The sequence below is a fragment of the Duncaniella sp. B8 genome (genome assembly GCF_005304985.1).
GTDB classification, from domain to species: Bacteria; Bacteroidota; Bacteroidia; order Bacteroidales; family Muribaculaceae; genus Duncaniella; species Duncaniella muris.
On record NZ_CP040121.1, the window covers coordinates 1672474 to 1787816 of the forward strand.

The window sequence follows — 115343 nt, forward strand, 5'->3', positions numbered from 1 at the left end:
CAACTCCTTCGGTCTGTGACCGCGATATGACTCTTGCCTGCCGTGACTATCTTGACCGGATCGGTATTAGAAATGATCCGGATGCCGATGCATTGGGATGCACAGCGAGTGGTAAAACGTAAGTGATATTCCCTCGTCACAAAGCCGATCCGCAAGGCGTGACGGTAAATCGATGTCCTCAGCCGGACATCAACAAAACTTGAAAACATCGTACCCCCGACACCTGCGCGCTGTGCGCTGCGGTGTCGGGGGCTACTATTAAATCGGTGTCCTGCCGGACACCCGCTATCCTCTACGCCCTGCGAGATCACGCCCTGCGGACACCCGCTATCCGCGTGCCGTGGGGGATCTGCCCTGCCGGACACCCGCTATCCGCGCGACATGTGTGGGGTGGGTTCTGATCTGTCATTTAGATTGTCCGCGAGGCTTTTCTTCATGTATTTGCGGGTGAATAGGGGGAGATTAATGGCGAATTGTAAGTTTTTTAAATGTTTTTAACATGGTTGGTGGATAGAGTTAATATTATAAAACTTATCTTTGCGAATGTTCAGAAACCTAGTGCATACGTATTGACCTACGGTCAGTTATCACCGCTATTTCACGAAATTAGCCCAAAGAAACTCACTCTTATCACACTAACAATTCGAAAAAAGTATGAGAAAAACTTTACTAACCCTGGTTGCTGTATTGCTCAGTTTTTCGGCCTATGGAGCTGACATATTCGAAAACTGGGAAGAAAAATCAAGCTTCGGTCCTGCGACAAACGGCGGAACAAGTGCCGTAAAAGGCAAAAGCCCTTTGACTGACATTGAATATTCATTCGTGAGAGCCTGCAAATCGGTTCCCGGTCAGGCTGCCATACCAGCATTTCTCAGTATTGCAAACAGAGCCGGTGCTTATGTAGAATTCGCACTCCCGATCAACTGCAAGGAAATCAAGATCAAGACTACTTCTAATATCGCTTCTACCTGCAAAATCAATGTTCTTGCAGGGGGGACTACAATTGAATCGGCATATGCCGTTGGCGAGGCTGACAAGGAATATTCAATTGCCATTCCTGAAGAATACCGCAAGGCTGGTACTCTCTATCGCATTGCCCGTAATGCCGGGAACAATCTTTTTGCCGGCTTCACCTATATTGAAGATGCCGCTGAGGAACCGCAGGGTATTACTCTGCCTTACAGCCTGACATTCGACGAACCTGAAAAGGTGGAAGGCTATACTTCTGTATGCCCCTATGATCGTCCGAAGTTCGCCTACATCGCCAAGGGTGCATCTCCCGTATATTCAGGTTTCAACTGCGTGGCTTCAAAGAACCTCTTCTCAAGCAACGATATTGAATATAAAGACTCATGGTTTATCTCACCGGCCATCAAGCTTGAAGCCGGCAAGAAGTACATCGTGAAATATACCGTAGGTGTGACTAATCAGGAAAGAGCAGCCTTAGGTATTTTCTATGGTACAGAAGCGACTGCCGAGGCCATGACCGGCACAGCTCTTGAAGTTACCCATTACAGAGGCAATGGCCTGCTTGAAGGTCAGCTCTTCACAGTTTCAGGCACTATCGCACCTGAAGCCACCGGCGCATACAACATCGGATTCTATGACAATACCGATAAATATTGCAGCGCCAGGACTATCCTGACCGATATCTCTGTGACCGAGGCCGCTTCAGGCAAAATGCCAGGCGAACCTGCCGACTTCACCGCTGTTGCTGACAAAGACGGCGCTCTCTCTGTGGCTCTCTCGGCCAAGGCTCCGACTGTCGATGCAGAAGGCAACACCCTGAACGAGCTTACCGCTCTCGAATTCCTCCGCGAAACCACCGTGATCAAGACTATTGAAAACCCGACTCCCGGCAAAACATATACTTATACAGACAATGAGGCAGTTCACGGCAACAGCACCTACGGTGTGCGCGCTGTCAACTCTGCAGGTAACTCAAACGTTGTTTCGCAGGAGGTGAAGGCAGGTCTTGAAATTCCTAATCCTCCCACCGATGTCGCCGCCCATCAGTCAGTTGCCGGCAGCATCAAAGTTACATGGCACCGCCCCGAATCAGGCATCTTCGGCACCGGTTTCGGCAATCTTTCTCTGATCAAGACCAAAGTTGAGGTCTATGACGGTGATACCCTGATCAACACTTTTGAGGATCTGAGTGGCGAAGATGCTGATCTTGAGATCAATGACGGCACAGCCGATCAGAAGTTCTACAGTCTTAAGGTCTATGCCGTGACCTCAGGCGGCCCGTCACTTCCGGTTGAAGTCAATGCGGTTCCCGTTGGCAAGCCCGTCGCTCTTCCCTACAGCGAAGATTTTGCCGGCGCTGTCCCTGCTCAGCTACTCTATGCCAACAATAATGAGAACTATACCGCTTCATGGAGCTTCATGGATGGATATGCTTTCTTCACAGGTCGGTCATATGGTTCTCTTGCAAGCCTTTACAGCGGCCTGATCTCTATCCCTGCCGAATCAAAGAAGGTTGCTCTGACTCTTGAATATTCAAACGATGCCCGCAGCTATACCGGTTCTGTCCTGTCCGTTTTGGTCAATGCCGACGGCGAATGGGTTGAGCTCAAGAGCGAAGAAGCTCCGAAGGAATACACTCTGATGAGTGTTGATCTTTCTGAGTATGCAGGCAAGGATATCCAGTATGCTCTGCGCGGCAAGGGTGGTCAGTATTCTTACTACATCGACGTGAAGAATATCAAGATCGCCGATGAAGAAGAAAGCGGTATTGATTCTATCATCGCTGACGAGGCCGAAGGTGAGGCTGTCTACTATGATCTCATGGGCCGTCGCGTGGCTAATCCTTCAGCCGGCAAGATATATATCAAGGTTCTCAACGGCAAGGCATTCCGTGTTCTTGTGAAGTAATTGACAGATCGTCAAAACATATAAGCCTCTCCGAGGCATCATCATCCCGCATCCCCTCCGGGTCGGTAAATCCGTGTCCTTGCGGACACGACAATTTGGATGTATGACTTTACCCCCCCTACACCGTAGCGCACAGCGCGTAGGTGTAGGGGGCTACTATTAAATCGGTGTCCTGCGGACACCCGATATCCCCTGTGCCGTGCGGGATAACGCCCTGCGGACACCTGCTATCCGCGTGCCGTGAGGGATCATGCCATGCGGGATTCCGGATGGTGATGTCCGACAGGACATCGGTTTACTCGTAGCCCGTGACACCGCAGCGCACAGCGCGCAGGTGTCACGGGTTCGTGATTACCCCGTCATGTGATGTCCGACAGGACATCGGTTTACCATCACGCAGTGGTTAGATTCTCTCCGGGTCGGTGCTAATAGCGCCGGTTGTAATCGTTGTAGTTATTGTTGCCAAACTGACGGCGCGAGGCAGAGTTCATGAACGGATCGTCGAAGAATTCATCTTCTTCCTCTTCCTCTTCTTCGCGATCATCGTTCTCGCCACGCTTGCGTTTGGGCTTGTTCTTCTTGATTTCCTGCGGCTTCTGCATGTCAATGGGCAGCTCATAGATGTTCCACGACTGCTCTATGCCCCAGTTCTTCTTCAGGGTGATCTTTTTGGGGTAGTAGTAGACCTCCTCCGGCTGGATCGAGTCGAGAAGGCCGTTGGTATATATACCGTTAGAGTCGGAGTCGATGAAGAGTCGGGCGTAGTAGGTGCCGGGAGTCAGATATTCGATGCGGCCGAAGGAGCCTTTGACCAGGGCTGACGCCACGACCTTGTCAGAGGCATCGAGCACCTCGACCACTGCGGGTCGTCCTTCAAGCCCTTCGATGTTGAAATTGAGCGTGGAATATTCCTCAAGTTTCTTGGCATTGAATTCATGGACCAGCGGAGGATTCGTCAGACCGTAGATGTCATAGATCGCCGCCGAGTCGATGGTCAGCTTGTAGTGTCCGCCAGGTTCCCACTCGTAGGGCGCAATGAATTTGAGACTGTTGTGCTCCCCGATAGCGCGCATCACGGGAGCTGTGCGGGTGTACCACACGGAGTCGATCATCTCTTCAAGGTGAAAGGCAGTGGTGTCTACCGAGGCCACCGGAGTTGCAGACTGGAAGACCAGGGGCAGGTTGAGATCCTGCGATGTTGGACTGCTGACTTTGAAACTGATAGGCGGCGGTGGCGGCGGGATGGTGTCGGCCGCATCGAGCGAGTCAAGATCCACACCCTGACGTGCCAGTTCACGCCGGTGGTCTTCACGCAGCTTGGCAAGCTCTTTGGCCTCTTCCTGAGCCCGTTTGCGGCGCATGCGGGCATTTTTTGTGACCATGCGCAGAGTGTCGGTGGTCCATGAAAGCTGATCGAGAGTATCGGTGCGGATATAGCGTGCCTCAATCATAAGAGTGTCAAGAGCCACGAGTGATGTATCGGTGATCCAGTAGCGCAGAGTGTCAAGCGTGGGCGATGCCTGGAGCACTGACCATTTTTCGCTTTCCTCGCCGGCACGACTGGTGTTGAGCAGTTTCAGGATAGGGAGGGTGTCGGCTTTGGTAGAGAACTCAAAGTCGAGATTGTTTGGTTCGGGGCGCTCGTTCTTGCGGAGATATTGCGAGACGTAGCCCTCGTTGAACCATGTCAGGAGTATGTCGTCAGGCAGAAAGCGGGTGCCCGGATAGGTCACTATGGAGTCCTCGCCGGCCATGTTGACAAGAGTGTCGGTAAACTGCGCGGCCTCGGTCTCAGGCGAGATTGTCACGTCGAAAAAGGCTACGTCTTCCGAGCGGTCCCAGTGATAGTCGCGGTTCACGTCGTTGACGGCATAGATGCGGTAGGTTCCGGCCTTCATGTTGCGCAGAGTGAACTGGCCGAGTTGATTGGTCTTGGTGATGCGCTCGAAAGGGAGGGTGGAGACAGCCGTGTCTGAAAGATTCGAGTAGACACCCACCAGCATACCCTGTGCGGGCTCCAGTGTGCGGGCCTCGAAGACCATTCCCGAAACGCGCAGAGTGTCAATCGTGTCGCCCGTAGCGAAATCAAGAGCGAAACCGTCGAGCACATTGCTCTCGTTCAGATCCTTGATGGCATCGGCAAAGTCGATGGTATATGTGGTGTTTGGCACGAGGCTGTCGCGGAGCTCCACGGTTACACGCCGGCCGTTTGCCGTCACCACTGGAGTGGTGCGCTGGGCGGGAGAGACCACCACCTTGTTCATAGGGTCGTCAATCGACACATTTTCATCAAAGTCGACGGTGATCTTGCTTCCGTCAAACCTCAGCTGTCCGGGCTTCGGGTTTGACCTGACATAGACAGGGGGAGTCTCATCGCGCGGACCGCCTTCGGGGTGTCCGATGCTCGCGCAGGCGGCAAAAAAGGCCGTGGCGACTATTATGAAAAGCAGCCTCAGGGCTGATGTAGAGCGCATAGTCAGTTTATTCAGGTGTTTTAAAATGCAAAATTATGAAATTTCCACAACATAAAGTTTTCCCGCGCGTTAAATTATTATTAATCCACCTAAAGCAAGCATCACTCATGGCATCACCACTGATCATAAACATAGTCGGCTATGCAGCCGCCATCTGCATGATCTGCGGCTATCTCCCGCAGGCCATCTACACCATCCGCACCCGCGACACCGACGGTATCGCCCTCCCAACCTTCCTCCTGCTTGGGTTCGGAAGCATCTTTTTCGTGATCCAGGGCATCTTGCTCTTCAACTGGCCGCTGATGATCACGAACACCATCACCACCGTTTCGTCGGCCATCGTGTTTGCCATCAAGATCCACAACGACCGCATGAAAAAGAGAAAATAGCACGCCGCTGAAAAGAGCGTCCGGGCCACCTTTTCGTTACAAATTTATCCCTGATTTACCCCTGAGAGCATTTCGAAACATCCTCGGAAGAAAATCTGCTTAGATTTTCAAGAAAAATTCGTAACTTTGCGTCAAATTTTTCCGCCAGGAACCATGAAACAGAAATGCTACCAGGGGATGACTTTCCGTCCCTACATCAACAACTCCCAGATTCAATCACGAGTTCAGGAACTGGCAGCCGCCATCAAGACCGACTGCGCAGGAGTCACACCTCTGTTCATCTGTGTGCTCAACGGAGCCGCGCCGTTTGCGATCGACCTCTTCCGCGCATGCGAAGACATCGACGCAGAACTTACTTTCATGCGCTTCAAGAGCTATGAAGGAACCGGTTCGACCGGCGACGTCAAGCAGATCATGGGGCTGAGCGAGAATCTCGAAGGGCGCCACATAGTGCTGATCGAAGACATCATCGACACCGGCAACACAATGGTAAGCCTACTTGCCGAGCTGCGCAGACACAAGCCTGCCTCGATCCGCATCGCGACCCTGCTTTTCAAGCCTGAAGCTCTTGAGCATCCCGAACTCCACGCCGACTACGTAGGATTCGAGATTCCCAAAAAATTCATCATCGGCTACGGCCTCGATATCGACGGCCTGGCCCGCAATCTTCAGGATATCTATATACTTGACGAATAGCCGGCCGGACATCTCCGGCAGTCTGCCCTCTCTTCCCGGCCGGGACGGCAAGGGCGGACTTCAACCAATATATTTTTAAGGATAAAGAATGTTTAATCTTGTGATTTTCGGTGCACCCGGCAGCGGCAAGGGCACCCAAAGCGAAAAGCTCATCGACCGTTACGGTCTGACTCACATTTCAACCGGCGACGTCCTGCGCAAGGAAATCGCCGCAGGTTCAGAACTCGGCAAGATCGCCGACAGTTACATTTCAAAAGGCCAGCTCATCCCTGATGACCTCATGGTCGATATACTCGCGTCAGAGTTCGACCGCCTGCGTCCGGAGTCAAAAGGCTTCATCTTCGACGGTTTCCCCCGCACAATCCCCCAGGCCGAGGCCCTCAAGAAGATGCTCGAAGATCGCGGCGAGGAAGTGCATTCGGTAATCGGTCTCGAAGTGGCCGACGAGGAGCTCATGGAGCGCCTGATCAAGCGCGGAGCCGAAAGCGGCCGTTCGGATGACAACCCCGAAACCATCGGAAACCGTCTGAAAGTCTATCACTCGACCACCTCGCCCCTGCGCGACTACTATACCGCCGAAGGCACCTACCGCGCCATCCAGGGTTCAGGCCGTGTCGACGAGATCTTCTCACGCATCACCGAGGCCATCGAAAGTCAGGCTGTGCTCAACTGAGCGCTCTCTGCCCCCGGTCTCCACAAACCATAAACTCTCCCCCCAAACCGGACCAGAATCATATCACCGATGCCAGAATCAAAGCCTGTAGGTTCAATGACCTATGCCGAGAGCCTCAGCGAGCTCGAAGCCATACTCCGCACCATGCAGAGCGACAGCTGCGACATTGACCGCCTTGCGGCCTACACCCGTCGCGCCACCGAGTTGCTGAAAGCCTGCCGTTCACGCCTCACCGCAACCGAGGAGGAACTGCAGGCCATACTCTCCACTCTCGAAAACCAGTCAAACCAATAACACAGATATTTCTAATGAAATTATTACCCCTGACAGCAGTTGCCATGACCATGACATTTGCTACAGTCTCGTGCAACCATCGTGCCTCCGAGCATCTGGCCAGCCTCAACGTGGCCTATCTTGACACCACAGTGGCTCCCGGCGCAGACTTCTACACTTATGTAAACAAGGGCTGGATGGAAGCTCATCCGCTCACTGCCGAACACGCCCGCTACGGCCAGTTCGACATTCTCAACGACTCTTCAGAGAACCGCGTAAAGGAACTCATAGCCAATCTCGGCACAACAAACCCCGAACCCGGTACCGTGGCCCACAAGGTCTGGACCATCTACTCGCAGGCTATGGACACCGCCCGCCGCAACCGCGAGGGCGCAACTCCCATCCTCGCCGACCTCAAGAAAATCGAGGAAACTCCGCATGAAGGGATGGAAGACCTCTTCCTCTGGATGCACGGAAACTACGCAAGCCCCTTCTTCGGAGCCGGTCCGATGGAAGATCTCGCCAACTCGCAGGTCTACGCCATGTATCTCTCCAACGGAGGCATGGGTCTGGGCGACCGCGATTATTATCTGCTTGACGACGAGCGCAACACCGCTGTCCGCAACGCCTACAGGAAACTAATCGCAACCCAGATGCAGAATGCAGGCTATGCGGCAGCCGACGCCGCCCGCATCACCGACAACGTGATGAAGATCGAGACCGCCCTCGCACAGAAGACCCTCACCCGCGAGGAAAGCCGCGATATCCCCCGCATGTACAATCCCCGCACCTTCGCCCAGGTCAAGGAAGTGTATCCCAACGTAAACTGGGACCGTTTCTTCATCGAGACAATGGGCATCAAGTCGCCCGACACCCTGATTGTCACAGAGCCTGAATATCTGGCTCAGGCCGACAAGCTCATGGGCTCGCTCTCCGACCGCGAGATCAAGGACTACTATCTCTGGAAATACGTAAGCCAGGCCGCTTCGAAACTCAGCGACAACTTCACCCAGGCCAGCTTCGAGTTCTCGAAGGTGATGAGCGGTGTGCAGGAGCTCCGTCCGCTCTGGAAACGCGCCATCGATGCCACTGAAGGCGCTCTCGGCGAAGCTGTAGGCGAACTCTATGTTGCGAAATACTTCCCCCAGTCGTCCAAAGACTATATGCTCGGCCTTGTAGAGAATCTCCGCGTGGCCCTCGGCAAGCACATCGACAACCTCGACTGGATGAGCGACACCACCAAGGCCCGTGCCCATGAGAAACTTGACGCTTTCACCGTCAAGATCGGATATCCCGACAAGTGGAAAGACTATTCAACAATGAAGATCGATCCCGAACTGAGCTACTATGAGAACATGCACAACGTGGGCATGTGGCATCAGGCCGAAACTTATGCCAAATGGGGCAAGCCGGTTGACCGCACCGAGTGGGGCATGACTCCTCAGACTGTCAACGCCTACTACAATCCGCTGGCCAACGAGATCGTCTTCCCCGCAGCTATCCTCCAGGCTCCTTTCTTCGATCCGAACGCTTCAGACGCTGAAAACTACGGTGGTATCGGTGTGGTAATCGGCCACGAGATGACTCACGGTTTCGATGACCAGGGGCGCAACTTCGACGCCAACGGCAACATGACCGACTGGTGGACTCCCGAAGACGCTGCCAGGTTCACTGACAAGACCAAGGCTCTGATCGCTCAGTTTGACGAAGTTGAGGTGCTCCCCGGCGTTCACGCCAACGGCCGCTACACTCTGGGCGAAAACATCGCTGACCAGGGTGGCCTGCGCATAGCCATGACCGCTTTCCTTGACGCTCAGGAGAAGAAGGGAGTCGACATCAAGTCGCCCGAAGCAAAGATCGACGGCTTTGATCCCCTCCAGGTGTTCTACATGAACTACGCCAACCTCTGGGCCAACAACATCCGTGACGAGGAGATCCGTTCGCTCACAACCGGCGACGTCCACTCACTCGGCTGCAACCGCGTCAACGTCACTCTCCGCAACATCGCACCCTTCTTCGAAGCATTCTCAATCACCGAAGGCCAGCCCATGTTCCGCCCCGAAGCCGAACGAGTGATCATCTGGTAAACCCCGAAGATTCATTCCATACCTTACAATATAATTAAGGTGTAAGATATATCCTTCTATTGACGGCGAGAGCCTGCTGCCCTGATTCCGGCAGCAGGCTCTCGCTTATTCATTCATACTGGTCAAGGGCTTCGCGCAGGGCCGTCGTCACCATTACACGCAGTTCGGGCGGTTCCACAACCTTTATGTCAGGCCCGTGTGACAGAAGTTCCTGCACAAGGTCGGGCGTGAGGCGCAGGCGGTAGTGGAAAAGCGAGTAGTCGTCATGGATCTCCTCCTGCTGGGAAGTGTGGAGAGGAAGCGCGCGCAGATATTTGGCCTGGCGGGTCGAGGTGCGGATCACAACTTCGTGCGGCTCGGCCTGCGTGAAGACTATGCCGAATGAGTCTTTGACAAAGCTCTCGGCATCGAAGGCCGGATCGACCGTATAGGTTTCGGCATCGACCTTGACATCTTCCATACGGTCGAGGGCGTAGGTCTTGACCACTCCGTCGCGCACGTTGAGCCCGGTGACATACCACCGCTGGCGGAATATCTTCAGAAAGTATGGTTCGACAACCACATCGCGCGTAGGGTTGACTCGTGTGTAGGGCCTGTAGGTGAACCGTACCGGATGCCTCTCACGCAAGGCCGAGATGACCTGCGAGAGGTAGAGCCGGGCCGAGGGCACGTCTTCAAGGAAAATGCTGTCTGAGATGTCGCTCACGTTGGAGAGAACATTGCTCATGGCCGCCGAGTTGAGCAGCCAGTCGGTGACGCTTTCCTGATGAGAGTCGCCGGAGTCGATATAATACTCATAGGTGGCTGAATTACATTCGATATTGATGTTGAAAAGCTCTTCGATGGCATTGCGGTAGTTGTAGAAAGTGCGGCGCGGAAGCGCGGCGCCATCGGAGTAGGGCGACTGCATCCAGAGTTCGTTGAGCTTTTCACGGGTTATGGCACCATAGCGTCGTATGGTGTCAATGATCCATATGTAGCGGGCAAGAAGGTTGCGTGACATAATCAGTTGAGGCGTCTGGGGAAGAGGAATATTATCGAGAGTACAATCATGGCAGCGAGAGCCCAGGGATAGTAGAGGTAGGGAAATGGAGATGCGGGCGAGATGCCGGCCAGAGAGGTGGCGAGAAGGGTCTGCGCACCGTAGGGGATCAGACATTGCACCACACAGGAAGCCGAGTCGAGCAGCGAGGCACTTTTGCGAGGGTCGATGCCGTAGCGCTCGGCTATGTCGCGGGCAATTCCGCCCACGGTGATGATGGCTACCGTATTGTTGGCCGTGCAGAGATTCACCAGCCCGACAAGCAGAGCGAGTATGGCCTGCGCGCCGCGTTTGCCGTGGATGCGTGAGCTGAGGCCCTGAAGCAGGAACTGAATGCCTCCGGCTGCCTTTATGATGCCTAACATTCCGGCCGCGAGAAGAGTGACAATGATCAGATCGCCCATTCCGTCGATTCCGGCACCGGCATATCCGGCCATATCCATGACCGAGAAACCGTTGACGGCTCCCATGACGAAAGCCGAAAGAATTCCAAGCGAGAGGACCACCGTGACGTTTATGCCGGCTATGGCTGTGGCGAGGACTATCAGGTAGGGCAGAACGAGCCAGGGGTTGCTGTCGTTGACCAGATCTATAGCCGGAGAGTCTTTGCTCATGACCATGTAGATGGCCAGAGTCACGAGGGCGGCCGGAAGCGCTGTCCACAGGTTGGCTTTGAACTTGTCAGCCATGCCGCATCCCTGCGAGCGGGTAGCTGCGATGGTTGTATCGGAGATGAATGACAGATTGTCGCCGAAAAATGCGCCGCCGAGCACTACCGCCACATAGAAAGCCACCGAGCCGTCTACAGTCTGAGCTATTTCCACAGCCAGAGGAGCCAGTGCCACCACGGTGCCGACCGAGGTTCCTACCGAGAGCGAGATGAAGCATGCCGCAAAGAAAAGCGTTGGCACAACGAACTGCGGCGGGCATACCCGGAGGGTCAGGCTGACCGTAGCGTCGACAGCCCCGATCTCCTTGGCCACCGTGGCGAAAGCTCCGGCAAGGATGAAGACCCAGATCATGTAAAGGATATTGAAATGTCCGGCGGCCCGCGAGAAGGTCTCGATTCGGGCGGCAAGCGGATGTCCGCGGTAGATGATAACAGCCCATACGGAAGCTGCCACCAGCGCTACGGCTATAGGCATTTTATAAAAATCGTTCAGTATAACCGACACTGCCACATAGAGCAGCAGAAAGACAATGACCGGCGACAGAGCCAGCCATCCCCGTCCGGGCGCCACACGGCGGTCGGTATTGCGGTCAGAAATCTCATTCATGATTCTCTAAGAGTTACTTATCTATTCTCAACTTTGATATTGCAAAAATAGCGAAAACTTTCCGCATTTCAAGCCAAGAGCAGCCCGGAATCATTCGGCCTCTGATTCGAGGGTTCGAGAACTGAAGTTCTCGGCGGGGATGAAATTTTGGCGGGGATGAGGTTTTTGGGGTGTTTTCAGAAGGGGAGTTTGCTGACGGTCTGGCCCCAGTTGCCACGGTCGAGATTCCGGTATGAGAGGGCCTCGGACAGGTGGTGGGTTCTGATGGGGGCGGTGATGGCTTCTCTTAGCGTTTCGGCTGTCGGGGCGCAACCGCCTGCGGAGAGGATGGCCGTGGCCTGTTCGAGGTCAGCTATGGTGCGGGCCACTTTCAGAATGCGGTCATAGGCACGGGCGCTCATGTCGAGCCTTGTCATGGCTTCGCGCAAGGTTTCAAGACTGTCGCTGTCAATTGAGGCATAGGTGCGGAGCAGGCGTGAGTTCATCTGGGCGTTGCTGTGAATGCCCCGCTCTGCGGCAAATCTGAGGGCCTGGATCTCGCGCGCGCAGATCACCCTCCGCTTGATGGCTTCGCTCTTTTCTCCCTCGCGGGCCGAGGCGAGCTCCTCAAACGGCACCGGAAAGATCTCAACCTGCAGGTCTATGCGGTCGAGCAGCGGTCCGCTGATGCGGTTGAGATATTTCTGCACTGCGGCTCCGGAGCACAAACATTCCTTGGTGGGGTGGTTATAGAATCCGCACGGACAGGGATTCATGGAGGCTACAAGCATAAAGCCTGCGGGATAGTCAATGGTGTATTTGGCGCGGGCTATGGTGATGTGGCGGTCTTCAAGAGGCTGGCGCATCACTTCGAGCACCTGGCGCGAGAATTCCGGAAATTCGTCGAGAAACAAGACTCCGTTATGGGCAAGCGAGATCTCGCCGGGTGCCGGATTGGAGCCGCCGCCCACGAGGGCTACGGGCGAGATGGTGTGGTGTGGCGAACGGTAGGGACGCTGTGTCATCAACCGCGAACCGCTCTTGAGTTTCCCGGCCACGGAGTGGATCTTGGTGGTTTCAAGAGCCTCTGCAAGGGTCAGCGGCGGCAATATGGTGGGTATGCGCTTGGCCATCATCGACTTCCCGGCTCCGGGAGGGCCGACCATCAGAATGTTATGGCCGCCGGCACATGCCACCTCGAAAGCTCTCTTCACACCCTCCTGCCCTTTGACTTCAGAGAAATCGCAGTCGAAAACCGATGAGGCGCGGGCAAATTCCTCGCGGGTATTGACGCTCACGGGCTCGGCTTCGCTGCTGCCTGTGATGAAATCGACCACCTCGCGCAGAGATGACATGCCGTAGACTTCCAGATTGTTGACCACGGCTCCTTCCGTGACATTGGCCACGGGCACAATCATGCCTTTGAATCCCAGCTCACGGGCTTTTATGGCCATCGGGAGCACTCCCTTGATAGGCAGCAGCGAGCCGTCAAGCGACAGTTCGCCCATGATCATGAACGACTCCAGCGGAACCGACGGCGTGATCTGTTCGCATGAGGCCAGAACCCCGATGGCAATCGGGAGGTCATAGGCTGCACCCTCCTTGCGCACATCGGCCGGCGAGAGGTTGACCACCATACGGCGCCGCGGCCACTTGTAGCCCGACTGGGTCAGGGCTGAAATCACACGCTGATAGCTTTCCTTGACTGCTGTGTCGGCCATGCCGACAAGGTTGAATGACACACCGGGCTCGGCAACGGCCTCTATGGTGACAACTATGGCGTCAATGCCCTGTACGGCGGCTCCGTATGTCTTTATAAGCATAATGGAGAGAGTTGATTGGGTTTGTAGCGGTTGAGGGTTCGGGGAAAGTGCCTAATAGGCAAGCAGATTTCTGACCTGGTCCGTGTCAAGGGAGCGGCGGCGGGCATAGTCGGCAATCTGGTCGTCGGCAATGCGCCCCGGCATGAAGTAGCTTGATTCCGGATGAGCTATATAGAGGCCGCAGACTGTGGCTGAAGGCTCCATTGCTCCGTTTTCGGTCAGGCTCACGCCTATGTCTCCAAGTCCGAGCAGACTGTCAAGCACAAATGTCAGTTTCTGATCGGGCAGGGAGGGATAGCCTACAGCGGGCCGGATGCCCGTGTAGCGAGCCTGCGAAAGCTCCTTCAGCGAAAGATTTTCGGCAGGAGCATAGCCCCACAGTTCGCGGCGCACTTTTGCGTGAAGCCACTCCGAGGCAGCTTCGGCCAAACGGTGGGCCAGGCTCTGCACCAGGAGTGAGCGGTAGCTGTCAGCCGCCTCATCAGCGGCCCGGACTTCATCTGCAAAATCAATGCTCACGGCAAAGGCGCCCGCATAGTCGCTGCTTTCGGCCAGATAGTCGGAAAGTCCGCGCGATGGTTCGCCCGCACCGAGAGCCTGTGAGCGCAGAGTGGGGATGCGGATGCCGTCCATCACAATGTCATCGCCCTCGGCATGAGCCTCGCAGAGTTTCACTATTGCACTCGCGCAGCGATCTTCTCCGCTCCAGCGGTCGAGCAGCGAGGACGCATCGCGGTAGAGCCTGATGACCTCCTCGCCTTTTGAAGGATCAGCCGGAGTATATTTTTCGATCCAGGCACGGCGGCAGGCCGGACAGTCATGCAGGGCTGTGACCGAGGCGAAATCTCCGGGCAGTTTCCAGGCATTGAAGAAGAAGTGCCAGTTGATATAGGGGATGATTTCTTTGACGGGTATGTCAATACGGTGACGCCCCGGAGCGGCAGGAGCTACGGGCACATGCGGTTTAAGACAGCCTCTGACCGAACGCCTGCGGGCCTCGGCGAGAGACACCGTGGCCACGGTGCGGAGGCGCTCGCGCTCACGCAGGGTGTCATACTGTTCTTTAAGTTCGGCAATGAAAGCCTCACAGGTGTCAGGGTTGAGCAGACGGGCGGCTATCAGCGGGTTTTGCGAGGCGTCAGGCACATGGATCACCGGCGCTGAGTAGTTAGGGGCTATCTTCACTGCCGTGTGGATGCGCGAAGTGGTGGCGCCGCCCACCATCACCGGTATTTTCAGCCCGGTTTCCTCCATCAGCCTGACCACGCGGGCCATCTCCTCAAGCGAGGGGGTGATGAGGCCGGAGAGACACACCAGATCAGGCTTCTCACGCAAGGCGGTGGCCACGATATCCTCCGCAGGCACCATCACTCCGAGGTCAATCACCTCGTAGTTGTTGCAGGCAAGGACGATCGACACGATGTTCTTGCCGATGTCATGCACATCGCCTTTCACGGTGGCAAACACCACCTTTCCGGCCTTTTCTGACTGCCGGCTGTCGCGGCGGCTCTCGATCACTGGCTGGAGAATGGTCACGGCGCGCTTCATGGTGCGGGCGGTTTTCACCACCTGTGGCAGAAACATCTTGCCTTCGCCGAAGAGCGTGCCCACGCGGTTCATTCCTTCCATCAGCGGGCCGTCGATTATGTCGACCGGATCAGTGCCTGCGGCAAGAGCCTCGGCGAGATCCTCTTCGAGATGGTCATGGATGCCTTTGACAAGCGCGTGGGTCAGACGTTCGCCCACTGGCAGCGCGCGCCAGGCCTCGGCGGTCTCAGTGCGCGCCGGATCAGCACCCTGCTCCTTGGCGGCAAGCATCTCCTGCGCGCGGGCCATCAGCTGCTCGGCCGCATCCTCGCGCCGATAGAGAACCACGTCTTCTATCAGTTCGCGCAGACCTGGCTCGATCTCCTCATAAGTCACAGACGAGGAGGGGTTGACAATGGCCATGTCCATGCCTTTGGCTATGGCATGGTAGAGGAACACGGCGTGCATGGCTTCACGCAGATAGTTGTTGCCGCGGAATGAGAACGACAGGTTGCTGACGCCGCCGCTCACTTTGGCTCCGGGCAGATTCTGCTTGATCCACTCCACGGCGCGGATGAAGTCGAGACCGTAGCGGTCATGCTCCTTCATGCCGGTGGCTATGGCAAGTATGTTGGGGTCGAAAATTATGTCTTCGGGGTTGAAGCCCACTCGCTCGGTGAGCAGACGGTAGGCACGGGCGCAGACTTCTGTCTTGCGTTCGAAAACGTCGGCCTGGCCCTTTTCATCAAAAGCCATTACAACTGCGGCGGCGCCGAGACGGCGGATGCGGCGCGCATGGTCGAGAAAGACTTCCTCGCCCTCCTTGAGGGAGATGGAATTGACTATCGACTTGCCCTGCACACATTTGAGCGCCGCTTCGATCACCTGCCAGTCAGAGGAGTCGATCATCACGGGCACACGGGCTATGTCAGGCTCGGATGCGATCAGATTGAGGAAGCCACACATTTCCTTGCGGGCATCCATCATGCCGTCGTCCATGTTGATGTCTATGATCTGCGCTCCGTCGTCAACCTGCTTGCGGGCAATGCTCAGGGCCTCGTCAAGCTTGCCTTCCTTGATCAGACGCAGGAATTTGCGCGATCCGGCCACGTTGCAGCGTTCGCCCACGTTGACGAAGAGACTGTCAGGCAGGATGTCGAGACGTTCGAGGCCCGACAGGTGCATTCCGGCGGGTGTGTCGGTGCTGAATGTGCGGCCCGGTTTTCCCGCCACGGCCCGGCTGATGGCCGTGATGTGGGCCGGAGTGGTGCCGCAGCAGCCGCCTACGATGTTGACCAGTCCCTCATCGGCAAAGCCGGCAATCTGCGCGGCCATTGTCTCAGGGCTTTCCTCATATTCGCCCATAGCGTTTGGAAGCCCGGCGTTGGGGTGGCAGCTTACCGGACAGCGGGCTATCTTGGCAAGCTCTCTGAGATGGGGCTTCATGTCAGCCGCGCCGAAGGAGCAGTTGATGCCTATCGAGGCTATCGGGAAGTGCTCCACCGAGGCCATGAAGGCCGGAATGGTCTGTCCGGAGAACGTGCGGCCGTCATGACCTGAAAGTGTGATGGAAAGCATCACCGGGAGCTCGCGGCCGGCGGCGTCCATAGCGTCGCGCGCGGCATCGAGTCCGGCCTTGAGGTTGAGCGAGTCAAAGATAGTCTCGAAGAGCAGCAGGTCTGCGCCCCCCTCTATCAGGGCTGCGATCTGTTCGCGGTAGGCATTGAAAAGATCGTCGTAAGAGACAGCCCGCAGAGCAGGATCGTTGACATCGGGGCTCATGGAGGCCGTCTTGTTGGTCGGGCCGATTGATCCGGCCACCCATATGCGGCGCCCGTCTGCAGCGCGGCGGCTGTCGGCCAGACTGCGGAGCAGCGAGGCCGCGGTGCGGTTTATCTCGCTGACCAGCGCCTCCATGCCGTAGTCAGCCATAGAGATTGAATTGGCGTTGAAGGTGTCGGTGCTTATGATGTCGGCTCCGGCGTCGATATACTGCGATGCGATCGCGCTTATCACATCCGGACGGGTGAGCACAAGCAGGTCATTGTTTCCGCGCAGGTCAGTGGGCCACTGGGCAAAGCGCTCGCCGCGGAAATCGGCCTCGCCGAGCCCGTAGCTCTGGATCATGGTGCCCATCGCACCGTCGAGTATCATTATCCGCTCGCGCAGGAGCGAAGAGAAGTCTTCCAAAACGTCAGTTCGTTAGAGGTTGTGTGGGTAAGTAAAATAAGCGGGGGCTCAGAGGAGATTGTCGCGCAGGTAGGCGGTCAGCTCTTCGGCCATTCTCGCCGCCTGGGCTCTGGAGGGATGATAGTCGGCGCCATAGCCCAGCTCGCCTGTCTGTTCCGACATGTCGAAGCGGTAGATCTGCTTTTCGGGATCGGCAAGGCGGTCAAGCGCGCCTTTGACATCGGCCAGGGCCTGCCCTCGGAGCATCGAGCCGGTCAGCAGCACTATTTTTGCCTGCGGATGGAGCATACGCAGGTGAGTCAGGAACTTGCGGTAGGCCAGTTCGAAGCGGTCGATGTCATAATTGTCAAGCGAAGTGTCGTTGGTGCCGAGATTGATGCAGATGATGTCAGGGTGAAACGACGAGTGGTTCCAGTAGTGTTCCGGATTGTAGATGAGAGTGCGGTCATATTCCACGGGCATTCTCTGCTCCGGAGTACCCTCGCGGGGTCCGCCGAAGGAGCGGTACATTCCGATGCCTGATCGCGCCACCACATTGAAGTCGGCGTTGAGCGCGCGGGCCGTCAGATAGGCATAGCCGAGAGTATGGTTCTCGGTGTCATAGCTGAAACCCACGGAGGGGTCAGTCTCTTCGGTGCCGTAGCCGCAGGTGATCGAGTTGCCGATGAATTCCATCTTGAGCGCCGGGCGTTCGGGGGGCGGGAGCAGGCGGGCTCCTTCGCCGCTGATGGTGAATCCGCGGAATTCGGGATTCTTCTCATAGCCTTCTATGGCGTAGGCCACTCTCAGCGAGTGGGGGCCTGCGGGGAGTGAGTCAGCGAGGGTGATGAGCGAGTCGGAGGGAGTGAAGTTGATCTTGAACGGTTCTCCGCCGTCAATCTCGACCATGAACTGACCGCTGCCGGGGCTTGCGGCCATAGCCACTGCCGAGCCTTCGAAGTTGAACATTGCTGTGGTGCCGGGCCAGGTGAACTTAGGCGCGAGCGAGTCGGCCCAGAGGATGCGGCCCATATAGAGGATGGAAGGGTCTGAAGGCTTCACATCCAAACGGCGCGCACCCCCGCATGCTTCGGTCAGGAGCACAAGCAGGAGTGCGGCGCAAACGTCAGTCAATCTGCGTGAGAGAGGCATGATGTTGTGTGATGCGTATGTGTGTGGGTATGTGGTTGAGGATCAGTCCTCTTCCTTCATGTTGTGGAACACGTTCTGGACATCCTCGTCCTCTTCGATCTTTTCGAGGAGTTTCTCGATGGCGGCGCGCTGTTCGGCGGTAACTTCCTTGAGATCGTTGGGGATGCGCTCGAACTCTGAAGAGATGATCTCGAAGCCGTTGTCTTCAAGATATTTCTGGATGTTGGAGTATTCTTCAAACGCACCGTAGAGTATCACCTGCTCTTCGCCGCTTTCGTCATCGGTGATATCTTCGAGTTCGTCTACACCGTAGTCGATGAGTTCAAGTTCGAGATCTTCGAGCGAGACTCCGTCTTTGGGTTTGATCTTGAATACGCTCTTGTGGTCGAAGAGGAAGGTCAGCGAACCCTGGGTGCCGAGGCTGCCGCCGTGTTTGGTGAAGTATGAGCGGACGTTGGCCACGGTACGGGTGTTGTTGTCAGTAGCGGCTTCGACAAAGATGGCGATGCCGTGGGGGCCGTATCCTTCGTAGGTGATTTCCTTGTAATCGCCTGCGTCTTTGTCAGTTGCTTTCTTGATGGCGCGTTCTACGGTGTCCTTTGGCATGTTTGCTGCCTTGGCGTTCTGCATGAGTGCGCGCAGACGGGGGTTGGTGGAGGGATCTGGACCGCCTGCTTTGGCGGCGATGGTGATTTCCTTGCCTATGCGGGTAAATGTGCGCGACATGTTACCCCAACGTTTGAGCTTACGTGCTTTGCGGTATTCAAATGCTCTTCCCATTGCTGTTATGAGATTTTTATGAGAGTTATGAGATTTCTGTGTGGTTGTTTTGAGTGGAATTTCGGATTTTTATCGGAGTTCGGCGCCGAGTTTCTTGGTGAGGTTGGTGATCACCTTGTTCATCACGGCTTCGATCTGCTTGTCCTGGAGGGTCTTTTCATCGTCCTGGAGGGTGATGGCGATGGCATATGATTTCTTGCCTTCGGGGAGGTTTTTGCCTTCATAGACATCGAAGAGACTCACGTCTTTGAGCAGACGGCGTTCGCTCTCGCGCACTGTGGCCTCTACCTGCTCCATGCTGACGCTCTTGTCGAGAAGCAGTGCGAGGTCGCGCTTGACGGGCATGGTGCGCGCCAGGGGGGAGTAGCTGACTTTCTTGCGGATCGAGAGGTTGACCAGCGCATGCCAGTCGAGCTCGCAGTAGACCACCTGCTGCTTGATGTCCATCGAGGCGGCTATCTTCTTCGAGAGGATGCCGAGGGTGCCGAGGACCTTGCCTGAGCGGGTGGCTATGTCGAGACCGGCGGCATAGAGGCCTGAGGTGCCTGCCGAAAGTCTGATCTCGGCGGGATTGATGCCGAGGCGGGCGAAGATGTTGGCAACCACGGCTTTCAGGTCGTAGACCGTGGCTTCCTCTTCCTTGCGGGCCCAGTTGCCCGGACGGAGGGCGCCGGTCATCCACAGTGCCAGACGCGAGCTTTCGCTGTAGGGGGCGAGCACTCGGTCGGCGGTCGATTCGGCGGCGGGGTTGAAGAAGTAGACGTTGCCGAACTCAAACATGCGCAGGTCAGCCATCTTGCGGTTGATGTTGTGGCTGAGCGATTCGAGGCCTCCGAAGAGGAGTGTCTGGCGCATTACGCTGAGGTCGTTGCTCAGAGGGTTGAGGAGCTTGACGCAGTGGTCGGCGGGATAGCCGGGCAGTTCATTATAGTAGGACTCGGCTGTGAGCGAGTTGTTGAGAATCTCGTTGAAGCCTTCGGCGCAGAGCTGTTCGCTGATGAGGTTGCGCAGGGCGTTGTCGCGGTCCTCAAAGGTCTGCGATGAGAGTGCCGAGCGGACGCTGTCGCTGATCTCCACGTTGTTGTAGCCGTAGATGCGGAGCACATCCTCGACCACGTCACACGGACGGGTCACGTCCACACGATAGGTGGGCACTTCCATCTTCACTTCCTTGTCTGTGACCTCCAAGAGGTTCATTTCGAGGCTCTTGAGGATGGAGACCACGGTCTCGGCGGGGATTTCCTTGCCAACGAGCGAGTTGAGATAGTCGAATCTGAGGTCGACGCGGGCGGGTTCGATCACCGAGGGATAGACGTCGGTCAGCGGGCCGCAGATCTCGCCTCCGGCAAGCTCCTTGACCATCAGGGCGGCCAGGCGGAGCACGTAGAGAGTGTTGTTGGGATCCACGCCACGTTCGAAGCGGAACGAGGAGTCGGTGTTGAGTCCGTGGCGGCGTGCGGTCTTGCGCACGGAGGTCGGGTTGAAGTAGGCGCTTTCAAGGAAAACGTCGGTGGTGGCTTCGGTCACGCCTGAGTCGAGTCCGCCGAACACTCCGGCTATGCACATCGGCACCTCGGAGTTGCAGATCATCAGATCGCGTGAATCAAGAGTGTGTTCCACTCCGTCGAGGGTCACGAATTTCTCTCCCTCGCGGGCGTTTTTGACCACGATCTCTCCGCCGGCAATTTTGGCCACGTCGAAGCAGTGGAGCGGCTGGCCGATGCCGTGGAGCAGGTAGTTTGTGATGTCGACAATGTTGTTGATCGGACGCAGGCCTATGGTAGAGAGGGCGTCTTTGAGCCATTTGGGCGACTCCTTGACGGTGACACCGCGGACTGTCACGCCGGTGTAGCGCGGGCAGGCCTGGGTGTCTTCCACATTCACGCTCACTCCGCCTTCGGCGTTGTCAAGCTCGAAAGCATCCACTGCGGGGCGGCGGAGTTCCGAGGCCTGTGTGTGGGCCGCCATCCAGGCCGAGAGGTCGCGGGCCACGCCGTAGTGCGAGGCGGCATCGATGCGGTTGGGGGTGAGGTCCACTTCAAGGAGCCAGTCGGAACTGAGTCCGTAATATTCTGCGGCTGGTGTTCCGGGCTTCACATCGTCGGTGATTACGATGATGCCGTCGTGCGACGATCCGACACCGATCTCGTCTTCGGCACAGATCATGCCGAACGATTCCACGCCGCGGATTTTCGATTTCTTGATGGCGAATTCCTTGTCGCCGTCATAGAGGGTTGTGCCTACAGTGGCCACCACAACGGTCTGTCCGGCAGCCACATTGGGCGCGCCGCAGACAATCTGGGTCTCGGCTCCGTCGCCGAGATCAACGGTGGTGATGTGGAGATGGTCGCTGTTGGGATGCTCGACGCAGGTCAGCACTTTGCCGATGACAATGCCGCGGAGACCTCCGCGTATCGACTCTACTTCCTCTACCGATCCGGTCTCAAGGCCTATGGAGGTGAGGGCGGCGGCGAGTTCGTCGGGGGTCAGACTGAAATCGAGATATTTTTTTAGCCAGTTATATGATATGTTCATGATCAGTATTCCGGTTATTATGATCAGTGTTAATGATTGGGACATGCAAAGTTACAACAAAATCCCGAAATCCCAAGAAAAATCACGCAAGCATACAGCAAACCGCCCCTCCCCCGCACACGTCAATCCGTTCCCCGGATGGGGGATGACACGGGCGTGATGGTAAATCGGTGTCCGTCAGGGCGGTGATTCCGGATGGTGCAGGGGTTGGCGGGTGTCCGGCAGGACACCGATTTAATAGTAGCCCCCGACACCGCAGCGCACAGCGCGCAGGTGTCGGGGGTACGATGTTTTTAAGTTTTGTTGATGTCCGGCTGAGGACATCGATTTACCGTCACGCCTTGCGGATCGGCTTTGTGACGAGGGAATATCACTTACGCTTTACCACTCGCTGTGCATCCCAATGCATCGGATCGGCATACCATTCCTTGGTGTCGCCCTTGAGCCATGACTCGAAGTTGAAATAAACTTCATGGATTCCGCATTCCTCCATAGGCCAGCACCAGGAAGATTCAAGACAAAGCATTTCGGGCGATACCACCACCTGATCCTGCTTGTCGAACGACGAGGGCGGGGTCACCTTGTGGAAATGCGACTCATCATTCAGAAGCTCCACATCGAAGCGGCTGATAGCGGTCTGGATATAGTTCAGCGAATTGCTCGGATTGACGAGGATATAGAATCCGCCCATGCCTTTGACATCGTTCTGCGTCCAGGAGGGACGGTCCTGATACTCATCGGTCAGCGACCATTCGCCGTCTACCATAAATGACAGCGGAGTGCCGGAGGCCGAGGCTACGGGTTCTTTGACGTTGATCGGACTGCGGTAATATCCGCCGAGCCATCTGTGGAGTTCCGGACCGATGTTGTAGTGTCCGAGACCGAGTTCCTGACCGTTGCCATCGCCCTGATCATCGGTGATTGTGCCGTTAAACATCACGTAGATCGGCAATGTACCGCCTGCGGCGAGGGGTTCAACGGTGATGCGGGTCTTTTTGGCTCCGTTTTCCTCACCATCGACAATGGTTGTGGCGCTGACGGCAAACACGGCATCGTTGAAGTCCCAGTCATAGGTACCCGCCAAGTCCTCCGCGGCAATCAGCCACTGGTAAGGGTCAGGATTGTCTTTGTCATTAACATCAGGAATATCCTGATGTATTTCTGATGAGATGAAGAACATCATATCATTCAAGTCATGCACATCTACACCATAATCCTCAAAGCCAAGAACGCGATATGTTCCGGTTGGAGCTTTATACATGTATGTTGCGCCAAACACATTGGAGCCGCCAATTTCAGGATTGTATTTTGCTTCTGAATAGAAGCGGCGATATTGGTCTTTTTTAGGTAGACCGGTTTCAGGATCCAAGGGCAACCGCACAATATCAACATTGTCAATCGACGGTTTCGGGATTCCTTGGTCTCCCATATACCATGCACGAATATACATGCCGAATTTGGTGCCTGGAGCTATACTGACATGGATTCCACGAGATTTCCAGCCTTTGACTTCTTTGTTTGAAGGATGGCTGTCTTGTTCATCTCCAGGATATTTCCAGTCATTCAACGGACCCATTGACAGCTTGACTATGTTGACATGTGTCTCATCCTTTGCTTCGACCTCTATGCCGGAGACGAATATTTTTCTTTCTTTTGCAGGGTCAAAATGAGAGTCTTTTATAAGATAATCAATATCAAAATACTCTGAAAACGGATGTCCGCTGAAATAATATCGATGCTGTTCCTGAAGTTTGAGGATATACCGTCTTTTGAAAATATACCAGTCTTCATCCTGGAAGTCAAGAAAACTTGTCAGTCCGTTATTGTTAAAGTCAGCCGGTTTTAATTCCTGATTGTTTAATGGCACAGAGGCATCAAGCGGTCTGGATTCATCAATCAAAGGTATATTGTCTTTAGCAGGGACATAATCCTCGGCATAAGGATCTTCCAGCGTATATATCAGATTGCCTTTGGTGCCATCTATCGGAAAAATTTTATTGGTATAAAACGGAATGTGGACCATTTCATTTTTCTCTTCATCAATATAATAGATGCCAAGGGTATTGTAGCTGGCTGTACACCAGTAAACAGGATAAATCGTAAAGTCTCCGTTTGCGACAAAACTGAAATTTTGAGTCACCTTTCCGATATTGTCCACTCCTTCCGGCAAATAGTCTTTGAAGGCCATTACACCTTCATCGGTAAGGCGACGGTAGTCCACTCTGGAGATCTCAACGACATTGTCTTTTTTCTCCCATATGGCACGGCCTGTTGTATTTGCGCGGACAGTTCCGCCCAACGGCGCCTTTATGAGACGTCCGTCTATTTCGACAATGACTTCTTTGACTGATTTCGGTACGTCGAAAGTCAGTGGCGTTGTGCCGGAAAGCTTATGGCCTTCGGCAAACAGATAGCGCTTGCCGTTGATGTCGGCATAAACTTTAACATCTGTCGGCCGTGTGGTTACAACATTAATTCCTGAATGTGTTGCGGAGTTGAGATCGCGGTCGGGATCAATGACTCCGAATTTCTTAATGAATTCACGGGCATAGAGCTCACTTTTGGGGATAGTGATCTCGTCGGTTGTACATGCTGTGAGCAGTGCGCCCGCAATGGAAGCGCCTACTAATAAGTTGCTTAAACGCATAGTGTGGTCTGTAAAGGTCTCAGTTTGAAGTAAAAAATGAGAAGAAGATAGTTAAGGCTAAAGTTAAGCTATACAATCTATGCGCAAAGATAATAATTTTATACTAAATCAAAGCAAACGCCAATGATTATTAACAATTGTTAATGCGATAGACACCCGTCTGTCAATCCGCAAGATAGGCCGGAATCCCACAATAAGGGGGATGAAATGGCGGGTAGGATAAAATGGAGTGACGGCCAAGGCGTGATGGTAAATCGGTGTCCGACCGGACACCGATTTAATAGTAGCCCCCGACACCGCAGCGCAATGCGCGCAGATGTCGGGGGAAAAGATGATTACAAAAATGTCGTGTCCGACAGGACACGGATTTACCGTTCCGGAGGGATGCCACTGGATGGCGTACCCGATCGGGGCTGAGATCAGATCATGCTGATGCCGAGATAGACCATGTGGGCTACGATGGCGGCAACGATTCCGCCGATGGTATGGGCGAGGATAGCCTTGGGGGTCAGTTCGCGGTAGCCGAGCGAGTCAAGCATAGCGGTATGAGTGCTGAGATAGCCGCTCCAGCACATGCCAATGGCCGTGAAAACCGCTATCGCATTGCCGTCGATCCACCCCTGGGCTGCGAAATTGGGCACGAGGCTCAGCGCCGCCCCTACGGCACCGAGAGCCGTGATGGGGAAGGCCACAAGATGCGGGTCGCTGAAGCCGAAGAGCCATTCGAACACGAAATTGATCTTCGAGGCAAGCCAGGGCAGGAGCTCTATGCCCTCATAGGCCGCGCCGGTATATCCGCTCTCCGAAGCCCCGAAGGTCAGGATCATCACCAGTGTAGAGATGATCAGCACGCCTGGAATGATGGCGATGCCGACATCAACACCTGTGCGCCCGCCGTCGAGCAGCGAATTGAGTGTGCGGATGAAGACCGACTTGGTCTCCACCTTCTCCTCTTCCTCAAGCTTGCCGGCCTCCTTGACAACCGCATCTTCCACGGCAAACGAGGGGTAGGCCTTGATGACGAAATACTGCATGAGGCGAGTCGACACGATGCAGCCGCAGAAGGCACCGAAAAGGCCGATGACCGGCTCGATGTAGTAGCCCTGCCCGACCATGAACACCATGACCAGCAGCCCCATCCCGAAAGCGGTTCCGAAGTTGGTCAGCGAGATGTATTGGAATTTCTTGAAATAGCGGCAGAAACGGCGGTCCTGCGAGAGGGAGATGATGGCGGGGTTGTCGCTCAGGAATGTCATGGTGGCTCCGAGGGCAGCCACGCCTGGCAGATTGAAGAGCGGGCGCATCAGAGGGCGCAGGATGTTTTCAAGCAGTTTGACCACTCCGAACTCCACAAACAGACGGCCTATGGCTCCGGTGACCACACAGATGCCCATGAGGTAGAACACAGTGTTGAGCAGCAGGTCATGGGCCGTGTGCATGATAGTGTTGAGCATGTTGGGGAGGCCCATGATCGACCCTACATACCAGAACAGGGCGAAGACCACTGCAAGGCAGGGCACTCCGGTTGGAATCAGGCGCCACAGCGAGAATGAGCGTGCCGGGGCCGGGTTTTCGGTTTTTTCCATGATGATGATTTGAATAGGTGTCAGGCAGTGAGGGCGCAATCTACAACGCTCTTACCGCATAGGATTCAAGGTTTGCTATATCTATATATATAATAAGGTGGTAAAAACGTGAACGGGGAGGAGTTTCAGCGGCGCAGCGAGAGGATGTGCATGTTCCATTTTACGCCGAAGTCCACAAGCATGGTCTTGTTCTGCATCACATCGGCACTGTTGCCGTTGCTGCCCCATGAGTAGAAGAGGTTTGCATGGAGCCTGAGAGTGTGGCGGCCGTCGGCCAGGGGAAAGAACTCAACGCCGGCGCCGGCCATCTTCATCTCCGTTCCGGGGCTCACGCAGAGGTCGGCATCGCTGTGGGTGCGGTTGACATCGTAGGTCATCTTACCGAACACTTTCCACTTGGCCGTCGGGGCATAGGCAAGCTCGCCCATCACCGACATGTCGCGCAGGAAGAAAGTCTGGCCGGCAGCCGCACGGTTCATCAGGTCGAGCTCAAGCGCGACTTTACCGAAACTGAACCTGTTGCCGAGCGCCAGATAGCTGATGTAGCGGTCAGGGGCATACTCCAGAAGGTTGGCCGACCAGATGGCCTCGAAAAAGCCGTGACGGCCGTTCCACATGAGGTTGTAGGCATACATGTCGCGGTTTTCAGGCGTGTAAAAGGGGCTTTCGCAGAGCTGAAACGTCAGTTTGTCAGCCGCCGAAGGCCTGAAGCTGACCGATCCGCCTATCTGATAGCAGGGCACATTGTTCCAGAACACCGAGCAGCCGTAGAGGTCGATCGGCGCGCGGTCATACTCCCAGCCGCCTATGGCCACCACCTGCTTTCCGCCGGCCACAGACCAGCGTCCGAAATCGTAATTGAGGTAGACCCAGTCAGTGGCATCGAAAAACGACGCATCTTTGTGGGGCTTGTTGAGACGCTGACGCCAGGAGTAGCTCAGTCCGTCGGTGATATTTCCGTCAAGGCGGAAATTGATGTATTTGCCCTCGAAACCGGTGTTGTCTTTGACGGTGTGGCCGTCAAGCCAGTCATGCTGATAGTCAAGCCTCACTTCGGCCTGAAGTTTCACGAGGGGGTCGCCTGCCGGCTCGTCGGCACGCGCGAAAGCGGCTGCGGCAAGGCACAAAATCAGAAATGTCTTTCTCATGGTTGTGTTTAGGTGGTATTTAATCTAAGTTTGGCAAAGATAAGTTAAAATTTGCTATGGCAATGAAATTTTCGTTTATTTTTTCATCCGGCGGTGGAATTTTGCTATAGGGGATGGTAAATATGTGTCATTTTTGATCACATTTGAAGCATGTGACATGATTGCACCTTCTGAATACATGACATATCCCTGCCAATGGCGCGGGCATACTAAATTTGCATCGTATCACACAACAAAACCCAATTCAACAACCCAAAATCTTATTGATCCATGATTAAAAATCTACTTGCTCTTTTTCTGCTTATATCAAGCGTGGCATCTGTTTGCGCCACAACCGTTGTACTCTGGCAGTCCGACTCTCCTGAAGGAGTGTCAGTCAGGTGGGACGCCGCAGGCCCAACCATCAGCGCCGAACAGTGTGCCGACTTTACCGGCGGCGGCAAAATCGAAGTCAGCGTTGCCAGCTGCAACAGCGGCGCTATCCTGTTGCTGACCAAAGGAGACTGGAACGGCGATCTCTGCCCCGCAGTCTACCCCGACAATCTTACAATGCCTGCTACCGTCACATTTTCTCTGACATCCGCCCAGGCAAAAAGCGCCAGGGAACTCGGATTTATCCCCTTCGGCGACGGCTACAATATCTCGCGCATAAGCTATGTGCCATCTGAAACGGAAGTTGATCCGGATGCTATCTGGTTCGGCTCGGAAGATTGCCGCAGCGAATGGAAAAACATCGATCTGTCTGCTCCGCTTTTTGCCGATGCCAAAGCCGGTGACAAACTGGTGTTCGTAACTTCCGACCGCGGACCGGAAGTCATCATGCAGCCCATCATCGGAAACTGGGGCGGCATTGTACTCAATTCCGTCGACAACCCTGAACTATTCACCACCGAAGGAGATCTTATCTCGATCACCCTCACCGACCAGTGGGCCGACAAGCTCAAGGAAAAAGGATTTGTGCTTCAGGCCTACGGAGTGGTGATCAATGAAATCAGGCTTGTGACACCCGGCGGCGGCGACACCACTTCGATCGTCGGCATCGGCGCTGACAGCAATGACGCGCCTGTTGAATATTTCAATCTCAACGGTCTGCGTGTCGAGAATCCCTCAAACGGCATCTTCATCCGCCGCCAGGGAGATAAAGTAACCAAAGTGGCGCTCTGAGCGCTGTGCTGAATACTGATTTCAACTCACAATAGTAACAACTCTGTCAGAACAATAATAGTTAAACACTTGAATAAATACAATTTTTAAGGTAAGCAAACTTAAACTAATCAAATAAGGTAAATTAATTGTATCAGCGGGAATTTCATTTTTCGATGGCTCTGGATTTGAATCCGGGGCCATTTTTCAATGCTGTGATCAATTAGAGGGTGTTTCATAACAATAGTTAAAATCTGAGCGAAAGATTTGAGATGGATATGGCTCTGAATTGAAGGAGCATAGCGAGCTATGTGACTGAAATGAAGAGCCATAGCCGCTCAAAGCTTTCGGAGGCGATTGTATTGTTTTTTTGTAAATAGTATATTCCATTTGTGAAAATTTTTAAGTTACCTGAGCCTTGGTGTCTCTTTTGCTAAATTGTTGAAGCTCGTCAGTCGCATAGCTCGCTATGCTTCTTCCTCCCTTGCAACAATTTATCTAAAAGATACACCACTCAGATTTTAGCTCTTGTTATGAAACACCCTCTTAGGGTTGATCCGCCCGTTAACATGTTTAAACGAGATTGATATTTCGATTGTTATATTTATTGATTAACTTTGGGACTCCGTTTCGGAGCTCCCGCAGACACGGCTGCATCCCGCCCTTCCGGCAAGCCCTCACGGATTCATCAATTCACTATCAATCAGGAGTATGAAAAAACTTACCCTCATCGCCGCATCGTTAGTCCTGCTCTGCGTGCTCGCTTCCGCAGCAACCCGCAGCAAGAAAAACGAGATTTCGCGCAATCTTGACATATTCAACGCACTCTACAAGGAACTCCAGACTTTCTACGTCGACTCCATCGACGCCGAGAAGTCCATCAACACAGCCATAGTGGCAATGCTCGACGACATCGACCCCTACACCGAATATTTCTCAGCCAAAGACCAGGACGCATTCCGCACCATGACCACCGGCGAGTATGGCGGTATCGGGTCAGTCATCCAGCAGAACGAGGAGGGCGTGATCATTGCCGAGCCTTACGAGGGAAGTCCCGCCCAGAAAGCAGGTCTGCGCCCCGGTGACCTATTCCTGACAATCGACGGCGACTCGGTGCTCGGATGGACATCGGCCCGCGTCAGCGACAAGCTAAAAGGCCAGAGCGGATCGACTCTGAAACTGGTGATGAAGCGCCCCTGGACCGCCGACTCCATCAAGACCTTCGAATTCAAGCGCGCCAAGATCCAGATTCCGCCCGTGCCCTACGTCGGCATGGTGCGCCCCGGAGTGGGCTACATCGGGCTCAACACTTTCTCTGAAAAAAGCTTCCCCGAAGTCCGCGCCGGAGTGGAGAAACTGATCAAGGAAGGCGCCAAAGGTCTGATTCTCGACCTCCGAGGCAACGGCGGCGGCCTCGTCGAGAGCGCCGTGGAGATTCTCGGCCTCTTCCTGCCCAAAGGCACCGCCGTGCTGACCACCCGCGGCAAAGGTGTGCTCAACGAGAAGGTCTACAAGACAAGCATCAACCCCATCGACACCAAAATACCCCTCGCCGTGCTTGTTGACGGCAATTCGGCCTCGGCATCGGAGATTGTCTCCGGCGCGCTCCAGGATCTTGACCGCGCGGTGATCATCGGCAACCGCTCCTACGGCAAAGGCCTCGTGCAGAGCACCCGCGAGCTTCCCTATGACGGCTTGCTGAAAGTGACCGTGGCTAAATACTACATCCCCTCCGGACGCCTCATCCAGGCCATCGACTATTCCCGCCGCAACCCTGACGGATCTGTGGCAAGAATCCCTGACAGCCTGACCAGCGTGTTCAAGACAGCCGGCGGACGCGAGGTGCGCGACGGCGGTGGCATAACCCCCGACATCAAGATCGAATATCCCGAAGTGAACCGCCTGACCTTCAACGTGGTCCGCGACAACTGGGCCTTCAACTTCGCCAACAAGTATGCCGCCACCCATGACACTATTGCCCCGCCGGAGACCTTCGAGGTCACAGACGAGATCTACAGCGAGTTCAAGAACTTCATCGACCCCGCAAAATTCAACTATGACAAAGTCTGCGAGAATGCCGTCAAGCAGCTGCGTGAGATAGCAACCGCCGAAGGATATATGAACGACTCGATCGCCGCGCAGTTTGACGTGCTCGCCACCATGCTCCGCCACGACCTGGGCCGCGATCTCGACATCAACCGCAAGAATCTCACCCCCTACATAGCCGGCGAGCTCCTCAGCCGTTACTATTTCAACCGCGGCGAGGTCATCTACTCGCTGCGCGACGACCAGGCCGTCGACTCGGCCGCAGCCGTGCTGACCACCCCGCGCTTCAGCGAGATCTTAGGTAAAAAGAAATAGCATCAAAGCAACACCTCATCAGCCCATACGCATGACCTCCATACAGCAACTCTGCGATGAATTCATGTCGTCCCGCCGCCGCGAAGCCCTCCAGAAGGCTCTCGGCGGCGAGACTGCGATAATATCCGTCTATAACCTCGCCGGATCGGCGCCGGCCATGATGCTCGCGGCGCTCCATCCGCGCAAGGTACCCACGGTGGTTGTCGGCGATTCGCTCGACGATGCCGGCTATATCTACCACGATCTCAGCCGCATCCTCGGCGAGGACCGGGTGCTGCTCTTCCCGTCGGGCTACAAGCGCGACATCAGATACGGCCAGGTCGATCCCCCTTCGCAGATACTGCGCACCGAAGCCCTCAACCAGTGGCATTCCGACCGCGCGCCGGCCTATGTGGTGACCTATCCTGAGGCCCTGGCCGAAAAAGTGGCCCGGCGCGAGGTGATTGACCGCCACACCCTCCACCTGCGCAAAGACCGCGAGACGGACCTCCCCGCCACCATAGACTGGCTGCGCCAAAACGGCTTCCAGGAGGTCGACTATGTCTATGAGCCGGGCCAGTTTGCCGCACGCGGCTCCATTCTCGACATCTTCGGCTACAGCCACGAACTTCCGTTCCGCATCGACTTCTTCGGCGACGAGATCGACTCCATCCGCACCTTCAACATTGAGACCCAGCTCTCCGAACGCCGCCTCGAAGAAGTGGCCATAACCTCCGGAGTCGCCTCGCAGTCGTCAGGCGAGTCGCTGCTGGAGTTCGTCGATCCCTCGACCCTCTTCGTGGTCCGCGATGCTCTCTACACCCTGGAGCGCGTAAGGGCCATCGGTGCCGAGGAACTTTCGCAGAGCGCCCTGGCCGCTGTCGATGACAGCACCGACACCAACGCCATGAAACAGGTGGTCGACGGCGAGGCCTTCACCCGTGCCTTCAGCTCCTTCCGTCAGCTGCGCTTCTCGGCCGCCGCACAGCCCGATCCCGCCGCCGGAGCCTCGATTGACTTCCACTGCTCGCCCCAGGCCATCTACCACAAGAATTTCGAGCTGATCAGCGAAAGTTTCACCCGTTTCCTCTCCGAGGGCTACCGCATCTGCATCCTCAGCGACAGCGAGAAGCAGATCGAGCGCCTGAAAGTCATCTTCGCCGACCGCGGCGACGACATAGCCTTCTCGCCCGTCATGCCTACGGTCCATGAAGGTTTCACCGACCACTCGCTCAAACTCTGCGTCTTCACCGACCACCAGATCTTTGACCGCTTCCACAAATACACCCTCAAGAGCGACCGCGCCCGCTCAGGCAAACTCGCCCTCTCGCTCAAGGAACTGAGCGCCATCGAGCCGGGCGACTTCATAGTCCACGTGGACCACGGCGTAGGCAAGTTCGCCGGACTGCTCCGAACCAATGTCAACGGCAAGACCCAGGAGATGATCAAGCTCATCTATGCCAATGACGACATCATCTTCGTCTCCATCCACGCCCTCCACAAACTTGCCAAATACCGAGGCAAGGAGGGCGTGCCCCCGAAGATCAACAAACTCGGCTCCGGCGCATGGAACAAGATGAAGGAGCGCACCAAGTCAAAACTCAAGGACATAGCCCGCGATCTGATCAGACTCTACGCCGCCCGCAAAGACGAAAAGGGCCATGCCTTTGCCCCTGACAGCTATCTGCAGCAGGAACTGGAGGCTTCATTCATCTACGAGGACACCCCTGACCAGCTGACCGCCACCAAAGCCGTCAAGGCCGACATGGAGAGCGACCGCCCGATGGACCGACTGATCTGCGGCGACGTGGGCTTCGGCAAGACCGAAATAGCCATCCGCGCGGCTTTCAAGGCGGCTGTCGACGGAAAGCAGACAGCCGTGCTCGTGCCGACTACGGTGCTGGCCTACCAGCACTTCAACACCTTCCGCGACCGCCTCAAAGAGCTCCCCGTGAGAGTCGACTACATATCCCGCGCCCGCACTCCCAAGCAGGTCAGGGAAATAATCAGCGATCTGGCCGAAGGGAAAATCGACATACTCATCGGAACCCACAAACTCATTGGCAAGGATGTCCGCTTTAAGGATCTCGGCCTGCTGATTGTAGACGAAGAACAGAAATTCGGCGTGGCCGTCAAAGAAAAGCTCAAGCAGATGAAGATCAATGTCGACACCCTGACCATGAGCGCCACCCCCATCCCCCGCACCCTCCAGTTCTCTCTCATGGGCGCACGCGATCTCACCTCGCTCAACACTCCCCCCGCCAACCGCTACCCGATCATCACCTCCGTCTGCGCCGGCGGCGACGACATTGTGGCCGAGGCCGTCAACTTCGAACTCTCGCGCAACGGACAGGTCTTCATGATCAACAACCGCATCGAAGGACTATATGAGCTTGAAGCCCAGGTGAAACGCCTTGTCCCTGACGCCCGCGTGATCGTGGCCCACGGACAGATGCCACCCGAAAAACTCGAAAAGGCCATCATCGACTTCGCCAACCATGACTACGACGTGCTGATAGCCACAACCATCATCGAAAGCGGCATCGACATGCCAAACGTCAACACCATCATTGTCAACAACGCCCAGAACTTCGGCCTCAGCGAGCTTCATCAGCTCCGCGGACGTGTGGGCCGAAGCAACCGCAAGGCTTTCTGCTATCTTCTGGTGCCCCCCACATACCCCTGACCCCCGTGGCGCGCCGGCGCCTCCAGGCAATCGAGAGTTTCAGCGATCTCGGAAGCGGAATTCACATTGCCATGCAGGATCTCGACATCCGCGGAGCCGGCAACCTCCTGGGTGCGGAGCAGTCAGGCTTCATAGCCGATCTCGGCTACGAGACATATCAGAAAATCCTCAAGGAGGCAGTCACCGAACTGCGCACCGAGGAATTCTCGGATCTCGAACAGGCCGACCGTCTCGACGAGTCACAGACCGATTTTGTGGCTGACTGCGTAATCGAGAGCGACATGGAACTGCTTCTGCCGGCCGACTATGTCCCAACCGAGAGCGAACGCATAGCCCTCTATCAGGAACTCGACGGCATAGAACGCGAACTCGACCTGCAGGCCTTCAAAAACCGTCTCACCGACCGTTTCGGCGCCATCCCGCCAGTCACCGCCGAATTGCTGCGCATTCCGCGTCTGCGGAGCCTCGCTCGCCGTCTTGGCATAGAAAAAGTAGCCCTGAAACAAGGCCGGATGTACACCTATTTCGTCGACGAGAGCAACAAGGCCTACTATCAGTCCGAAATGTTCGGCAAGATGCTGGCCTATCTGACCGCCAATCCGCGCCGGGTGCAGATCCGTGAGCGCAACGGCAAGCGCTCATTCGCCATCGCCGACGTCACCAACGTCGAAACCGCCGTTGCCATCCTTTCCGAAATCATAGCCTGATCCCCCGCAGCATGATGGTAAATCGGTGTCCTGCCGGACATCTCCATCTGTAATCCCCGCATGGCGCACGGATAGCGGGTGTCCGCAGGACACCGTTTTACTCGTAGCCCCCTACACCGCAGCGCAAAGCGCGTAGGTGTAGGGGGGTAAAGTCATTCATCCAAATTATCGTGTCCGCCAGGACACGGATTTACGACCCCGGATGGCCCCCCGCCCGCAGCATGACGGTAAATCGGTGTCCGCCGGACACCACATGACGGGGAAATCACGAACCCGTGACACCTTGGCGCTGTGCGCTACGGTGTCACGGGCTATGAGTAAATCGATGTCCTGCGGACATCTCCATCCGGCCGTCATAGCATAACAAAGGGGCTGCACCCATCGGTGCAGCCCCTCGACTTCTGAAACTTGTTCAGATTATGGTTTGTAGACGGAAAAGGTATAAGCAGCCTTATCGGATGATAACTTTTGAAACCTTGTTGCCCTGACGGCGGATGTAGAGGCCGTTTTCTGGGTTTTCAACGCGGATACCCTGGAGGTTGAAGTATTCAACGGGAGCGTTTTCGTCGGCCACGATATCGGCTATGCCGCTGTCATCGCCAGAAGGCAGGTTTACGGAAATGAGCTTGCCGTTGGAATTGATGATAAGCTCTTTCTTGGCATTGATGGCCGAGATCATATCTGCTGTGAGGCCGAATGTGTAGGTCACGGTGCCGTCAGCGTTGGTCTTGCTGGAGCTGGTGGCCGCAAGGTCGGTCCAGCTGCTGTTCATCAGCTGTGCATAGTCAACGGCTGCGGTGAAAGTCACGGCGAGCTGGGTAGCACTTTCGGGTAGCACTGTGAATACGTTCGTTCCGCAGAAGCGTTCGCCATAGGCCACTACACCGGCGGGATCGAAAGAACCTGCGCGTTCAACTTTGGTCAGCACACAGCCGCCTTCGCCCTGTACATTGATGTTGGCGCCGCAGTTGTCAAGCATTTCCTGGGTAACGCCCACGATTGCCGAACCGGTGGCGATATCTTTCTGGGCGATCTTGGCGGAGCCGAGGAGGTCGTTCCAGTCAGCGCCCTTGACAATGACCTGAGAACCGCTTCCGGCGGTAGAGAAAGTGTATTTCAGAAGGTCGCCTGCTTTCAGTTTGGAGGCTGGGATGATGGCTCCCTGAGAGCTCCACGAGAGAGTGCATTCGCCTTCCCACAGAAGGTTTTCGTCAACGGTCTTGTCTGTCTCGCAGGTGACTTTGGTCACAGTCATGCCGTAGCCCTGCACGCGCAGACCGTCAGCCTTGATGGCCGCTATATCTTTGGCACCAAGGGGGCAGTCGGTTTTGCTTGAACCTGCTTCTACCGAAATGCACTGGTAGTCGTTGCCGAGTTCAGTGGCCACATCAAGTGGTGTCCAGCCGGATACGTCTGAGCAAGGTTTGTATTGCCAATAGGTACATTTGGAATCAAGAGTGTAGTGGAAAGTCAGAACGGCTGACTCATTGCCAAGCACGGTGAGCTCAGACTGTGGGATAGAGAATGACTCTGACCAGCTTGTGCCGAGATTGCAGCTGCCTTCCCATAGGGTTACTTCGGCGGCTGATGCGGAGAGCGCTGCTACGAGAGCGGCTGATGCGAGTAGATGTTTGATCATAAGCGTAAAATGTGATTTAGGTAAGAAGATGTTTTTGATATGGTGTTTTTTAGGTTATTTCAGCGTGTGTGATGTCAGGTCTAAGAGTTTCTGATCGAATGTTATTGGTAATGCTGTTTGATAGGTGAAGTTGATAGGTCAGTCAATTTTTGCAAATTTATGCAAAATTAAACGCTTGATATGATACTATTTTGCCCGATTGATGCACTGTTTTGCATATATGGAAAGAAACAGGCGGTCCGACATATCTGTCGAACCGCCTGCCTCTTTCGATGCGCGCTTCAGGATGGGCTTGAACCAACGACCCCCTGATTAACAGTCAGGTGCTCTAACCAACTGAGCTACTGAAGCTTTGGATATTGTTTTAAGTATGGCGTTTTGCGCTTCAGGATGGGCTTGAACCAACGACCCCCTGATTAACAGTCAGGTGCTCTAACCAACTGAGCTACTGAAGCAGATGCAATTTTTCTTTGGGCTCTCCCTAAATTTGCGTTGCAAAATTACACTGTTTTTTTTAATTATGCAACCTTTTGGCGGAAAATTTGAAAAATTGTTTTATTTTTTTTATGCCTTGGAATGTGTGGAGCGGTCACTGCACACACTGGATTTCGTTGTGGAGCAGGTTGAGCACGGTCTGGCCTGCAGCCTGCATGGCGGAGGGATCGATGTTGTCGAGGTTGTCATTGGCGGTGTGCCAGGTCGGGGCAAACGATCCTGTCTCGTCGTTTTTGGTCTCGATGATATCAATTGCCGGGATGCCGGCTTTGTTGAGGAAGATATGGTCATCGACCACGGATCCGCCGTTTTTGTTGATGAAGCGGTCGCCGAAGCCGGAGCGCTCGGCAACGGACCAGACTTTGTCAACGAGCTGGCTGGCTTCTGAGTCGGAGAAAAATTCGCGGTGGAACTTGGCGCCTACGCCGCCTACCATGTCGAAGAGTATGGCATAGCGGGGCAGAGAGTCAGAGGCGTAGGGCATGTTTTCGATCCAGTATTGTGTGCCCAGACACCAGGTGGAGTCATGAGTGGAGAACCCTGAGGCCTGGCCGTAGTCTTCGGCGTCGACAAACAGCAGGTCAACTCCAACCGGAGTTTTGTGCTGGTTGAGCAGGCGGCCTATTTCGAGCAACACGGCCACTCCGCTGGCACCATCGTTGGCTCCGAGTACTGGCCGCAGGCGGTTTTCCTCCTGAGCGTCAGAGTCGGCCCAGGGGCGGGTGTCATAGTGGGCGAGGAGCAGAATGCGGTCTTTGATTTCCGGTTGATAGGAGCCCATGATATTGCCTATGGGCAGGACATCGCCGTTGAAGGCCTTGACTTCGCCGGTCTGTACGCTGACGTTCTGGGCTCCGTGGCGGGTCAGTTCGGAGACTATATAGTCGCGGCATTTGAGATTGGCGGGAGTGCCTGAAACGCGTGGACCAAAGGCTACCTGACGGCGCACATAGGCATATGCGCTGTCGCGGTTGAATTTGACAGGTTCTTTCAGGCTTTTCTCAGTGCCGCTTTTTTTGTCGTTTCCTGTCTTCGGAGATGTCTTGCAGCCTATGGCTGTGACGACAACGGCAATGCAGAGCATTGCGGTGTAAAAAATTCGTTTCATGTTTCTCCTTTGTTGACTCTGAATTAGATTGGCTTGGTGCCGGTTGTGTCATTCCATTTGCGACACAATAGAGGTATTGTCCGACAAAGTTACAACATAGTTACAAATTGCCAACAAAACTGTTACAAAATAATTTGCATGTTAATTTTAATTAACATGACATGGAGCCCGGTCACTGTCTGACAATGAAAAAGGCGCACACTCACATGGAGATGTGCGCCTCTGAAAAATAGGCTTATAGCTATTATGCTGCCATTTTGGGCTTAGGAGTTGTTTTCAGACAAGCTCTTATTTCTTGAAATAGCGGTTGTAGAGACCCTGGAAGCCCTGGCCGTGGCGGGCTTCGTCTTTGGCCATTTCGTGAACGGTGTCATGGATTGCATCGAGGTTGAGCTCTTTGGCACGACGTGCGATGCGCATCTTGTCGGCATTGGCTCCGGCTTCGGCAGCCATGCGCTTTTCGAGGTTTTCTTTGGTCGACCATACGCATTCGCCGAGGAGCTCTGCGAATTTAGAAGCATGTTCGGCTTCTTCAATGGCGTAGCGCTTGAAGGCTTCTGCGATTTCAGGATAGCCTTCGCGGTCGGCCTGGCGCGACATGGCCAGATACATGCCTACTTCGGCGCATTCGCCTTCGAAGTGTGCGCGGAGGTCAGCCTTCATTTCGTCATCGGTATCTTTTGCAATGCCGATCACGTGTTCGGTCACGAATTCGAGAGCTGCGCTTTCGTTAAGTTCCTTGAATTTTGAACGGGGTGCTTTGCAGAGGGGGCAGATTTCAGGTGCTTCGTCACCTTCGTGAACGTAACCACATACGGTGCAGATGAATTTCTTTTTCATAAGTTTGTGTTGTTTAGATAATTATACGATATTTTATTTTGTTTCTTTGTGTTTGCTGCCGGCGTTTTACGCCGCCGGGGGCGGAGTGGGGTAGGTGAGGCCTTTATCCGGCACAGAGGGGGCAGGTGCCTCGGAAGATCACATCCGCTGACTTTACCTGATAGCCGCTCTCCGGGAGAGGCAGTGACGAGGGCATCGTAAAGGCTACGTCAGTTACTCGGCCGCATTCCGTACAGAGGAAGTGGGCGTGGTCATGCTGAGAGTAGTCCCAGCGGGCGCCGTTGACTCCGGTTTCGATGCAGCGGATTATCTCGGCTTCGGTCAGCAGTCGCAGTGTGTTGTAGACTGTGGTGCGCGAAAGCGTGGGGTTTTCCGGCTGCAGGGCCTTGAATATCTCGTCGACTGTGGGATGTACCCGGTTTTCCATCAGAAATCTGAGGATGGCCATCCGCTGCGCGGATGGTTTTACGCCTCCTTCCGAGAGGGTGTCCAGGATTTCTTGAGTGGTGAAACTATAGGATTGCATCGTATCAACGGAACTTTGGGTTTGGATTTATTATTAAGTTGTAATAATTACAATTTTAATTTCGATACAAAGTTATACCATTTACTTCTCTTATGCAAGTGAAATCTCCATATCAAGTGTTAATTTTTTCAAAAAGAGCTTTCGCTGCTTTCTCTGATCCGGCTTCCGGTGCTTGCGCTTTTGCCGGTTTGTTTCGCTTTTGATAAAATTAAACGGGAGCAGCTTCGCGCGGCTCCCGTTTATGAGTTTCCAATAGGTACAATTTCTAAGGTAAAAAAGATTGTTTTAGGTTCGTGGTGCAAAGGTAGGACAAGATTCTGCTCCTGACAAATAAATCTATATGTTTTCCAACATAATTTTATATCGAAGAATTTGCAATTATTGCAGAATTGACATATAGATCAATGTCAGTCAGGTGATTATGTAAATGTGAAAATATTGCATATAATATTTAATATACGTTAAAGAGGTAGGGCGACATGATTCTTTCACTCTTCATAAATGCGTGTCGACAGTGAGTTTCCGTCCCATACGGCATAGCTGAAACGGCTGATCCAGTCACCTAAGATCACCATTTCAGCCCCGTTTCCTACTGGCTTTCGAAGCAAAATGTGACAGTGGCCGAAAATGAAATAGTCGACTTTCGGATTGGAAGGATTGCGGCTGTATTCTTCGGCAAACTCGATTAGCGAGTCGCCCGCACGGTCAGAGGCCACATAGCCTCCTTGCTTGCGGGAATGTGATGACCAGGAGTGTGCGAAGCCTACCGTCCAGCGCGGGTGGATGGCAGCAAAGAGCCTCTGGGCTGTGCGTGAGCGGAAGAGTGAGCGCAGCCGGCGGAACGACCAGGGGAGACGCCCTACGCCGTCGCCGTGTTCCAGCAGGAAGCGGTGCCCGTCAAGTTCGGTGACAAGGATTCCGTCATGGACCTTCAGCCCGATTTCTGACGGGAGATAGTCAAAAATCCAGATGTCGTGGTTGCCTTTGAGCCATGTGATTTCGACTCCGCTGTCGGCCAGAGCTGCAAGGGCGCCGAAAAAGCGGGTAAATCCGCGTGGAACCACGTTGCGGTATTCCCACCAGTAGTCCAGCACGTCACCAAGCAGATAGAGCCGCCGGCAGTCAGGAGCAATGGAATGCAGGAAGCTGACCACCCGCATCTCATGTTGCCGGGGGTCACTGATGTAGGAGGCTCCGAGATGGAGGTCACTGATGAAATATGTCTTGTTGCGTGTGCTCACCTTTCAGTAGCTGTCTGTTGAGTCCGATGCTTTATGCTCAGAGAAATCCGAGATCGAGTTTGGCTTCTTCGCTCATCATGTCTTTGGTCCATTCTGGCTCGAAGACTATGCGGATATCTACACTTTTCACTCCCTCGATGCTTTCGAGCTTGATGCGGGCATCTTCCACGAGGAAATCGGCGGCCGGACAGTTGGGCGCGGTCAGGGTCATGTCGATTTTCAGATTACCGTCATCATCGAGGTCTATGCTGTAGATCAGGCCTAAGTTATAGATGTCTACCGGAATTTCGGGGTCGTAGACAGTTTTGAGCATCGTGACGATGCGTTCTTCTATCTGAAGTTTCTCTTCGGGAGTCATATATGGGCTTGTTTTCGTTTGTAAGTGTGAACTTGCTATAATAATACTTGCTATATATAATATAGGTGGTGATTTTTGTCAGTGTGCTCCGAGCCAGTTGTCGGCTATGCCGGCTGAGACTGTCAGTGGCACTGCGCCGTGATAGGCGTTTTCCATGCAGCTGACTACGAGTTTCCGCATCTCTTCGGTCTCTCCGGGCACAATGTTGAATATGAGTTCGTCATGCACCTGCATCAGCATTCTCGATCTCATGCCGCGGGCTTCCATCTCGTTGAAGATGCTGATCATGGCCACCTTGATGATGTCGGCGGCCGAGCCCTGGATGGGGGCGTTGACGGCATTGCGTTCGGCATAGCCGCGCACCACCGCATTGCGCGAGTTGATGTCGGGCAGATAGCGGCGGCGACCCATGCGGGTGCTGACATAGCCCTGCTCGCGGGCAGTCTCCACTGATTTGCTGAGATATTCGCGTATGTGGGGATAGGTGGCGAAATATCCGTCGATCAGTTTCTTGGCTTCGGCGCGGGCTATTCCCAGACGCTCCGACAGACCGAAGGCCGAGATGCCGTAGATGATACCGAAGTTGGCCGTCTTGGCGTGGCGGCGCTGGTCGTCAGTGACCTCTTCGAGCGGAACACCGTAGATTTTAGATGCCGTGATGCGGTGTATGTCATCGCCTGAGAGGAAGCCTTCTATCATGTCGCGGTCTGCCGACAGATCGGCTATGAGGCGCAACTCGATCTGTGAATAGTCGGCGCTCATGATCATGTCGCCCGGATCGGCTATGAACGCGCGGCGTATCTCGCGGCCTTCGTCAGTCCTGACGGGGATATTCTGCAGGTTGGGGTTGGTCGACGATATGCGCCCGGTGGCAGTGACTGTCTGGTTATAGGAGGTGTGGATTTTTCCGGTCTGCGGATTGACCAGCGCCGGGAGTGCGTCAAGATAGGTGGTCACCAGCTTCTTGAGGCGCCTGATCTTCAGAATCAGGCTGACCAGGGGCACCTTCGGGGCATATTTCTCAAGCACCTGCTCGGTTGTCGAGTAGGATCCGCGGGCGGTCTTCTTGGCCTTGGGGTCGATGTTGAGCCTTTCGAACAGCACCATGCCGACCTGGGCGGGAGAGCCGATGTTGAACGGACCGCCGGCCATTTCATAGGCCTCTTCCTCCAGAGCGCGGATACGCTCTTTCAGCCGGGCGGAGAGGTCGGTAAGCACGTTTGAGTCGATTCTCACTCCTGTGAATTCCATCTCGGCGAGCACTCTGATCAGCGGAAACTCCACATCGGCCAGCAGCCGGCCCATCTCGCGGCTATCCACATCGCTCTGGAGCGGAGCGCGCAGCCGCAGGGCCAGATCGGCCTCCTCGCAGTAGCGGGCCACGGCGGCCTCCGGCTCAAGCGCCGTCTTCGGGTGGCCTGCTTTTGAATCCGGGGCCACTCCTGCGAGTTCGAGGCGGAGATATTTGGCCACCACATAGCGCAACTCGTGTTTCATTTCCGGATCGATCAGATAGTGGGCCACGGAGGTGTCAAACCAGGGGGCTGTCAGATTGACGCCTTCTTTTTTGAGCAGCAGATAGCCGCGTTTCACATCGTGGCTCACCAGAGTGGCGCTGCCGGTAAACAGCGGCTCAATCACTGCAAGCAGTTCGGCGCGGCGTTCCGGCGAGTCGGCGGGGAGATCAATGAACCAGCCCTCGCAGTCGCTCACTGAAAGAGCGAGTCCTGACCAGCGCGCGGTCATGCTGTCCTCGCCGATGGCGTAGAACGATGTCCCGATGAATTCCGAACCGGAAATGCGGCTGACCACCAAGGCTGCTTCAGCCGGACTTTCGATGCGGCGGTAGTCGCGGCTCTCGCAGGCCTGAGCCGGAGTGTCGGAAGCCGTGGCGCCGTCATCGGGCATGTCGAAGAGCGATCCCATGCCGCTGCTGTCAGCCTCAGGCTGTGGCGGGGCGGGGGCGGCAGCCGGCTGTGTGTCGGCCTGCCCCTGGCGGGCTCCGGCTTTGAGGCGCGCGGCCAGAGTGCGGAACTCCAGTTCGCCGTAAACCTCAAGCAGCTTGTCCACGTCCATCGGCTTGCGTTCGAGCGAGCTGACGGAAATATCCACGGGCACATCGGTCTTGATCGTGGCAAGATATTTTGAAAGGCGGATCTGGTCGGCGTTCTCGCGGACCTTTTTCTGCAGCGCGCCTTTGAGGCTGTCAGTGTTTTCGAGCAGGTTTTCCACAGATCCCCAGGTCTCGATCAGGGTGCGGGCGGTCTTCTCGCCGACACCCGGACAGCCGGGAATGTTGTCGGAGGCATCCCCTTCGAGCGCCAGGAGGTCTATCACCTGCGAGGGGCGGGCTATTCCGTAGCGCTCACAGACCTTGGCTGCGTCGCGTATCTCGAAGCCCTCGCCACGGAGCGCCGGACGATACATGAAGATATGGTCATCGACCAGCTGGCCGTAGTCCTTGTCAGGGGTCATCATGTAGGTGTCATAACCCTCGGCGGCCGCGCGCTTGGCCAGAGTGCCTATCACGTCATCGGCCTCATAGCCCTTCACCTCGATCACCGGGATGCGGTAGGCTTCGAGGATACGCTTGATATAAGGCACCGACGCGGTGATATCTTCCGGCTGCTTGTCGCGGTTGGCTTTGTAGTCGGCGAATTCCTCGTGGCGGAATGTCGGACCTGAAGGATCGAAGCACACGGCTATGTGCGAAGGGTTTTCCTTGCGCAGAAGTTCGTCGAGCGTGTTGCAGAAGCCGAACACAGCCGAGGTGTTGAACCCGTTGCCGGCAAAGCGTGGCGAACGTATCAGGGCATAGTAGGCCCGGTAGATCAGAGCGTATGCATCGAGCAGGAATAGGCGTTTTTCCATATTGGTAAAGTCAAATTTGGGGTAAAGTTAGTGATTAAATTTCACATACTCCCTCAAATCCTCTGACAAATAAACTTAAACGCTCTCTGAGATCCACCTCTATTTCTTATAGTACATCAAATCAAAATACATAGCTCTTGTCGGCTCATTGATATCTTTATCAGAAAGACAATGGAACCCACATTTCTCATAAAACGGAACAGCATTTGAATACGCATCCACAGTAATAAACCTGCATCCGCTTAATGTCATACGGGAAAAGATCATTTTGATCTGCATAAGAACCATTTGCCCGATATGCTTATTGGCATACTCCTGAGATACTCCCAAGCGTCCGATTTTCACGGATGGATAAGCATGGTATCGTTTATTGTTTGGGATCTTACGGTTAATCTTGTTCCACTTTGATCTTTCATCGGGGTCAAGTTCAATCTTATCATTCAACAGGCAATAGTATGCCACAGTTTTATTTGCTTCGTTGTCTTCAAGCAGATATGTTACGGCAAGCATGACATCAAGATAATTCTTAGCGTCATCAAAAAGAAAGCCGTTCAAATCGGGGTCACCACAATCAAACGGCTTTATTTCTGTGTCGGCTTCAATCTGCCGAAACGTGAACTTTTCAAAATTCATAATCACATCGGAAAGGTGCTGATGGCTTTGAACGCCTCGTATGCTTTGCGGGCCTCCTCAATTTCTTTGGCGGATGCACGTCCGACAGTCTCCATCTTTTCTGCGAATCGCTCTGCGTCTTTCCCCTTCAGCACCGGGGTTTCTTTAATTGGTCTTGCCATATCTGAGGATTTTAGTTGTCTGATTACAAAGATACAACAAAAAATTGACATATAAGGATTGAATGCTGAAATTTCGAGAATTTCAATGTGCAAAGGGTGTGCCGGAGCGACCACACTAATGCTCCGGCACACCCTGCGACAGAGACTCTCTGTCTGTGTGCATTCAATAATTTGTTGCTCAGTCGATACGTGTATAGATGTTTCCGGGATAAGGCTTGTTGTCAACCCAGTCATAATTCTCTATATTGCCGATCCACTTTATGAAGTCCGGATAAGCGTCGAGAATTCCGCAGCGTTCCACCGGCCAGCTCCATTCAGTGGGGAGCAGGAGTATCTGCGGGGCTTTGAGGTGTTCGCCGTTTATTCCGTCCTGGATCTTTTTGATCCATTCGCCTCTGATTTCCTCGCCGTTCATCCAGGTAGTGCTGACGGTGAAGTCGGTTTCGTATCTTTCTGACAGCAGCCAGTCATCATCAACCTCGAATTCCAATGATCTGACTTTCGAGTGGTCTATGTCAGGAGTGCCGTTGCCTACGCCGGCGGGTATGCCTCCGGGACAACCTAACAGCGAATGGATCTCGCCGAGCGCATGATCCTGAAAATAGACGTAGCTGTTGAGTTTACCTCCGCATGCCACAGGAGTGATTCTTACCTTGTTCCTGCCGCCCTCAGTGGCTTTTGGCACGAAAGCTACTTTCAGCACTACGTCATTGAAGTCATAGTCATCGAAACTTCCGAGGTCCTCGCAGGCTATGATCCATTCCTTTGAGTCGGGACGGGGCAGATCGTCGGGAGTGATGTCTGTCTCAGGGGGCCATGTGTTGTGGACGCGGAACATGAAGTCGTTAAGGTCGCAGTCAAGGCCTCCGTCCTCAAACCCCACATAATTCTCACCGTTGAAGTTGAACTTTGCTGATGTCGGAAACCAGTCAGACGATTTTTTGATCTCGTCGGAGACCTGACCTGAACCTGAATAGGTTGTCGACGGGCGGTGGATGGCCTGAGAGAGTATGGCGTCGCTCAGATAGAATTTCTCGGAGCGGCCGCTTGAGCCATAGATGAAACCGATTCTTGTTCCGGCCGGAAAGTCGTAGGTCGCTTCGCCGTTGCCGTCTTTACCGAAGTAGACCAGCTTCATGCTGACGGAGCGGATCTTGCATCCGCGAAGCTTTTTGCCTTCATTGTATGTGGTGCGGCAGGCGTTCCAGTCCATTTTCTCCCAGGTTTCGTTCAGAGTGTGGTTTGGGGAGTCATCCTCAGGGTCTGTGTAGTACACCGAACTGTGATGTTCCCAGTTTTTGCAGAGTCTCATCTCCATCAGCGAGTTGTCACCCTGAAGTCGGTTGTCGGCATTGCCTTCATAGTCAAGCACTATGAATTTGGGCACACGATTGTAGAAGCCCCAGGGATCGGTGCGGATGGTTTTCGCGTCTTCCTCATCGTAATAGTAATAGCCCCAGTAGGCGTTTTCGGTGAGCGCGCGCCACATCAGGTCGAATACCACCGGACCGTCTTCTTTCACTGTCAGTTCCACGTCAGGGTCAAGAGTCTTCAATTCATGATAATATTTCTGCAGGTTTGAGATCTCGTTTCCGTGGTCGGAATATTCTGCGAAGAGTCCGGGTTTCACTTCTCCGTCAGGGGTGGTGTACTGGTGTATGATCGGTTTTATATCGTCGATGCTGAATTCCGGGCAGCGCTGTGAATAGTCGAAGTTCTCCAGACGATACAGATTGGGCACATTCTCTTTCTGCTTGTTTGACAGAATGTATTCCTGGCTGAGTTTCCGGGCTATCTCGTCGTCTCCTTTCTCCAGAGCGTCCCAGCTCAAGCGATAGTTGTCAGGGTTCTCGCTGAGGAATCCGGTGAGAAATTCCAGGCACTTGTCATTTATTCTGTCAACCTCAAGCTCAACGGCTTTTTTGGTGACCGGGCAGTTGCCTGAGCGTGAACTGCGGCTGTCGGTGATGCTGACAGCCCCTTTGCTGACAGGCATGAATCCGGAAAGTTCCACCTGGCCGTCGCGGTTTTCCACACGCACATACACATGATTGCTGCGTATGTCCGCGTCAAAACATGCGGTTCCGCGGCCGGAGGCCACTTCGACTGCGGCAAGCATCTGGCAGCCGGGGGTATTAGGCGAATCGGTATAGATACGGGCTATTCCGTCGGTCTTCGATCTGAGATTTACTGTAGCTTTTATGGGCTTGGCCATGCTCCAGGACCGTTCCAGATCGGGAACTCCGAACTGGCGGATGAATCCTCTGAGATAAAGTTCTTCCTGTGGAATCTCAGGAGCAGTGTCGGCACACGAGCCGAATGCTAATGCACTGAGTGCCAGCAACGCGGAGTACCCTATGCGGGCAACCCCTGTTGCGGGAGGTAATTTGTCCATATTCAAGGTGTTATGATGTGTTTTTCCAACGCAATTGAAACTGTTTGATTGGAAATAAATTTATAGAGAAGATGCATGTGTTGGTATTCACCCGTAAAATTAGGCACTTTAAATCAATCAACGTGAAAAAATGTAGAAAAATTGCCCTATTGTTAACATTTATTAGTATTGCGAGCTTTTCAGCGGTTTGCGGATGGGGCTGCGGATGGGGCTGTCGGGATTTATTTCATTAATTTTTTCAAACGTGAATGGTTTACAGAAGAATTTTGTAAATTTGCAACTCGAATATGACCGCATTTGCCGACATACGCCAATCACTTCAGCCGGAACTTACCCGTCTCGACGAGCTGATCAGCAGCTCGCTTGATTCATCGAACACTCTGATGAATCAAGTGATAGGCACCTATCTACGCCATAAAGGCAAGCAGCTGCGCCCTATGCTGGTCATGCTGACCGCGCGCCTCTTCGGCGGGGTCAACGAGAATGTGCTGACCGCAGCAGCCTCGGTAGAGATTCTCCACAACGCCTCGCTCATTCATGACGATGTGGTCGACGATTCAAGCCAGCGCCACGGCCAGGAGACCATCAACGCCATGTGGGACAATCATGTGGCAGTCCTTGTCGGCGACTTTTTCGTGTCAAACGCCCTGCGTCTGGCAGCCCGCACGGCCGATCTGCGCGTAATCAACACCATTGCCGACCTCGGAAAGCTCCTCTCGCTCGGCGAGATGGACCAGATTTACAATGCCCGCTACCACGAACTCAACGAAGAGGCCTATTTCAAGGTGATCTCCCACAAAACAGCCTCGCTCTTCGTGTCATGCGTGGCTATGGGTGGCTATTGCACCGGAGCCGACGACGAATCTATCGAAGCCATGCGGCGTTTCGCCGAGCTCTTCGGCCTCTGTTTCCAGATCAAGGACGATATTTTTGACTATTTCGACTCCAAGGCCATCGGAAAACCTACCGGCAACGACCTGCGCGAGGGCAAAGTAACCCTCCCGCTGCTCCATGCGCTCAACTCCACCACAGGCCCGGAGAGCGAGGCCATGAAAGCCCTGCTCCGCTCCGGCGAACCTCTGAGCGAGGAAGAGATCGACAGTCTTATAGCCTTTGCCCGCGCAAACGGCGGCATTGAGTATGCCTACGCCACCATGCAGCGTCTTCGTGAGGAAGCCGCCGCCATCCTCCGGCGCTTCGACTCCCCCGTCACCGCCCATTTCCTCTCTCTCTTTGACTTCATCATCTCCCGCGAAGTCTGATCTTCCCCCCCACTTGGTTACAATTCTCTGCCTGACGGACATCCGCCGGGGGCCATGTGCACATAATCGCCCCCGGCATCTGCGGCGCATTGCGCGCGGGTGCCAGGGGGCAAAGATATTTATTTGAATGTAATGTCTGTCAGGATATTGATTTACGCTTACGCCTGCACCGATAGAATCTCGCCTTTGCCTGACACCGCAAGGTCACGGAGCACGGCAGGGCAGAGCCACGTCTCGCCGCGGACAACCTTCTGCGACCCGCGCACACCTGCGCCGTCGGTCCATGAGACCACCGTCTCGCCCTCAAGGCAGATGATGATGGTAAACGACTCGCGGTCACGCGGAATCGCCACCTCGCCGCTGCCGTCAACCGCAAATTTGCGGGTCACGAAATGGCTGCAATCGGCAAGCACCGACCCTTCGGGGTGTGACTTATAGTCAGTATACACCGTATAGTCTATGGCATCGCGCGCCTGGGCCGTGTGGAGCTCGCGGGGATTGCCGTCCTTGTCGCGGCGGTCATAGTCATAGATGCGATAGGTTATATCGCTCGTCTCCTGGATTTCTGCAAGCAGATTGCCCGCACCGATGGCATGGATGCGCCCGGCAGGGAGAAAGAACGTATCGCCGGGAGCCGAATCATAGGCATCGATCACCTCCATGACGGTATTGTCGGCCACACGGCGCTCATAGTCATCGGGAGTGATGCTCTCTTTCAGACCCACATAGATCTTGGCCTCCGGCTCGGTGTCGATGATGTGCCACATCTCGGTCTTTCCGGGGCAATTGTGGCGTCGGGCCGCCAGCTCATCGTCAGGGTGCACCTGCACCGAGAGATCGGCCTTGGCGTCGATAAACTTTATAAGCAGAGGAAAAGCGGTTCCGAAGCGGCTGTAGATATCGGCACCGGCAAGCTCCTCTCTGTAGGTCTCGATCAGCTGTGTCAGAGACTGTCCGGCCAGAGGTCCGCGGTCAACCACGGAGATATGGCCAGGCACGGCTGACAGTTCCCAGCTTTCGCCTATGGCAGTCTGGTCAGTCGTAATGCCCTTATAAGGCGCGATGCGCTCTCCACCCCAGATGACAGACTTGAGGTAGGGCGCGAAATGGATAGGTTTGTTCAGCATTATTGACAATTATTGAAACGTTTGATAATGATCTGAATATGTATGCGTGTGCGCCTGTGTGCGCGTGTGTGAGCCTGACAGCCCGGAAGGCTCAGAGCACTCTGAGAGCCTCAAGCTGTTCGAGCACATCGAGGCGCGAAAGCGTGCGGCGCGAGAGCAGCTCGGCGGCAAAATCGTGGGCTATGGACTGCACGCCTCTGTGGGAGAACACCTTTGTCAGATAAGACATGTTCTTCTCGAAAAGACGGTCTATCTCATCGTCTTCAAGCGAACAGGCATCACGTCCCTCCTCCACCGCGATGCTGTGGAGGCGTTCGCGCAGAGCCGCCGGAAGAGCCTGGCGGGCAGAGACAAGGTGGCGGCAGAGAAGATTCGACATCAGCATGCCTATGCCGAGATTATAGTTTTTAAGCATCTGGTTCCAGGCTGTCTTCGCCGAGACTCCGGGATTGCCGGCGAAATAGAAGTCGGGCGACATGACCACCATGTCGTTCGGATCGCCGTCGATGTTTATAGAGGCGAGCATATCCTCGCCGTCGAAAATCAGCAGTCCGATGGCCATTCCGGTCGCACCGTAACTGCGGTCTGTCTCATCTTTATATTTCAAAGTTTCCATATCAAGAAAACGTCCGTTATAATCTACATGTTCGGTTGAGAAGGTGTTTCATGACAAGCCCTCTAATTGACTACGAGTATTTTCGTGACCACATCGCCCTCTGAACTGACATCGTCACCGCTTGAGGCGAGCACATAATAGACGCCGCTCTTCACCCTCGATCCGTTGAGCGAGCAGCCGTCCCAGATGGCCTGTCCGCCCTGGGAGCGTGTCTGGTAGACAAGGTGCATCCCTGCGTCCATGATCTTGACAAGCGAATTCTCCATCAGGCCCTTTATGGTGATCCAGCTCGAATAGCCCGGCTCCACGGGGTTGGGGTAGGCATAGACATCGGAATAGTCCGGACGCGCAGGGCTGGTTGTGGAGGCATACTCATAGAGTCCATGAAGAGTGGCTATGAAGACCGAATTGCTGTTGGGGTCCACATAGATGTCCGTGATGGTGTTGGTGCTGAGCGGAGAGTTCGAAGTGTTGAAGTTGGCTATCACTTCATCGCCGTTCTCGCTGACAAGATAGACTCCCGAATCCATAGTTCCCACCCACTTGCGGTTGGCGGCGTCGACCGCAATGCAGTTGATGTCTTCGGTCTCCAGCAGATAGTCGGCAAGATTAGTGCCGTCATTGCGGGGCACCTTCAGGCGATTGATGGTGAAGTCCGGCGAAAAGACACTCAGCGGATTGGTGATCTCATAGATGCCTGAAGTGGTACCGCACCAGATGCGGCCGCGCTTGTCTTCAGTCAGACATCTCGGATAGTTGGTCACAAACTGTTTGCCGTCCTGATCGATCAGAGAAGAGAACGTGACATGGCGGTCGTCAGACGGATCGGTCACTGTGCCTCCGTGGTGGAGGGCCGCGAAACCTCCCTGATAGTGCGAGGCGATCAGGAAGATCATGGGCGAATGGCGGCAGAGGAGTAGGTCTACGTCGCGGTTGCTGATGTAGTTGCCTATGTCGAGAGTCAGCCAGTCGTCTTTGGTGATGGAGCGCAGATCTTTTGTGCGGCGTTTTTCGGCCGGAAGCACAGCGATCGGCGATTCGTTCGCATTGTTGGTAAAGACACCTATTATCAGATTGCCGTCAGGGTCAAAACAGGCGTCATTGGTTCGCCAGGCCCAGTTCGCGGACTTGTAGATGCTACTGTTTTCGTCAAACTTGCCTATCTCCTGCCCGTCCTTGACCACGAAAAGGCCGTCGAGACCCGATCCGATGTAGCGGATTGTCGGGTCATCCGGGTCCTCTATCACAAAGGCCGGCGCGAAAATGTTGTCGTAGCCGTAGCGCTGGGCCGAAGTCGCTCCGGGTGAGTTTCTTATGGTCATCTTGCCGGTGACCGCCACATCCTCGACCTTGCCGCCGCTGATGAAATTGCCGGTAAACCGCGTATTCATGAAATCGCCTTTGCCTATAGGCTTCACCTGACTGATTCCAAGGTTGGAGATATAGAATCCGCGTCCGTCCGATGAAGGAAAGAAGCAGGAAATATCAGAAAAAGTAGTCACTCCCGACGGACGGAACCGGTCACGCAACACCGTCATACCCCCGTCAGCATCAAGCCGGTAGTTGCCCAGACCTTTCATTCCGGCCACCCATACCGACGACATTCCTGAAGTCGTGGCTATCAGATCGTCCTTCATGATCTCCGGAATCCTCACCACCTCTTTCACCGGCACCGGGAGATTGGTTTCCTGAGGCAGTCCCACTTCATAAAGCCGGCCCTCCGACACATAATAGACCACTCCCTCGTCGCTTCTGAAGCACTGCGGCGTCTGTCCGGCCACCCAGCAGATGTGCGACTCCGGAACCGGGTCGAACCTCACGCCTACGTGGGCCAGATATGGCGTGTTGTCACGCAGAATGAAGTGGGTCATCCCGTCGGCGGCATAGCCGTCGGAAAGGGGGATGATCTCAACATAGTTGTCAGGGAGCACCCCGACAGAGATGTAGTTGCCGAGTGAATTCATGCGGGCTGTCTTCTCGATGGCCAGCAGGTGGCGGGCCTTGTCGCCGTCATGGGGATAGATGAGCAGGTGGTCAGGCGTAAGGGCTATCGCCGCGACATTGACATTATAGACCCCTGACTCCTTGACATCGGCGGTGCTCTCTCTGAACACCACCAGGCCGAACGATGTGGCCACATAGATCAGATCGCCGTCAAACTTCACATCGTTGATCACCTTCGAGACCGTAAGGTTTGCATCGCGTATGTCAGGCAGGCTCACCAGGCGTCCGTCGTCATAGAGCAGATCAATGGCCGCATCCATGTAGCAGATGGTCAGATAGCGTCTGTCGGTGTTGTAGAAGATATTCTTGATCTGGTGTCCGTTTATATCATCGCCGGGCAGATAGGAGCGGCTTTCGTCATTGGTCTTGTCATAGGAATGGAGCGAGCCCTGGGTCAGAAGATAGACAAACTGAGGGGTTTCCAGTAGTTTGTCAGGCAGACCGAAAGCACCGTAGACCTTCCAGCTGCCGGTGGCGAGCTGTGCGGAAAGCCCGGACGGGAGCAGACACAGTAGGAGGATTACGAAGAGTTTTCTTATCATTTGCGTCATCGGGGATGTGTTGGATGGTGTTAAGAGGTTGTTTAAAAACAATAGTTAAAATCTGAGCGAAAGTTTTGAGGTGGATATGGCTCTGAATCGAAGGAGCATAGCGAGCTATGTGACTGAGATGAAGAGCCATAGGCGCCCAAAACTTTCGCAGGCGAGGGTATTGTCTTTTTTCCTTTCAGTAATTTCATGTTTGAGTATTTTTTTAGTTACCTGAGCCTTGGTGTCTCTTTTGCTAAATTGTTGAAATTCGTCAGTCACATAGCTCGCTATGCTCCATCCTCATTTGCAACAATTTATCTAAAAGATACACCACTCAGATTTTAACTATTGTTTTTAAACAACCTCTAAGAGAGGAGTGGGGGGTGTCCGGCTCAGAGCTTCGACAGGTAGTCGAGCAGCAGGGCCGTGGCGCGCCCGCGGTGGCTGATGGCATTCTTGTCATCGGCGCTCATGCAGGCAAAGCTCACCGGACTTTCGGCGGGCTTGAACACGGGGTCATAGCCGAACCCGGCGGTGCCCTGCGGCGCGGAAAGGATCTCGCCCTCCACCTTGCCTTCAAACAGATGCTCCTCGCCGTCAAGCAGCAGGGCTATGACGGTGACAAAGCGGGCCGACCGGTTCACGGCACCGTCCATGCGGCGCAGAAGCAGCTCCATGTTGGCCGCGCTGTCATGGGCCGGGCCGGCAAAGCGGGCCGAATAGACTCCGGGGGCGCCCCCAAGCGCATCGACCATCAGGCCGGTGTCATCGGCAAAACAGTCATAGCCGTAGTGCCGCTTCACGTAGCGGGCTTTCAGCAGTGCGTTGCCGCTGAGGGTAGAGGCTGTTTCGGGGATTTCCTCATGGCAGCCTATATCGCTGAGCGACAGGATTCTGAACTTGTCGCCGACAATGCGGCGGATCTCTTCGAGCTTATGTCGATTGTTGGTGGCGAATACTATTTCCTGCATATTATTATTTAACGGTGCGGGAGCCTCTTTATTGCCCTCGTCGGCGCTTTTCGGCTTCTTCCGTCGTCTGGCCCGCGCCGACCGCTCGGCGGCCCGCTCTATCTCCGGCTCCATCAGAGCCATTATCATCTTGAAATTCAGATCGTCAGGCGCCGGATCAACAACCCCCACGGTCAGATAGCTGCTGAAAGCCTCCAGGCAGCGGTCAAGTTCGTCTCTCTCCACCTCTATGGCTATCAGAGTCCTGGCGATCAGCCCCATCAGTTCGTCATAATACTTGCCCGAAACAATTCGGCGACACTCTTTTTTAACTCTCTTCTTCATGGCTTTTTTTCTGCAAAGATACGGCCCGCAGGAACCCGGTGAATGCGATAATGCGGAAGCCCCGCAAATTTACATTTGCAAATACTCCGGAGCCCTGATTTTCAGTTATTTTTCCGAATGTTAATAACTTCTTAAAATTTTCGGCGATTTTTTACTGTTTAGTTTTGCAAATTTTTGTAATTTTACACCCTCTAAAGCTAACCCCTTTGACGATCCTTTCCGCACCCATGCCCGAAGAAGTTTACCACATACCAGCCCTGCTGCCCGAAACCATCTCGGCCCTTGACATTCAGCCCGGTGGAATCTACGTCGACGCCACATTCGGCGGCGGCGGCCACTCACGCGCCATCATGGAGCGTCTCGACGCAGGCCTCGGCGGAATGCTCTATTCCTTCGACCAGGACGAGGATGCGGTGCGCCGCGCCCCCTCCGACCCCCGTTTCACGATGGTCTACTCCAACTTCCGCTTCATCACAAACTTCATGCGCTACTATGACGTGGCTGAAGTTGACGGAGTGCTGGCCGACCTCGGAGTTTCCTTCCACCACTTCGATGACACCGAACGCGGTTTCTCCTTCCGCTTTGACGGACCCCTCGACATGAGGATGAACCGCCAGGCTGGCCGCTCGGCGGCAGATCTGGTCAACACCCTCCCCGAAGAGCGCATAGCCGAGATACTCTACATCTACGGCGAACTGAAACAGAGCCGCCAGATGGCCCGCTCGATCGTAAAAGCACGCAGCGAAAGCCCCCTGCAGACAATCGGACGGCTCATCGACGCCATCCGCCCCCACATTGACCCGCGCAAAGAGAAAAAAGAACTCGCCCAGGTGTTCCAGGCCCTCCGCATAGAGGTCAACGACGAAATGGGCGCACTCCGCGAACTCCTTCAGGGCGCACTCAAAGTCCTCAAGCCCGGCGGACGCCTCGCCGTAATCACCTACCACAGCCTCGAAGACCGCATGGTCAAGAACTTCATGAAGACAGGCAACTTCGCCGGCAACGTGGAGAAAGACTTCTTCGGGCGCATCGAAGCCCCCCTCAAGCCCTTGGGCGGCAAGCCGATAGTCCCCACGGCCGAAGAAACCGAGCGCAACCCCCGTTCGCGCAGCGCCAAACTCCGTGTAGCCGTAAAACTCTGATCCGCAAAAAAAATAATATATAAAATCTCCCGGAAACTCCCCTCCGGCAACTCCAGGACCCATCAACAATATGAAAGCCTCCATTATCACTCGCCTCTTCCGCGGCCAAGTCCTCTCAAGCGACTTCTTCGCCCGCCACTGGCTCCCGGTGCTCATCTGCATTGTGGTGATAATGGTCTATATAACGACCAAATACACCTGCCAGACCAACATGGAGAAAATCGCAGCCCTCGAACGCACCCTTGAGATAGTCAACAACGAAAAGGCCCGCGAGCGCAGCGCCTTCATGGGGCGCAAACGCGAAACTTCCATGCAACACATGGTCGACTCGCTCCACCTCAACCTCAAGGTCCAGGCCCAGCCGCCCTACAAAATACCCAAATGACCCTCCGCTCAACCCTCCCTCCGCCACTCTCATAACACCCTCACAGCCCACAACATTCTCTGACCAACCAACGTGAAAAAGGACAACCGAAGCAACATACTTCTGCGCTATGGACTCGTCATCGTGTTCATTCTGCTTCTTTCGGCGATGATCGTATCGAAACTCGTCGAAAACACCGTCATTGACGCTGACAAGTGGAACGAACGCGCCGACGCCTTGCTCACACAGAGCAAGGTCATAGTGCCCCCGCGCGGCAACATCCTCGCCTCTGACGGCAGCGTCCTGGCCACAAACCTCAACTTCTACACCGCCCGCATCGACTACCGCGCCGAGAAATTCAACGAAAAACTCCTGCGCGACACCATTGACTGGCTTGCCGCCGACATGGCCCGCCTCTTCCCCGTGCGCAACGCAAAGGCCTGGAAAAAACACCTCCTCGCACCCCTCGACAAGAAGCACAGCGAACGCCCCAGAGCCTACAAACTCCTCAGCGGACTCTCGCACACCGACATGGAGACCATGCGTACCCTCCCATTCTTCAGCATCAAAAACCGCAACCGCAACGGCCTGACATTCGAAAAATACATGCGCCGCTTCAACCCCTACGGCGACATGGCACGCCGAAGCATCGGAGGCGTGGGCGAAACCACTGAAAGCAAGGAGATCCACGGCATTTCAGGCCTCGAAAAGGCCCTCGACTCGCTCCTCTACGGCAAGATTGGCTACAGCAAGATGATCAACCTCACAAAAAAGATCACAGACTGGACAGACATCCCGGCAGTGCCCGGCAGCGACATAGTGACCACAATCGACATCAACATGCAGGACATAGTGGAGAGCGAGCTCAACAACGTGCTTGACACCTGCGGGGCCGACTGGGGGGTGGCTGTGCTCATGGATGTCAAGACCGGCGACATCAAGGCAATCTCCAATCTTGAGCGCAATCCCCGCGGTCCGGGCTACATCGAGGCCCGCAACCGGGCAGTGATGGGCTACGAGCCCGGATCAGTCGTTAAGACCCTCTCCATGATGATAGCCGTTGAAGACGGCATTGTCACCAACTTCGACGAAATGCTCCCCACCGGCAGCGGATGGGCTTATGCAGGCGGCCGTGCCATCACCGACGCCCACCACTCCACTGCCATCCGCGTGGGCGACGTGCTCGAACAGTCGTCAAACATCGGCATGGCCCGCATCATAACCCGGAAATACAACGACAATCCCGGAGCCTTCTACTCGCGCATCAAGCAGCTCGGATTCCTCGAACCGCTCAACACCGGAATAGCCGGCGAGGTGCCCCCGCGCATCGACAGTGTGCCCTCTGACCGCGGAGGCCGCATTGCCCTCTCGCGCATGAGCTACGGCTATGCCACCGAAATTCCGCCCCTCTACACCCTGGCCATCTACAACGCCATAGCCAATGACGGTGTCTTCGTGCGCCCACGTCTGGTCAAGGAGATCCGCGGCGAGGTCGACTCGGTGCTCCCCGTAGGCTACATGGGTTCCGGACGAGCATGTTCGCCACGAACGGCAAAAATTGTGCGCGAGATGCTGACCAACGTGGTCTGGGGCGACCACGGCACCGGACGCTTCCTCCGCAACAACACCGTGCGCATCGCCGGAAAGACCGGCACATGCTACATGATCGAGAACGGTGCCTACAACCAGGGCAAGAAGCGCCTGGCTTTCTGTGGCTTCTTCCCCGCAGAAAACCCGATGTACTCCTGCGTGGTGCTCACATGCCACCCAACCAAAAACTTCTTTGGAGCCGCCACCACCTCCGGCCAGGTGCTGCGCAACGTGGCTCTCAAGCTATACTCCCGCGGAATGCTCGGCAACAGCTCGGACTACCGCGACAACACCCCCTCGACCAACGCCCCAACCTTCTATGTGACCCCCGGCAAGAATCCATATGAGAGAGTCAAAGCCGAATTCTCCATACCCTCGCGCCGCACTCTCCGCGCCCCCGAAACCGCTTCGGCCTCCGGAGTGCCTGACGTCAGAGGCTACGGACTCCGTGATGCCCTCGTGGCCCTCGAAAACGCAGGCTACAACGTGGAATACTCCGGTTCGGGCTACGTCAGGTCTATGAGCCACACCGCCGGATCGCATCCGCCAAAAGGCACCCGCATCCGCCTCGTTCTGGCCAACTGAACATCCGGAGCCCAAAACTCCTTATATATATAATAAACCGTCTTCTCACCCCCCTCTCCCTCACCGCCTCCGGGCACTACAGATTTCCGAAACAACAACCAAATCAATAATTTCAAAGGTGAAAAAGCTCAACGAACTGCTCGCTCCGGTGCAAACCGTCGAGATCATCGGCAGTGATGATAAAATGATATCGGGTCTGACCTCCGACTCCCGTCAGGTGACTGAAGGGACACTCTTCGTGGCAGTCCCCGGCGTCAGCGTCGACGGCCACAGGTTCATACCGATGGCCGTGGAGAAAGGAGCCACTGCGGTGGTCTGCCAGCAGCTCCCCGAAGACCTCTCGACGCATGTCACCTACATCGTGGTCCCCTCCTCGGCGCTCGCCCTCGGCTATCTCGCATCGCAGTGGTGGGACAACCCTTCGCGCAAACTGCACCTCGTAGGCGTCACCGGCACAAACGGCAAGACAACCACCGCCACACTCATCTATGAGATGGCGCGGCTGCTCGGCCACAAGGCCGGACTCCTCTCAACCGTCTGCAACTACGTGGACGACACCGCCTATCCCACCGACCATACAACCCCTGACCCGCTGACCATCAACGAACTTCTCCACCGCATGGTGGAAGCCGGCTGTGAATATGCCGCAATGGAAGTCAGCTCACACGCCGCCGACCAGCAGCGCATTGCCGGTCTGCGCTTCGAAGGGGGCATCTTCACCAACCTCACCCGCGACCACCTCGACTACCACAAGACTTTCGAGGCCTATCTCGCCGCCAAGAAGAAATTTTTCGACCTGCTCCCCGCCGATGCCTTCGCGCTGACCAACGCTGACGACAAGGTGGGCGACGTAATGCTTCAGAACACCCGCGCACGGCGTTTCACCTACTCTCTGCGCTCCGAGGCCGACTTCCGCGGACGCATCGTGGAGTCACGCCTCGACGGCACCCTCCTGAGCCTCAACGGCCACGAGGTGGAACTGCTTTTCACCGGAAAATTCAACGCCTACAACCTCACGGCCGTCTACGGAGCCTGCATTCTGCTGGGCTGGAACCACGACAACGTGCTCCGGGAGATGTCGCGCCTGGTCCCGGTGGCCGGACGCTTCCAGGCCTTCCATTCGCCCAAGGGCTACACGGCGATCGTTGACTACGCCCACACGCCTGACGCAGTGGTCAACGTGCTCAACGCCATCCGCGAGGTCATAGGCCGTCAGGGCGAGATCATCACCGTGGTCGGAGCCGGCGGCAACCGCGACAAGGGCAAGCGCCCCATCATGGCCCGCGAGGCCGCAGCCCGCAGCGAACGCCTCATCCTCACCTCTGACAATCCACGCTTCGAGGAGCCTGAAGAGATTCTCCGCGACATGGAGGAAGGTCTTGACGAGGAAGCCCGCACACGCACACTCCACATCACCGACCGCCGCCAGGCCATCCGCACCGCCGCCACCCTCGCCTCGAAAGGCTCCGTGATCCTCATAGCCGGCAAAGGCCATGAGGACTACCAGGAGATCAAGGGCGTCAAACACCATTTCGACGACCGCGAGGTGGTCCGCGAGATCATAGCCTCCGAATCAGCCTCCGGCCGATAGAAATCCCCCCGATTGAATCCCCCGATTGATAAACCGATCTAAAAATATTTATCCCAAGTGCTTTATTATCTATTTGACCTTCTGCAAGACAGCCACATACCCGGATCACGACTGATGACCTACATCACCTTCCGCTCCGGAGCCGCGCTGCTGCTCTCGCTCTTCATAGCCCTGGTGTTCGGCCGCAAGATCATTGACCGCCTGCAGCTCATGCAGGTCGGAGAGATCATCCGCGACCTCGGCCTCGAAGGACAGATGCAGAAGACCGGAACTCCGACAATGGGCGGAGTAATCATAATCATCGCCATCCTCATTCCCTGCCTGCTTGTGGGCGATTTGAGCAACATCTACATGATCCTCATGCTGATATCAACCATATGGCTCGGATCACTCGGCTTCTGCGACGACTACATCAAAGTGGCCAAGCACGACAAGGAGGGCATGAAAGGCAAATTCAAGATCATAGGCCAGGTGGGCCTCGGACTCATAGTGGGCCTCACCATGTATCTCAGCCCCGACATCACTCAGCGCCAGGTAACGCCGGTTACATACTCGGAGAACAATGTGGAGACCGTCATGGCAAGCGAGAGCCAGGATGTGAAGTCGACCCAGACCACCATCCCCTTTGTCAAGGACAACAACTTCGACTATGCCTATCTGACCCAGTGGCTCGGCGACTACGCCCAGGTCGGCGGCTGGATACTGTTCATCCTCGTGGTCATCGTGGTTGTGGCCGCCACAAGCAACGGAGCCAACCTCACCGACGGCCTCGACGGCCTCTGTGCTGGCACCTCGGCTATCATCTGCGTGGCCCTGGCCATCATGGCCTATCTCGGAGGCAACGTCATCTACTCCACCTACCTCAACATCATGTACATACCCCAGTCGTCGGAGCTGGTTGTGTTCATGTCGGCCTTCATCGGCGCCCTGATCGGCTTCCTCTGGTACAACGCCTACCCCGCGCAGGTCTTCATGGGCGACACCGGATCGCTGACCATCGGCGGCATCATAGCCGTGTTCGCCATCCTCATCCACAAGGAGCTTCTGATCCCCATCCTCTGCGCCATTTTCTTTGTTGAAGACCTCTCGGTGATGCTCCAGGTGGCCTATTTCAAATACACCAGGCGCAAATACGGCAAGGGGCAGCGCATCTTCAAGATGACCCCCCTCCACCACCACTATCAGAAGCCCGGCAACTCAGGCATCGAGGCCATCATCCAGGCCCCCTTGCGCGCCATCCCCGAATCGAAGATCGTCACCCGCTTCTGGATCATCGGCATCTTCCTCGCAGTCATAACATTCGTAACCCTCAAGATCAGGTAATCAGCAATCCTGACACCCGATAAGCTAAAACAACAGCAAGCATACCAATGGCAAAAAATCTCGTCATACTCGGCGGAGGTGAGAGCGGCGTAGGCGCCGCCATCCTCGGCAAGGAAAAAGGAATAAACGTGTTTCTCAGCGACTATGGAACCATAGCCGGACACTATCGCCGCATGCTCGACGACGAAGGAATAGAATGGGAACAGGGGGGCCACTCGATGGACCGCATACTCGCGGCCGACGAGGTGGTCAAAAGCCCCGGCATTGCCCCGACCACTCCCGTGATGAAGGCCATCACCGAGAAAGGCATTCCCGTGATCTCCGAAATAGAATTGGCCGGACGCTACACCGACGCCAAAATGGTCTGCATCACCGGCAGTAACGGAAAGACCACAACCACACTCCTCACCTACCACATACTCAAAAACGCAGGCATCAACGTGGGCCTTGCAGGAAACGTGGGCCGCAGCATGGCCCTTCAGGTGGCACGCGAGAAGCATGATGTCTACGTGATCGAACTGTCAAGCTTCCAGCTGGAAAACATGTATGACTTCCGTGCCAACATCGCCGTGATCCTCAACATAACCCCCGACCACCTCGACCGCTACGACTACAAGATGCAGAACTACATCAACGCCAAGTTCCGCATCCTCAACAATCTCACCCCGCAGGACGCCTTCATCTACTGGCAGGACGACCCCGTGATCACAAGCCAGCTCGAACGCATCCGCACCGAGGCGCAGCTCTATCCCTTCGCCGAACACTTCGAGAAGGGCTGCCACGCCTACGTAGACAATGACAGCGACGAGGCTTCGCTCATAATCGACACCCCTGAGACTTCGCTCAGAATGCCCCGCGCCGAGCTCTCGCTCAACGGTCTCCACAACCTCTACAACTCAATGGCCGCCGCCCTCTCGGCCTGCCTGCTCGACATCGACAAGCAGGAGATCCGCGGAGCGCTCGGCGACTTCGAAGGTGTGGAACACCGTCTGGAATACACTGCCACAGTCAACGGCGTCCGCTACATCAACGACTCCAAGGCCACCAATGTCAACTCATGCTGGTATGCCCTCGAATCAATGCCCGCTGACACAGTGCTGATTCTCGGCGGCAAGGACAAGGGCAACGACTACTCCGAAATCCTCCCCCTCGTGAAAGAAAAGGTGAAAGCCATCATCTGCATGGGCAAGGACAACAGCAAGCTCCTCGACTTCTTCACCGGTCAGGTGCCTGAGATCCATGACACCCACTCGATTCAGGAAGCCGTGGCCACCGCCGCCGCCATCTCCCGCGAAGGCGACACAGTGCTCCTCTCGCCATGCTGCGCAAGTTTCGACCTCTTCAGCAGCTATGAAGACCGCGGCCGTCAGTTCAAGGAGCAGGTCCGCGCCCTCGAATCGAAATAGGCACTTGATAATACAGATATGAGAGGCTGTTATTAACCGGCCTCTAAGCATCCAGATAACATAACCCTCCAATCTCTCCGTCAGCCAATGGCAGTCCAGAGTCAGACAATACCAGCACACGGCGAACAGCCGGCGGCAAAACCCAAGGCCGTCTCGAAAGCCGACAAACACATCTGGGGCATCTTCATAGCCCTCTGCATCATCTCGACCATCGAGCTCTACAGCGCCTCCTCGCGCGAGGTGGCCGGCTCGTCGATCGGTGTGATGGGACCGATCCTGCGCCACATCGTAATGCTTGCAGGAGGCACATTCGTGGTATGGTTCCTCTCCAAGCGTCACTATTCCGACTTCATTCCCTTCACCCTCGGATTCGCGCTCGTCAGCGTGGCCATGATGGTCTACGTCATGTTTTTCGGCGAGATAGTCAACGGTGCCAGGCGCTCGCTGACCATACTCGGAATAGGCATCTATCCGGCCGAGATGGTCAAACTGTCGGCCGTGCTGCTCATAGCCCTTGTGATGACCTGGAATCCAAACACAAAGAAGGTGGGCGTTACCTCAAACGCAGTAAAATATTCCGGAGTCATAGTGCTGCTGCTGAGCGGGCTGCTGATAAAGCAGGGCCTGACCAACACTCTGCTGCTTCTGGCCATCAGCTACTCGATGATGATAGTGGGCGGCGTGAAATTCTCCCACCTCTTTGTGCTGACCATCGCCTACATGGCCCTCGGCGGTCTCTTCGTAGCCTACCTCATGTGGAGCGACTCGCGGTCAAGTGAAATTCCGGCTGACGCAGAGCAGAAAATCGAACTTGTAAGTGCCGACGGGACGGCAGATAAAAGCCCCTCGCGAATAGACACCTGGCTGGCACGCCTGGAGCGTCACAAAGATAAATCGACACCCAAATGGGAAATCCCTGCCGTAGGCAAGAACCGTCAGGAGATCCTCTCTTACATGGCCCAGGCCCACGGCGGCATCCACGGCGTAGGACCCGGCAACTCCCGCGAAGCCTCGCGCCTGCCGCTGGCGTTCTCTGACTATATTTTTGCCATAATAGTCGAGGAACTCGGACTGATAGGCGGCCTCGTGGTGCTTCTTCTCTACCTCTGGCTCTTAGGTCGCGCCTCAGGAATCGCATCGCATTGCAACCGAACCTACCCCGCGCTTGTTGTAATAGGTATGGCGGTGATGATAGCCTTCCAGGCCCTCTTCCACATAGCCATCGTGACAGGCGTCTTCCCCGTCTCCGGCCAGCCGCTGCCACTGCTATCAAAAGGAGGTACCTCGATCCTCGTGACCGCGATAGCCTTCGGCATTATGCTCTCCATCAGCCGCACAGCCACCCGCCAGGGAGGCAAAAAGCAGGATATCCGCGATGAAATCGAGGCCCTGCCCGAACAGTTCGGCGCCGAAAACCAGATGCAGCTCTGATCTCCCGCAGAACCATTCACAGAATGCTCTAACCCTCAACCATTCACCCCATATCTTTATTTGTGCCTCATGAATGAAGAAAAGACCAAAATAAACCGTGTGCTTATCTCCGGCGGAGGTACCGGAGGCCACATCTTTCCCGCTCTGTCGATAGCCAATGCCGTCAGACGGCGCTTTCCGGAGGCCGAAATCCTCTTTGTAGGCGCCCTCGGCCGCATGGAGATGGAGCGTGTGCCCGCCGCAGGCTACAGGATCGAGGGCCTGCCCGTGGCCGGTTTTGACCGCAAACGTCTCTGGCGCAATTTCGGTGTGCTCATCAAACTCTGGAAGTCACTGCGCAAGGCGCGCCGTATAGTGCGCGACTTCCGTCCCGACATTGCCGTAGGCGTGGGCGGCTATGCAAGCGGACCTGTGCTCAAGCAGGCCCAGAAGCAGGGAGTGCCCACTCTGCTGCAGGAACAAAACTCCTATGCCGGGGTCACCAACAAACTCCTGGCCAAGAAAGCCAAAGCCATCTGCGTGGCCTATGACGGCATGGACCGCTTCTTCCCCGCCGCCTCGATCTCCAAGACCGGCAACCCCGTCAGGACCGACCTTGAAAACTGCACCCTCACCCAGGCCGAAGCCAAACAGCAGCTCGGTTTCGACCCTGAAAAGCCCCTGGTGCTTGCCGTGGGCGGCAGTCTCGGCGCCCGCACTGTCAACGAGGCCATAGCCGCCTCGCTCCCCATGCTCCGCGACAAGGGTGTGAGCCTCATGTGGCAGACCGGACGCTATGGCGCTCCGGAATTTCAGAAACTTGCCGGCGGCTATGACAATGTCAGGGCCACGACGTTCATCTCTGACATGGACGTGGCCTACCGCGCGGCAGATTTGGTGGTGTCACGCGCCGGAGCAGGTACCATCTCCGAACTTCAGAACCTCGGCAAAGCCTGTGTGCTCGTGCCCTCGCCCAATGTGGCCGAAGACCATCAGCGCCACAACGCCGAAGCCCTCTCCACCCGCGGCGCAGCCGTCATGATCCTCGACGCCGAGGCCGTGGCCACCCTGCCCGCCACCCTTGAATCACTCATCACCGACCCGGCAAAGCGCGCAGCCCTCAGCAGCGAGATCAGCAAAATGGCGCTCCGCAACGCCGATGAAAAGATTGTCGACATAATCATCAATACCATAGAAGCAGCAATATGAAACACGATATATCTGAAATCAGCAACATATACTTCGTAGGAGCCGGCGGCATAGGCATGGCTGCTCTCGAACGCTATTTCCTCGCCACCGGCAAAAAGGTGGCCGGCTATGACTGCACCCCGACAGCCCTGACCGACGGACTCCGCGCCGAAGGGGTTGAGATCAGCTTCGACGAAAACGCCGACAGCATACCTGAGGCATTCCGCAACCCGGAGACAACGCTGGTGGTCTACACTCCGGCGGTGCCTGAAAGCCTCCCGCAGCTGCGCTATTTCCGCAACAACGGCTTCGAGGTGCTCAAACGCGCCGCAGTGCTCGGACTGATCACCCGCAACAGCCGCTCGCTCTGCTTCGCCGGCACCCACGGCAAGACCACAACCTCGTCAATGGCCGCCCACATACTGAAAAGCGGCTCGTTCGGCTGCAACGCCTTCCTCGGAGGCGAGATGCTCAACTACGGCACCAATTTCCTGCTGGCGCCGCAGTCGGCCTACAGTGTGATCGAGGCCGACGAGTTTGACCGCTCCTTCCATCACCTGACCCCCTCCGTGGCCGTCATCACCGCCACTGACCCTGACCACCTCGACATCTACGGCACCGAGGAGGCCTATCTGGAAAGCTTCGCCCGGTTCACTGAGCTGATCCGCCCTGACGGAGCGCTCATCATCCACGAGAACCTCAAGCTCAAGCCCCGCCCGCAGGAGGGAGTCAGAGTCTACACCTACTCGCGTGACAGCGGTGACTTCCACGCCGGCTATGTGCGCCGCGCCAACGGCACCATCACCTTCGATCTCATCACCCCCCGCGGCATCATCCGCAACATCAATCTCGGAGTACCCGTGGAGGTCAACATTGAAAACGCCGTGGCCGCAGCAGCAGCCATCTGTCTCACAGATGCCTGGGAGCCTGAGGTGGTGCGCGAGGCCATCAGCAGCTACCGCGGCACCAAGCGCCGTTTCGAGACCCATCTGAAAGAGGACAACGGAGCCGGACGGGTGATCATAGACGACTACGCCCATCACCCCGAAGAGGTGCGCAAGTCAATCGAATCGGTCAAGGCCATCTATCCCGGCCGCAAGCTGACAGTGGCCTTCCAGCCGCATCTCTACAGCCGCACCCGCGACTTCGCCCCTGAATTCGCCGATGCACTCTCCGGAGCCGATTCACTGGTGCTTCTCGACATCTACCCCGCCCGCGAAGAGCCGATAGAAGGCGTAAGCTCCGAAATCATCTTCGACAAGGTGCGCTGCGAGGATAAAATCTTAATTAACAAAGAAAAATTGGTGGAAACACTGAAAAACCGTAACTTTGACATCCTCCTGACTTTAGGCGCGGGTGACATCAACACCTTCATCCCCGCCATCATAGAGAATCTCCACTGATCAACGAATTCACTGACCCTGACAGAATCATCACACCACCCCCGAAAGAAACCAATGTCGCGCTACCTGACCATAATATTCTCACTGCTGCTTGTGGCCTATCTGGTCATAGCCCTGACCGTAACCGCCACCGAGGCCGATACGGAGCCTTGCCGCGGCATGGAGATCACGATAGCCGGAGCCGACGGCAACCAGCGTTTCGTCACCCCGGCCGAGCTCTCGCGCGAGCTCGACTCGCTGCCTGACAAAGCCGCAGGACTGGCACTGTGCAACATCAACACCCAGCAGATACGCCGCCGGCTGCTTGAGATGGACAAGATAGAGGATGCCGAGGTGGTGCGCTACACCGATGGCTCGATCCGCATCAAGGCCACTCCGATCATACCGGTGGCCAGAGTGTTTGACGACGGAGAGTCGTACTACATCAACCGTGCGGGCAAGCGGGTGAAAGCCGACGCGCGCTTCCACAAGGATGTGCCCGTGATCGAGGGGCATTTCAACCCGTCAGACACGGTGTTCACACCCGAATCGCTGCTTCCGCTTCTGAACTACATTTCCGGTGACTCTGTCTGGAACTCCTATATCTCGATGATCAAGGTGAAATCACCCACTGACATCATACTCGTCCCGGTGATCTGCGAACATGTGATCAACTTCGGGACACCCTCACATTTCGACGACAAATTCTCACGACTGAAGAAATTCTATTCAAAAGTGCTCCCGCTGCAGGGCTGGGAAAAATATGACACGATCTCGCTCAAATGGAACGGCCAGTTAGTGGCCACCAAGCGCCGCAAGGCTCCGCAGAAGGTGGAGACAGTGCAGTATGACGACGACGAGAGCGTGGACACCGGCACGATGCTTGCGGGCGATGACGTGGCCCCCGGCCAGACCATTCCCGGCATGAAGGCCCACTCCGAAAAGCCTATTCCGGCCGCAAGGAAGAGTGCTCCGGCCGCCGCGGCGCCAAAGACCGCAGCTGACAACCAACAGACACAGAACAAAATCAACTGAAAACCCAATACATCTCCATGGAAGAAAAATATATAGTGGCTCTCGAAATAGGGAGCTCGAAAATAAAAGGTGCGATAGGCATCGTAGACCCTCAGGGCACATTGAGTGTGAAAGCTGTAGAAGAGGAGAAACTCTATGACGGGGTGCGCTACGGCTGCATACGCAATGTGGTAGAGACGGCAGGCGCGATCCGCAACGTGATCGGACGTCTGGAGATGCGCGAGCCGGGGCGCAACGTGACCGGAGTCTATGTCTCGGTGGGCGGACGCTCGCTGATGGCCCAGGGCATCGAGATTGAACGCCGATTGCCGCAGGAAATGGAGATAACCAACGAGCTGATTGCCGACATGACCGGCGACGCGCTCAACTATCAGCTGCACGAACGCACGATAGTCGACGTTACTCCCAAGGAGTTCAGGGTTGACAATTCGCCGACAAACCGCGCGGTGGGCATGTTCGGCTCCCACGTGTCGGCCCGGCTGAATCTGATCAGCTGCCGCACTCAGCTTGTCAGAAACCTCAACCATGTGCTTGACGAGCGTCTGCATCTGCCGGTGCATGACATGTTCGTGCGCCAGATAGCCGAAGCCGATTTCGTGCTCTATCCCGAAGAGAAGCGCCAGGGATGTATGCTGGTTGACTGCGGGGCGGAGACCACCACGGTGTCGATCTACAAGAACGGTGTGCTGCTCTACATGAGCACCATCCCGATGGGTTCGCGCAACATCACACGCGACATTACCGCCATGAACTATCTCGAAGAGCGCGCCGAGGAGCTGAAGATCGACGGCGGAAACGCTCTGAGCTCTACGGAGCCGACTCCGATGCCGTCAAACGGACTGATTGACTACGGCCAGATCAACAACTATGTGGCCGCGCGCGCCGGAGAGATCATTGCCAATATCAACGAACAGATCAAATATGCGGGTCTGACCCCCGACAGGCTCCCTGCGGGCATCATACTGACCGGCCGCGGATCGAAGCTCAACGGTTTTGACCGCCGTCTGGAAAACCTCACCACCCTGAAGGTGCGCTATGGCGGTCCGGTGAACCGTGTGCGCATCCTTGACGGACGCATCAATGCCTCAGACCATGTGGACGTGATCTCGATTCTTGCCGCGGCTGCCAAAGACCGCGAGGTCAAGGAGTGTCTGAGCCGTCCGGAACCGGTTGTGATAGCTCCGGAGCCTATTTATAACTCAATTGACGAGGTGCGTCAGCAGCCGTCACCGCAGAAACCCGCTTATCAGCAGAACGCTTATCAGCAAAGCGGATATCAGCAAAACAGTTATCAGCAGCCTCAGCAGTCTCAGCAGCCTCAACCCCAGCCAGCGGCGCCACAAAGACCGGAATATCAGAACCCCAGGCCGGCTGAACCCGAAAAGCCGGAACCCGCTCCGGCTCCGGAGAAGAAGAGAGGTTTCTCGCTGTGGGGCACGGTGCGCGAACGGCTTGTCAATCTCATGACCGAGCCTGTGGAGGACGATGATATCGACAACGATAACTAAACACATTCTTTATATAACACACTTACAGAGCAATTCACTCCCCTCATTTCTCTCCCCTGAAGCTGTAACAAAAATCTTACTCAAAAAATGGAAGATCAGATCAACAACTATAATCAGGACATCTCTGACACTTCGGCTTTCAAGAGCAACAATGAAGGCTCGGATCTCGCCTGCAACATCATGGCCATCGGTGTGGGCGGCGGCGGCAACAATGCCGTGAATCATATGTATGTCCAGGGCATAAAGAATGTGTCCTTCGTCAATATCAACACTGACCATCAGACGCTGTGTCACTCGCGTGTGCCCCACACTCTGGAGATCGGCGACGGTCTGGGTGCGGGCAACAAGCCTGAGAAGGCCCGCGATTTCGCTGAGGAAAGCGCCGAGGAGATTGCGGATCTGTTTGACGACCAGACCAAGATGGTGTTCATCACTGCCGGTATGGGCGGCGGCACCGGCACCGGTGCGGCTCCCGTGGTGGCCCGTATTGCCAAGGAGCGCGGACTGCTGACCATCGGTATCGTGACCATTCCCTTCCTCTTCGAGGGGCAGAAGAAGATCCGCAAGGCTATAGCCGGTGCCGACGAGATGGCGAAGCATGTGGATGCGCTGCTTGTGATCAACAATGAGCGTCTGGGCGAGATCTACGGTGATCTCGATTTCCTGAATGCGTTCGGCAAGGCTGACGATACGCTGTCAATAGCCGCGCGTTCTATCTCGGAGCTGATCACCTGCAACGGTCTGATCAACCTTGACTTCAATGACGTTGATTCTACTCTGCGCGACGGTGGCGCGGCTATCATCTCGACCGGCTATGGCGAGGGTGAGAACCGTGTGACCAACGCTATCCATAACGCTCTGAATTCTCCGCTTCTGAAGAACCGCGATATCCTGGGCTCGAAGAAGCTGCTTTTCAATCTGTATTTCAACCCGAACGCCGAGGAGAAGTTCCTGATGAGCGAGACCCGCGAGATCACGGATTTCATCGGTGCGATCAACACGGATGTGGATGTGATCTGGGGCGTCGGTTTCGACGAGTCGCTGGGCAATGGCGTGAAGATGACTATCCTTGCGGCGGGCTTCGATGTGACTCTGCGCGAGGAGGAGGAGGAAATCATGGCCGGAGGCGCGGCAAGCGGTTTCGGTTTCTCGATGGGTACTCCGGGTTCGCGCAGCTCTTCTCCGGCGGCTTCAAACAGTGCAAGTGCACCGGCTGTTCCTGCGCCGGCTGCTCCTGTGGCTCCTGCCAAGCCTAAGGAACCGGAGGTTTCTGACGAGCGTCTGGCCGAGGAGTATGGCCTGACCAAGATCAAGGATCTGACGGAGGGGAAGGACCGCTCGTCGACTATCGTGCTGGGGCTGAATCAGCTTGATGACGATGCTGTCTGCGATATTCTGGAGAAGTATCCTACCTATAAGCGTGACCGCAAGATTGTGGAGGATGTGCGCAGCGGTGCTCTCGACGGTGCGTCGGGTCTCCAGGCTTCAGGTCAGGCTTCGGGTTCGGCGGGTCAGACTATCAGTTTCGGTTAATCGGCGTTCACGCGCAATATATAAGCCCCGGCGGCAGTCTTTTTACAGACTGCGGCCGGGGCGTTTTTTTGTCATTGTGCCATTCGGGACCGTAAATCGGTGTCCTGTCGGACACCATGCGTGGGTGGGACTGATAACCCGTGACACCTGCGCGCGTTGCGCTACGGTGTCACGGGCTATGAGTAAATCGATGTCCTGTCGGACATCACCCTCCCGGAATCCCGCAGGGCGTGATGGTAAATCGGTGTCCGTGAGGGTGCGATCCGGCAGGTGTGCGGGGCGGCGGGTGTCCTCACGGACACGGATTTACGGTTCCGAAGGGAATATGCCTTGGTGTGGTGGGTAAAATAGTTGTCTGAACCTATCCTGGGGGCTGATGCTGCCTATGATGTTCGGCAGGGAGTCGATTTGTGGTACCGGACGGAGTCGAGGAGGGCGGGGGTGGGGGATTCGAAGTTGGTGATGGGGAGGTTGATGCGTTTGAGCTGTTCGAGCGGTTGGACTGGTGCGGTGACTCCCGTGGGATAGGGTAGGCGTGAGTATTCCCGGAAGTATTGCAGACAGGCATCTTTCCACCACCGGGCGTCGGCGGCCTGGGTGCGCAGGCGTTCGGCTACGTCGGCGTGGAGTTCGGGCCTGATGTAGGGGCGTACTTCCTCCCAGCGGCGACGGTAGTCTTCGGCTGTCGAGACTCCTCGCTCGTAGCGGTAGCAGAGTTCATCCCAGAGCGTATGGCCGGATTTCAGGCGATGGGTCCAGGGCACGTGGTGGAACCAGAGCAGAAATTCTTCAGGGCAGGTGGCAATGTCGTTGAGCTGAGAGCGCAGGGGTTCGGGATATTGCTCTACGGCGTTGCTGCCTGAAGTGGTGCGGTTGAAGCCAAGCCCTTGGCGGTCGGCGCAGTGGTAGTATTTAGGGAGCCAGTCGGGGCGGGCGCCGGGTATGTCACACCAGGGTTCGGGCCCGTAGTGGTGGCCGAAGGCGAAGATGTGGTGCAGTCCGAGGGGCATCATGTAGTCAACCACCGCTTCTCGGCTTGTCAGGAACATGTCGAGCAGGCCGGAGTAGATGCTGTCAGGGATATTGCTGCCTGGTATCAGCAGATTTGCGTCGATCCACTCGCGCGCTATCCGGGCGGGGCTTAGCCGGGGGTCCCAGGCCAGACGTCCGAAGGCATGCCAGTTGGCTCCGGCAAGCGGATTGCCGGTCATGTTGTCGGAGTCGCCGATGTTGGCCACTCCGGCGATGGCTGTGAGCGAGGAGGGTTTTACATATTCGAAAAATTCAGTCCACATCGGGGCCAGGAAGGCCAGATGGTTGGCGTGGCCGAGATATTCCTGGGTCACCTGGAATTCGACCATCCGGTCGGTCTGCGGCATGGCGCCGAACAGCGGGGAGTAGGGTTCGCGTGGCTGGAAGTCGATGGGGCCGTTTTTGATCTGTATGATGACGTTTGGATCAAATTTTCCGTCGAGCGGCTGGAATTCCATGTATGCCTGCTTGGCGCGGTCGGCGTCGATTGGCGAATAGACAAATGCGCGCCACATCACTATGCCGCCGTGGGGTTTCAGTGCGCGGGCGAGCATGTTGGCTCCGTCGGCGTGGCTTCGGCCGAAGTCCATCGGGCCTGGCCGGCCTTCTGAGTTGGCTTTTACAAGAAATCCGCCGAAGTCGGGAATGAGCGAGTAGATTTCATCGGCTTTGTTTTTCCACCAGTCGGTCACTTCGGCTGCGAGCGGATCAGCCGTGGGCAGAGAGTCGAGCACCATAGGGGAGGCGAAGTTGACCGACAGGTAGACCTTAATTCCGTAGGGGCGGAACACGTCGGCCAAGCGCGCTACTTTCACGAGATAGTCATGGGAGAGGATCTGCGGCGAGGCGTTGACGTTGTTGAGCACGGTGCCGTTGATGCCTATGCGGGCGTTTTTGCGGGCATAGTCCAGATAGCGCGGCGATACGGAGTCGGGCAGAGCGTCCCAGTCCCAGAGGGAGTGGCCTGCATAGCCGCGCTCCACGGTGCCGTCAAGGTTGTCCCAGTGGTTGAGCAGGCGCAATGGGAATGCCGGGGCTTCTTCACGTGGAATCTGCATGGAGTCGCGCAGCAGAGAGTAGACACCGTAGAGGGCACCGGCATCATCCGCACTGCTGATGACGAACTTATGGCCTTCGCGTTCGATGCCGAAGGCCTCGGCTTTCATTCCAGGGGTGTGGCGGAACTCTACGGAGCTTCCTTTCCACAGGCGGTCAAGCTCCTGACGGGCGGTTGACGGTTCATGGCGCGAGCATGAGACCAGTGAAAGCAGCGCGGCTGCTATGACGATGAGTCTGTTCATTTCAGGGGGCTGGGTTGATAGGTTTGATTCTGTTTGGTCAGTCGCCGGGGCGTGACGTAGCTAAGAAACTGTTTATGAATTCATAAACAGTTTCTTAGAGGGTGTTTCATAACAATAGTTAAAATCTGAGCGAAAGATTTGAGATGGATATGGCTCTGAATTGAAGGAGCATAGCGAGCTATGTGACTGAAATGAAGAGCCATAGCCGCTCAAAGCTTTCGGAGGCGATTGTATTGTCTTTTTGTAAATAGTATATTCCATTTGTGAAAATTTTTAAGTTTCCTGAGCCTTGGTGTCTCTTTTGCTAAATTGTTGAAGCTCGTCAGTCGCATAGCTCGCTATGCTTCTTCCTCCCTTGCAACAATTTATCTAAAAGATACACCACTCAGATTTTAACTCTTGTTATGAAACACCCTCTTAGTGGCTTTCTTATTCCTCCCAGGGATCTCCTCCGCCGTCAATTGGGAGGATGCGGCCGTCGGCATCGTGGGTGAGTTCGCAGACCTTAAGGCTGCGGAGCCATGATTTGCCGCCGGAGGGCACACTGTCGTGGTGGAAGAGATACCATTTGCCACCGTATTCGATGATGCTGTGGTGAGTGGTCCAGCCTACTACCGGTGTGAGGATCACGCCCTGGTAGGTGAAGGGTCCGTAGGGGTTGTCGCCTATGGCGTAGCAGAGCAGATGGCTGTCACCGGTGGAGTATGAAAGATAGTATCTGCCATTGTGTCTGTGGACCCACGAGGCTTCGAAGAAGCGGTGTGGATCATTGGCCTTGAGGGGATTTCCTTCGGCATCGACCACCAGGATGGGGCGTGGTTCCTCGGCAAACTGGAGCATGTCTTTGGACAGGCGCACGCAGCGCGAGGGGAGTGCCGGTTCGTCGCCTTCTGGCAGGCAGGCCGATTCGAGGGCTTTGTTGTCGCGGTAGCGCTGAAGCTGTCCGCCCCAGATGCCACCGAAGTAGAGATAGTATTCGCCTTTGTCTTCAAGCACGCAGATGTCAATCGAGTATGAGCCGCGTATGGGGTCGGGCTGCGGGATGAATGGGCCTTCCGGGCGGTCGGCTATGGCTACACCGATGCGGAAAATGTCATTTTGGTCTTTCAGCGGGAAGTAGAGATAGTATTTGCCGTCTTTTTCGGCGCAGTCGCAGTCCCAGAGCTGGCGTCCGGCCCAGGGAATGTCGGCAATGTCGAGAGCTTTTCCGTGGTCTGTGACCTTGCCGGTCATCGGGTCGCCGTCGATCGAGAGCACGTGCATGTCTTTCATCACGTACTGGTCGCCGTTGTCATTTTCCACGTTTTCGCATTCCCAGTCATGGGAGGGGTAGATGTAGATGCGGCCATTGAACACGTGGACACTCGGATCGGCCATGAAGTCATCGGGGAAGAGGTAGCGTTTATCGGGATTGAGCAGTTTCATGATTGTATTGCTTTTAGAGACTTGTGTTAGAGATTGACTTTGTCTGTGATGTTGTTATTCTTTATCTGCGGGGGCGAGGCGTTTGGCAAGGAAGGGTTTGAGCTGATAGTCGCGGTCGAAGAGCAGGGGGTATTCCACACGGCCTTTCATGGGGAAATCGTTTTTCCAGGACATGCCGTCGAAAGTGCCCCATGCGGTCACGCGCGAGATCACGTCGGCGTGTCGGAGCAGTATGTCGGTCACCGAGTCCATGCGGGCATTCCATTTTTCGGAAATCTCGGCCGGCAGACCGTCGGGGTAGGGGTTGAGCTGGGTGTTGTAGACGATGCTGTCAGAGATGTTGGCGCTGCGGCTGACGGTTGGGAGCGCGCTCATGTCCCATTCGGTGATCATCACTTTGCAGCCGGTCGAGGCATAGGCTTCGATCGATTTCTCGAATTCAGCGAAATCAGGATAGTCCATGCCCATGTGGCCCTGCATACCGATGGCATCTACGCGCAGGCCTTTTGACTTCATGTCGTTGACGAGCCTGACGTAGGCGTCGCGTTTGGCCGGGACGTTCATGGCATAGTCGTTGATGTATAGTTCGGCGTCGGGATCGGCTTCATGGGCATATTGGAATGCGAGGGGGATGAACTCCTCGCCTAGAATCTCGTAGAATGGCGAGCTGCGGTAGCTTCCGTCCTCTACAATGGCCTCGTTGACCACGTCCCAGCCCTTGATGCGGCCTTTGTAGCGGGTCATTATGGTGGTGATGTGGTCGCGCATACGTTCTTTGAGCACATCGGCGCTTACCGGCGCGCCTGTCGAGTCAACTGCAAACCAGGGGGCAAGCTGAGAGTGCCAGATGAGGGTGTGGCCTATGACGGCCATGTTGTTGCGGGTGCCGTAGTCCACGAAGGCGTCGGCATCGTCCCAGAAGTAGACCCCTTCCTGGGGATGTATCTCTTCGCTTTTCATGCAGTTTTCAGCTACGATCGAGTTGAAGTGGCGGCGCACTATCGAGTCGGCTTTCGGATCGAGTCCTTTGACATGGTCCACGTTCAGGGCGGCTCCGATGAGGAAGTCATCAGCGAAATAGTCTTTCAGTGCGGGCTCCTGCTTTGGAGCGCTGCATCCTATGGCCATCAGTGCGGCCACGGGGAGGCACAGGGCTAATTTTTTCATAGTCAGTGGGGGGATGTTGCAGGGGTTATTTGTGTCTTGATTCGATTTCACGGTTGATGCGGTCAATCACATCGTCATCAAGCTCATAGCGTGAGATGATGAACATGGCGAGGGCGAGCAGTATGGCGGGGATAACGGCCACGAGCCACAGTATGCCCTGCTGGGCGAAGGGGGTCTGAGTCAGGGCTTCTTTCTGAAAGCCTACGAAGGCGAGGACCAGTCCGGGCACAACGCCGCCGAGGGCCATGCCGGCCTTGTAGAAGATTCCGGTCAGGGCGTTGACTATGCCGGAGATGCGGCGTCCGTGGGTGTATTCGCCGAAGGAGATGACCTCAGGCACGAGCGCCCACATGTAGCCGGTGGCTACGATCACGCCTGTCGATTTGATGAACTGGGCTATGTAGACGAGGACCATGTGTTCCTTGAGAGCGTCGATCATGGAGATGGCGTAGAGCATGGCCATGCCGATTATGGCCACGAGGAGGAAGATGTAGAACATGCCCTTTTTGCCGACCTTTTTCTTGATGGCCGGGATCATGGGCATGAATATGAATGCGGGGATAGATCCGAGGCCCATGAAGACAGAGAGTTCGGCGGCGGAACCTCCGAGGTTGTACTGGATATAGTATGCCCCGGCGGCGTTTCCGACTGCCATCATTGCGAAGGCAGTCACGAAGAAGAAGGCGAGGATGCGAAGTGGACGGTTGTGGACAAACTCCATCCAGAGGTCAGAGACGCTGACGTTTTCGGTCTCGCTGGAGTCCATCACCACTCTCTCGCGGCACTGGGAGAAGCAGAAGAGGAGCAGTGCGAGGCCCACGCAGCCGTAGAGGGTCATGGTCAGGAACCAGGCGCCGTCGTCCATTGACATGTCGGTGCTTTCGGTCGGGTCGAAGATACGCAGCACGAAGGGTATGCCCATGCCTACGGCGAGACCGCCCACATTGGCCATGAACATTCTGACCGATGTCAGTTTGGTGATTTCAGCCGTGTCGCGGGTCAGAGAGGCGTTGAGCGCGCCGTAGGGCACGTTGACCAGAGTGTAGCACATCGAAAGTCCCACGTAGGTAATGTAGGCATAGAGCAGCGAGCCTGAGAAGCCGTTCCAGAAACAGAGTATTGCGAAACCGGTCAGCGGAATGCCTCCGAGCACCAGATAGGCGCGGTATTTACCGAGACGGGGGTTGTGTTTGTCGACAAAAGTGCCCACCAGGGGGTCCCAGATGACATCGACGATGCGAACAATCAGAAACATCACCGCTGCGACGGCCGGATCGAGGCCGTAGACATTGGTGTAGAAGAACAGCAGATACATGCTGATGGTCTGATAGATCAGATTCTGGGCGAGGTCGCCCGATCCGAAGCCGATGCACTGGAGCATCGAGAGCTTGTAGAAACCTTTGGATTCCTGTGATTTGGTCATATTGATGCTTGCTTCCATGAATTGGATTTTAAAAAGGTCTGTTATTGTTTTCTGAGAGGATTTTTTCGGCCACGCGATTGCCGAGGGTCTTTTTGTCGAGCGGATGGATGTCGTTCCACTCGCCCAGGTCGGAATTTCTGATGAGGCTGACGCCGGGAGTCTCGTCGGCCACCTGGGCCTGCCGCTCGCGCATAGTCTGCCAGGCGGCGCGGCCTCCACGGTCAGACTCGTGGAGGAAGTCGGCCAGCTCAACGATGTAGAATGGCATTCCGGCATTGCCTGAGGCCTTGCGCCAGTCGGCTATCATGGTTTCGAGCAGGGCCGGATACTGATTGCTGCGGCTCACGTTTGACTCTCCCTGATACCAGACAGTTCCGCAGACAGGATAGCTGATCACGGGCGCGATCATGGCGTTGTAGAGCACGCAGGGGATGTAGCAGTAGAACATCATGGCCGGTCCGGCGGGCATGGGTGCGCCCTTGCGGTAGCGCCAGAGGCCTTCGAGCGAGATTTCATCGGGATATGTGCGGCCGTAGACGGCATAGGGGCGGTCACCGAAGATGATTTTATAGGGTTTTTCAGGCACGAAATGCGGCGCGCCGTTCTGCGAGATTAGGCGCACGGTTATAGTGTTGGCGCCCTCTTTCAGCAGGCCTTCGGGAATCGGGTAGATGCGCGGAGGATACTGATAGGTGGTGAAGCCGACAAGCCGGCCGTTGACCCAGACAGAATCGGCGTCGACAATGCAGCCCAGGCGCAGAGTGGCTGCTTTTCCGGCATGTGAGGCGTCGATATCGACGGTTTTGCGGAACCAGTGTGAGCCGTTGGCCGGCGTCATGCCGTCAGAGGTCCATGAGGTGGAGAAGAGATCGGTTTCCTGCCAGTCGCTGTCGTCAAGGGCGGGGGAGTAATACTTTGCAGCGCCGGCAAGTCCGGGGTCGGCGGCATCAATCACCGAATTCCAGGCCTGATAGTTGCGCCACTCCTGCTCTTTCAGGGCAGTGCGGTAGGCTTCGGAGCTGTGGACGGCTTTCTGGTTCAGATAGTAGGGATAGTCGCTCATGGCCGTTTCGGAGATCCATGACTCGACCGGGGTGCCTCCCCATGAGGCGTTGATGATTCCTACCGGGAGCCCGGTGCGGCTGTTGAGGGCCTTGGCGGTGAAGTAGGCGAGGGCCGAGAAGCCCATCACGTCATCGTCTATCGATTTCCATGACGTGGGGCTCAGGTCGGAGCGTTCGCCGTCGAAATCAAATTCCTTGGGCACGAGAAACTGGCGGATGGCGGGATTGCGGTATTCCATCACCTCGTCGGCAAACATGTCGGTGACGCGGCTGACGGGCAGTTCCATGTTGGACTGTCCGGAGCAGAGGAGCACATCGCCCACGGCCACATTGCTGACCGTCTTGTCGGCTACGGTCAGAGTGTAGGTCTTGCCGGTCTTTAGCGCGGGGAGTTCAGCGCGCCAGCGGCCGAGGCTGTCGGCTGTGACTGTAGCGCTTTTGCCTTTGACCACCCTGACGGTCACGCTTTCGCCCGGGTCGGCGGTGCCCCAGAGGGTCAGCGGGCGGTCACGCTGCACCACCATGCCGTCAGAAATTATCTGAGGCAGTTTCACCTCGGCCCTTATGTCCTGGCAGAATGAACCGGCTCCGAGCAGAGCCGTCAGTATCAGTAATTTATTCATATTCATAGAGTTTTACGCGGAGTATTCTGAAATCGTCGACCCCGATGCGCACGTGGCGCCCCTGGTGGGTCTCGTCGCCGTTGAAGGTGCGTATGCGCTTTTGCGATCCGTCATCGGCGATGCTGATTTCCTTGACTGATGCCAGACCGATGCGCTTGCCCTTCCAGCGGCTCTCTTTTTCGGCACCGCGGTCTGAGCCGGAGGCGAGGAAGCCGTCTTCGCCGAGTTTTTTCTCAGGCGCTGTGCCGCTGTCCTCCGGTTCGAAGGTGAGCACAAGGCCTGAGCCGGCCACGATATACTCCATCGGAGCCGTGCGGACTATCAGACCGCCTGCGGCCGGCCAGGGCGATCCGTCGGTAGCCCTTAGGTCCCAGGGGAGGGTGAAGTAGTGGCGCGCGGTGATTCTGAGGCCGTCGCGGCGGAGTATGCGTTCGGTCGAGTCGGCATCGAAGTAGAAGCCGTTCATGGTCCCCATGCCGAGGTGAGCGGTGACCAGAGGTGTCAGGCTGCGCAGAGCCGCTGTGCCGGCGGCCTGATAGGCGGTCTCTGACAGGGATGTGCGGCCGTTGTAGGCAAAGGGGCAGAGCCCTATGGCTTTGTGCTCGCCTACGGCATAGAAGGCCTGAGCCGCATTGGGCTGAGCACATTTGATTTCAGGAATGAAGAGCGGATTGTCAACCAGAGCATAGGCTCTCACCCAGTCAGTGAAGCCTGAGTCATAGAGATCAGGCGCGAGAATGTCGACAGTCGGAGCTGCGACATGCCAGATGTCTTTTAGGTGGGCGAGAGGTCCGGCTGAGGGATATTCGCCTGGTTTGCGGCCACGCGAGTTCATGGCGGCGTTGACGTAGAGCGGCATTGTAGGGAATATTCGGCGGGCTATCTGCGCGAGTCCTTCCACATAGCGGCCATAGTTCCAGGCCATGAAGATCTCGTCGGTATATATGTCGTCGCCAAACACTTCGGTCCAGCTTCCCTTTTGCTTCATGCCCGCGGCCTGCCACTTCTCAAGGAGCTGCGGGTGAAGTGATTTCTTTTGGTTCAGGAGGTTCAGACTGGCTGTGAGAACTCCGGGAACTCCTTTGGCATATTCCTTTTGGGCAAGCGGAGAGTGGTCACGCGCGTCTTCGAGCATTCCGATCTCGTTTTCGATCTGGAGAATGATCACGGAGCCTGCGGTGTCTGTCTCGGCGATGTGGCTGAGCAGGCGGGTGAATGCGGCGGCATCTGCTTCAGCCACTTTTGCGGAGAATGCCGAGGCGATTTCGAGCGGTTTTCCCGAACGTGTGCGGGCCCTCGGATAGGTCTTGCTGTCTTTTTTGAACCAGTCAGGCGCATAGCAGCTCATGGAGTTTTTCCATGCTCCGAACCAGAGGATGCCGACTTTGAGGCGGCTGTCGGTGGCCTGACGGATGATTTCGTCGACGCTTGAGAAGTCAAACGTTCCTTTTTGCGGTTCGATCAGTTCCCAGACCACGGGCATCAGCACGGTGTTGTAGCCGTGGCGAAGAGCCACGTTCATGCAGCAGGCCACGTCGTCGGGCGAGGAGGCCATAGAGTTACCGGCCTCGCCACCTATAATAATAAAGGGTTTGCCGTCCACAATGAGCCTCTTGGCGCAGCCCTGCTTTTCAAGCCGGGATTCAGTGCGGGCCATTGCGGCAGCCGAGGCTATCAGCAGCATGAGCAGCAGTAAGAAGGAGGTCTTTTGTTTCATGGGATAATGATCTGGCAAGAATGGATTGATGGTCTGACCGGGGGCAGTGCAAATTTAGCAAACAGTCTTAAGAATAGGCTTAGAGATTTGTTGCCAATGCTTGTCAATATGTAACATCATTAGAGAAAAACTCCCGCAGCCGGGTCAATAGCCTGGCCGTCGGCTGCGGGAGTAGGGGGTTATCGCATTCTGTCAAGAATATGTGCGATCAGGGATTATTCTTCGGTCTCCTCCTTCTGGTAGAGGTCTTTCCAGGCATCGCCTGAGAACTCGGCGCCGATGTCGAAGCCGGCGAGAGCGTCGCAGACACCCTTGTAGGCTACCTTGCGGGCATAGTCCTTGTCAAAGATGTTAGGAGCGTCGCCCTTGAGCCAGTATTCGTGCTCTTTCTTGTTGTCAGAGAGAGACCAGAGAGTGATTGACGATTGCTGTTCCTTGGGGATGTTGGTCAGATAGGAAGTGAGGATCATCTTGTAGGCCTCTGACTGCTGGATCAGCTGTTCGGCCGATGGAGTGATATCCTTGCCTTCTTCCACGCCGAATGCGATGTCAAGCTCGGTGATTCGGATTAGCTTGCCGGTTGCAGCGAGTGTCTGGAACATGGCGTCGACCTGCTCTTTGGTGATGCCGATGTTTACGTGCATCTGGGTGCCGATGCCGTCGACATGCGCGCCGTTGTTGTCAATGTAATTGACGAAGTCGATGAGGGCGGCGAGTTTGCCGGGGCTGGTCTCAAGATTGTAGTCGTTGACGAAGAGTTTCACATCGGGGTTGGGAGCATGTTTGCGGGCGAATTCGAAAGCCTTTACAGCATAGTCCTTGCCGAGGTAGTAGCCCCAGTACCAGTGCTGGTTTCCTGCATCGCTGGCCCAGTTCAGGTTCAGTCCGCCTTCCTCGGTTTCTACGGGTGCCGAGTCGGGAGTGCCGTCATTGGCGCTGCTGCCGAAGATGTTGTCGATGCCGCGCCATTTGTTGTAGCCGTCGGCGATAGGTTCGTTGATCACGTCCCATGCGTCCACGCGGTCACCCATGTGGGTCATCACGTCCTTGATCCAGGTCTCCATAGCATCGAGGAGTATTGCTTTCTTCTCTTCGGCCGATTTGGGGATGAAAGTGATGCCTGAGGCACGGCTCACACCTGAACGTGATGCGGTCTTGGCGGCGCTTTGTTCGGTGACATCAGTGACAACGATGTTGTCGATATAATATGTCATGTCAGGGATGTAGCCGAACTCAAGGTTGAAGTTCCACATGGATTCACCTTCGGTAAAGTCGAAACTGTAGTCCTGCATTACGAACTTTATCTGCGTCCATTCAGCGGATGTCTCGAATGCTTCGGCCCAGCTTGACTGATTGCCGGTCCAGTTGATCCAGGGCCATTCGTTGGTCATGCCTTTGAATGTCAGGCGGCCTTTGCCTGTACCTTCCGACTTGACGAAGAATGATATCTCGACCTTCGAGCCTGGCATTGTAGGCATGTCGGGGCTGAGCACCTGAAGGTCGTAGGCTTCCTTTGAATCAGCACTTGAGATGAGCTTCATTACTTTATTGTTGCCCGAAGGTGTGCCGTCCATATCTATGACACTCACTCCTGCGCCTTCATTCTGGGCTGTCCAGCCTTCCATTCCTTTTGAGAAGTCGCCGTTCGGACAGAGTCCGGCCGGAGCTTCTGTCTTTTCGCCGAATTCGAAGTCGTCGATGTAGAGCACGGCGTTCTTGTAGTTGCCGAACTGTATGCCGATGCGGTTGACATCTTTTGACTGTTCATATACGAAAGAGCCTTCGCAGAGTGTCCAGTCGTTGCCGACAGTGAAGACATCGCAGTAAACACCGTCATAAGAGCTTGAATTCTGGCCTAAGAACTGAACCTGAATGTTGTCAGGCGATTTTGCCCAGAAGCGGTAGGCGTAGGTCTTGCCTTCTTCAAGGTTGAAATCCCACCAGAGCTGGCAGTCGTAGTTGGCAGAGGTCTGGTCGTCGCATTCGAGTTTTGCCGCATAGTTTGAATCATGGCCTGGAGAAACCACGGTCATGGTGTAGTGGCCTCCGTCGCCGGTCCAGCCGGTTCGTGTGCCGTTTTCGAAGTCAGAGTTTGTGATGATGTTGGCAATGCCGCTGTCGCCTGAAGGGGGTAGCACCATCTGGGGGGCGATGAGCGATTTGAGATAGGCCTGCTGCTGCTGGGTGTGCCAGAGCAGGTTGTGGCCGTAGAACTTCATGCCCTGCGGAAGCGAGGCGAGTACCTTGTCAACGGTTGTGAAGTCAAGGGTGCCGTTTGATTTCATCAGCACGCCCATCTTCATTGCATTTCCAAGGGTGATGCCGGTGAAGTTCTCGTCGACCACGGCTTTGTAGTCGGGATCGCTGAGATACATGTCCGCCCCAATGCCGATGGCAAGGTTCAGGTGGGGATGATACTGGGCTACATAGTCTTTGATCGGTTTATAGAGCATGATCTGCTCCTGGAGCTGGAGAGGTATCTCCGAGATTTCCACGGTCGGATCGCCCGGCTTCCATTCCATGATCTGCTCTTCACAGCCGGAGGCAAGGAGTGTAAGGGCTAAAGCGGCCGCGGAATATGCTATTTTATTGCGTTTCATAATGTTGGTCTCTTGGATTTAAGAATTATTCTTCAGTCTCTTCATCTTCAGGATAGTCGGAGATGGTGACAAACTTGTAGGGGACAATGCGCCAGTTGTCGATGTAGATTTCCTGAGTAGAGAGCGCCGAGGGGAATTTGGCCACTGCTTCTTTGCCCTTGTCGTTGGTGTAGGTCACTTCGATATCCGAGTTGACGAAGCCCATGCCGAACTGCTGGTTCGAGGCGTCGTTGCGCAGGGTGATCACGTCCTGGAATGTCGGGGCTACAGCTTCCTTGTCTTCAAGAATGGCCTTGTAGTTGTTGAATTCCGACAGAGGCACTGTGACGGTGGTCCAGCCTTCGGTGAAGAAGGGTATGCTTGCCGGATTGCCTTCATTGTCTGTGACGAGCCAGGGGATGTAGAAGAATGTGTTGGAGTTGCGTTCGTCTCCGTTGTAGCCGCTGAAAGAGATGTTGTTGACCAGCGTGATCACAATCTGGCCTGTGAGTGACCAGGGGTTGGGTATGTAGACCTCGAACTGGAGGGCTACTTCGGTCAGCGGTGTTGTGGCCGGAATGAAGGGGGTCATGCGGGTCCAGTCTTCGGTTTCGTGCTTGTTGCCGGTTGTCCAGACTTCGGTGGCGCGGGGCTTGGCCGAGGAGATGCCTCCTTCGTTGAGCAGACGCTGGGGTATGAGCTGGCAGACTTTGCCGTAGCCGGTTCCTAAGGGATCGTCAACGAGGTCGGTGTCATAGATCATTGAGACTCCGGGCTTGATGTTGTCGTTTTCGTCTTTGTTTGACGAGCCCCAGAATCCGTGCACGCCGTTGCCGTCGAAGTCGAGGATCATACAGTTGCGGTTGTTGAAGAAGTCGGGCGACTGGGCTTTGCCATTGGCGCCGTCAGAGGTGATGCAGCCTGCCTGGCTGACACCTGAGGGCATCACGAATGAATACCATTCGCCGTCGGGGTCGTTTTCGATATTGTCAGTCACTTCAATGCCGCCGGGGAGGGTGATCAGATAGGTTTCGTGGAGCGAAGAACCGTAGACAGTCACTTTCTGACCTGCGCCGGGCAGAGTGTTGCTGACCGATGTGATGGACGGGAAGGCGGCGCGAATCTCGAATTCGTAGATGGTTTCGGTGCGGTCCTTGACCAGACGGATGGTGTTGCGCACATTCTCGTCGGCATTGGTGATCGGGGTCTTGGTGTTGAGAGTCACAAGCATTGAGTTGTCAGAGACATAGGCGCGGTTGAAGTAGGTCTCATAGCCGTTGATGTAGACTTTCTTCATGCCCATGAACCCGTGGCCTTCGAGGCGGATCATCTGGCCGAGACGCGCGAAGGTGACTTCGCGGTCAGGCACGGATGATTCCACGTCTTCAAGGAAGACTTTCTCGATCACGATCTTGCGGCCCTGATATTTGTCATCGAAATATTCATCGTCTTTGTCGCAGGAGGCGAATCCTACAGACAAGAGGACTATGGCGGTGAGCCAGATATATTTTAAACTTTTCATGGAGTCGTAATTATTTAAAGAGGTCGTTAACGTTGATTTCACGCGGACCGAATTCGTAGACCACAGGATCTTTGCCTAAAAGCGGGTTGCGGCCGCGGTCAACGTCTGAAATCGGAAGTGTGAGGTGGGCCACAGTGGCTGTCGATACGTCGTCGGCATCAGCAGTCTTGGCATACTGGCAGTCTTCGCTCTCATCCCATTCGTAGGAGGCGTTGCGATCCTGATGGTTGAGATAGTTGACCACTTCTGACTGCTGATAGTAGGAACGGCGCAGAAGGTCGTACCAGAAGAGGCCTTCGAATGCAAATTCGATTCGGCGTTCGTAGATCAGGTCAGAGTAGGTGACGGTGCCCAGACGTGGCATTCCGGCGCGTTCGCGGACGCGGTTGAAATATTCGGTGTCGGAGGTCGAGGCGCTGTTGCCCATAGCGGCTTCGGTGTAGTTCAGATAGACCTCGGCCAGACGCATCATGTAGGTGTTGACGCCTGATGACTGCTGGTAGCTCTGGCCGTTGTCGTCAAGTTTGCCGATAACGTGTTTCTTGACGTTGCATTTCTTTTCGTAGTCGGCTTCGGTCACGTTGTAGATATATCCGTCGTTCTTGGTGTTGAGGTCGGGATATACTTCGCCTACGGTGCAGATGGTGTAGTGACGGCGGATGCGGTCCTGCGGGTCGTAGGTGCGGACAAGGTCATACGAGGCAAATGTCGCGTTACCCCAGTTTGTCTCGCCGACCATTGTCGACCAGCTGAAATAAGACGAGATCGGGTTGTTGGCACCCCAGCCGATGGCGTCAGTCGATCCTGAGAGCCACTGGAGCTGGAAGATTGATTCGTCATTGTTGTTCCAGGTCTTGACCGCGAAGAGGTCGCCGTAGTTGTCAAGAAGGCGGTAGGGGCCTTCGATACATTTGAGGGCGGCTTTCTTGGCGAGGTCGAGATAGTAGGTGTTGCGGGTGCCGCGGTCGAAGTCGGTGGCGATGTTCGAGCCGTCATACTCGCCGTCGGTGGTCAGACCGGCCATCGAGAGATAGAAGCGTGAGAGCATGCCGTAGGCGCTGTAGCAGGTGACACGTCCGGGATTGGCCTGGCTTTCCGAGAGGTTGGCGGCGGCGAATTCCATGTCGCGGATGGCGAATTCAATGACGTCGGTCATGCGGTGGGCCGGGGTGACGGTGTTGCCCGAAGCTTCGATTGTGTTGGTGTAGATTATGCCTTTGTTCCAGAGTGAGCCGATGTACCAGTAGGCGAGGCCGCGCATGAAGCGTGCTTCGGCTATGCCCTGGGTCTTGGCGGCGTCGGAAACTGCGCTGCTGCTGTATTTCTGGATGCGGTTGATGACGTTGTTCGACTGGGCTACTACGGAGTAGAGGGCGTTCCAGGAGTCTTCAAGGCCTGGCGAGAGGGCTGTTTCCGTGAAGTTGGTGTAGGGGAAGATGTAGTCAGACCATCTTGCGGTCAGGTTGTTGGAACGGCCGTCGCCCATGCTGTAATAGGCCTTATCGTTGAAGTTGTTCCAGACATAGTTGTAGAGGGGCGATGTGGTGGCCAGGACGGAAGCGTCGCTGTCGAGGAAGCTTTCGTCGTTGCCCTGTGTGGTGTTCTGTGTTGTCAGGAAGTCATCGCATGATGCGAGTGAGAGGCTTCCTGCCACGAGGACAGCTGAGATCAATATGTTTTTTTTCATTGCAGATTTCGGTTAGAATGATACGTTTAGACCAAACGTGTAGATGCGCGGAGAGGGGTAGCGGCCGTAGTCTACGCCGGTCATGAGGGCGTCGCCGTACATGGCTCCCACTTCGGGGTCAAGACCTTTGTATTTGGTCCAGGTGTAGACGTTCTGGGCGCTGAAATATACACGAACGTTGTCGAGGTAGAGCTTGTTGACAAGCTGGCGGGGCAGTGTGTAGCCGAACGAGATGTTCTGCAGACGGATGTAGGATGCGTCTTCGATGAGCAGGTCGCTGATGCGTGTGAAGTTGGCGTTGGCATCGGTGCGCTGAAGGGCTGGAAGTGTTGTCGATCCGGGATTGACCACCTGAAGGTTGCGGTAGTCATTGTCAGGCAGCGAGGGGTCGATGACGGCTACTCTTGCGAAGTTGAGCGACGAGCGCAGTATGTTGGAGTTCTGGCGCGGGTCTTCGATGCGCATGCGGGTGAGGTTGAGTGCCTTGTTGCCGTAGGCGCCTGAGAACATGACGTTCAGGTCGAAGCCTTTGTAGTTGAAAGTGTTGCCGAAGCCCCAGGTGAATTTGGGTTCGGGGTTGCCGATGAATGTGCAGTCTTCGGCGTTGATCTTGCCGTCGCCGTTGCGGTCCTCGAAGATGTAGTCTCCGATCCAGGTTGAGCTCTGGGCTATGGTGTTGCCTTCGGGGATGGCTACCTGCTGCAGGTTGCCTGCGGCGTCGTGGTAGTAGAAGTCTTCGGGCTTGTCGAAGCGGCCTATCACTTTGTAGCCCCAGAACTGGCCGATGGGCTGGCCTACTACTGTTTTGGTGACGATGTAGTTGGTAGAGCTTGGCTGATAGGTTTTCTCGATCGAGGAGTTGGCGGTGTCAAGTGACTTGACTTTGTTGCGGTTGAGCGAGAAGACCACGTTTGAGGTCCAGGTGAAGTCGCGGTTGGTGATGTTGGTTGTGTTGAGGGTGAGTTCTATACCCTTGTTTTCGATAGAGCCGACGTTGCCCCAGGGGTTGCTGGCTGCGCCGTGGCCGGCAGATCCGAGGAAGCCGGGGAGCGGGAGCTGGAGCAGGAGGTTGTCGGTCTTTTTGTAGTAGAGATCGGCCACGAGTTCGATGCGGTTCTGGAGTACTCCGAAGTCTACACCGAGGTTGTAGGAGCTGGTTGATTCCCAGGTGAGTTTTGGATTGGCGGTGTTGCCGGTGAGCACGCCTACGCCCCACGGGGTGGTTTTGTTGGCGAGGAGGGCCATGTAGGCGTAGTCAGTCACGTTCTGGTTACCGGTCTTACCCCAGCCGAGACGGAGTTTGGCGTTGTAGAGCCACTGCACGTCGCGGAGGAAGCTTTCCTGAGATGCGCGCCAGGCGAGGGCCACGGCGGGGAACCATCCCCATTTTTCACCGTCGGCAAACTTCGACGAGCCGTCGCGGCGTATGGTGGCTGTCAGGAGGTAGCGGTCGTCAAACGAGTAGAATGCGCGTCCGAAGAATGAGGCGAGGGTGTTGATGTTTCTCGAACCGGTTGTGGTCGAGGCGCTGATGTCGCCTGCCGAGAGGTCAGGAGTGGTGTTGTTGAGGAATCCTGTGGCTGTGCCCACCTGTGTTTCCCAATAGCTTTTCGAGACTTCCTGGCCTACCATGAGGTTGATGCTGTGTTTGCCTGCGAAGGTATTGTTGTAGTTGAGAATGTTGCGCCATGACCAGTATTTGGTGTCGGTCTTGGTCCAGCGTGAGGTGCGGATGTCCTGGGTTTTGATGCCGAAGGTGTAGTCCGGCATGTAGTAGTAGTATTTGTTGAGGTTGTAGTCGCCTGAGATTTCGGTCTTGAGGGTCAGGCCCTTGTAGAGGGTTGCTTCGAGATAGCCGTTGAAGCGGAAGTTGGTTTTCTTGTTTTTGTTTGTTATTATGGAGGCGAGGCCGACGGGGTTGTCAGGCATCCAGACGTCGTCCGGTCCGTCGAAAGAGCCGTCGGGCGAGGTGACTGCGACTGTTGGCTGCTGGATGAGGGCGCTGATGATGGTGTTGTTGTCAGTGCCTACAACCTGTTTGGAGTCTGTGAACGAGAAGTTCACTCCGCCTCTGAGCCAGCTCTTGATCTGGGTGTCGAGGTTGGAGCGGAGTGAGAAGCGCTGGAAGCTTGAGCCGTGGGCTATACCTTCCTGGTCGAGATAGCCGCCTGAGAAAGCATAGGTGGTTCTGTCGTTGCCGCCTGACACTGAGATGCTGTGGTTCATCATGAAAGCCTTGCGGAAAAGTTCGTCCTGCCAGTCAGTGCCCTTGCCCAACAGGTCGGGACGGATGAAGGCTGCGCTCTGGTCAACGGAGCTGATGTATTCCGCACGGTAGTTGTGGTGCTCGGCATACTCGCGGAGGTTGAGCAGGTCATATTTCTTGGGCATTTCCTGCCAGCCGAGATACATGTCGTAGGTGACGGTGGCTTCTCCGGCCTTGCCTCGCTTGGTGGTGATCATGATCACACCGTTTGACGCGCGCGAACCATATATAGCGGTTGCCGATGCGTCTTTGAGGATGTCCATTGACACGATGTCAGAGGGGTTGATCGAGCTGAGAGGGTTGGAGGTCTCGTCGTCAGTTGTGGAGTCGATCACCACGCCGTCAATCACGAAGATCGGCTGGTTGGTGGCGTTGAGCGAGTTGATACCGCGGATGCGGATTGAGGTCGAGGCGCCGGGTGTTCCGGAGTTGGCCTGGATCTGCACACCGGCCGCACGGCCCTGGAGCACCTGGTCGACGCTGGTGGCGATTGATTTCTTTACGGCGTCTTCGCCTACGGAGGTGACTGAGCCGGTGAGGTCGGAGCGTTTCATCTGTCCGTAGCCTACAACCACTACTTCGTCAAGAACTTCGGAGTCTTCCTTAAGGACGATTGTCAGGTTTGTGCGTCCGTCAACTGCTACTGTCTGGGTGGTGTAGCCCACGTAGGAAACAACTAGTGTCGCGTTTTTGGGAAGACTCAACTTGAAATGGCCGTCAACATCGGTTGCTATGCCGTTGCCGGAGCCCTTCTGTTGCACTGTCGCGCCGATGAGCGGATCGCCCGCTTCATCCTGCACGGTTCCCGTCACTGTGATGTTCTGGGAGAAGGCCCATAGCGGAGTCATGCAGACGAGCCATAGTACTATGGACCTGAGATAGGTTACTGTGCACTTCATGAAATGAAAATGGTTTTGATGGATTAAAGGTAAGAATATTGGTTTGCTTTGGTTGGTCAGTAGTGAATCAACTACCTGTAAAGATATGGAATTAATCTATTTTGCAAATAAATTTTAGCAAAAATAACCGAAAATTTTAGTCAAAAAGTCGGTGTGAAGGCAAAAAATATAATAAATAGGATAAAAAACGCAAATTTTGAAATCAAATGTAAAAAATCGGGTTTGTGCAGTCCGGAGAAGCCATATTGTTGGAAATTCGGGGGCTTATTGTATTTTGGCCGCTATCACTGTGTGCCCGTCGATCCTGACAATGCCTTTGTCGGCAAGGTCGCGGATGGTTTGTATGGTCTGCTCGCGCGGACCCTGGCAGTTGGAGATGATGGTTTCGACAGAGCATCCTCCCTCGCGAGAGGCCTGATAGACAATGCTTTCGCGCAGGCTGCGGGTGGTTTCAGGTGTGTCTGCGCTCTTCCGGCGGCTGCGACACACGTCGCATTTGCCGCAGTCCTGGGCATCGCTTTCGCCGAAATAGCGCAGCATGCCTCTGACCCGGCATTCCGAGGTGTTGAATGCGAATGATTTCATGGCTTCGAGACGCAGGGCCATGCGTTCGCACTGGCGCTCGTAGACTTCCAGGGGCATTATCACATGTTTCGGAAGTTCGCGCGAGGTGCTGTAATATATATAAGGTGTGGTGCGGCGCGGCACGTAGTGGACGGCATGGATGCGTCCGAGGTAAAGCAGCGCCTGGTAGACCCGCTCTGACGAGAGGCAGGTGGAGCGGGCTATGACAAGCTCGCTGATGTAGACGTAGTCGGCGAAGAGCCCCGTGTAGTTGCGCAGCACGCACTGGAACACTTCTTCGGCATCGGGCGTGAGCTCAAGGTCGTAGAGCTGGTCTTTGCGCATGATTACCATTAGGCGCGAGCGCGAGGTGGTCTCGTCGATGTATTCGAAGTAGCCTGCGCGGCTCAGAAGAGTCAGCGCGCTCCTTGTCGGCGCGGGTGGCAGGGAGTAGGTGCGGCAGAAGAGGTCGAAGTTGAATTCATAGAGCATTCCGTAGCCTTCGCCTACGGCTACGCCGAGGAAGTTTCCGGCCAGTTCGTAGATGTGGCGTATGAATTCCTTGTCGGGGAAGCTTTCGCTCAGGCGGCGGCTGAGGGTGGCTTTGTCTCTGGGCGATGCTATGACCACGGCGAATGACTCGCGGCCGTCGCGTCCGGCTCTTCCCGCTTCCTGATAGTATTCTTCAAGAGATGAGGGGAGGTCGTAGTGCACCACGGTGCGCACGTCGGGTTTGTCGATGCCCATGCCGAAGGCGTTGGTGGCCACCATTATGCGGACGCTGTCTTCTTTCCAGAGGTTCTGCCGCAGATCTTTTTCTTCCGGATCGAGGCCGGCGTGGTAGAATTCGGCGCTGATGCCTTCGCGTCTGAGCAGATCGGCTATCTCGCGGCAGCGGCGGCGGGAGCGTACGTAAACTATGCCGCAGCCGGTGGTGGCGCGGAGCACACGCAGAAGGGTGTTCTCCTTGAAGTCGGCATAGCGGACTATGTAGGAGAGGTTGTCGCGGGTGAAGCTGCGGGCATAGACTTTGGGCTCTCTGAAGCGGAGGGCGCGCATGATGTCGGCTGTGACTTCAGGGGTGGCCGAGGCTGTGAGCGCGAGGATGGGGACTTCTTCGCCTACGATCTCGCGCAGGCGCACTACCTTGAGGTAGGATGGGCGGAAGTCGTAGCCCCACTGAGAGATGCAGTGGGCTTCGTCGACCACGATGAGGCTGACTGTCATGGCCCGGAGTTCGGCCATGAAGCTGTCGTTCTGAAGACGTTCTGGCGAGAGGTAGGCGAGTTTGGCTTTGCCGAGGCGGCAGCGGGTGAGGTTCAGCTCGGTTTCGCGCCGGGTCAGCCCGGAGTGGAAGTGGACGGCTCTGATGTCGCGCTGGCGCAGGTTGTCTACCTGGTCTTTCATCAGTGAGATGAGCGGAGTGACCACTACGGTGAGGCCCGGAAGGAGCATGGCCGGCACCTGGAAGGTGATCGACTTTCCTCCTCCGGTGGGGAGCAGGCCGAGAGTGTCGCGCCCCTCCAGCACTGAGTCTATGATCTCGCGCTGGAGGGGGCGGAATGCGTCATAGCCCCAGTATTTTTTCAGTACTGAAAGCGGCATCGGCTATTCGGGATGGATTTCCTTGACGAAGAGCTGTATGGCGGAACCTCCCTTGTGTTTGTTTTCCTCGATGGTGTAGCAGATGCTGAAGGGTTTGCCCGAATGGATGTGGTCGAAGCTGGCGGCGCTGTTGAAGACTATGCCGTTCATGACTTTTCCGCAGGTGCTGTCAACGAGTTCGAGTTTTATGTGCTCGCTGTGGCGCCCTACGAGTTTCGAGGTGCCGAAGTCAGTCACTCCGCGTGTACAGAACACCGGTTTGCTGTTGCCCGGACCGAAGGGGTTGAACTGTTTGAGCAGGGATAGGAATTCGGGGGTGATCTCGGCGAATGTCAGGTAGGCGTCGATATCGAGCTGGGGGGTTAGCTGGTCGGGGCGTATGTTGTCGCTGACAAACTGCTCGAAACGGCGTGTGAACTCCGCTATGTTCTCTTCCTTGAGCGAGAGGCCTACGGCGTAGGTGTGGCCGCCGAAGTTCTCAAGCAGGTCGCGCACTGATTCCACGGCTTTGTAGACGTCGAAGCCCTGCACCGAGCGCGATGAGCCTGTGGCCAGTCCGTTGGAGTAGGTGAGGACCACCGATGGCTTGTAGTAGAGCTCGGTCAGTCGCGAGGCTACGATGCCGATGATGCCCTTGTGCCAGTTTTTGTTGTAGATTACTATCGACTTCTGGTCTGAGGTCATCTCTCCGCGCTCTTCGAGAATCGTATTGGCTTCCTCGGTTATCTGTTTGTCGAGTTCCTTGCGGTCCTGGTTGTAGCGGTCTATCTCCTTTGCGCGGGTGTAGGCATCGGCCACATCGCGGGCCACGAGCAGGTCAACGGCTTCCTTTCCGCTCTGCATGCGTCCGGAGGCGTTGATGCGCGGGCCGATCTTGAAGATGACGTCGCTGATTGTGATTTCTCGGTTTCCGAGGCCGCAGATACGGATTATGGCTCTCAGCCCCATGTTGGGGTTGGAGTTGAGCCTTTTGAGTCCGTGGTATGTGAGGATGCGGTTTTCGCCTACCATCGGTACGATGTCTGCGGCGATTGACACAGCCACGAGGTCGAGAAGCCCTTCCAGTTCGGTGTTGCCCAGTCCGTTTGATATGGCGAAAGCCTGCATGAGCTTATAGCCCACGCCGCAGCCTGAGAGGTGGGGACATGGATAGGTGCTCCCATCCAGTTTCGGGTTGAGGATGGCAACCGCCGGCGGGAGTTTCTCGTCGGGCACATGATGGTCGCAGATAATAAAGTCTATGCCCAGAGAACGGGCATACTCGATCTCTTCGGTTGCTTTGATTCCGCAATCGAGGATGATAAAAAGTTTGACCCCTTGACGGGCGGCCATGTCGATGGTGGCTTTCGAGATGCCATATCCGTCTTCGTTGCGCGTCGGGATATAGTAGTCGATATGGGAGTAGAAGTTACGGAGATATTTGTAGACGAGGGCCACTGCTGTGGTTCCGTCTACATCATAGTCACCGTAGACCATAATCTGCTCCTTAGCCCCCATAGCACGGTTTAGCCGGTGGACGGCCTTGTCCATGTCGGGCATGAGAAACGGGTCATGCAGATCCTTCAGCGAGGGGTGGAAAAATTTCTCCGCCTCTCTGACCGAGGAAATGCCCCGTTGCACAAGCAGCTCGCTAACGGGCGGCACTCCGGCATAGCTTTTGGCCAGGTCGGACTCCACTTGTTGTTCGTCGGATGTAAGGGGACAGTAATTCCATTTACTTGTCATTTATGTTGTTTCTTTTTTATTTCAAAAGAAGGCGGAGAGGGGAGGTGCGCGATCATTGCAAGAGATAAGGCACTTCGACCCTATTAATTGCAAAAGTACGCAGAATAATTGGATAAATTGTCATAAGAAATGTTATTTATCCTTTAGCATTCGTTTTTAAACGGGCCCGTGATGCAAGTAAGATGGAATGGACGGGGTGTTCAGTGGCGGGGTTCCTGCGGGGCGGCTGTCATGTGTACATCGAGCTGCGGGAAGGGGAAGGAAAGGCCGGGGGCGGCTGTGATGGCGTTGTAGAATTCTTCGTTGTGGTCAAAGTAGACTCCCCAGTAGTCGGCGCTGGCTACCCATGCGCGCACGCTGAGGTTGACTGATGAGTCGGCCAGTTCGGCCACAACTACGACGGGGGCTTTGACTGACGGCATTCCGGTTTTTTCTTCCCAGAGGATGCGGGGGTCTTTTCGGAGCAGGTCGAGGAGCAGGGTGCGGGCCCGGTCTACGCTTTCGCCGTAGGAGATGCCTACGGTCCAGTCCACTCGGCGGTAGGGCTGGATGGAGTAGTTGTTGATGCTTCCGGTGGAGAGGCCGCCGTTGGGTATGATGATCGATTTGTTGTCAGGGGTGCAGATTATGGTGTTGAAGATTTCTATGCGGGTGACGGTTCCGGCAAAGCCCTGGGCTTCGATGTAGTCGCCGACCTTGAATGGCTTGAGCAGGAGTATGAGCACTCCGCCGGCAAAGTTCTGGAGGGTGCCGCTCAGGGCCATGCCTATGGCTACGCCTGCCGAGGCGAAGAGGGCGAGAAAGGAGCTTGTCTCTATGCCGAGGATGCCTATGACGGTGACGATCAGGATGAAGTAGAGCACGATTCTGACGAGCGATAGCACGAAGGTGCTCAGCGAGGCTTCGACCTGCCGCCGGTGGAGTATGCCGTAGACGAAATTGTAGAGTTTGCGGATGATGTATTTGCCTGCGTAGAATACGAGTATGGCGATGGTCAGTGAGATGGCAAAGTGGACCATGTCGCTGATGAGTGTGTCGATCAGCTGATCGAAGGAGATGTTTTTGATTGCGCTGCTCTCCTGGGCAACGGTTGGGATTGTGTCAGTCGGAATGATGTCGAGTTGAAACATTTTTTCTGATAACTATTACTATATGGATGTTCTGCGGGGTTATTTGCCGGTGTCAGTTGAAGACCGGGGCTGTCGAGACTACATCTTTCCACCAGAGGGTCTTGTCATAGCCGCGGTAGGCGGTCTCTTCGGGCCGTTTGATTATAAACGATCCGAGGCCGCCGTAGGTTCTGACGGCTATGCCGGTGAAGTCGCGGTCGGTGTGGGCCTTGTAGAGGATGCAGCGGTCAAAGGCATCCTGCCATGCGGCGAGCAGGGCGGGGGTGTTTTGGGAGATTTTCTTCATGTAGTCCTCCATGTCGTAGACTGGGCGTGTGGAGTGGAAGACGGGGTCGAAGGGGTTGAAGCTTTGTGACAGGGCCTGTACCTGTGTGAGTTCCGCGGGATAGGATGTGAGAGTGGCGAAGATGCCGCGCGAGGCCTCGGCAAGTCCTTCGAGAGCGGATGTGTCGACCACCACCATCTGTGAGCGCAGGCCTTTTTCTTTCAGATAGGTGAATGTGTTGGTGGCGGCGCCGACCAGGTCTGGGGTGCCGTCGGCGAAAAATGCCGGAATGTTCAGATGATAGGGCATGCCTTCGCCTTCGACTTCTGTCGGCGAGCCGACTATCACGGGTGTCAGAGCGCGCAGTTCATATGCGATTTCTACGGTGCCCATCAGGCAGCAGTCGAAGTATAGGAATGAGAATTTTTCTCCTTCGAGGGCTTTGCCGAGTGAGGAGAGGCTCATCCATTTGTCGCGGTCGGTTCCGTATGAGCGTGAGGCTTTTGATTGGTCCATGTCTTCGGGGTGGGTCATCCAGGCCGTGGCGTGGCCCCAGAAAATCATGCCGTAGTCTTCGGCTGGCGCGAGCTCCTTCATGTCGGCAAGCACCTGACGCATGCGTCCGATCTCTACAGAGTAGAGGTCGGGATCATCGGTGTAGGTTTTCAGTATTTTCTGTCCTTGGGCTGTTATCTCGATCAGCTGGGGCGGATTGCCGTCATTGGTATAGGGGCGGTTGTAATAGACGAGCAGCCTTCCGCCGTTCAGGCCGCCGTTTTTGGCTCCGCGGACCATTTCATCGAGGTCATAGGCATCGAAGCTGTTTGCCCAGCCGAGGTTGTTGTCGGCCAGCATATAGACAAGCACAGTCCGGTGGACCTCTTCAGATGGAGAGGGCGGTGCGGGGGGCGCGGGCTCGTTGGCTTCGCCGCAGGAGTTCAGCAGACAGAACGAGCAGAAGGTGAGGAGAATATTGAGCAGAAAGCGGTGCATCGGGGTGATCAATTGGTTTATTTCAACGAAATTACGATATTTATGTCATTCCGTGGGCGTGATCGGCCCGATTTTAGGATTTTTTTTGAAATGAACAAAAGCAATACCGCTGTCGTTGCTGGAATATAGAGCTATATTTCTGATTGTTTTGGCTTCTGTTAACATTTTTTATCAGGCCTTCTCCCGGATTGAAATGTAATGGTGCTATCTTTGCCATCAAGGCAGGCCAGGGCACAAGCTGTAATTATTCAAGAATGAAAAATCTTCTAAAATTCAACACATTATGAGCGACCAACTGAAGATATACTGCGTCAATCTCGGCGAATACATTCCTGTCAGCGGCGGTCAGACGCTGCATCAGATATATGATGGAATCCGTGACAGGCTTCCTTTCACTCCTGTCTGCGCGCGGGTCAACAACAAGACCGAAGATCTTGCTTTCCCGGTGTTCATGCCCAAGCAGGTGGAGTTTCTCTCGGTGAAGTCGCCGTCGGGCCACAGATGCTACATCCGTTCGCTCTGCATGGTGCTTTACCGTGCGCTTGTGACGCTCTATCCGGGCGCGCGTCTGGTGATAAGCCATTCGGTTTCGCGCGGATACTATTGCCGGGTCGAAGGAGTCAAGGCCGATGCTGAAGTGGCTGCGGCTCTAAAAGAGGAGATGCGCAGGCTGGTGGACCGCGATCTGCCGTTCGAGCGCAAGGAGCGCCTGACTCCTGACGTTATAGAGATCATGCGCCGCCAGGGCCTGGACGACAAGGTGAAACTGCTTGAGAGTCTCCATGAACTGTACACGGTCTACTATCGTCTCGATGGTGTCTGTGACTGCTATAACGGCAATCTGGTGCCTCGCACCGGAATGCTTCAGGTGTTTGATCTCGTGCCCTATGAGAAGGGGCTTCTGCTGCTTGGACCGGATCCGGCTGATGACTCGCGCCCGGCCACTCCGCTTGCCCAGCCCAAGCTCTACAGGGCCTTTACCGACTATCTTAAGTTCAACTCCATCATTGGCATACGCGATGCGGGCGATGTCAATTCAGTGGTGGCCGGAGCGGGCACGTCGATGATGATCAATGTGGCCGAGGCTCTTCATACCAAGTATATCGGCGCCATAGCCGACCGCATCACGGAGCGATATCATGAAGGGGGTGCGCGGGTGGTGCTTATTGCCGGTCCGTCGTCGTCAGGCAAGACTACTTTCACCAAGCGTCTGGCGGTGCAGCTGCTGACCAATCTGCTGAACCCGGTGATGATCTCGCTTGACAACTATTTCGTAGACCGCAACCGCACTCCGCGTGACCAGAGCGGCGATTATGACTATGAGTCGCTCTTTGCTCTCGATCTTGAACTGTTCAACGACCATCTGAACCGTCTGATCCGTGGCGAGCGCATCGAAATGCCCTATTATAATTTCGAGCGCGGCGAGCGTGAATACCGCAATGAGAGCATAGCCCTTGACTCGCATTCGATATTGCTGATCGAGGGTATCCACGGCCTGAATCCGGAACTGACTCGCGATGTGGTGCCTGAGATGAAATACCGCATCTATGTCTCTGCGCTGACCACACTCGCCATTGATGACCACAATTGGGTGTCGACCACTGACAACCGCCTGCTGCGGCGCATTATCCGCGACTACAAGTATCGCGGTACGAGTGCTCTCGACACCATACGCCGCTGGCCGAGTGTGCGCCGGGGGGAAGAGCAGTGGATTTTTCCTTATCAGGAAAATGCCGATTCGATGTTCAATTCCTCGCTGCTGTTCGAGTTAGGGGTAATGCGTGACGAGGCTGAGAGGGTGTTGCGTAATGTGCCCCGTGATCTGCCGGAATATGCCGAGGCTCACCGTCTGCGCAAGTTTTTGTCATGCTTCTCGTCCATTCCTTCCAACATGATTCCGCCAAACTCTCTGCTGCGTGAATTTCTTGGCGGCAGTTCGTTCCATTATTAGACCGCATTTTTTCCTGGAGCGGGGCTGCCTGCCTCTTTTCGGGATGAGACACTGCAAAGATACAATCGCCGGCCCCGTTATCAGATGCGATAATGCGGGGCCGGCGATATTATTTATGACAAACAGTTGTCTGTCTATTTTCTGAGCCTGTTGATTATTTCAATAGCGAAGTGAACGAATATGCCGTAGGCAATGGTAGCCAGCAGGGCCATCCCCTCGTTGATGATGATAATGGACGGCAATGGCATTGGCCATTCGGGCCTTGCCTGATGGAAAGCCGCGGCCACAGCGCAGGCTGAGAGCACGATGAAGACAATGATCATCGACAGCGGAGCGAATCCAAGTTCATATCGGCCTATACGGATCATAAGTAACTCTTCAAAATCAAACGGCTTTTATTTCTGAGCGGCGGCTTTGTGCAGAACGATGTACTCTGATGGGTTGCGGCTGTTGAGGCGGGCTGTTGAATCGTTTCCAATATATAGGGTGGCGATATTCGGAAGGATTTTTCGGAGTGCGTCTTCTGTCGCCATGTTGTCGCAGGCCTTTTCTGTCATGGCGCCGTCACCGAGGACTATGGAGTCGCCCTTGATCATATAAGGACCGGAAACGGTGTTGCAGTTGGTCTGGATAAAGTATGTGCTGTCTTCAAATACTATATATTGGTGTGATCCGGGCACTTCTTCGGAGGGACGGACATAGTCGGAATCGGAGAAAACTATGTTTTCAATATTCCACCGTCCTTTGAGATCGGCATATGCAGCTACGTCCTGTGACTGACAGTCACTTGTGGCGGTCTGTCCGTTTTTGTTGCCTGTGCATGATGCCGCGCTGAGGGCTGCCAATGCCATTAGCGAAATTTTGATTTGAATTTTCATATTTAAACAACCTTTTACGGTTTATGCAAAATTGCGGTCTCCTGACATTTTGTATCCATGCAGAGAGACCGCAAAATGATTCTATATAATATAAATAGGTGGTAGATACCGATGTTTATCAGTCCATGAGCTTGCGGTAGCGGCGGCGCGGGGGTTCCTTGCCATCGTTGTGGGCTTTCTTGAACTCTTCGTAGTCTGAGTAGGAGCCTTCGTAGAACACTACATTGCCGTCGCCTTCAAACGAGAGGATGTGGGTGCAGATGCGGTCGAGGAACCAGCGGTCGTGGCTGACAACCACGGCGCAGCCGGCAAAGTCCTCCAGGCCTTCTTCGAGAGCGCGAAGGGTGTTCACGTCGATGTCATTGGTAGGTTCGTCGAGCAGGATAACGTTGCCTTCCTCCTTGAGAGCCATAGCGAGGTGCAGGCGGTTGCGCTCGCCGCCTGAGAGCACTCCGATTTTCTTTTCCTGGTCGGCTCCGGTGAAGTTGAAGCGCGACAGGTAGGCGCGGGCGTTGACGTCGCGGCCACCCATGCGGAAGCTTTCCACTCCCTGCGAAATCACTTCATAGACGCTCTTTTCGGGCAGAAGGTCGTGGTGGGTCTGGTCGACATAGGCGATCTTTACGGTCTCGCCCACTTCAAACGAGCCTGCGTCAGGAGTCTCCTGGCCCATGATGAGGCGGAAGAGGGTGGTTTTTCCGGCGCCGTTCGGGCCGATCACGCCTACAATGCCGCCCTGGGGGAGCGAGAAGCTCAGGTCTTTGAACAGCTGCTTCTTGCCGAAGGCTTTCGAGAAGCCCTGCACGTCGATGACCTTGCTGCCGAGGCGCGGGCCGTTGGGGATGAAGATTTCGAGACGTTCCTCGCGTTCCTTCTGGTCTTCGTTGAGGAGGCGGTCGTAGCTCGACAGACGGGCTTTGCCTTTGGCCTGACGAGCCTTGGGGGCCATGCGTACCCATTCGAGTTCGCGTTCGAGGGTCTTGCGGCGCTTGCTTGCCTGCTTTTCTTCCTGGGCCATGCGCTTGGTCTTCTGGTCGAGCCATGAAGAGTAGTTGCCTTTCCAGGGAATTCCTTCGCCGCGGTCAAGTTCGAGGATCCATCCTGCCACGTGGTCGAGGAAGTAGCGGTCGTGGGTGATGGCTATCACGGTGCCGGGATATTGCTGGAGGTGCTGTTCGAGCCAGTCGATCGATTCGGCATCGAGGTGGTTGGTGGGCTCGTCGAGCAGCAGGATGTCGGGCTGCTGGAGCAGCAGGCGGCAGAGGGCCACGCGACGGCGTTCGCCTCCTGAGAGGGTGGTCACGCTCTGGTCGTCGGGGGGACATTGCAGGGCATCCATAGCACGTTCGAGCTTGGAGTCGATGTTCCAGGCGTCGGCGGCATCGAGTTTGTCCTGAAGTTCGGCCTGACGGGCGAGCAGGGCGTCCATCTTATCGGGGTCTTCGAGCACATCGGGGTCGCCGAACGATTCATTGACCTTGTCAAATTCAGCAAGGAGGTCCATGATGGGCTGCACACCTTCGCGCACAACCTCGATGACAGTTTTCTCAGGGTCGAGCTGAGGGTCCTGTTCGAGATAGCCCACGGAGTAGCCGGGCGAGAAGACAACTTCGCCCTGATAGCTCTTGTCAATGCCTGCTATGATTTTCAGCAGCGAAGACTTACCGGAGCCGTTCAGACCGATGATGCCGATCTTGGCACCGTAGAAGAATGAGAGATAGATGTTTTTCAACACCTGCTTCTGGGGAGGGTAGGTCTTGGAGACTCCTACCATCGAGAATATAACTTTTTTGTCGTCAGCCATGATTGGATGGTTGTTGATGCTTGTTGAAATTCAGGATATTAGGATTCAGCGCTTTTTGGGTGCATATTTGGCGGGATAATCGCAGCGGGTCTTTCCGGCTATGATGTTGTTGAGTTTTCCTTTGATCAGCTGCTTGCGGATCATCGAAATGTGGTCGATGTATAGTTTGCCTTCGAGGTGGTCGCACTCATGCTGGACTATGCGGGCCAGGAAGCCGGTGATCACTTCTTCATGCGGTTCGAAGTTTTCGTCGACCCAGCGCAGGCGGATGTTTTCCACGCGGCTGACGTTTTCCGAAAGTCCCGGCAGGCTGAGGCAGCCTTCGCCGCGGCTGACGGCTTCTCCGTCAAGCACCTCGATCTCCGGGTTGATGAGCACGAATTTGCGGCCCTCGCATTCGGGGAATGAATCTTTGACGGGGTCGGCATCGATCACAACGATTCTGTCAGAGCGACCGATCTGTGGAGCGGCAAGGCCTACGCCTTCACTGGCATACATGGTGGTGAACATGTTCTCTATAAGCTCTTTGAGCTCAGGATAGTCCCGGCTTATCGGGGCCGCTGTCTTGCGGAGCACCGGATGGCCGTAAAGATAGACTGGTAAGCGCATTGATATATCTGTTTTTTTGATTATTCCTGGATGATTGGCAAGGAGGGGGGAGGCGCCGGCCTGTGGGTGGGCGGCTCTGCTTCCTGTGCGGCGGTCAGATCCGGCGTGATTCGAGATAGCCGTTGAGGATTATGACGGCCGCCATGCGGTCTATGGCGCCTTTGTCGCGGCGGTCGCTTTTCTTGACTCCGGCATCGAGCATGGCGCGGTGGGCAAGGGTCGAGGTGAAGCGTTCGTCGAAAAAGCGGATCTCCACTCCCGGCAGCTCCTTGCGCAGGCGGTTGATGGCCGGAGTGATATAGCGCATCGACTCTGACGGCTCCCCGCCCAGGGTTTTGGGGAGTCCGACAATGATTTCATCGACCGGCTCGCGGCTGACATAGGCCTTGACATAGGTTATCAGCTGGGCCGAGGGCACAGTGTCAAGCGCCGTGGCCACGATCTGCAACACGTCGGTCACAGCCAGTCCGCAGCGTTTGCGCCCGTAGTCAATAGCAAGTAATCGTCCCATAATGACTGCAAAGATAATAAAAATATTGTACATTTGCATGTCAAATCCCACCAGATCATCATGGACTATAATAGAATCCTGACAGAGATAGCGGTCGAAGTTGAGCCGCTCCGCACCGTAGGACAGCAGGCCTCCTACATACCGGCGCTTGCGAGAGTCAATCCTGACCGTTTCGGCATCTGCCTTCTCACCACCGATGGTGGCGGAGCCGAGCTGGGTGATGTCGGTGAGCGCTTTTCTATCCAGAGTGTCACCAAAGTCTTCTCACTCTCTATGGCCCTTTCGCTCAAAGGCGAGGCTCTTTGGGAGAGAGTGGGCAAAGAGCCGTCGGGCTCGGCTTTCAACTCGCTGATACAGCTTGAACTCGACCACGGCATTCCGCGCAATCCGTTCATCAATGCCGGTGCAATCGTTGTGGCCGACGTGCTCCTTTCGGAACTCTCCGATCCGGAGGGTGAATATATAGACTTCATACGCCGTATCTCCGGCGATCCCACCGTAGAATATGACCGCGAGGTAGCGGCTTCGGAGAGGACTACGGGCTATGTTAACGCCGCCATTGCCAACATGCTCAAGTATTACGGCAATCTGCAAAACGACATCGAGGACGTGTTGCGCTTCTACTTCCTGCAGTGTTCCGTCAAGATGGACTGCCGTCAGCTGGCCCAATCGTTTCTGCCCTTTGCCGACCGCAACCGGGAATTCTCCTTCGGCGGCGTCAGCCTGACCTATTCGCAGGTAAAGCGCATCAACGCCATCATGCAGACCTGCGGATTCTACAACGATGCCGGTGAATATTCCTATCTGGTCGGACTTCCCGGCAAGAGCGGAGTCGGCGGCGGCATAGCAGCCGTCTATCCCGGACGCTATTCCGTGGCCACCTGGAGCCCGCGCCTCAACGAAAAAGGCAACTCCGTGATGGGCATGAAAGCTCTGGAGCTGCTTACCTCCTACACCCACGAATCAATCTTCTGACAGCCGCCCGTCTGTCACCTTGAGGACTCCGATATAAAACCGTTCAAATGTGCTGATGACGATTTGAACGAATTTCTTTTTGACTATCCGAGGAAAGTGGTGTGAAAAATTGATAATGAAAGGAAAATTTTGTAAGTTTGCAACTCTATATGTCATACTTACTTATCACATTTTATTCCTTACATCAAATTTCAATTATGAGACATCACATAGTCCTCTCTCTCGCTCTCGGCCTGATGGCTGCAGGGACATCAAAAGCAGATGAAGTGCTGAAATCGCCTGACGGCGACATCGCGCTGACGTTTGAGATCCGTGACGGACGTCCAACCTACTTTGTCGACTTCAAAGGCAAGCAGGTGATCGCCCCGTCGGGTCTCGGCTTTGACCTGTCGAGCGAGTCGGGACGCAACAGCTTCGAGCAACAGGGCAAAAAGGCCGGAGCCGACGCTCTTTCGCTCAAAGACGGCTTCGAGCTTGCCGGAGTGAGCCGCGACAGTGTCGACACCGTGTGGCAGCCTGTCTGGGGCGAAGAGTCGGAAATCCGCGACCACTACAATGAAATGACCGTCAGCCTGCGTCAGCCGGCTTTTGACCGCTCTATGGAGATACGCTTCCGAGCCTATGACGACGGAATCGGTTTCCGGTATGAATTCCCCGGACAGCCAAATCTCAACTATTTCGTAATAGCCGAAGAAGCAACGGAGTTTGCAATGACCGGTGACCATACCGCCTACTGGATTCCCGGCGACTATGACACCCAGGAGTATAACTACACCCGGTCGCGCCTGAGCGAGATCCGCGGCCTTTTCCCCTCCAAAATCAATCCGGACAATGCCTCGACCACGCCTTTCTCTCCCACAGGCGTCCAGACTGCGCTCCAGCTCAAGACAGACGACGGCATCTATCTGAACATCCATGAGGCCGCCACTGTCGACTATCCGACAATGCACCTTAACCTCAACGACACAACCATGACATTCTCCTCATGGCTCACCCCCGACAATCAGGGCCGCAAAGGCTACATGCAGACCCCGGCCAAAAGTCCCTGGCGCTCGGTGATGATAGTCGATGACGCGCGTGACATCCTCGCCTCGCGGCTGATCTACAATCTCAATGATCCGACAGCCTATGAAGATGTCAGCTGGATCAAGCCGGTCAAATACATCGGCGTCTGGTGGGAGATGATCACCGGAGCCGGTACCTGGAACTATACTGATGACGTCTACTCCGTGAAGCTCGGCGAGACAGACTACTCAAAGACCCGTCCCAACGGGCGCCACAGCGCCAACACCGCCAAGGTCAAGCGTTACATCGACTTCGCTGCCGATCATGGTTTTGACCAGGTGCTCGTAGAGGGCTGGAACGAAGGATGGGAAGACTGGTTCGGCCAGTCGAAAGACTATGTCTTTGACTTTGTCACCCCCTATCCTGATTTCGATCTGAAATATCTCACCGACTATGCCCGGTCAAAGGGCGTGCGGCTGATGATGCACCACGAAACCTCGGCATCGGTGCGCAACTACGAGCGCCATCTCGACCAGGCCTACAAGCTGATGAACGACTACGGCTACAATGCCGTCAAGAGCGGTTATGTAGGCAACATCATTCCCCGCGGCGAATATCACTACTCACAGTGGCTCAACAACCACTACCTCTATGCCGTCCGCAAGGCCGCCGATCATAAGATAATGGTCAACGCCCACGAGGCAAGCCGTCCTACAGGTCTGGCCCGCACTTATCCCAACCTCATCGGCAACGAAAGCGCCCGCGGAACAGAGTATCAGGCTATGGGCGGCAATGAGAAATGGCACACCTCGATCCTGCCTTTCACCCGTCTGCAGGGAGGCCCGATGGACTACACTCCCGGCATTTTCGAGTTTGACCTGTCAACGTTCACTCCTAACAACAATTCAAAGATCGCCTCGACCATTCCCGGCCAGCTGGCGCTCTACGTCACCATGTACAGCCCCCTCCAGATGGCCGCCGACCTTCCTGAACATTATGAAAAGCATATGGACGCATTCCAGTTCATCAAAGATGTGCCTGTTGAATGGGAGCGTTCGGTCTATCTTGAAGCCGAGCCGATGGAATATGTGACAGTGGCCCGCAAAGACAAGAACTCCGATGAATGGTATGTAGGATCTACCGCCGGCACCGCCGACCGCAAGAGCACCATCAGCCTGTCGTTTCTCGATCCGGGACGGAAATATGAAGCCACGATCTATGCCGAGGCCCCTGACGCAAACACCGTTGACGGCCAGACCCGCTATGATATTACCCGCAAGACAGTCACCTCAAAGTCGAAACTGACACTCGGCGCCATTGCCGGCGGTGGCTATGCCATATCTATAAAACCGCTAAAACGCTAATTGAAGTTGAAGAAAAAAACGTATCTGATGTTAGCTCTGGCAGCCTTGGCTGCAAGCACTGCCGGAGCCCGCACACTCACTCCCGCCGAGGCGCTCGCCCGTGCTGCGAAATCATCACAGGCCGCTGCGACAGGCACAAGCCGTGGTCATTCAGTGCTTGAACCTGTAATGACCATCGGAGCAGATGACACCCCGGCTGTCTATGTGTTCACACCCAATGAGTCGGGCTATCTGATAGTATCGGCCGATGATGTGGCGGCGCCCGTGCTCGGCTACAGCGACACCGGGATATTCGATCCTGAAAAGATGTCACCGTCGATGCGTTGGTGGCTTGAGGAGTACAGCGCCCAGATCAGGGCTGCGGCAGCGGAAAATGCCGGCTCGTATGAGGTCACTGCCCGCGAAGACCGAGACCCTATCGGCCCTCTGCTTCAGACCAAGTGGGACCAGGGTGAGCCTTACAATAATTATTGTCCCATCTACGAGTACAAAGGCAAGGAATATCCGACCTACACCGGTTGCGTGGCCACGGCTATGGCCCAGGTAATGAAATATCACAACTGGCCTGACAAGGCGGCATCAAATGCGAATTTTTCTTACACGTGGGAAAGCAAAACGCTGACGGCAAGTTTCGGAAACTATGCTTTTGACTGGTCCAACATGCTCCCGGACTATTCCGCCGTTTCTTCAACGAGAACTCAGCAGGAAGCAGTGGCCAAACTCATGCAGGCCTGCGGTTATTCTGTCAGAATGGACTACGGCCCTTCTGCCTCAGGCGCTTCAAGTGCGGCTGTAGGAGGCGCACTGGCCAACTATTTCAAATATGACGGCCGTCTTCGCAACGAACTGCGTCATTGCTATACTCTTGCCGACTGGGAGACTATGATCTACAACAGCCTGCAGACCGACGGCCCGGTGCTCTATTCAGGCAGCAACAGAGAGAGCGGCCACTGCTTTGTCTGTGACGGCTATCGGGGCAACGGCTATTTCCATATCAACTGGGGCTGGTCAGGCATGAGCGACGGCTATTTCCTTCTCAATGCGCTTGACCCAGACCAGCAGGGAGCCGGAGGCAGCACTTCAGGCTACAACAGCGGTCAGGAAATTCTCATAGGCATCCGCCCCGCCACTTCGACCACATCTGTCCATGATATCAAATTCGTAGCTCTCGGAAATATCTCAGCTGAAATCAGCGGGTCTAATTTTGTGCTCTACGGAGATTTTGCCAACTTCTCGATTGATGAGGTTTCAGGTTATGTGTCTTTAAGAATTACCGATCAGAACGGCAAGGATATAAAGATTGTAGACCGTTATACTGTGCCGGATTATTATCCCGGTTCATATTATCCGTCTGTTTCCATTCCGCTTTCATTTCTTGGTATAAGCGACGGAACCTATCGTATCTATCCGGTGTTCAAGATCGGATCGACCGTTTATCCTTATCAGTGTTCTATCTCCCAGCCGGGCTATGTGCAGCTGTCGCGCAGCGGTTCGAATTATTCGGTGTCCACACCCTCTTTGGGCAACTACTCGGTTACAGGGCTGACAGCCTCCCGGCAGATGTATTCCGGCTGTGGCTTCCGGGCTACCGGACTGGCAAAATTTTCGGTAGACATGGAAGCTACAATGCCTGTCTATGGACTTCTGCTCAGAGATAACGGAACAGTTCTGGGCCACGGTTGCGAACTCAACCAGCTATTCTCCGTAGCCGGTGAGCCGTTTGACTATTTTAGCGAATGGTTTGTCAATGACAACGGCGATGAAATCTCAGTAACCCCCGGAGCCTATAAATTCGCAATGGGCTATAAGTCCGGTTCGGGTTACAAGGTGATTTCCGATCAGATCAGTGTCACCGTAAGCAGCAACCCCGGAACTCCATCGCTGCAGGTTGTAGGCTGGAACGTGGAAAATGCCTCTGCGGTTGATCCTGACAACGTTGTCATAAACGTGACTCTGAAATGTCAGTCAGGCTATCTGGCCGGACGGATCTGCGCGGCTTTCTTCGGCGAGAATGACCAGTATGCCTCGGCTCAGCTCAATTCTCCTCTGCTTATGATGAACGCCGGCGACACTCAGTCATTTGTCATCAGCGGAAGTCTGACGGGCTTCAGCGCCGGAGAGCTCGTGGACGTGGGTCTCTATAACGGCAACAGCTTTATTTCGTCTGGTAAATATCTGTCATTTACAATCGGCGAACGCAGCGGAATTGCCGATGTCATAGCCGATGGCGCGAATGCAGTTACCCTCTCGCCCAATCCGGCAGTAGATCACACCGTGATTTCTGCTTCGGCTGAAATCAGCCGCGTGGACCTCTACTCGCTGTCAGGCAAACTTACCGGCGCGCAGACAGAGATTGACGGTCAGACAGCCCGCGTCGACCTCTCGGCTCTCCCCTCAGGCCTTTACATAGCAAGAGTGCTGACAGCTGACGGCGTCCGCACTGTCAAGGTCATAAAGAAATAGAATCCGGAGAGGATGCCGGCGGCTTCGTGCAGGCCCCGGTAATGCTCTCTCCCATACACAATAGTGACAGATATATAGCACCTTCAGAAGGATGCCCGGCGAGATTGAAATTCTCAGCCAGGGCATCCTTTAAAATTTGGAGGGTGTTTCTTAATCCAGGCATGTACATAAGCCGGAATGAGACCGATTCAGGCCCCATTTCGGCCAAAATCGTGAAAAAGTAAGAAGATTTTCAAAAATATGTATATTAAAACAGTCGCAGGGAGTTGGTTGATAAGAGTATATTACGTAACTTTGGAGGGTGACTTTTTCGCGTATGAAACAACTGCTCCTGCCAATACTCTCCATCTCCCTGGCAGCTTGTTCCTCTCACAAGGAGCAGGCAGCGGTTTCAGCGCCTCAGTCACAGCCTGCGGTCATAGGGGCGAAACCGCTGCCCGCACCCACGGTCAACGCTGTTGCGATGGCTCGGATCTATAAGACCGACGGAGACTATGCCGACCGGGTGCCTGTCACTCTTGACAGCCGTCACCGCAGGCTGGTGTCATATCCGGCCCCGTCAGATCTTGCAGGAGCCGCTCCGGTCAGACTTTCAGACGGCTTTCTGCTTGACCGGCGCGGTGTTTCCGGCAATACGGCTTTCACCCGCTGGACCTATCGGGAATATGCCGCGATGGAGTCTGCTCCGTCGCCTGCTGAAATAATGGAAGCCATTATTCCGGGTGCGCGGGTGACGGAAATCTATCAGATGCCATTTCCTGCCGGCACTCCGGATGCGGCCGCCAGATGCGACAGCCTCATAGCGGCCGGATTGCCGGACTGCCGTCTGGTTTTCAGTCTGCCGCAGAGAGACCGCGGAAGCTGACGGCCGGATCTTTCAGGTATCAGAACGGGTATTGAGACATTGGGGACCATGAAAAAAGAAAAGAAAGTAACTGACATACATTATATATTAAGGTGTATAGGATGTATGAAAAGTATGAGAATAAGAAAATCCTTGTCTGCTGACACTCCTAAGCTCAGTTCAATCAGATAAACTAATCACACCCTGCTAAATTCTTCACATTTTTATGCGTAAAACAGTATTGTTCCTGTCATTGGCCCTCATGTCCGGCATGTCGGCGACAGCCCGTAGCCTTAGTCCTGCAGAAGCATTGGGACGAGTGACCAACCAGCCCGCATTGCGCTCGTCAAGAGCTTCGGCCCAGACCCCGGTCATGACCGTAGGGACAGCGGACGCTCCGTCATTATACGTGTTCAACCGTCCGGAAGGCGGATGGATGATTGTTGCGGCTGACGATGTCGCCGCCCCGGTCATAGGCTACAGTGACAGCGGAGCCATTGATCCTGCCAATCTGCCGGAAAACATGAAAGGATGGCTTGACAACTGCAGCCGGCAGATTCTTGCGGCTTCGGCTGACGGTGCCGGGCCATATCTTGCATCCGAGACTCCTGACCGCGAAGAGATTGCCCCGATGGTAAAGACCACCTGGGACCAGGGGGCGCCTTACAACAAGCTCTGTCCAAAGGTATCAGGCCGTGCCACCTACACCGGCTGTGTGGCCACTGCGATGGCTCAGGTCATGAAATACTTCAACTGGCCGGCTCAGGCAGGTGCGAACGCCAACTTCTCATACAAATGGCGCGGAGGCCCTGCCGACACCCCGACTCTGAGCGCCGATTTCAGCAACTTCAGCTTTGACTGGAACAATATGCTTGACAGCTATTTCACAGCCTATAATTCAGCTCAGTCAGATGCCGTGGCCAATCTGATGAAGGCCTGCGGATATTCGGTCGAAATGGGCTACAGTCCTGTGGCATCCGCCGCGTTCAATGAAGTTGTGGGCCGGGCGCTTGTGACATATTTCGACTATGACGGCGGTCTCCACAATGAGCCCCGCGAGCTTTACTCCTCGGCCCGATGGGAGCAGATGGTCTATGACAACCTTAGAGACTGCGGCCCGATGGTCTACTGGGGTTCGGGCAGCGTGGCACACTGTTTTGTCTGCGACGGCTATCGTCCCGATGGTTATTTCCACTTCAACTGGGGTTGGTCAGGCAACAGCAACGGCTACTTCCTGCTTGACGCTCTGAATCCGTCATTCGTGGGTACAGGCGGAGGCACAGGCGGCTATAACAATGCCCAGGGTGCGCTTTTCGGTGCCAAGCCTTCTGACGGACTCAGGCCTGAACCGGTCTATACGTTCACTTGCTCCAGCTTTTCTGACCTTAAGGTCCAGGGAACTTACCTGACCATCCAGGGCATATTCAAGAACCGCTCGCCCTACAAGGTCAACGGAAACGCCGTCTATATGATCTACAGCGAAGACGGCTCGAAGCATGTGGCCACTGTCGATGATTTCTTCACCCCGTCGTCATTCACCGATTTCGGACCTGAGCTCGATCAGGTCACGCTGATGGGGTCGATCTCGAACTCAGTGCTCGGCGAGGGCACCTACCGCATATATCCCGGCATCCGTGTCGACGGCAAGGAATACGTGTTCCGCACACCGGTATCAGAGGCCGACTATATTATCTACACCCGCACCAAGACCGGAACCAACCAGTATCAGAACACCGCCACAGTGCCATCGGTAGGCGAGAAGGTAATCGAAAACCTGAGCACCAACGGCGATCTCTTTGTCAGCAGCCAGTTCAAGGTGTCGGGCACAGCCCGCTTCACAGGCGAAGCCGAGACAAGCCTCTATCTTCTTGCCGCGCTTCTCGATGATGAAGGCAAAGTGCTTGTGACCGCCGAAGGTGCCAACATCACCTTCACTCCTGAGGGCGAACCCTTTGAATTCATCAGCTCATGGTTCAGAACAACCGTCAAGCCCGGCGACTATACATTCGCGCTGGTCTATATGGATGATATAACTTACGAATACCGGATCGTGGCATCCTGCAAGACCACTGTGAGCCCGTATGTTTATGGTGAATATAAGATCAATAGCTTTGAAGTGGACAATCCCGCGGCTGTCGATCCGGCAGCTGTCCATATGACAGCCACAGTGTCCGGTCTGGGCGGTATTGCTCAGGATAAACTCTATTTCGAGATCAAGGATGCGGCCGGCAATACTGTCACAAGATTAATGAAAGATCTTTATGTGTCTGCCGGAAATACAGTCACTCTCAACGCCACCCTCTCGATTCCCGATGCAGTGGCGGGCGAAGCTTATACGGCCAATGTATGTTATGAACGATATTCTTTCCCCGGCGGCATGAAGCCGGTCTACGATTTACCTGACGTTCCCATCACCATCGGTGACACCAGCGGCATCCCAGGCATCGGCGCCGATGTCAATGCCAAGGTTGAGTATTTCAACCTCCGAGGCCTGCGCGTCGATGCGGCAGATCTTGTCCCCGGCATTTACATCCGCCGTCAGGGTTCGAAAGTCTCGAAAGTGATAGTGAAATAAACCGACTGAAAAAAAAATCCCCAAAAGATAAACCGATGAGAAAATCATTCTTATTCATATCGCTGGCCGCCGTCATGGCCGCCCCCGTAGCCTCGGCCCGCACTCTGAGCCCCTCGGAGGCCCTTGACAGGGCTACGGCTGAGGCCGTGATGCCGGTCTCACGCTCCGGCGGCTCGCCGGAACTGGTCATGACTCTCGGATCAGACGAGGCTCCGGCCATCTACGTGTTCAACCGTTCCGACAAGGGCTACATGATACTCTCGGCCGACGATGTCGCAGCACCCGTGATAGGCTACAGCGACAACGGCCGCCTCGATCCTGACAACCTCCCCGAAAACCTGCGTTTCTGGCTTGAACTCAACAAGGAGCAGATTCTCCGTGCCTCAGCCGAAGGCCATGCGCCTTATTCGCGTGCCGCCATTCCTGATCATGAGCCGATCGGTCCGCTGATGACAACAATGTGGAACCAGGAAGGACCCTACAATGACCTCTGCCCTATGATTGGATCGGCGAGAACTGTCACCGGCTGTGTGGCCACTGCTATGGCCGAGGTCATGAAATATCACAACTGGCCTGACAAGGGGGCGGAAGATGCCATGATCTCCTATCAGTGGCACAACGGCACGTCCGTTGTCACTCTGAGCGAAGATTTCAGCAACTACGAGTTCCAGTGGGATCTCATGATTGACGATTACCGCGACAGCCACACCAAAGAACAGGCCAACGCTGTGGCCAAGCTGATGCAGGCCTGCGGCTATTCCGTCAGTATGAGCTACGGCACCTCCGCCTCAGGCTCTTTCGGCGCGAAAGTGGGCGGTGCGCTGGTGAACTATTTCAAATATGACGCCGGACTCCACAATGAACCGCGCGAGATGTACTCTTCTGCCGCCTGGGACAATATGATCTATGAAAACCTGAAAACCTGTGGTCCGGTGCTCTGGTGGGGATCCGGCAGTGTCGGACACTGCTTTGTCTGCGACGGCTACCGTGGCGACGGATTCTACCACTTCAACTGGGGCTGGGGCGGTCTGAGCGATGGCTATTATCTTCTTGACGCGCTTAACCCCGGATCGACAGGGGTCGGCGGCGGCACAGGCGGCTTCAACAACGGCCAGGGTGTTCTCCTCGGTGTAAAGCCCGCCGGCAATGACTCGCCGGCCAAGCGCCGCTACACCTTCTATGCGTCTCAGGGTATCACCGAGACCTTTGTCTCCGGCTCGCTGCTGTCAATGTTCGGCACATTCAGCAACCTTTCGCCCTACATGGTTAACGCCACTTTCAAATTCCGTATCTTCGCTGAAGTAAACGGTGAGGAAAAATATCTGACATCATGCACGGCTTCGATCCCCTCGGCAGGTACGGAATTCTATCCTCCCTACTATGAGTCGATGATCGAATGTAACATTCCTGAGTCGTTGGAAGACGGGACATATCACATCTACCCCGCCGTTGAGTTTGATGGCGAGGAACATGTCTTCGCTTCGGCTCCCGGCTATCCTGATTATGTGATCTACACCCGCGAAGGAGGCGTCAACAAGGCCGAACTTCACCAGACGGCTTCTCTGGAAGTTGAAAATCTTTGTGCCAACGTCAACAATCTCATCTATAATGGCAAACGTTTCAGAGTCACCGGAACCGCGAAATTCGTTGGCGGCGTAGGCGATACCGAACGCTACATAGGTGTGCGCCTTCTCTCCCCATCAGGCGAGATCATTGCCTACAGCACCGAACTGAACATTAAATTTTCTGACGAGGGCTGTGACTTCGACTTCGTCAGCGCGGGCTTCAACATCGCTCCGGGCGAATACACTCTGGCTCTGCAGCTCGGTTTCGAGACGATAGCCACCTGCCGGGTGACCATCACCGACGAGATCCCTGAAGGGGAATATCAGATCACTGCCGTCGAGGTTGTGTCAGCCGTAGATCCGCAGAATCTCAAGTTCAATATCACGGTCAAAGGTATCTCCGGCCTGATCGACGAATACATGACGGTGAAAATCAGTCGCAGCATCACTCCGCTCAACACCGACAGACGGGTGCCGGTGTTCGTCACCGGAGGCCAGACCGCGGTCATCAGCTACACTGTTTCGCTGCCAAGCTATATGGTTCTCCCCGGTCAGCAGCATATTGTGAGAGCCGAACGCCAGTCAGGCACTTCTACTGTCGGCAAAACGGCCTCCGCTTATTTCATACTTGGCGACACCAGCGGCATTGACGGAATCGGGGCCGATACCGAAGTCCCTGCCGAGTATTTCAACCTTCAGGGCATGCCGGTCAGCGGTGAAAACCTTGCTCCAGGCATCTACATCCGCCGTCAGGGCCCGGAAGTGACCAAAATTCTTGTAAAATGACAATTCTCTATTCTTTACAACCTTATGCGTAAACCTCTATTGCTTTTGTCTCTGGCCGTCATGCTCGGCGGCCCTACAGCCACAGCGCGCAGTCTCAGCCCTGCCGAAGCGCTGGGGCGTGTCACCGGTCAATCGGTATCACGCTCAACGGCATCAGCCTCTGTGGCTCCGGTTATGACAGTGGGTCAGGCCGATGCTCCGGCTCTCTATGTGTTCAACCGTCCTGAAGGGGGCTGGATGATTGTATCGGCTGATGATGTGGCCATTCCGCTCGTGGGCTACAGTGAAAGCGGTTCGATTGATCCCGCTGATCTTCCCGATAATTTCAAAGGTTGGCTCGACCTCTGCGCCGACGGAATCCGTATGGCTTCTGACTTCGGAGCCGAGCCTTACAGCCGCTCTGTCAGCCGCGCAGGCGATCCCCGTGAGCCGATAGCTCCTCTTGTAGCCACCCGCTGGGACCAGGGAGCGCCTTACAATACATTCTGCCCCAAGTCATCAGGACGCCCAACCTACACCGGTTGCGTTGCCACCGCTATGGCCCAGGTGATGAAATATCACAACTGGCCTGACAAGGTGGCTGAAAATGCAAATCTCAGCTACAAATGGAACAACGAAACCCTCACCGAGGACTTCAGCAACTATGAATTCGACTGGGCCAGCATGACCGACACATATACATATGGTCAGTACACCGAAACCCAGGCCGACGCCGTAGCCAAGCTGATGCAGGCCTGCGGCTACTCGCTCCGCATGAGATATGCCTCCGATGCCTCGGCCGCCTACCAAGAGCAGGTTGGCAATGCCCTTGTGTCATATTTCAGATATGACCTTGACATACACAACGAGTTCCGCAGCTTCCACACCACCGACGAGTGGGAGCAGATGGTCTATGACAACCTCAAAAACTGCGGCCCGATGGTCTACTGGGGCGGAGCTCACTGTTTTGTCTGCGACGGCTATGACAAAGACGGTTATTTCCACTTCAACTGGGGTTGGTCCGGCCTCGGCGACGGCTATTTCAGCCTGTCTATGCTCAAGCCGAGCAGCCTCGGTACAGGTGGCGGTACAGGTGACTACACCAGCAACCAGGGTGCGCTCCTCGGCATAAAGCCTTCCACCGGCGCTGACTCTCCCCGCCGCTACACTTTCTGCATTGATGATCTTACGAACGCCTATGCCGGAAACACATATTTCAACATACACGGCACCTTCGTAAACCGCTCACCCTATACTGTCAGCGGTGAGTTCATCTATCAGATATTCAGCGAGGACGGAAGCAAAAAGATATCCACCAGCACCGTAGTTTCGCCTGTGTGCAGGAACTGGGGCATTGACATTGTTACCGGAAATACCGTGACTGCCCGTTCGATGATGGCCAAGATCTCAGGCCTTCCCGACGGCACTTATCGTGTCTATCCGGCTGTGCGTATCGATGGCGAGGAATACAACTTCCAGTGTCCTCCCACTGTGGCCGGCTATGTGCTTATCACCGTCAAAAGCGGACAGATTGTGGAATCTTCAATTCCCAAGGCCGGCGATCTGATTGTGGAGAACATTGACACCCACGGCGATTTCTATATCGACAGCAGCGTCAAAATCTCAGGAGTGGCCCGCTTCACCGGCAGAGCCGAGACAAGCACAGCTGTCAAGGCCGTGCTCCTCAATCCCGACAAGTCGGTACGCGCCTATTCGAACAGCAACATCACTCTTGACTTCTCGCCTGAAGGCACTCCCTTTGAATTTGTGACAGACTGGTTCTATGACAAGGGGCTATCGGTTGATCCTGGTGAATGGACATTTGCCATCGCAATGGTTGAAAACGGAGCCTACACCATGCTGGGCACCTGCCCCGTGACAGTCAATTCAAGAGTTCCGAAGCCCACCTACAAGAGTCCGATTACGGTTTCTGTAGCCAATGCCGAAGCGGTCGATCCCAATGACATCAAGGTCTCTGTTTCAGTTGAAGGTCTTACCGGAGTTGTCTACCGTGATTTTGAACTGCGTGTATTCCAGTCAGGTTTCCTGGGTACGGTAGTAGCAAAAAAGACTGTGCCGGTTTATGTAAGCGCAGGCCGGACTGCCACCGAGACCGTCTCGCTCTCTCTTCCCAAAGCCGTTGCCGGACAGCGCTACTATGTGGTGGCTGTGGTCAACAATGCAGGCAAAGAAGAGTATGTCACAGCTGGGAATGTCTACTTCACCATCGGCGACACCAGTGGCATAACCGATATCGAAGCCGACGGCAATGCCCCGGTTGAGTATTTCAACATCCAGGGTATGCCGGTAAATGCCGACAATCTTACTCCCGGCATCTACATCCGCCGTCAGGGCGGCAACGTGACCAAAATCCGGATCCGTTAATCCCCACGACCATCCGGACACGTCCGCGTTTATATTCCTCCATCCCCCGCAGCCGGGCTGATATGGCTTTGGCGTGATGGTAAATCAATGTCCTGTCGGACATTATCAAAAAGGATACTATCTACCCCCCCGACACCTGCGCGCTTTGCGCTGCGGTGTCGGGGGCTACTATTAAATCGGTGTCCTGCCGGACACCCGCTCCCCGCGTCCGTGCGGATCCGGCATGTTGCACCCGCCCTCCGCGTCCGTGTGGATCCGGCATGTTGCACCCGCCCTCTGCGACCATGCGGATGCGGTTCCGATGTTTCCACCGTCCCTGTGGGCGTGTGGTACCGGATGGTGATGTCCGTTAGGACATCGATTTACTCATAGCCCGTGACACCGCAGCGCCTTGCGCGCAGGTGTCACGGGTTTATGATTCCCCCGTCGTATCGTGTCCGTGAGGACACGGATTTACGGATCCGTAAGGCGGGCGTCGGAATGAGGCTTAACCGGGAGTTCGCGTCTTACGTCCGTATCGTGATGGTAAATCAATGTCCTGTCGGACACCCGCCCCTCCGCGTCCGTGTGGATCCGGCATGTTGCACCCGCCCTCCGCGACCGTGTGGCATGGCGGGGGGAAACAAACGCGGCGTCGGCCCGGATGAAGGGCAGACGCCGCGCGCGTTTTTTTATTCCGTAGGCAAAGCCTCTCAGGAGGCTAAACCGGTGCGGGATTTAGAAGTTGTAGTAGAAACCGAAAGAAAGGTTGTTTGAGAAATTGAATCCCCAGCCATATTCATAGCCAACAAGGTTACCTGCTGCTTTAGCTTCATCATTACCATCAAGATAACCAAGGAAACCGAAGTGAGCAACGAGAGAGCATTTGTCAGAAAGTGCATAAGATACACCGGGTTTGAAGCCGATACCATAAGTAACGGCAGTATCAGAAGAATCATCGCCGAATTTGGCTTTACCGAAGCCGAGGTCAATGCCACCGTCAACGAAAAGGCTGAGGTTGCCGGATTTAATGAAAGAGTAGCGTGCATACGGGTCGAATTTCACCAGATTGAGGGTTGCTTCATGCTGATGCTTGTAATCCCAACCGATAACTGTTCCGATCGCCCAAGTATCATTGAGATTATAACCAACTTCAGGAAGGATATTGATGTGGGTCAATTTACTAGAACCATCACGCCATGCGCCGATAGAACCACCTACATAAACCTGTGCGGATACACCGAGTGCCATAATAGCCATAACGGCCATAACTAAGAACTTTTTCATAATGTGAATTATTAAAGGTTAGTAATAAAAAAGTGTTTGTTTCTAAGGGTTGAAAACGAGTTGTTTAGGTTGAAATGTGTATATTTCGTGTGTGAGATATAGTATTTCGTCACAAAGATATGATAAAATTTATAAAAATTAAAAATTTTTCGATAATATTTTTAAATTGTTTGATCTGATTTTGGTTATAAACAGTTGGTAATTGGGGCGATAGACATAACCGGGAGG

General features: G+C 55.3%; 75 protein-coding genes, 2 tRNA genes and 1 pseudogene (1 of these 78 running past the window's edge). 31 read left to right on the forward strand and 47 right to left on the reverse strand.

The window, feature by feature from the left end:
• A protein-coding gene (locus FDZ78_RS07315) for a hypothetical protein (protein ID WP_107031070.1) crosses the window boundary here: on the forward strand, positions 1 to 122 show its 3' portion. Its footprint begins 124 nt before the window's first position; the window shows 122 of its 246 coding nt (coding positions 125–246); its start codon lies off the left edge, out of view; it ends in the stop codon at positions 120 to 122.
• Between the two features lie 532 nt (positions 123 to 654).
• Positions 655 to 2877, forward strand: coding sequence for a hypothetical protein (locus FDZ78_RS07320; RefSeq protein WP_124075667.1), 2223 nt, complete (start codon positions 655 to 657; stop codon positions 2875 to 2877).
• A gap of 425 nt (positions 2878 to 3302) precedes the next feature.
• Here FDZ78_RS07320 and FDZ78_RS07325 read toward each other — a convergent pair whose 3' ends face one another.
• On the reverse strand, positions 3303 to 5351 hold the full coding sequence (locus FDZ78_RS07325) for an Ig-like domain-containing domain (RefSeq protein ID WP_123398982.1): 2049 nt from the start codon (positions 5349 to 5351) through the stop codon (positions 3303 to 3305).
• A gap of 107 nt (positions 5352 to 5458) precedes the next feature.
• Between FDZ78_RS07325 and FDZ78_RS07330 the strand changes: the two genes are divergently transcribed.
• The 5 genes from FDZ78_RS07330 (at position 5459) to FDZ78_RS07350 (ending at position 9469) form a co-directional block, all read left to right on the forward strand.
• Positions 5459 to 5740 (forward strand): SemiSWEET family sugar transporter, encoded by a 282-nt coding sequence (locus FDZ78_RS07330; protein ID WP_168181989.1) that lies wholly within the window; start codon positions 5459 to 5461, stop codon positions 5738 to 5740.
• 153 nt (positions 5741 to 5893) lie between these two features.
• On the forward strand, positions 5894 to 6436 hold the full coding sequence (gene hpt / locus FDZ78_RS07335) for a hypoxanthine phosphoribosyltransferase (RefSeq protein ID WP_107031074.1): 543 nt from the start codon (positions 5894 to 5896) through the stop codon (positions 6434 to 6436).
• An 88-nt stretch (positions 6437 to 6524) separates the two neighbouring features.
• Entirely contained in the window at positions 6525 to 7109 is a 585-nt protein-coding gene (locus tag FDZ78_RS07340) for an adenylate kinase (protein ID WP_123398984.1), read from the forward strand.
• A gap of 69 nt (positions 7110 to 7178) precedes the next feature.
• The gene (gene xseB, locus FDZ78_RS07345; RefSeq protein ID WP_107031076.1) at positions 7179 to 7403 is read left to right on the forward strand and encodes an exodeoxyribonuclease VII small subunit; all 225 of its coding nucleotides are present in this window, start codon (positions 7179 to 7181) and stop codon (positions 7401 to 7403) included.
• Between the two features lie 14 nt (positions 7404 to 7417).
• Positions 7418 to 9469, forward strand: coding sequence for a M13 family metallopeptidase (locus FDZ78_RS07350; protein WP_136408317.1), 2052 nt, complete (start codon positions 7418 to 7420; stop codon positions 9467 to 9469).
• Between the two features lie 109 nt (positions 9470 to 9578).
• On the opposite strand, the gene FDZ78_RS07355 is transcribed toward FDZ78_RS07350, so the two are convergent.
• From FDZ78_RS07355 to FDZ78_RS07400, 10 genes are all read right to left on the reverse strand, one after another.
• Positions 9579 to 10472, reverse strand: a complete 894-nt coding sequence (locus tag FDZ78_RS07355) for a WYL domain-containing protein (RefSeq protein ID WP_107031078.1) — start codon at positions 10470 to 10472, stop codon at positions 9579 to 9581.
• Positions 10473 to 10474: 2 nt separating this feature from the next.
• Positions 10475 to 11788, reverse strand: a complete 1314-nt coding sequence (locus FDZ78_RS07360; RefSeq protein WP_136408318.1) for a Na+/H+ antiporter NhaC family protein — start codon at positions 11786 to 11788, stop codon at positions 10475 to 10477.
• Between the two features lie 176 nt (positions 11789 to 11964).
• The gene (locus FDZ78_RS07365; RefSeq protein ID WP_136408319.1) at positions 11965 to 13590 is read right to left on the reverse strand and encodes a YifB family Mg chelatase-like AAA ATPase; all 1626 of its coding nucleotides are present in this window, start codon (positions 13588 to 13590) and stop codon (positions 11965 to 11967) included.
• 51 nt (positions 13591 to 13641) lie between these two features.
• Positions 13642 to 17307, reverse strand: a complete 3666-nt coding sequence (metH, locus tag FDZ78_RS07370; RefSeq protein WP_255575983.1) for a methionine synthase — start codon at positions 17305 to 17307, stop codon at positions 13642 to 13644.
• A 48-nt stretch (positions 17308 to 17355) separates the two neighbouring features.
• A complete protein-coding gene (locus FDZ78_RS07375) occupies positions 17356 to 18438 on the reverse strand; it encodes an SGNH/GDSL hydrolase family protein (RefSeq protein ID WP_136408320.1) in 1083 nt (360 codons plus the stop codon).
• Between the two features lie 42 nt (positions 18439 to 18480).
• Positions 18481 to 19218: a YebC/PmpR family DNA-binding transcriptional regulator gene (locus tag FDZ78_RS07380; RefSeq protein WP_107031082.1), complete on the reverse strand. Its 738-nt coding sequence runs from the start codon at positions 19216 to 19218 to the stop codon at positions 18481 to 18483.
• Positions 19219 to 19287: 69 nt separating this feature from the next.
• Positions 19288 to 21753 carry a phenylalanine--tRNA ligase subunit beta gene (gene pheT, locus FDZ78_RS07385; protein WP_136408321.1) on the reverse strand — a complete coding sequence of 822 codons (2466 nt, stop codon included), beginning with the start codon at positions 21751 to 21753 and terminating at the stop codon, positions 19288 to 19290.
• Positions 21754 to 22123: 370 nt separating this feature from the next.
• Complete coding sequence (locus FDZ78_RS07390) at positions 22124 to 24400, reverse strand: hypothetical protein (protein ID WP_136408322.1); 2277 nt, start codon at positions 24398 to 24400, stop codon at positions 22124 to 22126.
• Between the two features lie 419 nt (positions 24401 to 24819).
• Positions 24820 to 25986: a nucleoside recognition domain-containing protein gene (locus FDZ78_RS07395; protein ID WP_107031085.1), complete on the reverse strand. Its 1167-nt coding sequence runs from the start codon at positions 25984 to 25986 to the stop codon at positions 24820 to 24822.
• A 125-nt stretch (positions 25987 to 26111) separates the two neighbouring features.
• On the reverse strand, positions 26112 to 27134 hold the full coding sequence (locus FDZ78_RS07400; protein WP_136408323.1) for a porin: 1023 nt from the start codon (positions 27132 to 27134) through the stop codon (positions 26112 to 26114).
• Between the two features lie 270 nt (positions 27135 to 27404).
• Between FDZ78_RS07400 and FDZ78_RS07405 the strand changes: the two genes are divergently transcribed.
• The 3 genes and pseudogenes from FDZ78_RS07405 to mfd all read left to right on the forward strand — a co-directional run bounded on the left by FDZ78_RS07405 (position 27405) and on the right by mfd (position 34010).
• Entirely contained in the window at positions 27405 to 28298 is an 894-nt protein-coding gene (locus tag FDZ78_RS07405) for a hypothetical protein (RefSeq protein WP_136408324.1), read from the forward strand.
• Positions 28299 to 28988: 690 nt separating this feature from the next.
• Positions 28989 to 30638 (forward strand): S41 family peptidase, encoded by a 1650-nt coding sequence (locus FDZ78_RS07410; RefSeq protein WP_136408325.1) that lies wholly within the window; start codon positions 28989 to 28991, stop codon positions 30636 to 30638.
• Positions 30639 to 30669: 31 nt separating this feature from the next.
• Positions 30670 to 34010: pseudogene (gene mfd, locus FDZ78_RS07415) on the forward strand (transcription-repair coupling factor).
• Between the two features lie 451 nt (positions 34011 to 34461).
• Here mfd and FDZ78_RS07420 read toward each other — a convergent pair.
• The 12 genes from FDZ78_RS07420 to FDZ78_RS07470 all read right to left on the reverse strand — a co-directional run bounded on the left by FDZ78_RS07420 (position 34462) and on the right by FDZ78_RS07470 (position 46277).
• Positions 34462 to 35649, reverse strand: a complete 1188-nt coding sequence (locus tag FDZ78_RS07420) for a hypothetical protein (protein WP_136408326.1) — start codon at positions 35647 to 35649, stop codon at positions 34462 to 34464.
• Between the two features lie 277 nt (positions 35650 to 35926).
• Positions 35927 to 36000 (reverse strand) — tRNA-Asn (locus FDZ78_RS07425).
• Positions 36001 to 36030: 30 nt separating this feature from the next.
• Positions 36031 to 36104: transfer RNA gene (locus FDZ78_RS07430), tRNA-Asn, on the reverse strand.
• A gap of 134 nt (positions 36105 to 36238) precedes the next feature.
• Positions 36239 to 37252: a M28 family peptidase gene (locus FDZ78_RS07435; RefSeq protein WP_107031091.1), complete on the reverse strand. Its 1014-nt coding sequence runs from the start codon at positions 37250 to 37252 to the stop codon at positions 36239 to 36241.
• A gap of 288 nt (positions 37253 to 37540) precedes the next feature.
• Complete coding sequence (locus FDZ78_RS07440; protein ID WP_107031092.1) at positions 37541 to 38092, reverse strand: NADH peroxidase; 552 nt, start codon at positions 38090 to 38092, stop codon at positions 37541 to 37543.
• Between the two features lie 103 nt (positions 38093 to 38195).
• Positions 38196 to 38618: a Fur family transcriptional regulator gene (locus FDZ78_RS07445; RefSeq protein WP_136408327.1), complete on the reverse strand. Its 423-nt coding sequence runs from the start codon at positions 38616 to 38618 to the stop codon at positions 38196 to 38198.
• A 488-nt stretch (positions 38619 to 39106) separates the two neighbouring features.
• Positions 39107 to 39859, reverse strand: coding sequence for a UDP-2,3-diacylglucosamine diphosphatase (locus tag FDZ78_RS07450; protein ID WP_107031094.1), 753 nt, complete (start codon positions 39857 to 39859; stop codon positions 39107 to 39109).
• A 37-nt stretch (positions 39860 to 39896) separates the two neighbouring features.
• The gene (locus tag FDZ78_RS07455; RefSeq protein WP_107031095.1) at positions 39897 to 40217 is read right to left on the reverse strand and encodes a metal-sulfur cluster assembly factor; all 321 of its coding nucleotides are present in this window, start codon (positions 40215 to 40217) and stop codon (positions 39897 to 39899) included.
• A gap of 78 nt (positions 40218 to 40295) precedes the next feature.
• Complete coding sequence (gene polA, locus FDZ78_RS07460; protein WP_136408328.1) at positions 40296 to 43088, reverse strand: DNA polymerase I; 2793 nt, start codon at positions 43086 to 43088, stop codon at positions 40296 to 40298.
• A gap of 99 nt (positions 43089 to 43187) precedes the next feature.
• Positions 43188 to 43721: a GNAT family N-acetyltransferase gene (locus tag FDZ78_RS07465; protein ID WP_123399566.1), complete on the reverse strand. Its 534-nt coding sequence runs from the start codon at positions 43719 to 43721 to the stop codon at positions 43188 to 43190.
• Positions 43722 to 43723: 2 nt separating this feature from the next.
• Positions 43724 to 43882, reverse strand: coding sequence for a hypothetical protein (locus FDZ78_RS14615; RefSeq protein WP_168181992.1), 159 nt, complete (start codon positions 43880 to 43882; stop codon positions 43724 to 43726).
• Between the two features lie 178 nt (positions 43883 to 44060).
• Positions 44061 to 46277, reverse strand: a complete 2217-nt coding sequence (locus FDZ78_RS07470) for an LruC domain-containing protein (protein ID WP_136408329.1) — start codon at positions 46275 to 46277, stop codon at positions 44061 to 44063.
• A gap of 287 nt (positions 46278 to 46564) precedes the next feature.
• Here FDZ78_RS07470 and FDZ78_RS07475 point away from each other — a divergent pair, with 287 nt between their 5' ends.
• Positions 46565 to 47539 (forward strand): polyprenyl synthetase family protein, encoded by a 975-nt coding sequence (locus FDZ78_RS07475; protein WP_123399560.1) that lies wholly within the window; start codon positions 46565 to 46567, stop codon positions 47537 to 47539.
• 158 nt (positions 47540 to 47697) lie between these two features.
• Here FDZ78_RS07475 and FDZ78_RS07480 read toward each other — a convergent pair whose 3' ends face one another.
• The 4 genes from FDZ78_RS07480 to FDZ78_RS07495 form a co-directional block, all read right to left on the reverse strand.
• On the reverse strand, positions 47698 to 48666 hold the full coding sequence (locus tag FDZ78_RS07480; protein WP_136408330.1) for a type I phosphomannose isomerase catalytic subunit: 969 nt from the start codon (positions 48664 to 48666) through the stop codon (positions 47698 to 47700).
• A 91-nt stretch (positions 48667 to 48757) separates the two neighbouring features.
• Entirely contained in the window at positions 48758 to 49282 is a 525-nt protein-coding gene (locus tag FDZ78_RS07485; protein ID WP_136408331.1) for a hypothetical protein, read from the reverse strand.
• Between the two features lie 62 nt (positions 49283 to 49344).
• A complete protein-coding gene (locus FDZ78_RS07490; RefSeq protein ID WP_136408332.1) occupies positions 49345 to 51828 on the reverse strand; it encodes a hypothetical protein in 2484 nt (827 codons plus the stop codon).
• A gap of 380 nt (positions 51829 to 52208) precedes the next feature.
• Positions 52209 to 52787, reverse strand: coding sequence for a non-canonical purine NTP diphosphatase (locus tag FDZ78_RS07495; RefSeq protein WP_136409163.1), 579 nt, complete (start codon positions 52785 to 52787; stop codon positions 52209 to 52211).
• A gap of 551 nt (positions 52788 to 53338) precedes the next feature.
• Here FDZ78_RS07495 and rsmH point away from each other — a divergent pair.
• From rsmH to FDZ78_RS07555, 12 genes are all read left to right on the forward strand, one after another.
• Positions 53339 to 54253 carry a 16S rRNA (cytosine(1402)-N(4))-methyltransferase RsmH gene (gene rsmH / locus FDZ78_RS07500; protein ID WP_123399553.1) on the forward strand — a complete coding sequence of 305 codons (915 nt, stop codon included), beginning with the start codon at positions 53339 to 53341 and terminating at the stop codon, positions 54251 to 54253.
• A gap of 70 nt (positions 54254 to 54323) precedes the next feature.
• Positions 54324 to 54638, forward strand: coding sequence for an FtsL-like putative cell division protein (locus FDZ78_RS07505; RefSeq protein WP_107031104.1), 315 nt, complete (start codon positions 54324 to 54326; stop codon positions 54636 to 54638).
• A gap of 72 nt (positions 54639 to 54710) precedes the next feature.
• Positions 54711 to 56792, forward strand: coding sequence for a penicillin-binding protein (locus FDZ78_RS07510; protein WP_136408333.1), 2082 nt, complete (start codon positions 54711 to 54713; stop codon positions 56790 to 56792).
• 118 nt (positions 56793 to 56910) lie between these two features.
• Complete coding sequence (locus FDZ78_RS07515) at positions 56911 to 58383, forward strand: UDP-N-acetylmuramoyl-L-alanyl-D-glutamate--2,6-diaminopimelate ligase (RefSeq protein WP_123399549.1); 1473 nt, start codon at positions 56911 to 56913, stop codon at positions 58381 to 58383.
• Positions 58384 to 58440: 57 nt separating this feature from the next.
• Complete coding sequence (gene mraY, locus FDZ78_RS07520) at positions 58441 to 59706, forward strand: phospho-N-acetylmuramoyl-pentapeptide-transferase (protein ID WP_107031107.1); 1266 nt, start codon at positions 58441 to 58443, stop codon at positions 59704 to 59706.
• A gap of 47 nt (positions 59707 to 59753) precedes the next feature.
• Positions 59754 to 61112 carry a UDP-N-acetylmuramoyl-L-alanine--D-glutamate ligase gene (gene murD, locus FDZ78_RS07525; protein WP_136408334.1) on the forward strand — a complete coding sequence of 453 codons (1359 nt, stop codon included), beginning with the start codon at positions 59754 to 59756 and terminating at the stop codon, positions 61110 to 61112.
• Between the two features lie 87 nt (positions 61113 to 61199).
• Entirely contained in the window at positions 61200 to 62543 is a 1344-nt protein-coding gene (locus FDZ78_RS07530; RefSeq protein ID WP_123399545.1) for an FtsW/RodA/SpoVE family cell cycle protein, read from the forward strand.
• A gap of 69 nt (positions 62544 to 62612) precedes the next feature.
• Positions 62613 to 63731 carry an undecaprenyldiphospho-muramoylpentapeptide beta-N-acetylglucosaminyltransferase gene (gene murG, locus FDZ78_RS07535; protein ID WP_136408335.1) on the forward strand — a complete coding sequence of 373 codons (1119 nt, stop codon included), beginning with the start codon at positions 62613 to 62615 and terminating at the stop codon, positions 63729 to 63731.
• On the forward strand, positions 63728 to 65113 hold the full coding sequence (gene murC, locus FDZ78_RS07540) for a UDP-N-acetylmuramate--L-alanine ligase (RefSeq protein WP_136408336.1): 1386 nt from the start codon (positions 63728 to 63730) through the stop codon (positions 65111 to 65113). Before murG ends, murC begins: the two co-directional genes overlap by 4 nt.
• A gap of 54 nt (positions 65114 to 65167) precedes the next feature.
• Entirely contained in the window at positions 65168 to 66127 is a 960-nt protein-coding gene (locus FDZ78_RS07545) for a cell division protein FtsQ/DivIB (protein ID WP_136408337.1), read from the forward strand.
• Positions 66128 to 66144: 17 nt separating this feature from the next.
• On the forward strand, positions 66145 to 67635 hold the full coding sequence (locus tag FDZ78_RS07550; protein ID WP_107031113.1) for a cell division FtsA domain-containing protein: 1491 nt from the start codon (positions 66145 to 66147) through the stop codon (positions 67633 to 67635).
• A 180-nt stretch (positions 67636 to 67815) separates the two neighbouring features.
• Positions 67816 to 69168, forward strand: a complete 1353-nt coding sequence (locus FDZ78_RS07555; protein WP_240740386.1) for a cell division FtsZ family protein — start codon at positions 67816 to 67818, stop codon at positions 69166 to 69168.
• 383 nt (positions 69169 to 69551) lie between these two features.
• Here the strand turns inward: FDZ78_RS07555 and FDZ78_RS07560 are convergent, their stop codons facing one another.
• From FDZ78_RS07560 to FDZ78_RS07625, 14 genes are all read right to left on the reverse strand, one after another.
• A complete protein-coding gene (locus FDZ78_RS07560) occupies positions 69552 to 71501 on the reverse strand; it encodes an alpha-glucuronidase (RefSeq protein ID WP_136408338.1) in 1950 nt (649 codons plus the stop codon).
• A 429-nt stretch (positions 71502 to 71930) separates the two neighbouring features.
• Positions 71931 to 72926 carry a glycoside hydrolase family 43 protein gene (locus FDZ78_RS07565; protein WP_136408339.1) on the reverse strand — a complete coding sequence of 332 codons (996 nt, stop codon included), beginning with the start codon at positions 72924 to 72926 and terminating at the stop codon, positions 71931 to 71933.
• A 54-nt stretch (positions 72927 to 72980) separates the two neighbouring features.
• Positions 72981 to 74093: an endo-1,4-beta-xylanase gene (locus FDZ78_RS07570; protein ID WP_107031117.1), complete on the reverse strand. Its 1113-nt coding sequence runs from the start codon at positions 74091 to 74093 to the stop codon at positions 72981 to 72983.
• Between the two features lie 25 nt (positions 74094 to 74118).
• Positions 74119 to 75534 (reverse strand): MFS transporter, encoded by a 1416-nt coding sequence (locus FDZ78_RS07575; protein WP_107031118.1) that lies wholly within the window; start codon positions 75532 to 75534, stop codon positions 74119 to 74121.
• A 10-nt stretch (positions 75535 to 75544) separates the two neighbouring features.
• Positions 75545 to 77203 carry a sialate O-acetylesterase gene (locus tag FDZ78_RS07580; RefSeq protein WP_240740362.1) on the reverse strand — a complete coding sequence of 553 codons (1659 nt, stop codon included), beginning with the start codon at positions 77201 to 77203 and terminating at the stop codon, positions 75545 to 75547.
• On the reverse strand, positions 77196 to 78920 hold the full coding sequence (locus FDZ78_RS07585; protein WP_136408341.1) for a DUF5597 domain-containing protein: 1725 nt from the start codon (positions 78918 to 78920) through the stop codon (positions 77196 to 77198). Before FDZ78_RS07585 ends, FDZ78_RS07580 begins: the two co-directional genes overlap by 8 nt.
• A 215-nt stretch (positions 78921 to 79135) precedes the next feature.
• Positions 79136 to 81520: an endo-1,4-beta-xylanase gene (locus tag FDZ78_RS07590; RefSeq protein ID WP_124075662.1), complete on the reverse strand. Its 2385-nt coding sequence runs from the start codon at positions 81518 to 81520 to the stop codon at positions 79136 to 79138.
• A gap of 25 nt (positions 81521 to 81545) precedes the next feature.
• Complete coding sequence (locus tag FDZ78_RS07595) at positions 81546 to 83021, reverse strand: glycan-binding surface protein (protein WP_136408342.1); 1476 nt, start codon at positions 83019 to 83021, stop codon at positions 81546 to 81548.
• 10 nt (positions 83022 to 83031) lie between these two features.
• Positions 83032 to 84708, reverse strand: a complete 1677-nt coding sequence (locus FDZ78_RS07600) for a RagB/SusD family nutrient uptake outer membrane protein (RefSeq protein WP_136408343.1) — start codon at positions 84706 to 84708, stop codon at positions 83032 to 83034.
• 12 nt (positions 84709 to 84720) lie between these two features.
• On the reverse strand, positions 84721 to 87873 hold the full coding sequence (locus tag FDZ78_RS07605) for a TonB-dependent receptor (protein WP_107031124.1): 3153 nt from the start codon (positions 87871 to 87873) through the stop codon (positions 84721 to 84723).
• Between the two features lie 264 nt (positions 87874 to 88137).
• Positions 88138 to 90042, reverse strand: a complete 1905-nt coding sequence (locus FDZ78_RS07610) for an ATP-dependent DNA helicase RecQ (protein ID WP_136408344.1) — start codon at positions 90040 to 90042, stop codon at positions 88138 to 88140.
• A gap of 3 nt (positions 90043 to 90045) precedes the next feature.
• Positions 90046 to 91767 carry a single-stranded-DNA-specific exonuclease RecJ gene (gene recJ, locus FDZ78_RS07615; protein ID WP_137426193.1) on the reverse strand — a complete coding sequence of 574 codons (1722 nt, stop codon included), beginning with the start codon at positions 91765 to 91767 and terminating at the stop codon, positions 90046 to 90048.
• 200 nt (positions 91768 to 91967) lie between these two features.
• Positions 91968 to 92897, reverse strand: a complete 930-nt coding sequence (locus FDZ78_RS07620) for a mechanosensitive ion channel family protein (RefSeq protein ID WP_205746912.1) — start codon at positions 92895 to 92897, stop codon at positions 91968 to 91970.
• A 52-nt stretch (positions 92898 to 92949) separates the two neighbouring features.
• Positions 92950 to 94155: a clostripain-related cysteine peptidase gene (locus FDZ78_RS07625; protein ID WP_136408345.1), complete on the reverse strand. Its 1206-nt coding sequence runs from the start codon at positions 94153 to 94155 to the stop codon at positions 92950 to 92952.
• Positions 94156 to 94438: 283 nt separating this feature from the next.
• Here FDZ78_RS07625 and FDZ78_RS07630 point away from each other — a divergent pair, with 283 nt between their 5' ends.
• The gene (locus FDZ78_RS07630) at positions 94439 to 96106 is read left to right on the forward strand and encodes a nucleoside kinase (RefSeq protein ID WP_123398179.1); all 1668 of its coding nucleotides are present in this window, start codon (positions 94439 to 94441) and stop codon (positions 96104 to 96106) included.
• A 134-nt stretch (positions 96107 to 96240) separates the two neighbouring features.
• Here the strand turns inward: FDZ78_RS07630 and FDZ78_RS07635 are convergent, their stop codons facing one another.
• The 5 genes from FDZ78_RS07635 to ruvX form a co-directional block, all read right to left on the reverse strand.
• Complete coding sequence (locus FDZ78_RS07635; protein WP_107031130.1) at positions 96241 to 96474, reverse strand: hypothetical protein; 234 nt, start codon at positions 96472 to 96474, stop codon at positions 96241 to 96243.
• A 27-nt stretch (positions 96475 to 96501) separates the two neighbouring features.
• The gene (locus FDZ78_RS07640) at positions 96502 to 96984 is read right to left on the reverse strand and encodes an META domain-containing protein (protein WP_123398180.1); all 483 of its coding nucleotides are present in this window, start codon (positions 96982 to 96984) and stop codon (positions 96502 to 96504) included.
• A 118-nt stretch (positions 96985 to 97102) separates the two neighbouring features.
• Positions 97103 to 98788, reverse strand: coding sequence for an energy-dependent translational throttle protein EttA (gene ettA, locus FDZ78_RS07645; RefSeq protein ID WP_107031132.1), 1686 nt, complete (start codon positions 98786 to 98788; stop codon positions 97103 to 97105).
• 45 nt (positions 98789 to 98833) lie between these two features.
• Positions 98834 to 99397, reverse strand: coding sequence for a peptide deformylase (gene def / locus FDZ78_RS07650; RefSeq protein ID WP_123398182.1), 564 nt, complete (start codon positions 99395 to 99397; stop codon positions 98834 to 98836).
• Positions 99398 to 99491: 94 nt separating this feature from the next.
• A complete protein-coding gene (gene ruvX, locus FDZ78_RS07655; RefSeq protein WP_107031134.1) occupies positions 99492 to 99908 on the reverse strand; it encodes a Holliday junction resolvase RuvX in 417 nt (138 codons plus the stop codon).
• A gap of 60 nt (positions 99909 to 99968) precedes the next feature.
• Between ruvX and FDZ78_RS07660 the strand changes: the two genes are divergently transcribed.
• From FDZ78_RS07660 to FDZ78_RS07690, 7 genes are all read left to right on the forward strand, one after another.
• On the forward strand, positions 99969 to 100883 hold the full coding sequence (locus FDZ78_RS07660; RefSeq protein ID WP_136408346.1) for a glutaminase: 915 nt from the start codon (positions 99969 to 99971) through the stop codon (positions 100881 to 100883).
• Between the two features lie 197 nt (positions 100884 to 101080).
• A complete protein-coding gene (locus FDZ78_RS07665; protein WP_136408347.1) occupies positions 101081 to 103252 on the forward strand; it encodes a glycoside hydrolase family 97 protein in 2172 nt (723 codons plus the stop codon).
• Positions 103253 to 103279: 27 nt separating this feature from the next.
• On the forward strand, positions 103280 to 105715 hold the full coding sequence (locus FDZ78_RS07670; protein ID WP_136408348.1) for a thiol protease/hemagglutinin PrtT: 2436 nt from the start codon (positions 103280 to 103282) through the stop codon (positions 105713 to 105715).
• Between the two features lie 316 nt (positions 105716 to 106031).
• The gene (locus FDZ78_RS07675; RefSeq protein ID WP_136408349.1) at positions 106032 to 106580 is read left to right on the forward strand and encodes a hypothetical protein; all 549 of its coding nucleotides are present in this window, start codon (positions 106032 to 106034) and stop codon (positions 106578 to 106580) included.
• Positions 106581 to 106785: 205 nt separating this feature from the next.
• Positions 106786 to 109134, forward strand: a complete 2349-nt coding sequence (locus tag FDZ78_RS07680; protein WP_136408350.1) for a C10 family peptidase — start codon at positions 106786 to 106788, stop codon at positions 109132 to 109134.
• A gap of 35 nt (positions 109135 to 109169) precedes the next feature.
• Positions 109170 to 111485, forward strand: coding sequence for a C10 family peptidase (locus FDZ78_RS07685; protein ID WP_136408351.1), 2316 nt, complete (start codon positions 109170 to 109172; stop codon positions 111483 to 111485).
• Between the two features lie 24 nt (positions 111486 to 111509).
• A complete protein-coding gene (locus FDZ78_RS07690; RefSeq protein WP_136408352.1) occupies positions 111510 to 113849 on the forward strand; it encodes a C10 family peptidase in 2340 nt (779 codons plus the stop codon).
• Positions 113850 to 114566: 717 nt separating this feature from the next.
• Here the strand turns inward: FDZ78_RS07690 and FDZ78_RS07695 are convergent.
• On the reverse strand, positions 114567 to 115115 hold the full coding sequence (locus tag FDZ78_RS07695) for an outer membrane beta-barrel protein (protein ID WP_136408353.1): 549 nt from the start codon (positions 115113 to 115115) through the stop codon (positions 114567 to 114569).
• Between the last annotated feature and the right edge of the window lie 228 nt (positions 115116 to 115343).

Coding starts and splice junctions, on each gene's coding strand:
- FDZ78_RS07320 (WP_124075667.1), top strand. CDS start 655: ATGAGAAAAACTTTACTAACCCTGGTTGCTGTATTGCTCAGTTTTTCG.
- FDZ78_RS07325 (WP_123398982.1), bottom strand. CDS start 5,351: ATGCGCTCTACATCAGCCCTGAGGCTGCTTTTCATAATAGTCGCCACG.
- FDZ78_RS07330 (WP_168181989.1), top strand. CDS start 5,459: ATGGCATCACCACTGATCATAAACATAGTCGGCTATGCAGCCGCCATC.
- hpt (WP_107031074.1), top strand. CDS start 5,894: ATGAAACAGAAATGCTACCAGGGGATGACTTTCCGTCCCTACATCAAC.
- FDZ78_RS07340 (WP_123398984.1), top strand. CDS start 6,525: ATGTTTAATCTTGTGATTTTCGGTGCACCCGGCAGCGGCAAGGGCACC.
- xseB (WP_107031076.1), top strand. CDS start 7,179: ATGCCAGAATCAAAGCCTGTAGGTTCAATGACCTATGCCGAGAGCCTC.
- FDZ78_RS07350 (WP_136408317.1), top strand. CDS start 7,418: ATGAAATTATTACCCCTGACAGCAGTTGCCATGACCATGACATTTGCT.
- FDZ78_RS07355 (WP_107031078.1), bottom strand. CDS start 10,472: ATGTCACGCAACCTTCTTGCCCGCTACATATGGATCATTGACACCATA.
- FDZ78_RS07360 (WP_136408318.1), bottom strand. CDS start 11,788: ATGAATGAGATTTCTGACCGCAATACCGACCGCCGTGTGGCGCCCGGA.
- FDZ78_RS07365 (WP_136408319.1), bottom strand. CDS start 13,590: ATGCTTATAAAGACATACGGAGCCGCCGTACAGGGCATTGACGCCATA.
- FDZ78_RS07375 (WP_136408320.1), bottom strand. CDS start 18,438: ATGCCTCTCTCACGCAGATTGACTGACGTTTGCGCCGCACTCCTGCTT.
- FDZ78_RS07380 (WP_107031082.1), bottom strand. CDS start 19,218: ATGGGAAGAGCATTTGAATACCGCAAAGCACGTAAGCTCAAACGTTGG.
- pheT (WP_136408321.1), bottom strand. CDS start 21,753: ATGAACATATCATATAACTGGCTAAAAAAATATCTCGATTTCAGTCTG.
- FDZ78_RS07390 (WP_136408322.1), bottom strand. CDS start 24,400: ATGCGTTTAAGCAACTTATTAGTAGGCGCTTCCATTGCGGGCGCACTG.
- FDZ78_RS07395 (WP_107031085.1), bottom strand. CDS start 25,986: ATGGAAAAAACCGAAAACCCGGCCCCGGCACGCTCATTCTCGCTGTGG.
- FDZ78_RS07400 (WP_136408323.1), bottom strand. CDS start 27,134: ATGAGAAAGACATTTCTGATTTTGTGCCTTGCCGCAGCCGCTTTCGCG.
- FDZ78_RS07405 (WP_136408324.1), top strand. CDS start 27,405: ATGATTAAAAATCTACTTGCTCTTTTTCTGCTTATATCAAGCGTGGCA.
- FDZ78_RS07410 (WP_136408325.1), top strand. CDS start 28,989: ATGAAAAAACTTACCCTCATCGCCGCATCGTTAGTCCTGCTCTGCGTG.
- FDZ78_RS07420 (WP_136408326.1), bottom strand. CDS start 35,649: ATGATCAAACATCTACTCGCATCAGCCGCTCTCGTAGCAGCGCTCTCC.
- FDZ78_RS07435 (WP_107031091.1), bottom strand. CDS start 37,252: ATGAAACGAATTTTTTACACCGCAATGCTCTGCATTGCCGTTGTCGTC.
- FDZ78_RS07440 (WP_107031092.1), bottom strand. CDS start 38,092: ATGAAAAAGAAATTCATCTGCACCGTATGTGGTTACGTTCACGAAGGT.
- FDZ78_RS07445 (WP_136408327.1), bottom strand. CDS start 38,618: ATGCAATCCTATAGTTTCACCACTCAAGAAATCCTGGACACCCTCTCG.
- FDZ78_RS07455 (WP_107031095.1), bottom strand. CDS start 40,217: ATGACTCCCGAAGAGAAACTTCAGATAGAAGAACGCATCGTCACGATG.
- polA (WP_136408328.1), bottom strand. CDS start 43,088: ATGGAAAAACGCCTATTCCTGCTCGATGCATACGCTCTGATCTACCGG.
- FDZ78_RS07465 (WP_123399566.1), bottom strand. CDS start 43,721: ATGAATTTTGAAAAGTTCACGTTTCGGCAGATTGAAGCCGACACAGAA.
- FDZ78_RS14615 (WP_168181992.1), bottom strand. CDS start 43,882: ATGGCAAGACCAATTAAAGAAACCCCGGTGCTGAAGGGGAAAGACGCA.
- FDZ78_RS07470 (WP_136408329.1), bottom strand. CDS start 46,277: ATGGACAAATTACCTCCCGCAACAGGGGTTGCCCGCATAGGGTACTCC.
- FDZ78_RS07475 (WP_123399560.1), top strand. CDS start 46,565: ATGACCGCATTTGCCGACATACGCCAATCACTTCAGCCGGAACTTACC.
- FDZ78_RS07480 (WP_136408330.1), bottom strand. CDS start 48,666: ATGCTGAACAAACCTATCCATTTCGCGCCCTACCTCAAGTCTGTCATC.
- FDZ78_RS07485 (WP_136408331.1), bottom strand. CDS start 49,282: ATGGAAACTTTGAAATATAAAGATGAGACAGACCGCAGTTACGGTGCG.
- FDZ78_RS07490 (WP_136408332.1), bottom strand. CDS start 51,828: ATGATAAGAAAACTCTTCGTAATCCTCCTACTGTGTCTGCTCCCGTCC.
- FDZ78_RS07495 (WP_136409163.1), bottom strand. CDS start 52,787: ATGCAGGAAATAGTATTCGCCACCAACAATCGACATAAGCTCGAAGAG.
- rsmH (WP_123399553.1), top strand. CDS start 53,339: ATGCCCGAAGAAGTTTACCACATACCAGCCCTGCTGCCCGAAACCATC.
- FDZ78_RS07505 (WP_107031104.1), top strand. CDS start 54,324: ATGAAAGCCTCCATTATCACTCGCCTCTTCCGCGGCCAAGTCCTCTCA.
- murD (WP_136408334.1), top strand. CDS start 59,754: ATGGCAAAAAATCTCGTCATACTCGGCGGAGGTGAGAGCGGCGTAGGC.
- FDZ78_RS07530 (WP_123399545.1), top strand. CDS start 61,200: ATGGCAGTCCAGAGTCAGACAATACCAGCACACGGCGAACAGCCGGCG.
- murG (WP_136408335.1), top strand. CDS start 62,613: ATGAATGAAGAAAAGACCAAAATAAACCGTGTGCTTATCTCCGGCGGA.
- murC (WP_136408336.1), top strand. CDS start 63,728: ATGAAACACGATATATCTGAAATCAGCAACATATACTTCGTAGGAGCC.
- FDZ78_RS07545 (WP_136408337.1), top strand. CDS start 65,168: ATGTCGCGCTACCTGACCATAATATTCTCACTGCTGCTTGTGGCCTAT.
- FDZ78_RS07550 (WP_107031113.1), top strand. CDS start 66,145: ATGGAAGAAAAATATATAGTGGCTCTCGAAATAGGGAGCTCGAAAATA.
- FDZ78_RS07555 (WP_240740386.1), top strand. CDS start 67,816: ATGGCCATCGGTGTGGGCGGCGGCGGCAACAATGCCGTGAATCATATG.
- FDZ78_RS07560 (WP_136408338.1), bottom strand. CDS start 71,501: ATGAACAGACTCATCGTCATAGCAGCCGCGCTGCTTTCACTGGTCTCA.
- FDZ78_RS07565 (WP_136408339.1), bottom strand. CDS start 72,926: ATGAAACTGCTCAATCCCGATAAACGCTACCTCTTCCCCGATGACTTC.
- FDZ78_RS07570 (WP_107031117.1), bottom strand. CDS start 74,093: ATGAAAAAATTAGCCCTGTGCCTCCCCGTGGCCGCACTGATGGCCATA.
- FDZ78_RS07575 (WP_107031118.1), bottom strand. CDS start 75,534: ATGGAAGCAAGCATCAATATGACCAAATCACAGGAATCCAAAGGTTTC.
- FDZ78_RS07580 (WP_240740362.1), bottom strand. CDS start 77,203: ATGAATAAATTACTGATACTGACGGCTCTGCTCGGAGCCGGTTCATTC.
- FDZ78_RS07585 (WP_136408341.1), bottom strand. CDS start 78,920: ATGAAACAAAAGACCTCCTTCTTACTGCTGCTCATGCTGCTGATAGCC.
- FDZ78_RS07590 (WP_124075662.1), bottom strand. CDS start 81,520: ATGAAACGCAATAAAATAGCATATTCCGCGGCCGCTTTAGCCCTTACA.
- FDZ78_RS07595 (WP_136408342.1), bottom strand. CDS start 83,021: ATGAAAAGTTTAAAATATATCTGGCTCACCGCCATAGTCCTCTTGTCT.
- FDZ78_RS07600 (WP_136408343.1), bottom strand. CDS start 84,708: ATGAAAAAAAACATATTGATCTCAGCTGTCCTCGTGGCAGGAAGCCTC.
- FDZ78_RS07605 (WP_107031124.1), bottom strand. CDS start 87,873: ATGAAGTGCACAGTAACCTATCTCAGGTCCATAGTACTATGGCTCGTC.
- FDZ78_RS07610 (WP_136408344.1), bottom strand. CDS start 90,042: ATGCCGCTTTCAGTACTGAAAAAATACTGGGGCTATGACGCATTCCGC.
- recJ (WP_137426193.1), bottom strand. CDS start 91,767: ATGACAAGTAAATGGAATTACTGTCCCCTTACATCCGACGAACAACAA.
- FDZ78_RS07620 (WP_205746912.1), bottom strand. CDS start 92,897: ATGTTTCAACTCGACATCATTCCGACTGACACAATCCCAACCGTTGCC.
- FDZ78_RS07625 (WP_136408345.1), bottom strand. CDS start 94,155: ATGCACCGCTTTCTGCTCAATATTCTCCTCACCTTCTGCTCGTTCTGT.
- FDZ78_RS07630 (WP_123398179.1), top strand. CDS start 94,439: ATGAGCGACCAACTGAAGATATACTGCGTCAATCTCGGCGAATACATT.
- FDZ78_RS07635 (WP_107031130.1), bottom strand. CDS start 96,474: ATGATCCGTATAGGCCGATATGAACTTGGATTCGCTCCGCTGTCGATG.
- FDZ78_RS07640 (WP_123398180.1), bottom strand. CDS start 96,984: ATGAAAATTCAAATCAAAATTTCGCTAATGGCATTGGCAGCCCTCAGC.
- ettA (WP_107031132.1), bottom strand. CDS start 98,788: ATGGCTGACGACAAAAAAGTTATATTCTCGATGGTAGGAGTCTCCAAG.
- def (WP_123398182.1), bottom strand. CDS start 99,397: ATGCGCTTACCAGTCTATCTTTACGGCCATCCGGTGCTCCGCAAGACA.
- ruvX (WP_107031134.1), bottom strand. CDS start 99,908: ATGGGACGATTACTTGCTATTGACTACGGGCGCAAACGCTGCGGACTG.
- FDZ78_RS07660 (WP_136408346.1), top strand. CDS start 99,969: ATGGACTATAATAGAATCCTGACAGAGATAGCGGTCGAAGTTGAGCCG.
- FDZ78_RS07665 (WP_136408347.1), top strand. CDS start 101,081: ATGAGACATCACATAGTCCTCTCTCTCGCTCTCGGCCTGATGGCTGCA.
- FDZ78_RS07670 (WP_136408348.1), top strand. CDS start 103,280: ATGTTAGCTCTGGCAGCCTTGGCTGCAAGCACTGCCGGAGCCCGCACA.
- FDZ78_RS07675 (WP_136408349.1), top strand. CDS start 106,032: ATGAAACAACTGCTCCTGCCAATACTCTCCATCTCCCTGGCAGCTTGT.
- FDZ78_RS07680 (WP_136408350.1), top strand. CDS start 106,786: ATGCGTAAAACAGTATTGTTCCTGTCATTGGCCCTCATGTCCGGCATG.
- FDZ78_RS07685 (WP_136408351.1), top strand. CDS start 109,170: ATGAGAAAATCATTCTTATTCATATCGCTGGCCGCCGTCATGGCCGCC.
- FDZ78_RS07690 (WP_136408352.1), top strand. CDS start 111,510: ATGCGTAAACCTCTATTGCTTTTGTCTCTGGCCGTCATGCTCGGCGGC.
- FDZ78_RS07695 (WP_136408353.1), bottom strand. CDS start 115,115: ATGAAAAAGTTCTTAGTTATGGCCGTTATGGCTATTATGGCACTCGGT.